102 protein-coding genes, 1 tRNA gene and 1 pseudogene (2 of these 104 cut by a window edge) are annotated in these 114,997 nt (G+C 61.6%); 63 read left to right on the top strand and 41 right to left on the bottom strand.

What is annotated here, in order from left to right; genetic code table 11:
• Together ACFOGH_RS13400 and ACFOGH_RS13395 are read right to left on the bottom strand one after the other, a co-directional pair.
• Positions 1–955 carry the 5' portion of an ABC transporter substrate-binding protein gene (locus ACFOGH_RS13400; RefSeq protein ID WP_380074009.1) on the bottom strand. The gene continues 644 nt to the left of window position 1, outside the view, so the window shows 955 of its 1,599 coding nt (coding positions 1–955); its start codon is at positions 953–955; the stop codon falls past the left edge of the window.
• Positions 956–1,046: 91 nt separating this feature from the next.
• Positions 1,047–2,234: a M24 family metallopeptidase gene (locus ACFOGH_RS13395; protein ID WP_380073571.1), complete on the bottom strand. Its 1,188-nt coding sequence runs from the start codon at positions 2,232–2,234 to the stop codon at positions 1,047–1,049.
• Positions 2,235–2,434: 200 nt separating this feature from the next.
• Between ACFOGH_RS13395 and ACFOGH_RS13390 the strand changes: the two genes are divergently transcribed.
• The 5 genes from ACFOGH_RS13390 to ACFOGH_RS13370 all read left to right on the top strand — a co-directional run bounded on the left by ACFOGH_RS13390 (position 2,435) and on the right by ACFOGH_RS13370 (position 10,749).
• Entirely contained in the window at positions 2,435–3,124 is a 690-nt protein-coding gene (locus ACFOGH_RS13390) for a GntR family transcriptional regulator (RefSeq protein ID WP_380073570.1), read from the top strand.
• A 386-nt stretch (positions 3,125–3,510) separates the two neighbouring features.
• Entirely contained in the window at positions 3,511–4,038 is a 528-nt protein-coding gene (locus ACFOGH_RS13385) for a hypothetical protein (protein WP_380073569.1), read from the top strand.
• A complete protein-coding gene (locus ACFOGH_RS13380; protein WP_380073568.1) occupies positions 3,938–5,482 on the top strand; it encodes a Y-family DNA polymerase in 1,545 nt (514 codons plus the stop codon). The genes ACFOGH_RS13385 and ACFOGH_RS13380 overlap by 101 nt, the downstream gene beginning before the upstream one ends.
• Complete coding sequence (locus ACFOGH_RS13375; protein ID WP_380073567.1) at positions 5,482–8,766, top strand: error-prone DNA polymerase; 3,285 nt, start codon at positions 5,482–5,484, stop codon at positions 8,764–8,766. The genes ACFOGH_RS13380 and ACFOGH_RS13375 overlap by 1 nt, the downstream gene beginning before the upstream one ends.
• Before the next feature lie 330 nt (positions 8,767–9,096).
• Positions 9,097–10,749 (top strand): flavin monoamine oxidase family protein, encoded by a 1,653-nt coding sequence (locus tag ACFOGH_RS13370; RefSeq protein WP_380073566.1) that lies wholly within the window; start codon positions 9,097–9,099, stop codon positions 10,747–10,749.
• A gap of 490 nt (positions 10,750–11,239) precedes the next feature.
• Here the strand turns inward: ACFOGH_RS13370 and ACFOGH_RS13365 are convergent.
• A tRNA-Ser gene (locus tag ACFOGH_RS13365) sits at positions 11,240–11,329 on the bottom strand.
• Positions 11,330–11,547: 218 nt separating this feature from the next.
• On the opposite strand from ACFOGH_RS13365, the gene ACFOGH_RS13360 reads away from it, so the two are divergent.
• The 5 genes from ACFOGH_RS13360 to ACFOGH_RS13340 are packed head-to-tail and all read left to right on the top strand — an operon-like array spanning position 11,548 to position 16,332.
• Positions 11,548–12,918, top strand: a complete 1,371-nt coding sequence (locus ACFOGH_RS13360) for a phospholipase D-like domain-containing protein (RefSeq protein WP_380073565.1) — start codon at positions 11,548–11,550, stop codon at positions 12,916–12,918.
• Entirely contained in the window at positions 12,915–13,619 is a 705-nt protein-coding gene (locus ACFOGH_RS13355) for an endonuclease/exonuclease/phosphatase family protein (protein ID WP_380073564.1), read from the top strand. The genes ACFOGH_RS13360 and ACFOGH_RS13355 overlap by 4 nt, the downstream gene beginning before the upstream one ends.
• A gap of 2 nt (positions 13,620–13,621) precedes the next feature.
• A complete protein-coding gene (locus ACFOGH_RS13350) occupies positions 13,622–14,752 on the top strand; it encodes a DUF3734 domain-containing protein (protein WP_380073563.1) in 1,131 nt (376 codons plus the stop codon).
• Positions 14,753–14,766: 14 nt separating this feature from the next.
• Entirely contained in the window at positions 14,767–15,513 is a 747-nt protein-coding gene (locus ACFOGH_RS13345; protein ID WP_380073562.1) for an acetoacetate decarboxylase, read from the top strand.
• Positions 15,514–15,549: 36 nt separating this feature from the next.
• A complete protein-coding gene (locus tag ACFOGH_RS13340) occupies positions 15,550–16,332 on the top strand; it encodes a 3-hydroxybutyrate dehydrogenase (protein WP_380073561.1) in 783 nt (260 codons plus the stop codon).
• A 23-nt stretch (positions 16,333–16,355) separates the two neighbouring features.
• On the opposite strand, the gene ACFOGH_RS13335 is transcribed toward ACFOGH_RS13340, so the two are convergent.
• From ACFOGH_RS13335 to ACFOGH_RS13300, 8 genes are read right to left on the bottom strand one after another with little or no spacing between them, the layout of a single operon-like run.
• Positions 16,356–16,967 (bottom strand): DedA family protein, encoded by a 612-nt coding sequence (locus ACFOGH_RS13335; RefSeq protein WP_380073560.1) that lies wholly within the window; start codon positions 16,965–16,967, stop codon positions 16,356–16,358.
• A gap of 33 nt (positions 16,968–17,000) precedes the next feature.
• Positions 17,001–18,167 carry a glycosyltransferase family protein gene (locus ACFOGH_RS13330; protein ID WP_380073559.1) on the bottom strand — a complete coding sequence of 389 codons (1,167 nt, stop codon included), beginning with the start codon at positions 18,165–18,167 and terminating at the stop codon, positions 17,001–17,003.
• Positions 18,164–19,411, bottom strand: coding sequence for a glycosyltransferase family 4 protein (locus ACFOGH_RS13325; RefSeq protein ID WP_380073558.1), 1,248 nt, complete (start codon positions 19,409–19,411; stop codon positions 18,164–18,166). The genes ACFOGH_RS13330 and ACFOGH_RS13325 overlap by 4 nt, the downstream gene beginning before the upstream one ends.
• A complete protein-coding gene (locus ACFOGH_RS13320; RefSeq protein WP_380073557.1) occupies positions 19,408–20,619 on the bottom strand; it encodes a glycosyltransferase family protein in 1,212 nt (403 codons plus the stop codon). The genes ACFOGH_RS13325 and ACFOGH_RS13320 overlap by 4 nt, the downstream gene beginning before the upstream one ends.
• 41 nt (positions 20,620–20,660) lie before the next feature.
• Complete coding sequence (locus ACFOGH_RS13315) at positions 20,661–21,854, bottom strand: ABC transporter permease (protein ID WP_380073556.1); 1,194 nt, start codon at positions 21,852–21,854, stop codon at positions 20,661–20,663.
• Positions 21,851–22,849, bottom strand: coding sequence for an ABC transporter permease (locus tag ACFOGH_RS13310; protein WP_380073555.1), 999 nt, complete (start codon positions 22,847–22,849; stop codon positions 21,851–21,853). Before ACFOGH_RS13310 ends, ACFOGH_RS13315 begins: the two co-directional genes overlap by 4 nt.
• A gap of 3 nt (positions 22,850–22,852) precedes the next feature.
• The gene (locus ACFOGH_RS13305; RefSeq protein WP_380073554.1) at positions 22,853–24,742 is read right to left on the bottom strand and encodes an ABC transporter substrate-binding protein; all 1,890 of its coding nucleotides are present in this window, start codon (positions 24,740–24,742) and stop codon (positions 22,853–22,855) included.
• Positions 24,739–26,661: a dipeptide ABC transporter ATP-binding protein gene (locus ACFOGH_RS13300; protein WP_380073553.1), complete on the bottom strand. Its 1,923-nt coding sequence runs from the start codon at positions 26,659–26,661 to the stop codon at positions 24,739–24,741. The genes ACFOGH_RS13305 and ACFOGH_RS13300 overlap by 4 nt, the downstream gene beginning before the upstream one ends.
• Before the next feature lie 269 nt (positions 26,662–26,930).
• On the opposite strand from ACFOGH_RS13300, the gene ACFOGH_RS13295 reads away from it, so the two are divergent.
• The 6 genes from ACFOGH_RS13295 to ACFOGH_RS13270 all read left to right on the top strand — a co-directional run bounded on the left by ACFOGH_RS13295 (position 26,931) and on the right by ACFOGH_RS13270 (position 35,862).
• On the top strand, positions 26,931–28,103 hold the full coding sequence (locus ACFOGH_RS13295) for a DUF3095 family protein (RefSeq protein WP_380073552.1): 1,173 nt from the start codon (positions 26,931–26,933) through the stop codon (positions 28,101–28,103).
• A gap of 167 nt (positions 28,104–28,270) precedes the next feature.
• A complete protein-coding gene (locus tag ACFOGH_RS13290) occupies positions 28,271–30,991 on the top strand; it encodes an ABC transporter transmembrane domain-containing protein (protein WP_380073551.1) in 2,721 nt (906 codons plus the stop codon).
• 83 nt (positions 30,992–31,074) lie between these two features.
• Positions 31,075–31,521 (top strand): cyclic nucleotide-binding domain-containing protein, encoded by a 447-nt coding sequence (locus tag ACFOGH_RS13285; RefSeq protein WP_380073550.1) that lies wholly within the window; start codon positions 31,075–31,077, stop codon positions 31,519–31,521.
• 268 nt (positions 31,522–31,789) lie between these two features.
• The gene (locus tag ACFOGH_RS13280) at positions 31,790–32,593 is read left to right on the top strand and encodes an MBL fold metallo-hydrolase (RefSeq protein ID WP_380073549.1); all 804 of its coding nucleotides are present in this window, start codon (positions 31,790–31,792) and stop codon (positions 32,591–32,593) included.
• A 141-nt stretch (positions 32,594–32,734) separates the two neighbouring features.
• On the top strand, positions 32,735–34,099 hold the full coding sequence (locus tag ACFOGH_RS13275; RefSeq protein WP_380073548.1) for an adenylate/guanylate cyclase domain-containing protein: 1,365 nt from the start codon (positions 32,735–32,737) through the stop codon (positions 34,097–34,099).
• Between the two features lie 62 nt (positions 34,100–34,161).
• A complete protein-coding gene (locus ACFOGH_RS13270; protein WP_380073547.1) occupies positions 34,162–35,862 on the top strand; it encodes an adenylate/guanylate cyclase domain-containing protein in 1,701 nt (566 codons plus the stop codon).
• Here the strand turns inward: ACFOGH_RS13270 and ACFOGH_RS13265 are convergent.
• A complete protein-coding gene (locus tag ACFOGH_RS13265; protein WP_380073546.1) occupies positions 35,801–37,474 on the bottom strand; it encodes a metallophosphoesterase family protein in 1,674 nt (557 codons plus the stop codon). The two genes, ACFOGH_RS13270 and ACFOGH_RS13265, sit on opposite strands and share 62 nt — an antisense overlap.
• Before the next feature lie 3 nt (positions 37,475–37,477).
• Positions 37,478–38,806 (bottom strand): nucleotide sugar dehydrogenase, encoded by a 1,329-nt coding sequence (locus ACFOGH_RS13260; RefSeq protein WP_380073545.1) that lies wholly within the window; start codon positions 38,804–38,806, stop codon positions 37,478–37,480.
• A 161-nt stretch (positions 38,807–38,967) separates the two neighbouring features.
• On the opposite strand from ACFOGH_RS13260, the gene ACFOGH_RS13255 reads away from it, so the two are divergent.
• Both ACFOGH_RS13255 and ACFOGH_RS13250 read left to right on the top strand, forming a co-directional pair.
• Positions 38,968–40,080, top strand: coding sequence for a glycosyltransferase family 4 protein (locus ACFOGH_RS13255; RefSeq protein WP_380073544.1), 1,113 nt, complete (start codon positions 38,968–38,970; stop codon positions 40,078–40,080).
• Positions 40,080–40,805 carry a polysaccharide deacetylase family protein gene (locus tag ACFOGH_RS13250; protein ID WP_380073543.1) on the top strand — a complete coding sequence of 242 codons (726 nt, stop codon included), beginning with the start codon at positions 40,080–40,082 and terminating at the stop codon, positions 40,803–40,805. The genes ACFOGH_RS13255 and ACFOGH_RS13250 overlap by 1 nt, the downstream gene beginning before the upstream one ends.
• Here the strand turns inward: ACFOGH_RS13250 and ACFOGH_RS13245 are convergent.
• The 7 genes from ACFOGH_RS13245 to ACFOGH_RS13215 form a co-directional block, all read right to left on the bottom strand.
• Positions 40,797–41,750 carry a glycosyltransferase family 32 protein gene (locus ACFOGH_RS13245; protein ID WP_380073542.1) on the bottom strand — a complete coding sequence of 318 codons (954 nt, stop codon included), beginning with the start codon at positions 41,748–41,750 and terminating at the stop codon, positions 40,797–40,799. The two genes, ACFOGH_RS13250 and ACFOGH_RS13245, sit on opposite strands and share 9 nt — an antisense overlap.
• A 122-nt stretch (positions 41,751–41,872) precedes the next feature.
• Positions 41,873–42,115: a MoaD/ThiS family protein gene (locus ACFOGH_RS13240; protein ID WP_380073541.1), complete on the bottom strand. Its 243-nt coding sequence runs from the start codon at positions 42,113–42,115 to the stop codon at positions 41,873–41,875.
• Complete coding sequence (locus tag ACFOGH_RS13235) at positions 42,108–44,360, bottom strand: xanthine dehydrogenase family protein molybdopterin-binding subunit (RefSeq protein ID WP_380073540.1); 2,253 nt, start codon at positions 44,358–44,360, stop codon at positions 42,108–42,110. The genes ACFOGH_RS13240 and ACFOGH_RS13235 overlap by 8 nt, the downstream gene beginning before the upstream one ends.
• Positions 44,360–44,839 carry a (2Fe-2S)-binding protein gene (locus tag ACFOGH_RS13230; protein ID WP_380073539.1) on the bottom strand — a complete coding sequence of 160 codons (480 nt, stop codon included), beginning with the start codon at positions 44,837–44,839 and terminating at the stop codon, positions 44,360–44,362. Before ACFOGH_RS13230 ends, ACFOGH_RS13235 begins: the two co-directional genes overlap by 1 nt.
• A complete protein-coding gene (locus tag ACFOGH_RS13225; RefSeq protein ID WP_380073538.1) occupies positions 44,836–45,702 on the bottom strand; it encodes an FAD binding domain-containing protein in 867 nt (288 codons plus the stop codon). The genes ACFOGH_RS13230 and ACFOGH_RS13225 overlap by 4 nt, the downstream gene beginning before the upstream one ends.
• A 99-nt stretch (positions 45,703–45,801) precedes the next feature.
• On the bottom strand, positions 45,802–46,635 hold the full coding sequence (locus tag ACFOGH_RS13220; protein WP_380073537.1) for a LytR/AlgR family response regulator transcription factor: 834 nt from the start codon (positions 46,633–46,635) through the stop codon (positions 45,802–45,804).
• On the bottom strand, positions 46,632–47,750 hold the full coding sequence (locus ACFOGH_RS13215) for a sensor histidine kinase (protein ID WP_380073536.1): 1,119 nt from the start codon (positions 47,748–47,750) through the stop codon (positions 46,632–46,634). The genes ACFOGH_RS13220 and ACFOGH_RS13215 overlap by 4 nt, the downstream gene beginning before the upstream one ends.
• Before the next feature lie 152 nt (positions 47,751–47,902).
• On the opposite strand from ACFOGH_RS13215, the gene ACFOGH_RS13210 reads away from it, so the two are divergent.
• Positions 47,903–49,921 carry a calcium-binding protein gene (locus ACFOGH_RS13210; RefSeq protein WP_380073535.1) on the top strand — a complete coding sequence of 673 codons (2,019 nt, stop codon included), beginning with the start codon at positions 47,903–47,905 and terminating at the stop codon, positions 49,919–49,921.
• Positions 49,922–49,975: 54 nt separating this feature from the next.
• On the opposite strand, the gene nadC is transcribed toward ACFOGH_RS13210, so the two are convergent.
• From nadC to nadA, 3 genes are read right to left on the bottom strand one after another with little or no spacing between them, the layout of a single operon-like run.
• Positions 49,976–50,827, bottom strand: coding sequence for a carboxylating nicotinate-nucleotide diphosphorylase (nadC, locus tag ACFOGH_RS13205; RefSeq protein ID WP_380073534.1), 852 nt, complete (start codon positions 50,825–50,827; stop codon positions 49,976–49,978).
• A complete protein-coding gene (locus ACFOGH_RS13200; protein WP_380074008.1) occupies positions 50,824–52,398 on the bottom strand; it encodes an L-aspartate oxidase in 1,575 nt (524 codons plus the stop codon). Before ACFOGH_RS13200 ends, nadC begins: the two co-directional genes overlap by 4 nt.
• 9 nt (positions 52,399–52,407) lie before the next feature.
• Positions 52,408–53,454, bottom strand: coding sequence for a quinolinate synthase NadA (gene nadA, locus ACFOGH_RS13195; RefSeq protein ID WP_380073533.1), 1,047 nt, complete (start codon positions 53,452–53,454; stop codon positions 52,408–52,410).
• A 345-nt stretch (positions 53,455–53,799) separates the two neighbouring features.
• Here nadA and ACFOGH_RS13190 point away from each other — a divergent pair, with 345 nt between their 5' ends.
• The 3 genes from ACFOGH_RS13190 (at position 53,800) to ACFOGH_RS13180 (ending at position 58,052) form a co-directional block, all read left to right on the top strand.
• Positions 53,800–54,531 carry a DeoR/GlpR family DNA-binding transcription regulator gene (locus ACFOGH_RS13190; RefSeq protein ID WP_380073532.1) on the top strand — a complete coding sequence of 244 codons (732 nt, stop codon included), beginning with the start codon at positions 53,800–53,802 and terminating at the stop codon, positions 54,529–54,531.
• Between the two features lie 137 nt (positions 54,532–54,668).
• Positions 54,669–55,670, top strand: a complete 1,002-nt coding sequence (gene deoC / locus ACFOGH_RS13185; RefSeq protein WP_380074007.1) for a deoxyribose-phosphate aldolase — start codon at positions 54,669–54,671, stop codon at positions 55,668–55,670.
• A 3-nt stretch (positions 55,671–55,673) separates the two neighbouring features.
• Positions 55,674–58,052: an aldehyde dehydrogenase family protein gene (locus ACFOGH_RS13180; protein ID WP_380073531.1), complete on the top strand. Its 2,379-nt coding sequence runs from the start codon at positions 55,674–55,676 to the stop codon at positions 58,050–58,052.
• 288 nt (positions 58,053–58,340) lie between these two features.
• On the opposite strand, the gene ACFOGH_RS13175 is transcribed toward ACFOGH_RS13180, so the two are convergent.
• The 3 genes from ACFOGH_RS13175 to ACFOGH_RS13165 all read right to left on the bottom strand — a co-directional run bounded on the left by ACFOGH_RS13175 (position 58,341) and on the right by ACFOGH_RS13165 (position 60,898).
• Positions 58,341–59,303, bottom strand: a complete 963-nt coding sequence (locus tag ACFOGH_RS13175) for a dihydrodipicolinate synthase family protein (protein ID WP_380073530.1) — start codon at positions 59,301–59,303, stop codon at positions 58,341–58,343.
• A gap of 121 nt (positions 59,304–59,424) precedes the next feature.
• A complete protein-coding gene (locus ACFOGH_RS13170) occupies positions 59,425–60,156 on the bottom strand; it encodes a GntR family transcriptional regulator (RefSeq protein ID WP_380073529.1) in 732 nt (243 codons plus the stop codon).
• Between the two features lie 58 nt (positions 60,157–60,214).
• A complete protein-coding gene (locus ACFOGH_RS13165; protein ID WP_380073528.1) occupies positions 60,215–60,898 on the bottom strand; it encodes a GNAT family N-acetyltransferase in 684 nt (227 codons plus the stop codon).
• A 183-nt stretch (positions 60,899–61,081) separates the two neighbouring features.
• Here ACFOGH_RS13165 and ACFOGH_RS13160 point away from each other — a divergent pair, with 183 nt between their 5' ends.
• From ACFOGH_RS13160 to ACFOGH_RS13075, 18 genes are all read left to right on the top strand, one after another.
• A complete protein-coding gene (locus tag ACFOGH_RS13160) occupies positions 61,082–61,735 on the top strand; it encodes a DUF1007 family protein (protein ID WP_380073527.1) in 654 nt (217 codons plus the stop codon).
• A complete protein-coding gene (locus ACFOGH_RS13155; protein ID WP_380073526.1) occupies positions 61,720–62,646 on the top strand; it encodes a nickel/cobalt transporter in 927 nt (308 codons plus the stop codon). The genes ACFOGH_RS13160 and ACFOGH_RS13155 overlap by 16 nt, the downstream gene beginning before the upstream one ends.
• 343 nt (positions 62,647–62,989) lie before the next feature.
• A complete protein-coding gene (locus ACFOGH_RS13150) occupies positions 62,990–64,606 on the top strand; it encodes a glucan biosynthesis protein (protein ID WP_380073525.1) in 1,617 nt (538 codons plus the stop codon).
• Positions 64,603–64,782, top strand: a complete 180-nt coding sequence (locus ACFOGH_RS13145; RefSeq protein ID WP_380073524.1) for a hypothetical protein — start codon at positions 64,603–64,605, stop codon at positions 64,780–64,782. The genes ACFOGH_RS13150 and ACFOGH_RS13145 overlap by 4 nt, the downstream gene beginning before the upstream one ends.
• 3 nt (positions 64,783–64,785) lie before the next feature.
• Positions 64,786–66,570 (top strand): glucans biosynthesis glucosyltransferase MdoH, encoded by a 1,785-nt coding sequence (mdoH, locus tag ACFOGH_RS13140; RefSeq protein ID WP_380073523.1) that lies wholly within the window; start codon positions 64,786–64,788, stop codon positions 66,568–66,570.
• Entirely contained in the window at positions 66,563–67,705 is a 1,143-nt protein-coding gene (locus ACFOGH_RS13135; RefSeq protein WP_380073522.1) for an OpgC family protein, read from the top strand. Before mdoH ends, ACFOGH_RS13135 begins: the two co-directional genes overlap by 8 nt.
• Positions 67,706–67,939: 234 nt before the next feature.
• Positions 67,940–68,878, top strand: a complete 939-nt coding sequence (locus ACFOGH_RS13130) for a GAF domain-containing protein (RefSeq protein ID WP_380073521.1) — start codon at positions 67,940–67,942, stop codon at positions 68,876–68,878.
• A gap of 136 nt (positions 68,879–69,014) precedes the next feature.
• Positions 69,015–70,532, top strand: coding sequence for an aldehyde dehydrogenase (adh, locus tag ACFOGH_RS13125; protein ID WP_380073520.1), 1,518 nt, complete (start codon positions 69,015–69,017; stop codon positions 70,530–70,532).
• Positions 70,533–70,583: 51 nt separating this feature from the next.
• Positions 70,584–70,925 (top strand): DUF779 domain-containing protein, encoded by a 342-nt coding sequence (locus tag ACFOGH_RS13120; protein ID WP_380073519.1) that lies wholly within the window; start codon positions 70,584–70,586, stop codon positions 70,923–70,925.
• A gap of 101 nt (positions 70,926–71,026) precedes the next feature.
• A complete protein-coding gene (locus ACFOGH_RS13115) occupies positions 71,027–72,685 on the top strand; it encodes a thiamine pyrophosphate-binding protein (protein WP_380073518.1) in 1,659 nt (552 codons plus the stop codon).
• Positions 72,682–74,766 carry a hydantoinase/oxoprolinase family protein gene (locus ACFOGH_RS13110; RefSeq protein ID WP_380073517.1) on the top strand — a complete coding sequence of 695 codons (2,085 nt, stop codon included), beginning with the start codon at positions 72,682–72,684 and terminating at the stop codon, positions 74,764–74,766. The genes ACFOGH_RS13115 and ACFOGH_RS13110 overlap by 4 nt, the downstream gene beginning before the upstream one ends.
• Positions 74,763–76,385, top strand: a complete 1,623-nt coding sequence (locus ACFOGH_RS13105) for a hydantoinase B/oxoprolinase family protein (protein ID WP_380073516.1) — start codon at positions 74,763–74,765, stop codon at positions 76,383–76,385. The genes ACFOGH_RS13110 and ACFOGH_RS13105 overlap by 4 nt, the downstream gene beginning before the upstream one ends.
• The gene (locus tag ACFOGH_RS13100) at positions 76,382–77,590 is read left to right on the top strand and encodes a pyridoxal phosphate-dependent aminotransferase (protein ID WP_380073515.1); all 1,209 of its coding nucleotides are present in this window, start codon (positions 76,382–76,384) and stop codon (positions 77,588–77,590) included. The genes ACFOGH_RS13105 and ACFOGH_RS13100 overlap by 4 nt, the downstream gene beginning before the upstream one ends.
• Complete coding sequence (locus ACFOGH_RS13095; RefSeq protein WP_380073514.1) at positions 77,587–78,405, top strand: NAD-dependent epimerase/dehydratase family protein; 819 nt, start codon at positions 77,587–77,589, stop codon at positions 78,403–78,405. Before ACFOGH_RS13100 ends, ACFOGH_RS13095 begins: the two co-directional genes overlap by 4 nt.
• Positions 78,402–79,607, top strand: coding sequence for an NAD(P)/FAD-dependent oxidoreductase (locus ACFOGH_RS13090; protein ID WP_380073513.1), 1,206 nt, complete (start codon positions 78,402–78,404; stop codon positions 79,605–79,607). Before ACFOGH_RS13095 ends, ACFOGH_RS13090 begins: the two co-directional genes overlap by 4 nt.
• A gap of 3 nt (positions 79,608–79,610) precedes the next feature.
• On the top strand, positions 79,611–80,522 hold the full coding sequence (locus ACFOGH_RS13085; RefSeq protein ID WP_380073512.1) for a LysR substrate-binding domain-containing protein: 912 nt from the start codon (positions 79,611–79,613) through the stop codon (positions 80,520–80,522).
• A 9-nt stretch (positions 80,523–80,531) separates the two neighbouring features.
• Entirely contained in the window at positions 80,532–81,248 is a 717-nt protein-coding gene (locus tag ACFOGH_RS13080; protein ID WP_380073511.1) for an SDR family oxidoreductase, read from the top strand.
• A 1-nt stretch (position 81,249) separates the two neighbouring features.
• Positions 81,250–81,999 carry an SDR family NAD(P)-dependent oxidoreductase gene (locus ACFOGH_RS13075; protein ID WP_380073510.1) on the top strand — a complete coding sequence of 250 codons (750 nt, stop codon included), beginning with the start codon at positions 81,250–81,252 and terminating at the stop codon, positions 81,997–81,999.
• Positions 82,000–82,236: 237 nt separating this feature from the next.
• Here ACFOGH_RS13075 and ACFOGH_RS13070 read toward each other — a convergent pair whose 3' ends face one another.
• From ACFOGH_RS13070 to ACFOGH_RS13040, 7 genes and pseudogenes are all read right to left on the bottom strand, one after another.
• The gene (locus ACFOGH_RS13070; RefSeq protein WP_380073509.1) at positions 82,237–82,995 is read right to left on the bottom strand and encodes a pyrroline-5-carboxylate reductase; all 759 of its coding nucleotides are present in this window, start codon (positions 82,993–82,995) and stop codon (positions 82,237–82,239) included.
• Positions 82,996–83,004: 9 nt separating this feature from the next.
• Positions 83,005–83,757 carry an SDR family NAD(P)-dependent oxidoreductase gene (locus tag ACFOGH_RS13065; RefSeq protein WP_380073508.1) on the bottom strand — a complete coding sequence of 251 codons (753 nt, stop codon included), beginning with the start codon at positions 83,755–83,757 and terminating at the stop codon, positions 83,005–83,007.
• Positions 83,758–83,765: 8 nt separating this feature from the next.
• Positions 83,766–84,530, bottom strand: coding sequence for an SDR family NAD(P)-dependent oxidoreductase (locus ACFOGH_RS13060; protein WP_380073507.1), 765 nt, complete (start codon positions 84,528–84,530; stop codon positions 83,766–83,768).
• Positions 84,527–85,555, bottom strand: a complete 1,029-nt coding sequence (locus ACFOGH_RS13055) for a proline racemase family protein (RefSeq protein WP_380073506.1) — start codon at positions 85,553–85,555, stop codon at positions 84,527–84,529. Before ACFOGH_RS13055 ends, ACFOGH_RS13060 begins: the two co-directional genes overlap by 4 nt.
• A gap of 12 nt (positions 85,556–85,567) precedes the next feature.
• A complete protein-coding gene (locus ACFOGH_RS13050) occupies positions 85,568–86,800 on the bottom strand; it encodes an NAD(P)/FAD-dependent oxidoreductase (RefSeq protein WP_380073505.1) in 1,233 nt (410 codons plus the stop codon).
• Between the two features lie 3 nt (positions 86,801–86,803).
• Positions 86,804–87,688: a dihydrodipicolinate synthase family protein gene (locus tag ACFOGH_RS13045; protein WP_380073504.1), complete on the bottom strand. Its 885-nt coding sequence runs from the start codon at positions 87,686–87,688 to the stop codon at positions 86,804–86,806.
• Between the two features lie 80 nt (positions 87,689–87,768).
• Positions 87,769–87,831, bottom strand: a pseudogene (locus ACFOGH_RS13040) (SWIM zinc finger family protein); the annotation flags it as partial.
• Positions 87,832–87,842: 11 nt separating this feature from the next.
• On the opposite strand from ACFOGH_RS13040, the gene ACFOGH_RS13035 reads away from it, so the two are divergent.
• On the top strand, positions 87,843–88,556 hold the full coding sequence (locus ACFOGH_RS13035; protein ID WP_380073503.1) for a GntR family transcriptional regulator: 714 nt from the start codon (positions 87,843–87,845) through the stop codon (positions 88,554–88,556).
• Between the two features lie 162 nt (positions 88,557–88,718).
• Here ACFOGH_RS13035 and ACFOGH_RS13030 read toward each other — a convergent pair whose 3' ends face one another.
• The 3 genes from ACFOGH_RS13030 to ACFOGH_RS13020 all read right to left on the bottom strand — a co-directional run bounded on the left by ACFOGH_RS13030 (position 88,719) and on the right by ACFOGH_RS13020 (position 91,599).
• Positions 88,719–89,207, bottom strand: coding sequence for a hypothetical protein (locus ACFOGH_RS13030; RefSeq protein WP_380073502.1), 489 nt, complete (start codon positions 89,205–89,207; stop codon positions 88,719–88,721).
• Positions 89,208–89,537: 330 nt separating this feature from the next.
• On the bottom strand, positions 89,538–90,233 hold the full coding sequence (locus tag ACFOGH_RS13025) for a UTRA domain-containing protein (protein ID WP_380073501.1): 696 nt from the start codon (positions 90,231–90,233) through the stop codon (positions 89,538–89,540).
• A gap of 7 nt (positions 90,234–90,240) precedes the next feature.
• Entirely contained in the window at positions 90,241–91,599 is a 1,359-nt protein-coding gene (locus ACFOGH_RS13020; protein WP_380073499.1) for a formimidoylglutamate deiminase, read from the bottom strand.
• Between the two features lie 126 nt (positions 91,600–91,725).
• On the opposite strand from ACFOGH_RS13020, the gene hutI reads away from it, so the two are divergent.
• From hutI to ACFOGH_RS13000, 4 genes are all read left to right on the top strand, one after another.
• A complete protein-coding gene (gene hutI, locus ACFOGH_RS13015) occupies positions 91,726–92,892 on the top strand; it encodes an imidazolonepropionase (protein ID WP_380074006.1) in 1,167 nt (388 codons plus the stop codon).
• Positions 92,889–94,421: a histidine ammonia-lyase gene (hutH, locus tag ACFOGH_RS13010; RefSeq protein WP_380073498.1), complete on the top strand. Its 1,533-nt coding sequence runs from the start codon at positions 92,889–92,891 to the stop codon at positions 94,419–94,421. The genes hutI and hutH overlap by 4 nt, the downstream gene beginning before the upstream one ends.
• A 13-nt stretch (positions 94,422–94,434) precedes the next feature.
• Complete coding sequence (hutU, locus tag ACFOGH_RS13005) at positions 94,435–96,132, top strand: urocanate hydratase (protein ID WP_380073497.1); 1,698 nt, start codon at positions 94,435–94,437, stop codon at positions 96,130–96,132.
• A gap of 226 nt (positions 96,133–96,358) precedes the next feature.
• Positions 96,359–96,646, top strand: coding sequence for a hypothetical protein (locus ACFOGH_RS13000; protein WP_380073496.1), 288 nt, complete (start codon positions 96,359–96,361; stop codon positions 96,644–96,646).
• A gap of 57 nt (positions 96,647–96,703) precedes the next feature.
• Here the strand turns inward: ACFOGH_RS13000 and ACFOGH_RS12995 are convergent, their stop codons facing one another.
• Positions 96,704–97,144, bottom strand: a complete 441-nt coding sequence (locus ACFOGH_RS12995; RefSeq protein WP_380073495.1) for a MarR family winged helix-turn-helix transcriptional regulator — start codon at positions 97,142–97,144, stop codon at positions 96,704–96,706.
• Between the two features lie 167 nt (positions 97,145–97,311).
• Between ACFOGH_RS12995 and ACFOGH_RS12990 the strand changes: the two genes are divergently transcribed.
• The 3 genes from ACFOGH_RS12990 to ACFOGH_RS12980 all read left to right on the top strand — a co-directional run bounded on the left by ACFOGH_RS12990 (position 97,312) and on the right by ACFOGH_RS12980 (position 99,341).
• On the top strand, positions 97,312–97,740 hold the full coding sequence (locus ACFOGH_RS12990; protein ID WP_380073494.1) for an organic hydroperoxide resistance protein: 429 nt from the start codon (positions 97,312–97,314) through the stop codon (positions 97,738–97,740).
• A gap of 336 nt (positions 97,741–98,076) precedes the next feature.
• Entirely contained in the window at positions 98,077–98,841 is a 765-nt protein-coding gene (locus ACFOGH_RS12985; RefSeq protein ID WP_380073493.1) for an SDR family NAD(P)-dependent oxidoreductase, read from the top strand.
• Between the two features lie 59 nt (positions 98,842–98,900).
• On the top strand, positions 98,901–99,341 hold the full coding sequence (locus ACFOGH_RS12980) for a DUF1294 domain-containing protein (RefSeq protein WP_380073492.1): 441 nt from the start codon (positions 98,901–98,903) through the stop codon (positions 99,339–99,341).
• Positions 99,342–99,429: 88 nt separating this feature from the next.
• On the opposite strand, the gene ACFOGH_RS12975 is transcribed toward ACFOGH_RS12980, so the two are convergent.
• Complete coding sequence (locus ACFOGH_RS12975) at positions 99,430–100,134, bottom strand: peptidoglycan-binding protein (RefSeq protein ID WP_380073491.1); 705 nt, start codon at positions 100,132–100,134, stop codon at positions 99,430–99,432.
• A 406-nt stretch (positions 100,135–100,540) separates the two neighbouring features.
• Between ACFOGH_RS12975 and ACFOGH_RS12970 the strand changes: the two genes are divergently transcribed.
• Positions 100,541–100,732: a hypothetical protein gene (locus ACFOGH_RS12970; protein WP_380073490.1), complete on the top strand. Its 192-nt coding sequence runs from the start codon at positions 100,541–100,543 to the stop codon at positions 100,730–100,732.
• 178 nt (positions 100,733–100,910) lie between these two features.
• Positions 100,911–101,351 carry a glyoxalase superfamily protein gene (locus ACFOGH_RS12965; protein WP_380073489.1) on the top strand — a complete coding sequence of 147 codons (441 nt, stop codon included), beginning with the start codon at positions 100,911–100,913 and terminating at the stop codon, positions 101,349–101,351.
• Positions 101,352–101,355: 4 nt separating this feature from the next.
• Here the strand turns inward: ACFOGH_RS12965 and ACFOGH_RS12960 are convergent, their stop codons facing one another.
• On the bottom strand, positions 101,356–101,910 hold the full coding sequence (locus tag ACFOGH_RS12960) for a manganese efflux pump MntP (RefSeq protein WP_380073488.1): 555 nt from the start codon (positions 101,908–101,910) through the stop codon (positions 101,356–101,358).
• Between the two features lie 545 nt (positions 101,911–102,455).
• On the opposite strand from ACFOGH_RS12960, the gene ACFOGH_RS12955 reads away from it, so the two are divergent.
• Complete coding sequence (locus ACFOGH_RS12955) at positions 102,456–102,704, top strand: hypothetical protein (RefSeq protein ID WP_380073487.1); 249 nt, start codon at positions 102,456–102,458, stop codon at positions 102,702–102,704.
• A 143-nt stretch (positions 102,705–102,847) separates the two neighbouring features.
• Here the strand turns inward: ACFOGH_RS12955 and ACFOGH_RS12950 are convergent, their stop codons facing one another.
• Positions 102,848–103,714: a branched-chain amino acid aminotransferase gene (locus ACFOGH_RS12950; RefSeq protein WP_380073486.1), complete on the bottom strand. Its 867-nt coding sequence runs from the start codon at positions 103,712–103,714 to the stop codon at positions 102,848–102,850.
• 138 nt (positions 103,715–103,852) lie between these two features.
• Between ACFOGH_RS12950 and ACFOGH_RS12945 the strand changes: the two genes are divergently transcribed.
• The 10 genes from ACFOGH_RS12945 to ACFOGH_RS12900 all read left to right on the top strand — a co-directional run bounded on the left by ACFOGH_RS12945 (position 103,853) and on the right by ACFOGH_RS12900 (position 111,439).
• Positions 103,853–104,353: a MarR family winged helix-turn-helix transcriptional regulator gene (locus ACFOGH_RS12945; protein WP_380073485.1), complete on the top strand. Its 501-nt coding sequence runs from the start codon at positions 103,853–103,855 to the stop codon at positions 104,351–104,353.
• On the top strand, positions 104,350–105,051 hold the full coding sequence (locus tag ACFOGH_RS12940) for a response regulator (RefSeq protein ID WP_380073484.1): 702 nt from the start codon (positions 104,350–104,352) through the stop codon (positions 105,049–105,051). The genes ACFOGH_RS12945 and ACFOGH_RS12940 overlap by 4 nt, the downstream gene beginning before the upstream one ends.
• A 123-nt stretch (positions 105,052–105,174) precedes the next feature.
• Positions 105,175–105,630, top strand: a complete 456-nt coding sequence (locus ACFOGH_RS12935; protein WP_380073483.1) for a hypothetical protein — start codon at positions 105,175–105,177, stop codon at positions 105,628–105,630.
• Positions 105,631–105,720: 90 nt separating this feature from the next.
• Positions 105,721–106,131: a PaaI family thioesterase gene (locus ACFOGH_RS12930; protein WP_380073482.1), complete on the top strand. Its 411-nt coding sequence runs from the start codon at positions 105,721–105,723 to the stop codon at positions 106,129–106,131.
• 321 nt (positions 106,132–106,452) lie between these two features.
• Positions 106,453–106,749: a PRC-barrel domain-containing protein gene (locus ACFOGH_RS12925; RefSeq protein WP_380073481.1), complete on the top strand. Its 297-nt coding sequence runs from the start codon at positions 106,453–106,455 to the stop codon at positions 106,747–106,749.
• A gap of 171 nt (positions 106,750–106,920) precedes the next feature.
• Entirely contained in the window at positions 106,921–107,847 is a 927-nt protein-coding gene (locus ACFOGH_RS12920; RefSeq protein WP_380073480.1) for a histone deacetylase family protein, read from the top strand.
• Positions 107,844–108,083 (top strand): exodeoxyribonuclease VII small subunit, encoded by a 240-nt coding sequence (locus tag ACFOGH_RS12915; RefSeq protein WP_380073479.1) that lies wholly within the window; start codon positions 107,844–107,846, stop codon positions 108,081–108,083. Before ACFOGH_RS12920 ends, ACFOGH_RS12915 begins: the two co-directional genes overlap by 4 nt.
• A complete protein-coding gene (locus ACFOGH_RS12910; protein WP_380073478.1) occupies positions 108,080–108,949 on the top strand; it encodes a polyprenyl synthetase family protein in 870 nt (289 codons plus the stop codon). Before ACFOGH_RS12915 ends, ACFOGH_RS12910 begins: the two co-directional genes overlap by 4 nt.
• Positions 108,950–108,953: 4 nt before the next feature.
• A complete protein-coding gene (gene dxs, locus ACFOGH_RS12905; RefSeq protein WP_380073477.1) occupies positions 108,954–110,867 on the top strand; it encodes a 1-deoxy-D-xylulose-5-phosphate synthase in 1,914 nt (637 codons plus the stop codon).
• Positions 110,868–111,148: 281 nt separating this feature from the next.
• Positions 111,149–111,439: an HdeA/HdeB family chaperone gene (locus ACFOGH_RS12900; RefSeq protein WP_380073476.1), complete on the top strand. Its 291-nt coding sequence runs from the start codon at positions 111,149–111,151 to the stop codon at positions 111,437–111,439.
• Positions 111,440–111,526: 87 nt separating this feature from the next.
• On the opposite strand, the gene katG is transcribed toward ACFOGH_RS12900, so the two are convergent.
• Positions 111,527–113,755, bottom strand: coding sequence for a catalase/peroxidase HPI (katG, locus tag ACFOGH_RS12895; RefSeq protein ID WP_380073475.1), 2,229 nt, complete (start codon positions 113,753–113,755; stop codon positions 111,527–111,529).
• A gap of 126 nt (positions 113,756–113,881) precedes the next feature.
• On the opposite strand from katG, the gene ACFOGH_RS12890 reads away from it, so the two are divergent.
• Both ACFOGH_RS12890 and ACFOGH_RS12885 read left to right on the top strand, forming a co-directional pair.
• A complete protein-coding gene (locus ACFOGH_RS12890) occupies positions 113,882–114,796 on the top strand; it encodes a hydrogen peroxide-inducible genes activator (protein ID WP_380073474.1) in 915 nt (304 codons plus the stop codon).
• Between the two features lie 133 nt (positions 114,797–114,929).
• Positions 114,930–114,997 carry the beginning of a transglutaminase family protein gene (locus ACFOGH_RS12885; protein WP_380073473.1) on the top strand. It continues 3,247 nt past the right edge of the window, so the window shows 68 of its 3,315 coding nt (coding positions 1–68); the start codon lies at positions 114,930–114,932; its stop codon lies off the right edge, out of view.

Genomic DNA, 114,997 nt, shown 5'->3' with positions numbered 1-114,997 from the left:
CGATGATGGCTTGCTTGTTCATAGCCATGTTCAACGCTTTGCGCACTTTCGGGTTGTCGAACGGCGCTTGGGTGGTGTTGTAAGCGAGGTAGCCGACGTTCAGGCCCGCTTGCTCGTCCATCTTCAGGTTCGGATCTTCCTTGATGGCGGCCAGATCAGCCGGAGCCGGGTAGGGCATCAGTTGGCATTCGCCAGCTTTCAGCTTTTGCAGACGCACGGCTGCATCCGGGGTGATCGCGAACACCAGATCGTCGATCTTCGGCGCCGGGCCCCAGTAATCCGGGTTCTTGGCGTAACGGATCACGGCGTCTTTCTGGTAGGCCACGAATTTGAACGGGCCGGTGCCGATCGGGGCGTTGTTCAGATCTTCCTTGGTGCCAGCTTTGTCGAGCACATCCGCATATTCTGCCGAGACGATCGAGGCGAAGGGCATCGCGATGTTGGCCAGGAACGGCGCTTCGGGACGGGTCAGCACGAATTTGACGGTGTAGTCGTCAACCTTGACGATTTCCTTGATCAAGGACGGCATTTCCATGGAGTTGTAATACTCATAGGTGATGCCCGCGATGTATTGGTTCCACGGGTGATCAGCCGAGGCTTGACGCTGGTAGCTGAAGATCACGTCATCGGCGTTGAAATCGCGCGTGGGCGTGAATTTTTCGTTGGAATGCCACTTCACGCCCTGACGCAGCTTGAAGGTGTATTCCAGACCATCGGGCGACACTTCCCACGATTCCGCCAAGGCAGGCTCGACCTCGGTGGTGCCTTTCTTGAACTCGACCAGACGGTTGTAGATCGGGTGAGCCGAGGCATCGAAGGTGCCGCCAGCGGTGTAGGGTGCCGGATCAAACCCCTCGGGCGAGGCTTCCGAGCAATAGACGAAGGTTTTGGCAAGGGCAGGCATGGCGGTGGTCATCGCCAATGCGGAGGCCGCAATCAGGATGCGGGATAGCATTTTCATGTCTTGGTCCTTTCACTCTCTGTTAAGCACTTGTCCGACCTGTTCAGGTGGGCCGGTTTTCGTCGCAGGCGCTGATGTTGCGCCCTTAGGTCGTGGGGGTTCCGAACGGATCATCAAGCCGCTCGGCTGGGGGCACAAACCAGCGTGGGCCGGATTGTGTCATATAAACAATATCTTCCAGCCGCACACCGCATTCGCCGTAAACACACAGCATGGGTTCGATGGAAAAGCACATACCAGCCGCCAGGACTGTGTCATTGCCGCCCACGATGTAGGGGGCCTCGTGAATGTCGAGACCAAGGCCATGTCCAGTGCGGTGTGGCAGGCCGGGAACCTGATAGCCGGGACCGAAACCTGCATCCATCAGCACGCGGCGCGCAGCATCATCGACGGCGCCACAGGTGGTGCCGATCTGTGCCGCAGCAAAGGCGGCTGTTTGCGCCTGACGCTCCAACTCCCACAACTGGCGTTGCCGTGGGGTTGCGGTGCCGAACACATAGGTGCGGGTGATGTCAGAAGCATAGCCGTGCAGGGTGCCGCCCATATCAAACAACACCATATCGCCCTGTTGCAGAATTTGCGGCTCGGGCTCGCCATGCGGATAGGCCGTGGCCTCGCCGAACTGCGCGGCGGCAAACAGCGGTTTCAGGCCGAGGGCGGTATGGGCGGCCAGAATGAAGTCGGTGACTTCAGTGGTGGAAATACCGGCGCGCAAACCGGCATGAACGGCCTTTTGCACGGCGAAGCTGGCATCCATTGCGGTTTGCATCAGGGCGATTTCGGCGGCGGATTTACACTGGCGTTGTGCCTCGATCATGGCTTGTGCCGAGACTACCGGGCCATCAACCTGCGCCATCAAGGCTGCGGCAAACACAAATGGCGTGGCCGGATCAAGCGCCAAGCCAGCGCCCGGTGCGGCCATCGCCCGCAGTTCTGCGGCAATCAGGGCATAGGGGTTTTCGTGCTCTTCCCATGCTGCAACCGCACCATCCAACCGCAACATACTGCGCAGTTTGGGCACCTCAAACTGCGGTGAGACATAAATCAGTCCGCCCGCAGATGGCACCAGCGCACCATGTATCCGCTCTGACAGGCCAATGCGCAAACCGGTGTAATAGGTCAGCGATGACGAGGCATCCAGCCAGACCGCCTTGACCCCATTGCGCTGCATCCGCGCCTGAAGCCCCGCCACACGCACCTGCAACTCTGCCGCTGCTATCGGTGCGGCTTGAACGGGGCGGAAGTTGGCGAGGGCTGTCGCAAAATCGGTCATGCACGGTCCATTGTCTGTTTGCGACGCAGTTGGGGGCAAGCAATGCCAGACCAGCGCAAAGCGCGGTCACAGGCGGCGTGCCAAGCTCCCCATCGACACGCTTTTGCACCTAACCCAGATTGGATCCGATATACAATATGAAAGTTCTTCCCGATTTGATGGCGAGTGGATAGACCAATCAGCAAATGCGGGGGGGCACAATGGCGCTGAAGGGTGTGGACGTATCCAAGATGGTGTCGGCGGGTGGACTGGTCTTTGAGGCGTTGCGCCGCGCGATCATCGAGGGTGAGTTGAAAGACGGCGATCCGCTGCGTCAGGATGAAATCGCAAAGCTGTTTCACACCAGCCGAATCCCCGTGCGCGAAGCGATCACCATGCTGGAACAACAGGGTTTGGTGAAGAACCATCGCTTCAAGGGCGCGGTCGTGGTGGGATTGTCGATTGCCGAGGCCTGCGAGATTTTCGATTTCCGCTGCGTGGTTGATGCACATGTGATCCGGGCGGCGGTGCCGCATATGACCCCCGCTTTGATCGCCGAGGCCCGCGCGATTTGCGACAGCTTTGCCAGCTCTACCGATCCGATGCGGTGGGGCGATTTGAACCGGGCTTTTCATATCACGCTGTATCAGGCCAGCAATTTGCCGTTCCATCTGGCCACTCTTTCCAATGCGATGGACCGTCTGGACCGCTACTTGCGCGCGCAGTTGTTGTTGACGGATGGTCACGCCCGGTCAAACGCCGAGCATCTGGGTATTCTGGAGGCTTGCGCCCGTGGCGACGCCGACGCCGCAGCCGATCTGACCGTCGCGCATATCCGCAGCGCACAGCATGCCTTGCAGCAGCATTTGGCGAAGATTCAGGCGAAGTTCGGTATCGTCGAAACCGCCTAGCCACCGCAGTTTCGTGGCCGCTGTCGGGCAAGCGGGCGGGCGCTGTGGTATTCGCCAGACTGGTCCGGTATGTGATATTCATAGTGCATTGAAATAAATAAGTTTTGTCGTTCGTTACGGAACAGGCGCTTCTGCAATTTTCCGTCGCTTATGCTGGCTGGCTTGTCTGGCTTATGGAAAAATATTATGAGAACAAAGTAAGAACAAATGGGGTGATTCCACGTGTTACATTCTGGAGGGCTGCTCTGAACATGACGCGCGCTCTGCCATCAGCGTCGGGCACACGGCGGTCAGGGGTGACTCTGGCCGAGGTTTTTCCTGCGATCGGGGCAGATGCGGCAGCTGCTGGGTTTGTTATCTCTCAGCTTGGTCGTTGTGATGGAGCGGTGCTTTGGATTCAGGATCGTCTTGCACAGCGTGAAACCGGGCGGCCCTATCTGCCCAGGCTGACAGGCTTGGGGCCGCTGATCCTGATGCAGCTTTCGCGGCCAGCAGATGTGATGATTGCGGCCGAGGAGGGGTTGCGGTGCCGAGAGCTGGCGGCGGTGATTGTCGAAGTGCGGGGTGATCCTGCAGTGCTGAACTTTACTGCGATGAAGCGGTTGGCGCTGCGTGCCGAGGCAACTGCTGTTCCGTGCTGGCTGATCCGACAAGCAGCCGCTGCAAACCTGAGTGCGGCGCGGGATCGCTGGCGGGTTGCCACGCTGCCCTCTGCCACAAATCCAGATGATCCACGCGCATCCGGCGCGCCACGGTGGCAGGTCGAATTGTTCCGATCACGCGATAAAAGGTCAGGCACATGGGTCATGCATCATGATGGCAGCACGGCGGATCGTTTCTATCTGGCTGCCGAACTTCGCGATGGAACGGTGGCAGAAGGCACAGCTTCGCTTGGGCAACGCTCTGCCGGATGATCTGGAGCAAGTCCTGGCTGTCGAGGGAAAGCATGGACCAGTGGTTTATGCGCTGAACCGCGCAGCACGTCTGTCAGGGGTCACAATCGGCGCGCGCATGGCAGACATGCGGGCGCTTTGCCCCAATCTGCATGTGGATTTCGCTGATACAGAAGGGGACAAAGCGGCGCTTGATCGGCTTGCGTTATGGGCACGGCGCTGGTGCCCTTGGACGATTGCGGATGACTGGGCCGCGGGGGCAAGCAGCCACGGCTTGATCCTGGATACGACTGGCTCTGATCATATCTGGGGTGGTGAGGCTGCGATGCTTGCAGAGATGGAGGCCAATCTGTCGGGCGTGGGGCTTTCATCCTGCTTGGCACTTGCGCCGACATGGGGGGCTGCATGGGCGCATGCGCGGTTTGGATCGGCCCGTACAATCAATGCCGATCCTGCTGCGCTGCCGGTGGCGGCGCTGCGGCTGGATGGCGAAACGGTGCTTTTGCTCAACAGACTTGGCTTGCGCACCATCGGTCAGCTGAGCAGCTTGCCGCGCCTGTCTTTGGCCCGTCGATTTTCGCGTGCCGCCTTGGTGCAGAATCCGTTGATCCGACTGGATCAGTTGACTGGGCATCTGCCCGAGCCGGTTTCGCCACCCGAAGACCCAGTGCATTTTCGGGCTGATGTCCGGCTGGCTGAGCCAATTCTTGATCCGACCCATCACCTGCCTGCGCTGTGCACGGCGCTTTGCGACCAGTTCATCAAGATGCATAAGGCTGCGCGGCGGTTGTTGCTGACCGTTTATCGCACCGATGGCACAATCAGCACTCTTGACGTCGCTTGTGCGTCGCCCAGTCGCGAGCCTGCCCATCTGATCTTTCTGTTCCGTGATCGGTTGGAGAAAATAGATCCCGGCTATGGATTTGACCTGATCTCGTTGGAAGCGACAGTCACAGAAACGCTGGACCCCAGGCAGGTCAATCTGGAAGGCAGCACCGATGCTGGCTTGGAATTGGCGCAACTGATTGACAGGTTGACCGCGCGTTTTGGCGCCAAGGCGCTGATGGAACTGCAACCAGTTGCCAGCCACATCCCCGAGCGCGCTGAAATTCGTGCTGCTCCGCTGAACCCGCAGCCAGAACGCACTGCACCCAGCACATATATCCGGGCCGATCGCCCGCAACGTCTGTTGCAGCACCCCGAAGAGATCAGCGTGCTTTATGCCATGCCAGAGGGTCCGCCTGCACAGTTTCAATGGAGACGCCGCAGCTATCGCGTGGCGCGCTATCAGGGGCCGGAGCGCATCGCGCCCGAATGGTGGCAAGACCGTCCGGGCACGCGTCTGCGGGATTATTTCAAAGTCGAGGATGATGCAGGCCATCGGCTTTGGATCTACCGTGAGGGGCTTCATGGTGACGGTCGTGGCGGTATCCCCCGCTGGTTCATGCATGGAATGTTCTTCTGATGCCTGACAACGACAACCGCCCCATTCGCAAAACACTGACAGGGGATTTTTCGCCCAATCCGCCTGCCGTTTATGTGGAACTGGGCATCACCACCCCATTCTCTTTTCTGCAGGGCGCGTCAGACGCCAGCGAATTGGCGGCCGCGGCGCACGCGCTTGGGTATGATGCAATTGGTGTGGCCGATTTGAACACGATGGCAGGCGTGGTGCGTGTTCACGCTCAGGCGGTGAAGGCCAGCTTGCGTCCGGTGATTGGCTGCCGATTGCGTTTGATCAGCGGAGAGGAGTTTCTGGCCTATCCCAGTGACCGCGCTGCTTATGGTCGGCTCTGCCGTCTTTTGACCAAGGGTAAACGGCAAGATGCTGAGGGGCGCTGGCAGGCGAAAGCTGCCTGTGACATTTCCCTTGATGATCTTGCCGCCCATGCGGAGGGTGTTCAGCTTATCGTTTTGCCAGATGCGGCGCTGCCCCGCCGCCTGCCCACATTGGTGCGGCGTTTGCCAAGCCTGCGGCACATCGCCGTCAGTTATCTTTATCGGGGCGACGACCGGGCCAGAATCAACAGCCTTGACCGGTTGGCAAAAACCCATGGGCTTGCGATCCTTGCCACCAATGATGTGCAATACCACGCGCCTGACCGCCGCCCCTTGCGCGATGTGATGACCTGCATTCGTGCAAAAACCACCATTCATCAGGCAGGCTTCCTGCTGGATGCCAATGCGGAACGCCATCTCAAATCGCCTACAGAAATGGCACGTCTGTTTGCTGACTGGCCCCATGCCATTCATGCCACACGCCATGTTGCCGATGCCTGCAACTTTGATCTGCGGCAGTTAAAGTACAATTACCCAAAAGAAGGCCTGCCCGCTGGTGCCACACCGCAAAGCCATCTGGAAACCCTTACATGGCAAGGGGCTGCCCACCGTTACCCCAGTGGAATACCGGATAAGGTTCATGCCATATTGTTGAAAGAGCTGGATATTATCAAAATCAAAGATATCCCGCAGTATTTTCTGACAGTGCATGAAATTGTGCTTTGGGCACGCGAGCAGGGTATTCTGTGCCAAGGCCGGGGATCTGCCGCCAATTCAGCGGTCTGCTATGTTCTGGGCATCACCTCGGTTGATCCGGCCGAGCAGGAATTGCTGTTTGAGCGCTTCATCAGCGTTGATCGCGACGAGCCGCCGGATATCGACGTGGATTTCGAACACGAGCGGCGCGAAGAGGTGATCCAGCACATCTATGAAAAATACGGCCGTCAACACGCCGGGCTTTGCGCCACCGTCATCCATTATCGCCCACGCTCTGCCATCCGCGACGTTGGCAAGGCAATGGGCCTGTCCGAAGACGTCACGGCGGCGCTGGCGAAAACGGTATGGGGCAGTTGGGGCACCAGCATGGGTGAGGCAAACTCGACCGAGGCCGGGGTGGATGTGAGTGATCCTCTGATGTCACGCACGCTGCGTCTTGCCGAGCAAATGATCGGCATGCCCCGCCATCTTTCCCAGCATGTTGGCGGATTTATCCTGACCGAGGATTTGTTGCTTGAAACCGTGCCCATTGGCAATGCGGCTATGCCCGAACGCAGTTTTATCGAATGGGACAAGGACGATATCGACGTGCTTGGCATCCTGAAGATTGATGTGCTGGCGCTGGGGATGCTGACTTGCATCCGCAAGTGCTTTGAGTTGCTGAAAGCGCATTACGGCGTCGAAAAGACCTTGGCCACGATCGAGCAAGACGACCAAGACACCTACGACATGCTGTGCCGTGGCGACAGTATCGGGGTGTTTCAAGTGGAAAGCCGGGCGCAGATGAACATGCTGCCACGGTTAAGACCGCAAGAGTTTTATGATCTGGTGATCGAGGTCGCCATCGTGCGTCCTGGCCCCATTCAGGGCGATATGGTGCATCCCTATCTGCGCCGCCGCAGTGGTGCCGAGGCTGTGGTCTATCCAACTCCCGGCCCCGGACACCCGCAGGACGAACTTGAGAAAATTCTGAAGCGAACCCTTGGCGTGCCGATCTTTCAAGAACAGGCCATGAAAATCGCCATGGATGCGGCAAAGTTTTCGTCGGAAGAAGCCAATCAACTTCGCCGTGCCATGGCAACGTTCAGATCGCGCGGCACCATTGAGCAATTGGAAAGCCTGATGGTCAGCAGAATGGTGGGTCGTGGTTACGATCCAGATTTCGCGCAACGTTGTTTTAATCAGATCAAGGGCTTTGGCGACTATGGTTTTCCCGAAAGCCACGCCGTCAGCTTTGCGCTGTTGGTCTATGTGTCATCCTGGCTGAAATGCCATTATCCGGCGGCCTTTGCCTGTGCGTTGCTGAATTCACAGCCTATGGGATTCTATGCCCCTGCCCAAATCGTGCGCGATGCCCGCGAACACGGGGTGGAGTTGCGCAACGCCGATGTGAATTTCAGCGAATGGGACAACACGCTGGAACCTGCGGGTAACAACTTTGCGCTGCGTCTGGGGCTGTGCCAGATCGAGGGCATAACGCGCAACGGGGCGGAATTGTTGTTGCAAGAGCGCACTGCGCCGTTTGAAAGTCTGGCAGATCTTGCAGCACGGGCCGGGCTGAACGGCCGCACGATCCGCAGTTTGGCGGCTGCAGATGCTTTCCGATCCATGGGGCTCGACCGTCGCGCTGCATTGTGGGATGCAAAGGCGCTGCACGACGCGCCCGATCTGCCCTTGTTTCAAGCTGGGCCAGATGAGGGCGCAGAGCCTTTGATCAGCCTTCCGCAAATGCCATTGTGCGAGCAGGTGGTGGCCGATTATCAAACGCTGCGGTTGTCCCTGAAGGCGCATCCCATGGCTTTTCTGCGCAGTAGTATGACGCAGCAAGGTTTTGTCTGTGCAGAAGACCTGCAACGCCTCTCAAACGGGAGCCGCGTGAAGTTGGCAGGGCTGGTGTTGGTGCGCCAAAGGCCGGGCAGTGCCAAAGGTGTTTGTTTTATCACGTTGGAAGATGAAACCGGCGTCGCCAATCTGGTTGTCTGGCCCAAAGTGATGGCGGCCTTTCGCAAGGTCATCATGACAGCCAGACTGATGCAACTGACTGGCCGTCTGCAACGCGATTCCGTCTCTGGTGTCACCCATATCGTCGTCGAGAGTTTGCAAGATCGCAGTGACGTTTTGCTGCGACTATCTGACAGAAACCTTGTGCCACAGCTTTCGCGCGCCGACGAAGTGAAAAACCCAATCCCTGCCCCGACCCACCGCCATCCGCGCAATGCGCGTATCATACCCGGCTCGAGAGATTTTCACTGACAGAGCGCATATATCGCCACGTCAAGGCGATGAAGATTTCGCGATCAAAAATGCAAATTCGGCATAATGCAAAGTTGATGGATTGTTGGATTGGTCTGCAGATCAAAGGTGCACGAAGATTCAGGGATAGGAACTCCTTGGAATGCCAGGATAGTGTTGGCCGTCATTGCAGTGCCTGCAACTTCATACAAATCGTCTGGAAAACGATCTGAAACGGTCTGTTTGTCGGCTGTGACTGCCAGATTGCAAGCTTCACTTTCGCCAACGCTGCAAGCAATAATCTGCCTGAGATCAGCATCATTTTGCGTCCGTTAGAAAGACCATCTGAACATGAACGCCCCCAAGCCGGTTACCGCCTTTGGCCCTGATTTTCCATTCGCTTATGACGATTGGTTGACCCATCCGGCCGGACTTGGCCAGATACCGGCTGCGCGTCACGGCGAGTCAGTCGCGATCATCGGCGCTGGCGCATCGGGCATTATCGCTGCGCATGAACTGATGAAGATGGGCTTGCGACCGATCATCTACGAATCCGGCAAATTCGGCGGTCGCCTGCGGTCAGAGATTTTTGAAGGCACCGAAGATGTGATTGCAGAGTTAGGTGGGATGCGCTTTCCCGTCTCGTCGCGGGCGTTTTATCACTATGTCGATCTGGTTGGGCTGGAAAGCCGCCCTTTTCCCAATCCACTGACGCCAACAGCAGGCTCGACGGTCATTGATCTAGAGGGCACCACGCATTTCGCGCGCGAACTGGAGGACCTGCCAACGATCTACAAAGAGGTTGCGGTGGCCTATCGTGCCTCTCTGGAGGAACATAGTGATTTCAGCGCCTTGACCCAAGCCGTTCGTGATCGGGACCCGGCCCGGCTGAAGGCGTTGTGGGACCCGCTTGTCGCGAAATGGGATGAGCGGACTTTCTATGATTTCATCGTCTCCTCCAGCGCCTTTCAGGCTCTCAGCTTCCGCCACCGCGAGGTGTTTGGGCAGGTGGGATTTGGCACTGGCGGCTGGGACAGCGATTTCCCCAATTCGATGCTGGAAATACTGCGCGTTAATTTGCTGGAGTTAGATGATCACCAGCGTTTTATCGTCGGCGGCGCAGAGAACGTTTTGCAGCGCCTCTGGCGTCAGCCGGCGGCCTGCGCGCATTGGCCCGAGGGCACGACGCTAGCCGGTCTGAACGGTGGGGCAACAATGGGGCGCGCAGTGCGCATCGCGCGCAATGACAACGGCAGTCTGGCTGTCACCGATAGTTGGGGCGTGACGCGAGACTATGCGGCGGTGCTTGCCACTTGCCAAAGCCATTTGCTGACGACTTCGGTTGCGGTCGACGAATCCCTGTTCGCGCAAAAGCTATGGATGGCGCTGGACCGTACCCGCTATATGCAGGCGGCAAAGACCTTCGTCATGGTTGACCGGCCATTCTGGAACGATCCGGGCCCTGACGGGCGACCGCTGCTGTCTATGACGTTAACCGACAGGATGACGCGCGGCACCTATTTCTTTGACAACGGGCCAGACAAACCTGCCGTCATCTGTTTGTCCTATAGCTGGATGACCGACGCGCTGAAGGTCTTGCCCTATGGCCCTGAAAAACGGGTGGAGCTGGCACTCGCGGCGTTGGAGCGGGTTTATCCCGGTGTCGATATCCGCAGTCATATCCGTGGCAATCCGATTTGCGTCAGTTGGGAGGCAGATGAGAATTTCCTTGGTGGTTTCAAAGGCGCGTTGCCCGGCCACTATAGATACAATCATCGCATGTACGGCCACTTCTTCCAGCGCGACATGCCGCACGAACAGCGTGGCATATTTTTGGCCGGCGATGGCATTAGCTGGACCCCTGCTTGGGTCGAGGGGGCGGTTCAGACTGCACTCAATGCGGTGTGGGGGGTGATGACCCATTTGGGAGGCTCAAGTCCCGCAGAGAACCCTGGGCCAGGCGATCTTTGGACCAAACTCAGCCCACTGTCTTTGCCAGATTGATTGATAGACAGGAGATGCCGCAGTTCGCTACCGGTCCGTTGCTCACGTAATGTGCAACAAAAGAGCTGAGCCATGGGCACAGTTGGGACGGATGAATTTCGCAGATTTGCGAAGCAGATTATCCTGACCAGCGGGTCTCTCGGTATAAGCCTGCAGATGACTTGGGGGTCGGCTTGTTTACGCTTAACGAGTAGTGAACTTGCAACGCGGCCGGCCTGCCAGTGTGCGAGATCGAAGCGGACATTGCGGCGATCCTGCGCGATCGACTCATGAAACCGGCGATTGTGCCCGGAGTTGTCGAAGACGTCGCCGCCTCTGGCATTGCTGCGCTGCAGTTCCGATTGCAGATCACCACAACAGACTGTGGTGCTGATAAACTGCCTAATGGTGGCTGCGCCTTCGCAGTCTCATGGCGGTCGGCACATGGATAAGGCGCGGAATTTACGAACGAATACGATCAAAAAATGTATTAAAATAATGGCTTATGTAGTGGCGGAAGCGGTGGGATTCGAACCCACGGTACGGTTCCCCGCACGCTAGTTTTCAAGACTAGAGCCTTAAACCACTCGGCCACACTTCCGTCTTAGGGGTGCTCGCGATTTTCTCCACCGCTTTGGCATCCCCTTCACGCGGCTGATAGCATTGTCTGGCAGGAATTCAAGCAGCAAGACGTTGCGCGGCGCTCGTTCACGGGATTCCCACGTTTTCGTGCCTGTTGGAAACATGGCCTTGCGATCGCGTTGAAGAGGTTCATGTTGGGGCAACACGCTGTGGTACGGTTTAGATGGTGGCTGTTTTGTGTGGAAGAACGGGGGCATCGCGGTGATCTGGCTGGCTTCGCATCTTGTTGTTGTCTGCGGTGTTGTGTTGGTCGCTCTGGCCATGCTGTTCGTGCTGCAACAGCGGCGCTCGCCGCAATCGGCGGCGGCTTGGTTGCTGTTCATGCTGTTGCTGCCCTACGTGGCAATCCCTCTGTTTTTGGCTTTGGGCTTTCGCAAACAGGGCCCGCGTTTTCCGCCTATCCGGTTCAGCCCGATCATCAATCCTGCACCTTCGCCGCATCCGATGTCGGAATTCCTGCATGCTTTTGGTCTTCCCGGGGCGTCACAGGGCAATCAACTGACCTTGCATCCCACGCCGGCAGACGCACGCGCCGCGCTGTTTCGCACCATTGCGCGGGCGAAGGACCGACTGGATATCACGTTCTATCTGCTGGCTGACGATGCCTCTGGCCGGGCCTTTGTCGATGCGCTTATCAAAAAGGCCCAAGCTGGTGTTGCGGTGCGGCTGATCCTTGATCGGTTGGGGGCTTTGCACCGGCCAAAGGCGGCCTTGGCGCGGCTGACGGCGTCAGGGGGCGAGGTGCGGTATTTCTCGCCGTTTCTGCACCGTGTCAGCAACGGCCATCTCAATCTGCGCAACCATCGCAAGATGGTGATCGCTGATCTGACCGAGGTTTGGGCGGGTGGGCGCAACATCGGGGACGAGTATCTGGCGGAAGGTCAGTCTTGGATTGACCTGAGCTTTGATCTGCGAGGTCCGGCCGTGCAAACCTACATCGACGTGTTTTCGGCTGATTGGCAGGTTGTGGGGCCAGCGCATGGTGCATTGGTGGCGCAAGTCACCCCATCGGGCACTGTCAGCGCGCAGTTGGTGCCGTCTGGGCCGGATACCTGCGATGATCCGCTGCATGATGCGCTGGTCTGTGCCATCCACCGGGCCGAGCGCGCGATCTGGCTGACCACCCCGTATTTTCTGCCCACCGAGGCCTTGCTGCAGGCCTTGGCGACGGCAGCACGCCGTGGGGTCGACGTGCGGATCATGTTGCCGCAAAAGTCAAACCAATGGGTCGCTGACCTTGCGCGCGGGGCCTATCTGCGCGAACTGCACGCAGCGGGATGTGTCATCCTGCGGCTGCGTCAGGGGATGTTGCACGCCAAGGCCGGGATCATCGACGATTTCGCCTGGGTCGGTTCTGCAAATTTCGATGTGCGGTCGATGCTGCTGAACTTTGAATCGGCCTTGATGCTCTATGATGCTGAATCCGTTACACGATTGCGCGATTTGTTTCGCACGTTGGAGCCGTCCTGCGCGCTGGGGATTATCACACCGAGCCTGACCCGTCGCTGTGCCGAGGGCTTTTTCCGGCTAGGAGCGCCGATCTTATGAGTGAGATTCATTTGCGCATTGCGACCTACAATATCCGTAAGGCGCTAGGCAATGATCGCCGTCGTGACCCTGCGCGCACACTGCGGGTGATTGAGGCATTGGATGCAGATATTGTGCTGTTGCAAGAGGCCGATATGCGGCTGGGGTTGCGGCCACCGGCGTTACCGCCTTCGTTGTTTGACAGTAGTCCGCTGCAATACATTCCTTTCGCGCATGGGCGAGACAGCCTTGGCTGGCATGGCAACGCTATTCTGATCCGCGACGGTATCGAGGTCTTGGCAGTTCGTCACACCGATCTGCCTGGGCTGGAACCGCGCGGCGCGGTGTTGGCAGATTTGCGGTTTGATGGGCAGTTGCTTCGGGTCATAGGCACGCATCTTGGCCTGATGCGCGCATCGCGTCGCAGGCAGCTAGCGGCACTGCGCGCTTTTGCGGATCAAGCACAGGCCAAGGCTTGCGTGGTCGCGGGGGATTTCAATGAATGGTCGGGCCTGTCGCATCTGGCGGGGCTAGGGACAGAGTATCGCGTTCTGCCCAGCCCACCCACCTTTCACGCCCGCAAACCCGTGGCCGCACTAGACCGCATCGCGGTGAGTGATGCTTTCACCCTGCGCGACATTCAGGCCGTCATGACGCCCGAGGCCAGACGCGCCTCGGACCACTTGCCGCTTGTCGCCGATCTGACCTTGAAAGGAGCCTGAACATGGCCCGCACACATACAAAACCTGACCGGGGTGCCAACGAAGATGTGGCACTTGTGCTGCAAGGCGGTGGTGCTTTGGGCGCTTATCAGGCCGGGGCATATGAAGGTCTGATCAAGCAAGCCCGACATGTTTCATGGGTGGCGGGTATTTCGATTGGCGCGATCAATGCGGCAATCATCGCAGGCAATGCGCCGCATCAACGCCTTGAAAGGCTGCGCACATTCTGGGAGCAAGTTAGTTCGAAATCTCTGCCTGCCACCATTTTTGACGGGATCTGGGCGCGGACCTTCCTGAACCAGTTCAGTGCTTCGACGACCACGCTGGTCGGCGTGCCGGGGTTTTTCGATCTGCGCATCCCACCTGCGGCGCTGATGCCCCCCGGCACTGTCGGCGCAAGCAGCTACTACGACACCGCCCCGCTGCGCACGACTTTGGAGCGCTTGGTCGATTTTGATTTGCTGAACAGTGGTGACATCCGCCTCAGCCTTGGCGCGGTCAATGTCGAAACCGGAAATCTGACGTGGTTCGATACCGCCAACCAGCGCATTGGCCCGGAACATATCATGGCTTCGGGTGCTTTGCCGCCGGGTTTCCCGGCCGTCGAGATCGAGGGCGCTTATTACTGGGATGGTGGCCTCGTTTCGAACACGCCGCTGCAATACATCATGGATGAACAGAAATCGCAGTCCGATCTCTGTGTCTTTCAGGTGGATCTGTTCAATGCGCGAGGTGTTTTGCCGGCATCGGTCTGGCAAAGCGAGGCGCGCGAAAAGGAGATCCGGTGTTCCAGCCGCACGCGGTTTAACACGGATATGATGCGCCGCCTGCATGACACGAGCGCCGCCGCCCGTCGTCTGTATGACAAACTGCCAGCCGCGATGAAATCCGACCCGGATGCTCTGGCGCTTCTGAAGGGCGCGGCGGATCCGCATATCACCATCGCCCATCTGATCTATCGCCCGACGAAATACGAGGGCGGCTCAATGGATTATGAATTTTCGCGCAGCTCGATGCTGGATCATTGGCACGCCGGAAAAGCTGATGCCGAACATACTGTCAATCACCCCGATTGGAAAAACCGCCAGCGTTCAACCGAATGCGTGCAGGTGTTTGATTTGTCCAATCACTAACAAGGACCAAGCCCATGAAGATCGCCGATGTCACCCGCAATGCTTTCGCCATGCCGTTGACCAGCCCGGCCTATCCCAAAGGCCCCTACCGCTTTGTCAACCGCGAGTTCTTCATCATCACCTACCGCACCGATATTGAAGCCCTGCGCGCGGTGGTGCCAGAACCGCTGCAAGTTACCGATCCGATTGTGAAATATGAATTCATCCGAATGCCCGACAGCACCGGATTTGGTGATTATACCGAAACCGGGCAGGTCATTCCGGTCGAGTTTCAGGGTCGAAAAGGCAGCTACTGCCATGCGATGTTTCTGAACGACGAAAGCCCGATTGCCGGCGGGCGTGAGATTTGGGGCTTTCCGAAGAAATTCGCCGAACCCCGTCTGCGGGTGGAAAAGGATACGCTGGTCGGAACGCTCGATGTCGGCTCGGTGCAAGTGGCTTCGGCGACCATGGGCTACAAACATCGCGCCATCGACCCCGCAAAGGTTCTGGAATCGCTCAAGGCCCCGACCTACCTGCTGAAGATCATTCCGCATGTCGATTGCAGCCCGCGTATCTGCGAGTTGGTGGAATACAATCTGGAAGACATCACCGTCAAAGGTGCCTGGGAAGGTCCGGCTGGTCTTGAGCTGCACGATCATGCGCTTGCCCCGCTGATCCAACTGCCGGTGCGCGAGGTGATCTCGGCCACCCATATCCTTACCGACCTTACCCTTGGTCTGGGCCGCGTGGTGCATGATTACCTCGCTCCCGCCAAATAACTGCATAACCATAGGAGACCTAACATGTCCTTCCCCATGACCCTTAAGGGAAAAGTCTGCATCATCACCGGCTCGGCCAGCGGTATCGGCAAAGCCATCGCCGAGCGCTATATCGCCGATGGTGCAAAAGTGGTGATCGCCGATCTGCGGCTGGATGCCGCCCAAGCCACCGCAGCGGAATTGACCGCCAAAGGCCCCGGCGAGGCCATCGGCGTCGAGATGAACGTCACCGATGAAGCCGCCGTCAATGCCGGTGTGCAGGCGGTGATCGACCATTGGGGCCAGATCGACGTGCTGGTGTCGAATGCGGGCATTCAGATCGTGCACAAACTGGAAGAATTCCCCTATGACGATTGGAAAAAGCTGCTGTCGATCCATCTTGACGGTGCCTTCCTGACCTCGAAGGCCTGCCTGCCGCATATGTATAAGGCTGGCTCAGGCTCGATCATCTTCATGGGCTCGGTCCATTCGAAAGAGGCCTCACCGTTGAAATCTGCCTATGTCACCGCCAAACACGGGTTGTTGGGGCTGAACAAGGTGATCGCGAAAGAGGGGGCCGAGCATGGCGTGCGCTCGAACGTGATCTGCCCCGGCTTTGTGAAAACGCCGCTGGTCGAAAAGCAGATCCCCGAACAGGCCAAGACGCTGGGCATCTCTGAAGAGGATGTCGTCAACAAAATCATGCTGGGCGGCACTGTGGATAAAGAATTCACCACCGTCGAAGATGTCGCCGAAGTCGCGCATATGTTTGCAGCATTCCCGACCAATGCGCTGACAGGTCAGTCTTTGGTCGTCAGCCATGGTTGGTTCATGGAGTGATACGTCGTGCCGGACCTGGGCCGTTATGGTTTGGGTCCGGCATGCTTCCTCCAATATCCGACAAGCAGACCGATCAGTGCTAGCGCCATCAACGCAGAGGCCAGCAGCCCGATGTGCCGTCCGATGAAAGGCAGCACATCGGCTGAATGGCCAAATTGATAGGCGAGTGTCGTCCAGAACCCCACCCACAGCGCTGCGCCAACCATGTTTGACAGCGCAAACGCGGCCCAATGCATGCCCGCCGTGCCCGCCACCAAGCCATTCATCTGCCGCAGCAGCACAACAAACCGCGCAGCGATGACCATCAGCGGCCCGAACCGAGCGAAGATCGCTTCGACACGCGCATAGCGGCTTTCCGTCACGCCAAAACGCGCGCCATATTGTGTGACCACCGTCCGCCCGTATTTCCGCCCGATGACATAAGCGATGTTGTCGCCCAGCACCGCGCCGCACCATGCCGAGATGGCCACCACCCAGATGCTGATCTTGCCCGATCCCGCCAGCGTCGCCGACAGGATCAGGGCGCTTTCGCCCGGAAATGGCAGCCCCAATGTCTCAAGCGTCAGCGAGACAAAAAGCACGATGCCACCATAGTGATGGATCAGCGCGGATATGTGTATATCAATCCAGTTCATTGCCACACAGGTTCAGGTTCCGCCGATACATCATTAAACTTTGGGATTGGCATGACGGTTCTGCACAAGGTTCCACAAAATTTCGGCACTCTGTGCTGCACCATCTGTGCTGATCTGCAAGGCTTGCGCGGGCAGGGGGCGGTCGATCTCGCGTTGAATGGCGGCGGCCAGGGTTGTTCCATCAAGATTGCTCTCAGCGATGACACCCACACGACCGACGCTTTCAAGCCGCTCGGCCCTGTCGCTTTGTTCGGTTTCGCCGTCTGCGGCATAGGGCACTAACAGAGCATGACAGCCGGCCATCAGGATATCCGCCACCGTGTTGTAACCCGCCTGCGAGACCGAAAGCCGCGCACAGGTCATTAGCCCCGCCAGATCCGGCCGAAATCGTTCAAGCTGAACATTGGCGGGCAAGTCCCGGGCCAGATTGTCATATTCATTCTGCGGCAGGTTTGGTCCGGTTATGACGCACCACCGTGGCAATTCGGGCAGCAAGCGCGCAGCAGCGACCGCCGCCGTCACCAGTTTTTGACCCGCCGCTCCACCCCCGGCAGAGACTATCACATCGAAGTTTTCCGGCGACCGCGGCGGTGCGGGCGGGCAGACCAGACCCGAATAGGCGATGCGATCCGCAATCTGATCAGCCAGAGCAAAGCTGTCATGCAGAGCGGCAAAGCCCGGATCGCCATGCACCAACACCAGATCAAAAGCGCGGCGGATCAAGGCTACGGTTTCTTCATCACGCCCCGGCTTGCTGCGCCTTTGCAGAATGTCACGCAGGGATGTGACAACAAGCGGGCGCGGCAGCGTTGCTTCAATGGCATCCAGCAGCGGCAACAATTCGAACCGCACCTGCCTGCGACCGAACGGAAACGCCTCGATCACCACGATATCGGGCTGGATGGTATGATAGGCGGCAAGCAACTGGGTCTTGCGCGCCTCCAGATAGGCGGCGTCTGCTGGGTCGCCGGTGGCCGTGACGAGGCCCGCAAACGCCCCGTCTGACACTGCAAGCGGCGGCAGGGCGATGTGCGGAATGTCGGGTCCGGGAAAGCCCGGAACCGGCAGCCCCCCCGTGACCAGCGTGACGCGCATACCGCGCGCAATCATCGCGCGGGCCACCCGACTTGCGCGCGCCAGATGGCCAATGCCCAGCAAATGTTGGACATAGAACAACACCGAGGGGGAAGCCGTGGTCATGGATTCAGACCCTCGATAGCGAAAAGATGAACAAGTTGATCAACGCTGCGATGATAGTCGAGCGTTGACCGCACCTGCGCCGCTGCCGCCTGCCCGAATTGTTGGCGCAGATCGGGTGAGGTGATTGCCGTTTTTAAAGCGGTGGCCAAGGTGTTGGCATCATCCGGCGGCACCAGCCAACCATTTTCGTCATTGCGGAACAGTTCTGGAATCCCCGAGATATTGGTTGATACACAGGCGAGGCCCTGGCTTGCCGCCTCGACCAGTACATTCGGTAAACCATCGCGATCACCATCGGCGGTGATCCGGCACGCCAGGGCAAACAAATCCGAGCTTCTGTATGCCGCCAGAACCTCTGCCTGATCGACCGAACCTTGCCAGCGGACGCGATCCGCAATGCCAAGGCTTTGCGCCAAAGCTTGCAGGCTGTCCCGCTCGGCTCCACCCCCCAGATGCGTGAAGCGCCAATGCAGATCAGCGGGCAGCAAGGCAAGCGCCCGCAAAAGCGTGTCATAGCCCTTTTTCGGCACGGCGCGCCCGACACTGACGATCTGCACAGGATCAGCAGGATCAGAGCCATCGCGGGCGAGGCGGGGATCGGTAAACGGCGGGAAGCGATCCAGATTCAAACCGTGGTAACTTAAATGCACCCGCGACGGATCAGCGGCCAGCGATTGCAGATGCTTGTGGCCCATCTCGGTGCAGGTCACGGCCCATTTGGCGCGGTCGAGTTTGCCCGAAAGCTCCCAATCCGGCGAGGTCCAGATATCTTTGGCATGGGCGGATACTGTCCACCCCGTTCGCATGATCCGCGCGGCATAGTCCGCAACCGAGGCTGGCGTGTGGATGAAATGTGCGTGCAACCAAACGCCATCCTCAGGCCATTCTGCCACCAGAACGGCGGCTTGGCCAAAGCGGCGCAGCCGGTTTCGACTTGGGTCGCGCCTGAGGTCTGAAAACCAACCACGCAAGGTTGTTGCAAAGCCGGGCTTGCGCCACGCGGCCCAGAATCCGCGCAGTACTCGGAACGGCTCTTTATGCAGATATTCCGGCAGATACAGCAGGTCTGCCATTATTTCCTCATGCACGGCATGGCGTTTCTTGTCGGTCGGATGGCGCAGTGAGACGATCACCAGATCCAGCCCTGCCAGTTCCAGCCCACGCAGTTCCTGCGCGATGAAGGTTTCGGAAAGACGGGGGTAGCCTTTGACCACCACCACCAGCCGTTGACGCGGCGCTGTCACTTGGCGATCCGAAGCGTGCCAGAATGCTCGGCGCGCGCCTGTAAATCCTCGCCCACCAGTCGCGCGATGTTGGTCAGCCCCTCAAGCTGCAGTCCCGGCACCGCATCGGATGGGTGCGGGCGTTTCGGCAGTGCGCGCAGGGCGGTTGCCATGCGCATTGGGTCAGCGGCTTCTTCGGGCAGCAGCATCTCGATCATGCCCAGTTCAGCGGCACGGGTCGCGCGGAGCAGCTGTTCCTCGCGTGGCATGGTGCGCGGCACGATCAGCGCGGGTTTGTCAAACGACAGGATTTCGCAATAGGTGTTATACCCGCCCATCGCAACCACACCGGCAGAGCCGGCAATCAGTTCTTCCATCCTAGTGTCGAATTCGATGACTTCCACCTGCGGAATGGCCTGACCCTTGCGCAAAAACTCGGTGCGTTGATCGGCTGGCATATAAGGGCCAAGCACAACCAGCGCCTTCTGGGTCAGCGACGGGTCATGAAGATAGGCGTTCAGCACATTGTCGATCAGATCGGCGCCATCGCCGCCTCCGCCGGTGGTGACCAGAAGATAATCACTGTCACGCCGTTGATCCGACAGCTTTTCCTGCGCTGATCTGCGTTGCAGAAAACCGACGAATTCCATCCTGTCACGCACCGATTGCGGCACCTCAAGCCCGGTCAGCGGGTCGTAAAAATCGGGCGGTCCGTAAACCCAAATGTGGTCATAGGTGCGGTCGATCTTGCCCATCACATCGTTGCGCTTCCATTCCGCATCCAGAAGGCGCGGCGCGTCCATGACTTCGCGCAATCCCAGAATAAGCGTAGTGCCTTTGGATTTCAGGAAAGCCAGCGTTTCTTCAATTTCACCGCGCAGACCCATTGGCTCCTTGTCGACGATGAAGATGTCCGGCGCAAAACTTTCCGCCGTATGGCGAATGATCGAGCGGCGCATCTGAATGGTGTCGCGCACGTCGATATGTTCAGACAGCGATGAATATTCGCCATTGCGCAGCTTGATCACGCTGGGAATCTTCACGAAATCGACACGGGCACGGTAGTCGAAAGCGCCTGCGATCTGCGAGCCCGACATGATCAGCACCATCAGGCCGCTGTATTCCTGCACCAATGCATGCGCAATCGTGCGGCAGCGGCGCAGATGCCCAAGCCCGAACGTGTCGTGGCTGTACATCAGAATCCGCGCGTTTTCCAACGGGTGCTTCATCTACATTACCTCGGTTGCGGGCGGTTCATGGAAAGGGGTGGTCATTTGTAAGGGTCGGCGGCATCGCGTAGCCCGTCGCCAAGGAAATTGAAAGCAAGGATCACCAAGATAACCGGAACAACTGGCAGCATCAGCCAAGGATAAAGTGCGATGATGTTGACGCTGCGCGCTTCGGTCAAAAGGATGCCCCAGCTTGAGATTGGCGCGCGCAGCCCGATGCCCAGAAAGCTGAGCGCGGTTTCGCCCAAGATCATCCCCGGAATCGTCAGCGTGGCCGAAGCGATCAGATGCGACATGAAGCCGGGGATCATGTGGCGGCCAATGATGCGTGCGGAACCCGCGCCCATCAGGCGGGCGGCCAGCACGTAATCTTCTTCGCGCAGCGCCAGCAGCTTGGATCGCACCCCACGTGCAAGGCCTGTCCAATCCAGCAGACCAAGGATCACCGTGATGCCGATGTAAACCAGGATCGGGCTCCACGTCACCGGGATGATCGCGGCCAGCGCCATCCACAGCGGGATCGACGGGATGGATTGCAACACCTCGATCACCCGCTGGGTCAGCGCATCGAACCAACCGCCGTGATAGCCCGCAAGCCCACCGATCACGATGCCAAGGATAAAGCTCATCGTGACGCCAAATATGCCGATGGTCAGCGATATGCGTGCGCCATAGATGATGCGCGACAGCACGTCGCGGCCCAGACGATCGGTGCCGAGCAGGAAGAACTGCCCGCCCTTTGCCGGGCAGACAAGGTGCGTGTTTCCGGGGATCAGCCCCCAGAACTGATAGTCGTCGCCTGCGCAGAAGAACCGCAGGCGTTGCACATCATTCGGGTCATCGGTGTAGATGCGTTGCAACGTGTCCATATCAAGCACCTGCGTGCGGCCATAGACAAACGGCCCAACAAATTTACCGTCGTGAAACAGATGAACGGCTTGCGGCGGGGCATAGATGAAATCGGTGTTGCGGGCTTGCTGATTATAGGGGGCCAGAAACTCGCAGATCAAAATCGAGCTATACATCAGGATCAGGAAAATCCCGCAATAAAGCGCCATCTTGTGCTTGCGAAACTTCCACCACATCAGTTGCAGTTGCGAGGCTTCGGCGAACTTGCCCTTGGCCGAGGCGGCGTTTTCCGCCTCATACGGATCAAAGGGCGCGTCCGAGACATAGTGCTGCATCGGCGCACCGGGTGGTGGCAATGAATTGGTTTGGTTTGACAGATCGCTCATTTGCTGCTGCCTTTCCCCAAGCGGATGCGCGGATCAAGGAAGGTCAGGGCGATATCCGAAATCAACACACCAATCACCGTCAGAAACGCCAGAAACATCAGAAACGATCCCGCCAGATACATATCCTGGCTTTGCAACGCGCGGATCAACATCGGCCCGGTGGTTTCCAGCGACAGCACGATGGCTGTCACCTCGGCCCCAGAGATCATCGCGGGCAGGATCGAGCCGATATCTGAGATGAAGAAGTTCAGTGCCATCCGAAGCGGGTATTTCAGCAGAACTTTTGTTGGATGAAGACCCTTTGCGCGGGCAGTGGTGACATATTGCTTGTGCAACTCATCCAGCAGATTGGCGCGCAGACGACGCACCATGCTGGCGGTGCCGGCTGTGCCGATGATCACCACTGGTATCCAGATATGCGACAGGATCGACGAAAACTTGGCCATGCTCATCGGCGCGTTCAGAAACTCGCGGTCCATCAGATTACCAATCGAGACGCCGAACCAGACATTGGCGAAATACATCATCACCAAGGCGAGCATGAAATTCGGCACGGCGATTCCCAAGAGGCCGAGAAAAGTCAGCCCGTAATCGCCCCAACTGTATTGATGCGTTGCCGAATATATGCCGATGGGAAAAGCAATTACCCAAGTGAACAGAATGGTGACTGTCGACAGCAATACCGTCAGCCAAAGCCTGTCGCCCACCACCTCGCTGACCGGCAGGCGGTATTCGAACGAATAGCCGAAATCGCCATGCAGCATCCCGCCCACCCACCACAAGTAACGCACCACCTGCGGCTGATCAAAGCCGTAGCGTTCGCGCAGCATGTCGATCTCGGCAAGGTCGGCGGACTCGCCCAAGGACCGCAACTCAGACACATAGCTTTCAAAGTAGTCGCCCGGCGGCAGTTCGATGATGAAAAACACCAGAACCGAGATCAGGAACAGCGTCGGGATCATCGCAAGGCAGCGCAGCAGGATATAGCGGATCATGGCCTACTCCCTTGCATAATAGAACGTGTCGGGCATGTAAGCGCCCAGAAAACTGGTGGGCGTAAAGCCATACAGCGCATCCTCCGGCACATTGCGCATCCGCGCCGCCCGCACGATGGGCTGCGGTGCCGAATTCACGGTGCCAATGGAAAATACCTGATCCGCCCACAGCGTTAACATCTGCGCCCAGATTTCAGCCCGCTCTGCTGTGGTTGTGGTATTCCGCCATTGCTTTAGCAGCGCAATCAATTGTTTGGCGGCTGGCAGATCGGGGGCCTCGCCTGCCGTTTCTGCCGACATATACCAACTGCCCCAAACCGGCCATTGCAACTGATCGCTATGTGTAGGCGCCAGTTGATCGGGAGCCATATCTGCGGTGGGCACGCCGTTGTCGATGCCAGCCCAGACCGACATCTGCACATCACCCCCCATGGCTCGGCTGCGGAATATGTCACGCTGGCTGGCGCGGATGTAGATGGCGATGCCGACATCGCGCATGTGATCAACGATCAGTTCCAGCACATCCACTTCCAGACTGCTTTCGCCTGCAGTTTCCACCACGATCCCCGCCTGCCTGCCATCCGGCAAGATGCGAATACCGCCGCCACCGCGCTCGGTCAGGCCCAGTTCGTCCAGCAGACGGTTGGCCAGATCGGGATCATGCTGCGCCCAGGCCTGCGCATATTCCGGGCGGTAAAGCTGGCTTTCGGGCAGCACCGTATCGGCACTTTCGCGCCCCAGGCCAAAGAAATTGACCTTGTTGATCTCATGCCGATTGATCGCCACCGACAAGGCCCGCCGCATCCGCACATCCTGAAACAGCTTGCGCCAAACCGGATCTTTGCAGTTCAGATTGGGGAACAGTGACACGCTGGAGCCTTGGGTGCGCCGCCATAGCGACACCTTCAGCGGATGCTGCTTTTCGGCCTGTTTCATCAGCGTGTAATCGGGAAAGCTGATCCCCCCCGCCTGCAAATCGCTTTCCCCGGTCGCCGTCTTAGCCGGGATGATATCTGCCGAAGCCACATCCAGCACGATGCGGTCGAAATACGGCAGTTGCTGGCCAATTTGATCAACGCGGTGGAAATAGGCGTTGCGCTCGAACACGAACTGCTCGGCAGGTGGTGCGGTGCGCGGGCGCCATGCCTCTAACGTCGGCAGGCTGGGATTTTCCGGGCGGATCGAGCGGCCCATCTTGGCATGTAGCCCCTGCCAGTCATCGACGCGGTTCTGTTTGATCAACTCGGCCAGCTTTTCCGGCGTCTGATACTTGGCGTGGAACTGCTTCATGTAAAGCTGCGGCACGAACAGGATCAAAGGCAGCGGGGCCGCCAGTTTGGGCAGGAAATCTGGCATTGGGCTGGCAAAGGTATAGCGCACTGTCACAGGGTCGATCACGCTGAACTCGACAACCTTGCCATCCGCGATCAGATCAACTGGTGGGCCGCCGCGATACAGATCGGCGTTGTTCATCATATCGTCCCAGCAATAGCGGAAATCTTCCGCCGTGAACGGGGTGCCGTCTGACCAACGATGACCTTCACGCAGATGCAGCGTGTAGATGCGGTCCTCCACCGCCTCAAAGCTCTCGAGAATATCCGGCACAAGGTTCAGGTCGGCGTCATAGCCCACAAGCCGGGCATAGCTGTAGATCGGCAGCAAGCGCACATCGCGTTGCCCGCTGACCAGCATTCGCACGCTGCCGCCCAACCGCCCGGTGCTGCGCCCCATCGCAGGCAGGTCGATCACGCGCGGGTTGCGCGGCAGACGCTCGGGCAGGGGGGGCATATTGCCCATCTTCACGTCGATGGCGAAAAACGGCGATTCCGCCCAAGCGGTTGCGGGCAGGGCGACCGAGGCCAGTAAGGTCAAAGCGCTGCGACGGGTGATCATGCTTTCAACTCTCCGACATCCGCCGATTTGCGCGCCAGCACGAAATGCCCATCGCCCAGATCAAGCGGTGCCAGATCATCTGCATTGTCTGCCGATGCCCGAAACGCCTGCGCCCAGTTGGCGCTGGTCAGCGCGGTGTTGCCGTTGAAGGTGGCGAAATCCAGACGCCTGTCCAGATCAGGATAGGGCACAGCCGCCAGCAGTGCCTTGGTATAGGGATGCACCGGCGCGTTCATGATCGTCTCACGCGCGGCGATTTCCACAATCCTGCCCGCCCACATCACCGCCACCCGGTCGGCCATATAATCGACCACCGCCAGATTGTGCGAGATGAACAGATAGGTCAGACCCAGATCTTTCTGCAAATCCTTCAACAGGTTCAGAATCTGCGCCTGCACCGAAACATCCAGCGCCGACACTGGCTCGTCACACACGATGAGCCCCGGAGCCAGCGCCAGTGCCCGCGCGATTCCCACCCGCTGCCGCTGTCCGCCCGAAAAACTATGCGGATAGCGGTGGCGCGCCGATTGCCCCAATCCGATCGCGCCTAGCAAAGCCTCGACCGTCTCGCGCCGTTGCGCAGATGTGCCGCGCCGGTGAATATCCAGCGGCTCGGACAGGATATTGCCCACCGTCATGCGCGGCGATAGCGACGAGACCGGGTCTTGAAACACCATCTGAATCTGCGTCCGCAGCCGCTGCAAATCATCGCCCTTGGCGTTCAGCACATCGACGGGGCCAGAGCCATCGTCATAACTCACCGAACCCGCATCTGGCGTTACCGCCCGCATCAAGATCTTGCTGACCGTCGTTTTGCCACAGCCGCTTTCGCCAACCAGCCCCAGACATTCGCCGCGCTTGATGTCAAAACTGACCCCATCGACCGCGGGCGCAGGCTTGGCCGATTTGCGAATGTCCCAAGCCTGATCGCGGGTCTGATAGGTCTTGGACAGATTGCGCACCGACAGCAAAACCTGCGGCGCGGCGGCCTGTGCCACAGGCTTCGCCGCCCCAATCGCCGAGATCAGCTTGTCGCGGTCAATCTGAATATCGCGGAGCGGACGTAGACGCTCGCCCTGTTTCATGCCGAAATGCGGGATCGCCGCCATCAAGCCTTTCAGGTAAGGATGCTGCGGACGCCGGAAAATATCCTCCACCGGGCCGGATTCCATGATGCGGCCCTGATAGAGCACCACCACCTCGTCGGTGACATTCGCCACCACGCCAAGATCATGGGTGATCAGCAGAATCGCCATGCCCAACCGTTGCTGCAAATCCCGCAGCAGCGTCAGAATCTGCGCCTGAATGGTCACATCCAGCGCCGTTGTCGGCTCATCCGCGATCAGCAATTGCGGGCTGCAAATCAGCGCCATCGCGATCATTGCGCGCTGCCGCATCCCGCCCGAAAGTTCGAACGGATACATGTCGAACACCCGGCCGGGCTTGGTAAATCCAACCAGCGACAGCATCTCCTCGGACCGCTCGCGCTGTTCTTTTGCCGAAACCGGTTCGTGAATCCGCAACGCTTCGGAAATCTGGTTGCCAATCGTATGCAGCGCGGAAAACGAGGTCATCGGCTCCTGAAAGATCATGCCGATCTTGGCGCCACGCACGCTGCGGATCAGGCGGCCGTCGCGCGGCAAGCCCAACAGTTCGCGCTGCCCGCCGGGTGCTGCGGCATCGGCCAGCAAGACCTTGCCACTGACGCGGGCGAAACTTGGCTGAAGGCCCATGATGGTCTGGCCCAGCACCGATTTGCCCGACCCAGACTCGCCGACCAAAGCGGTGATCTTGCCGGGCAAAACCCGCAAATCCACGCCTTTCAGCGCATCAACCTGACCCGTCGCCAAGGGAAACGAGACTTTCACGTCTTCTACCCGCAACAAATCGGTGCCTATGCCAAGTTCCTGTCTTGTCATCCGTTCTGACCTATTCCGTCCTTTGGCTTGGATCATGCGGGATCCATTGCTTGGCTGGGCCATTGCAAGCGGGAGTTCTCGCGAATTGCAATCAAAATGCAACGTTTCACGTTGAAAATGGTGCCGGTGCTTCCAAAGTTCTCTTTTCGCAACGTGTTAGCGATGGGTTACACACCTTTGTTGCGCAGAATACAGAGTGTTGTGCGCGAAGTCTAAGCGGCGCAAGTTTTGCCACCTGCTTCCGTCAAAAATCATGCTAGGTTGCCTGCATGACCAACCAGAATGACAATGCTTTCCTGTCGGACCTGCCGACCTTTGCCGAGTTCGAGGATGTGGCCAATCTGGCACGCTATCGGCCGCTGCCCGAAGGTTGGGCATTGGCGGTGGCGGATGTCGTGTCTTCGACCGAAGCTATTGCGCGCGGCAAGTATAAATCCGTCAACATGGCCGGGGCCTCTGTGATCACCGCCGTATTGAACGCGCTGGAGGGCGGGGATTATCCGTTCGTGTTCGGCGGCGATGGCGCGGTGATTGCGGTGCCGCCCAATGGCATGGTTGCGGCAGGCACGGCCTTGGCAGCCGTTGCGCGCTGGATCGAGGAGGATCTGGGGCTGAACATGCGCACCGCTTTGGTGCCGCTCGATGCCGTGCGCGCGGCGGGCCATGATGTGCGCATCGCCCGCTTTCAGGCCAGCTCCGATATGACCTTCGCGATGTTCGCAGGCGGCGGCGCGGCTTGGGCCGAGGCGCAGATGAAACTGGGGCATTTCGCGGTGCCAAAGGCAGATCCCGGCAGCAGGGCCGATCTGACTGGGCTATCCTGCCGTTGGAATCCCGTCGCATCGCGCAACGGTCAGATCGTGTCGATCATTGCCGTTCCAACCCCAACAGCGCGCGCCGATGATTTTCGATCGCTTGTGGCCAGAGTTGTAGCCGTCGCCAACAAAGCCGGTGGCTTGGGTAATCCGCTTCCTCCCGAGGGCCCGGTGCCGCATCTGACCTTGGGCGGCGTGGCATCTGAGACTCATGCCCGTGCGCCGCGCGGCAAACGCGTGATGGCGCGGATCAAGGTGATTGTGGCCATCTTCATGACCGTGCTGCTTTATCGCACCAATCTGACGCTGGGCGGCTTCAACGCTCGTGATTATGTGCGCCAGATGACTCGCAACACTGATTTTCGCAAGTTTGACGATGGCTTGAAGATGACCATCGATATCAACGCCGCCGGACTTGCCGAGATTGAGGCCTTGCTTGAAGCGGCTTCCACGGCCGGAGTTTGCCAATTTGGCCTGCACAAGCAGGATCAGGCGCTTGTCACCTGCATCGTGCCATCGCTGCGCGCGCAGGATCATATGCATTTCATCGACGGAGCAGCGGGCGGCTATGCACAGGCCGCCAGCCATATGAAGGCCAAAGCCGCATTGCGAATGGCCCTCGCGTGATGATAAACGTCTTGCCACCTTTGCGGGCTTGGCGTTGAGTGTCAGCCACGTTTGTTTTCAATGATGCCCTGCTTGACCCTTGCCCATTTCTGGTTGGCACGACATGACCCTCTGCCCCTTTGATTTTTCATCAAGGCGCCGATTTATTGCTGGAGAGCCTTAAGGCCATGCTGGACCCCAACATCTCGCGCTACATCTGGACGCATACCAAGCGGCAACAGCTTTGGGTGCTGGCGGTTGTCGGGCTGTCGATGATCCCGTATTTCCTGTCGCTCAATCTGCCGAAGCAGATTGTGAACGGCCCGATCCAAGGCGATGGATTTGCCGATCCGTCTGCCACGCAAAACTTCATGCAGATTGCATTCGACTTGCCGTTTATTGGCCATGTGGCGCTGTTTAATGGCATCGAGTTGAACCGTCTTGCCACCCTGTTTGCGCTGAGCGGCGTGTTTCTGTTGCTGGTCATCGTCAACGGGCTCTTCAAATACTACATCAACACCTACAAGGGCCGCTTGGGTGAGCGGTTGTTGCGCCGCATCCGCTTCACGTTGGTCGATCACATTCTGCGGTTTCCGCCCGCCACGTTCAAACGGCTGAAGGGCGCGGAAGTCTCCAGTATGGTGAAAGACGAGGTTGAACCGCTGGGCGGCTTCACCGGCGATGCTTTTGTCGCCCCCGCGCTGCTGGGCGGGCAGGCGATCATGGCGCTTGCTTTCATCTTTGTGCAAAGCATCCCGTTGGGGCTGATCACCACGGCACTTGTCGCGGTGCAGGGCTTTATCATCCCCCGCATGCGCCGCCGCTTGCTGGTTCTGGGCCGCGAGCGGCAACTGACTGCGCGCGAATTGGCGGGGCGCGTCAGCGAGATCGTGGATGGCATCAACACGATCCACGCTTATGACACTTCAAACTTTGAGCGTGCTGATATTTCGTCGCGGCTGGGGCGCATCTACAAGATCCGCTTCGACATCTATCAGTGGAAGTTCATGGTGAAGTTCATCAACAACTTCCTCGCTTCGGTCACGCCATTTCTGTTCTACAGCGTTGGCGGCTATCTGGCGCTGCAAGGCCAGTTGGATATCGGGCAGTTGGTCGCAGTCATCGGGGCCTACAAAGATCTTCCCGGCCCGCTGAAGGAATTGATTGATTGGGATCAGAACCGTCAGGATGTGCAGATCAAATACAATCAGGTGATTGGCCAATTCGCCGTCGATGGCCTGCTCGACCCCGAAATTCAGGCCGTCTCGGCGGAACGCGCCGATGGCAAACTGACCGGCCCGCTTGCCGCGGTCAATCTGGGCGTCACCGATGATACCGGCGCTGTGGGCCTAGATCGCGTCAACTTCACGCTGCCACCGGGTGAAACGGTTGCGATCATTGGTAACGCGGGTTCTGGTGCCGAGATCGTTGCCGAGGTTTTGTCCCGCATCATCTGGCCCACGCAAGGCCAGATCAGCATTGGTGACGCCGATCTGCACAGCCTGCCCGAATCGCTCAGCGGCCGTTCGATCACCTACGCGGGCCCGGAGGCTTATTTCTTCTTCGGAACCGTGCGCGATAACCTGCTTTATGGGCTGAAACATGCGCCGATCACGGAACCCGTCTTTGATGGCGCAGCGCTGACGCAACGTCAGTGGGAAAAGCGGGAAGCGATCTGGGCGGGCAACCCGGATTTCGACATCAACTCCGATTGGATCGACTTCGCGCATCAAGGAGCCACCGATCAGGCAGCCCTGATGCCATCAGTTTATGCCGCATTGGATGCGGTTGCGTTGACCCGAGACATGTTTGATCTGGCGCTGCGGTCCAACGTCAACCTTGAGGAGCATGGCGAGTTGAAAGCCAAGACGGTCGAGATGCGGCACGTGCTGCGTGACGCCTTGACCAAGGCCGATCTGAACGGATTGATCGAACCGTTCGAGCCTGGAACCTACAACACCGAAGCCACGGTCATTGAAAATCTGCTGTTCGGCAACGCCCGCTCTCCCGAGTTGAAAGCGGGCGCGATCATCGACAATCCGTATTTCCTCAGCGTGTTGAAACAGCAGGGTCTGGCCGATGTGCTATTCACGATGGGCACCGAGGTGGCGCGCAACGCCATCGAATTGTTCAGTGATCTTCCGCCCGATCACCCGTTCTTTCAGCAATTGACCTTCATGCGGTCAGAAGACATTCCAACCTATGCGATGCTTTTGAAAAACATAGATAAAAGCAAAGCAAATGTCAGCGATACAGACCGCGCGATGATGATCCGGCTCAGCTTTGATTATATCGAACCGCGGCATCGTTTCGGTCTGCTTACCCCCGAAATGATGGCACAGATCGTCGCCTTCCGGACGACCTTCCATGAAGGGCTTCCAGCCAATCTCAAGGACGCAATCGAGCTTTATGACCCCGAGCAATACATGGTTTCGGGGACTTTGCTGGATAACATGTTGTTCGGCCGGATCAGCCAAAAGTATCGCGACGGGGTCGAGCGTATCTATGGCGTTGCTGGCGGCGTGCTGCGTGAATTGGGTATCTATGAGACGTTGCTTTCGATTGGATTGGATTTCCATATCGGCGCGGGCGGCAAGCGGCTGACCTCGGTGCAGCGGCAGAAACTGGCGCTGGCGCGCGCCTTGATCCGCCGTTCAGATTATTACTTGTTCAATCGGCCACTGTCGTCGCTGGACACCCGTACTCAGGAACAGGTACTGACAGCTTCGCTGAAATACTTGCACCGCGATGGCCGTAACCCCGCCGTTGCTTGGGTGATTTCCAATGCCAGATTCGCCAATCAATTCGATCGGGTTGCAGTTTTTGAGCGTGGTCGGCTGGTAGAAGACGGTTCACATGCAGAACTTTCACAAAAGAATGGTATCTTCAAAGAACTGATGTCGGCATAGTTGACGCAAACGTGTTGCGGCTGGCGGAATGCCAGCCCGAACGGTGGAAAGGTGACGACGTGCTACTGAATGACGAAGTCAAAATGCTGAAGCAGGTTCCGCTGTTTGCCGGGGTCTCTCCGGCCAAACTCAAACTGCTCGCCTTCACGTCAGAGCGTGTGTCTTACCGCGCTGGAGAGATTTTGTGCCGGCAGGGTGATGCAGGCGATGCGGCCTTTGTGTTGTTGTCTGGTCGGGCGGATGTGATCGTGGATGGCCCTACAGGCCAGATTAAAGTAGCCGATATCGAAGAAAATGCCATCGTGGGCGAAATTGCAATTCTGTGCGATGTGGCCCGCACCGCCACAGTCAAGGCAGCCACCACGGTAGAGGCGCTGCGAATCAGCAAAGACAATTTCTTCAAACTGATGTCGGATTTCCCTGAAATGACGATCGAAGTCGTGCGTGTGCTGGCGGATCGCCTGAGCCAGACCACGATCGAGCTTTCCGAGGCACGCAGTCGGGTAGCAGAACTTTCCAAACGCGCTTGATCCGAAAGGACCAGGCGCATGTTGCCATGCTTCCGACAAAACTGTCTGGCTATATTCTGTGCCAGCGGCACTGTTTTTGATGACAGGCGCAATCGGGCCTCGCATCTTGCTGCGATGGTTTCTATTCTCTGATGATCTGCGACTGGGGAAATCTTATATTGGCGATCTGCGGCACTGAAACAGCGTCTTGCCTGTGCAGGAAAAGCGCGGCTACACGGCTTTTGTTCGGGCCGTTGGCATGACTGTGCAGCCGAAATTTCAGTTGAAATTGTGGGGTACGCGCGGTGGTCTGTCCGTCAGCGGGCCACAGTTCCAGGAATTCGGCGGCAATACCACCTGCATGGAAATGCGCTGTGGCGATCATGTGATCATGTTCGACGCGGGCAGCGGTGCGCTGGGCGCTGGTCATGCGCTTGCTGCCGCGGGCTGCAAAGATCTGACCCTCTACTTCACCCATACCCATTATGATCACATCGGCGGCTTGCCGTTTTTCAAGCCAATGTATTGCAATCAATCATCGCTCAAGCTGTGGTCAGGCCATATGGGCACCGAGATGACGACTCGGCAGATGCTGAAAGAATTCATGCGCAAGCCGTTCTTTCCGATCGGCCCGGATTATTGCAGCGCAGGCATTGATGCCCGCGATTTCACCGTGGGCGACGTGCTGACACCCTATCCCGGTGTCACGATCCAGACCGGAATGCTCAACCATCCGGGCAATGCTGTCGGCTACCGTGTCGAATTTGCGGGCCGCTCGATTGCCATCATCACAGATACAGAACACGAAGATGGCGTGCTGGATGAAACCGTGCTGCGCCTGATCGAAAATGTAGATCTTTTCGTCTACGACGCGACGTTTCTGGATGAAGAAATGCCAAATTTCAAAGGCTTCGGCCATTCCACCTGGCAACACGGCGTGCGCCTTGCCCAAGCCGCCGGGGCCAAGCAGGTCGGCTTCATTCACCACAGTTTTAACCGCACCGATGATGAGTTGACACAGATTGAGCAGGCGGCAAAACGCATATTTCCGGGGGCGTTCTGTGGACGCGATCTGCAGGTGATCGACGTGTGATGGCGACTTGGCGTGATTTTCGCACATTGACCCTGCGCGTAGAAATGTCGCTTTTTTGTGACGTGAAAACCAGCTAGAGCAACGACTTTCCGCTACCATATTCACCTTATCCATCGGTCAAGCGGACAGAAGGAAAGCGTCTTGCCATACGTTCCCCCCTCTCTGCGAGATTTTGCGGTCTACATCTGGACGGGCGATCCGCATGGCGCAGCGATTCCGCCGCGCGTGATGGCCGAAATTGACCGGCGGGAAACTGCAGCCGAACAGACGATCAGCTGGGCGCAGCTTAGTATCGTCGGCTTCTTGACTGTGTTGTATTGGGTGGCACCGCGGGCCGAAGGCACGGCGGGTGAAAACTTTGTGCCGATCACTTTGGCGGCCTATCTGGTGTTCACCCTGTTTCGGGTTTTTCTGTCATACCGCATGGTGCTGCCCGGCTGGTATCTAATGCTGTCGATGGTGGTCGATGTGGGCCTGCTGTGCGGCATGATCTTTTCGTTTCACATCCAGTATCAGCAACCGCCAGCCTTTTATCTAAAATCGCCGACGATGATTTACCTGTTCTTTTTCATCGCCTTGCGCGCCCTACGGTTTGATCCGCGCTATGTTTTCTTTTCCGGGCTGATCGCGGCATCGGGCTGGGTGTTGATGGTGCTTTACGCGCTGACCTATGACATGAACAACATGCATGTCACGCGCAATTACGTCGAATATCTGACCTCGAACACCGTGCTGATTGGCGCTGAGATCGACAAGGTCATCACCATTTTGGGCGTTACCCTGATCTTGACCTTTGCCCTGTTTCGGGCGCGCTTGGTGCTCTTTGACGCGATCCAAAGTCATGCCGCTGCCGAAGATCTCAGCCAGTTCTTCGCCCCCGAAGTCGCCGATCTGATCACCCAATCGGCCGAAATGCCCGGAGCTGGGCAGGGCGAGGTGCGCGAGGCTGCGGTGATGTTCGTTGATGTGCGCGGCTTTACTAAAACTGCGCTGACCCTGCCGCCCGAGACGGTCATGCGCGTGTTGGCCCATTATCAGCAGATCAGCCTGACCGAGATTGAGCAGCATAACGGCCAGATCGACAAGTTCATGGGCGATGGCATATTGGCGACCTTCGGCGCGGTGCATCCGGGTGAGACTTATGCCGCAGACGCGTTGCGCGCCGCTTCGGCTGTGATCGCGGCCTTGGATGCGCAGCAGTCGGAGTTTGCCGCTTTGGGCTGGCCGGGTCGGTTTACCACAGGCGTGGCGGTGGCATCGGGTGATGTCACCGTGGGCATCGTCGGCTCGCAAGGGCGCTTCGAGTTCACCGTGATCGGCCATGCTGTCAATCTGGCGTCAAAGCTGGAAAGCGCCAACAAGGTTCAGCATACCCGCGCACTGACAGATGCCCGCACGCATGAGCGGGCAGAGGCGCAGGGCTATGTCAATCCATCCGTCCTGCACCGCGATGGTGAAAGCGTGGCCGGGCTTGCCGCGCCCGTTGATCTTGTGGTGCTGGCTTAGATGCGCCGCGCTGATACCTTTCAGACCACAGCCATCCACGCGCAAGATACTGGCGCAAAGGCATGAACCTCTTGCCGCAGGCCTCGCAAAGACTGGCGCGCATATGGTGGCGACGCACGCGGCCCAGCGTCGCGCAACTGCGCTTGTGGTCTGGGCTGGTGCTGTTCACCTTCGCCACCACGCATTTGCTGAACCATGCGCTTGGCCTGATCTCGATCGAGGCGATGCAGGCCGCGCAAGACATCCGACTATCACTCACCCGCAGTTTGATCGGCACGCTGGTGTTGTGCCTTGCGGCTTTGGTGCACTTCGGCCTTGGGATTGCCCATGTCGTTCGCCTACGCACTTGGCGCATCGGTTTGCGCTCTGTCGTGCAGGTGCTGTTCGCGGCAGTGATCCCGGTGCTGCTGATCCGGCATGTCATTGGCACCCGTGGCGTGGTCGAGATGTTCGGAGTCTCTGACGATTACAGCTATGCGCTTTGGGCGATGTGGCCCGGCGAGTCAGTGCGGCTGGCATTGCTGATCACGCTGGTCTGGTGTCATGGCTGCATTGGCCTGCATATGTGGCTGTCGCCAAAGCCGTGGTATCGCCGCAGCGCATGGGCGCTGAACGCTCTTGCCGTGCTGATCCCGGCGCTGGCCTATGCCGGATATGCCTCGGCGGCGCGGATGCTGCATCAGCGCGGCGATGTGTCCAGCCCGTTCAGCGCGGCGCAATATGCCGAGGTTCAGCACGCTTTCCTGTTGGGGTCTTACAGCTATCTGGCCATTCTGGTCGGGGCCGTTGCGGTCTGGTTGGCGCTGCAAATGGGTACCAAAATGGGCGCGCGCTTGACGGTGCGCTATGCCTATGGCCCAGCGGTTACAGCGACCCAAGGCCTTTCGGTGCTGGAAATCAGCCAGATGAACCGCATCCCGCATGCCGCGGTCTGTGGCGGTCGCGCCCGCTGTTCCACCTGCCGCGTCCGCGTGCTTGAGGGGCTGGAACATCTGCCACCGATCTCTGCCGCCGAGCAGCAAGTGCTCCGCCGTGTCGGCGCGCCCGCCAATGTCCGGCTGGCCTGCCAGTTGCGCCCCACCGCCGATCTGACGATTTCTACCCTGTTGCCCGCCAATCTGGAAACTGGCCAAACCAGCGACTTCGACAAATACCACTGGGGGGTAGAGCGGGAAGTCACCCTGCTGTTCTGTGATCTGCGCGGCTTCACCCATATGTCCGAGGGGCGGCTGTCGTTTGACGTGGTGTTCCTGCTCAATCAGTTTCTGGGCCGCATGGCCGAGGCCATCGAAGACAGTGGCGGCTTTGTCGATAAGTTCATGGGCGATGGCATCATGGCGATTTTCGGCATGGAAACCACTCCGGCAGAGGGCGCGCGGCGCGCCATCGCTGCCGCTCGTGCCATGGGTGGTGTTCTGGACAGTTTGAACCAGACGCTGCACGAGGAACTGCGGTTTCCTCTGTCGATGGGCATCGGTATTCATTCTGGCCCCGCCATTCTGGGACGCATCGGTGCCGCGCACCGCACCGAAGCCGCCGCTGGCCTGACAGCCCTGGGCGAAACCGTCAATATCGCCAGCCGTCTGGAGCAAAAGACCAAGGATCTTGCCGTGCAGGTGGCGGTATCGTCCTACGCGCTGAATCTGTCCGGGCTTGCGGCAAACGACAAAACCCTGCCGCAGACGGTCGAAATCCGAGGCCTCAGTCAGCCGTTGGATATTCTGGTGGCCGCGCGGGCAACGAACCTTCCGCAGCCGGTATGATCGCGGTGTCATCCGCATCCATCCGGCGCAGTGACACCTGCAAGACCGACAGAAACCGCCGCAAGTAGGGCTGTGGGCCTAGCGCCGGGTCGGCCGTTTCATCGCCGAAATCCGCCGCCAATACCCGGCATATCGACAACCGATCTTCATCAATCCAGCGCTTTGCCAATGGTCCCGCAACCTTGATCAGATAGGCATCCACGATCACCTCAGCCAAGGGGCAGGTGGCGATCTGCGCCAACTCCATGCCATGGCGCATGGCAAATTCGCGGGCATCGCCGCCCGCCAGCGCCACAAACCCCGCCACGTCCAAGCCCATCAATACCGCCCGCACCTCAGCGGGCCAGTCATGCAGCAAGCGCCGCTCTGCCACGTTGGCGCGCCGCTGCGCCAGCAGCAACGCCCCCAGGCCCAGCGGCTCGGCTTGCGCCTCCGTGTGATACACCGCCGCAATACCGGGGTCAGGCGGCACATCGCCAAGCGAAATCGTCTCTGCCTGCAATCGGTCTGCACTGGCGCGGATGATCTTGAACGCGGGCGGAAACGCCGCCAGCGCGGGCAGCGACAGATCGGTCAATGCGCCATCCGGGGAGCTGGTGGTCGAATTGACATGCATATGCCCGCCCAGATGCCAGCGCAGCCCCGCCGCCGTCAAAGCCCGCGCCACCTCTGGGCCGGGAGTGCGCCGCACAATCGCCGTGCCGCCGAACAAGGTCTGCTCCGATCCCGTCCCATCCTGAAACGGGTCCAGCACCGGATAATGCGAGGCCGTGATCAAGGTCTTGCCCAAAGCCTTCGCCCGCGCGGTCACATCAGCAATCCACGTCAGCAAAAACGGCTTCATCCGCAGCAGCGCATTCCACCCCGCATCCGATGGTCCGATAAACGCCTTCTTGCGCGTGGCATCGTGCCGCCCGTTGCGCGGCTCGAACACATTGGCATCGAGCATCAACAGCCACAGCCCCGCCTCCGGCTCCACCAGATAAGACGCATCCATCAGCCGTTGCGTCACCGATCCATCGGCGGAAACCGCGTCATACATCCGCGCTTCTGGGCGATCATCCGGCCCGAACGGGCTTTCCCAGTGCAAATCCTCCGTCTGCCGGAAAAACCCGAACCGCGCCATCGGCAGCAAGGCCGCAGGTTGCCCACCGCAGCGCATCGCATCCGTCACAACTGCGCCCGCCTCGGCCAGATCGGGATCGCTCGTCACCATCTGCGTCTGCCCCAAGCTCGAGACAAACCTTGTGCTGACATGCTTGCCATGCGGCCCATACAGATCATGGTTGCCGGGCAGCGCATAAAGCCGCAGCCCATGCCGCGCCTCATATTCCGTCAGCACATCGATCAGCCGCCGGATATTCTCGGCCTGCCCATCGTCCGAGTAATCGCCCGCCAGCACCACATGCCGCACGCCCGCCGCTGCAATCTTGTCCAGCGCAGCCCGCAGCGCGCCGGCGGTTTCATTGAACGCCCGCGCCGCAACCCGCGTATCCGCCCAACTGCGCAGCGCAAGCCGCGTGCCGTCCACCTCGACGCCAGCACACCCAAAATCGCCCTGCGGATCGTGGAAATGCACATCCGCCAGCACCGCAACGGCGAAGGCCGCCATGACCTACGCCTTGACCACATGGTCCGCCGCAATGCCGCGCCGCGCAAACACGTTGCGCGTGTCGACGATCAGCCGCGACCACTGCGCCAGCGCCGCATAATCCAGCCCATCATGGTCGGTCGCGATCAACACCGCATCGAACCCGCCCACCGACGCCTCATCCAACGCCACCGATTTGCGCCCCATCAAGGCCCCATAGGCCCGCGTTTTCGGAATCTCGGCCACAAATGGATCATGATAGCTGACCTGCCCACCGCGTTCTTCAATCAACTCGATCAGCTTCAGCGATGGGCTTTCGCGGATATCCGGCACGTTTTTCTTATAGGCCAGCCCGACCACCAACACTTTCGCGCGACTCAGTGCCAGCCCCAGCCGCTGATCCAGCGCCTCGGCCAGACGCTGCACCACATGGCGCGGCATCCCGGAATTGATCTCGCCCGCCAGTTCGATGAACCGCGTCGGGATCTCATACTCCCGCGCCTTCCATGTCAGATAAAACGGGTCAATCGGAATGCAATGTCCGCCCAGACCGGGGCCGGGATAGAATGGCATATAGCCAAAAGGCTTGGTCTTGGCGGCTTCGATCACCTCCCAGACATCCACCCCCATTGCCTCGTAAATCACCTTCAGCTCGTTCACCAAGGCGATATTGACTGCACGAAAAACATTTTCAGTCAGCTTTACGGCCTCGGCCGTCGCGGTCGAAGACACCGGCACCACGGTTTTCACCACCGCGCCGTAAAACGCCGCCACCAGCCGCCCCGCATCCGCGCCATCCCCCGCCACCACCTTGGGAATGGTCGAGGTGTCAAACGCCCGGTTGCCCGGATCCTCGCGCTCGGGCGAGAAGCCAAGGTAAAAATCCCGCCCCGAAACCAGCCCGCCCGCCTCCAGAATACGCTTCACCGGCCCATCCGTGGTGCCGGGATAAGTCGTCGATTCCAGCACGATCACTTGCCCCGCCCGCAGCGTCTTGGCGATGTCGTCGCAGGTGCGGGTGATGAACGAAAGGTCCGGCTCACGATGCCGCGTAAGCGGCGTTGGCACGCAGATCACGATCACATCGCACAGCGCCAGCCCCGCGAAATCCGCCGTCGCCGCAAACCGCCCCGCGGCCACCTCGGCGGCCAGCACCGCATCCGGCACCGCCTCGATATAGCTTTTGCGCGCCTCAACAGCGGTGATCTTGCCGGGGTCAGTATCAAACCCCGTCACCCGAAAACCCGCCCGCGCGGCAGTGATTGCCAGCGGCAGGCCGACATAGCCAAGACCGATCACGCCCACACGGGCGGTTCGGTTGCTGATATTGTCCAGAAGATCTGATAGGGGCATGGTCACTCCGCCATGGCTGAGGCTTCAGTGGAAATGGGCCAGTTTGCCCAGCCTGTCAAGGATTGCAGCCACTTGAGCGGGGGCCGCGACGATTCCAGTCGCCCCGCGCGGGCTTTGCGCTTACCCTGCACAAACAAACGCCCCAGCGGAAGACCAGCCCGATGCCGCCGCCCGCCCGCCCTCTGCGGATCGCCTTTTACGCGCCTTTGAAGGCCCCAACGCATCCGGTGCCCTCGGGTGATCGGCTGATGGCGCAAATGCTGATGCGCGCCCTGACATTGGCGGGGCATCATGTGGAGCTTGCCTCAGACCTGCGCGCCTATCTGGGGGACTCGCAAGATCAAGACGGCTGGGCCAAGTTGCAGGCCGATGCAGCGCAGGAAACCGCCCGGATCAGCGCGCTTTGGGCCGACAGCCCGCCCGATCTTTGGTTCTGCTACCACCCCTACTACAAATCCCCCGATCTGCTTGGCCCCGTTCTTTGCCAGCGGTTCGCACGGCCCTATGTGACGGTCGAAGCCTCACTTTCGGGCCGCCGCAACATCGGCATCTGGGCTGCGATGCAGGCGCAGGTCCAATCCGCCGTGCAGCACGCCCGCCTGAACCTCTGCCTCACCGCCCGTGATCTGGCTGGCCTGCAAGAAGCAAGCCCCGCCGCCCGCTGCACCCGCTTGGCGCCCTTTATCGCGACTGAACCCTTCAGCGCGCAGCCCAAGCCGCAACCCGGACATCTGGTAACGGTGGCGATGATGCGGGCAGGCGACAAGACCGACAGCTACCGCCGCCTTGCCGCCACGCTTGCCCTGCTGCCGCGCGATCTGCAGTGGCGTCTCAGCGTGATCGGCGACGGCCCGCAGAGCGCCGAGGTGCAGGCGCTGTTCGCCGATCTTCCGCCAGATCGCATCACCTGGATGGGCCAGCGCACACGGGCAGAAATCGCAGCAATCCTTGCGCTGACCTATGTCTATGTCTGGCCCGGCTGTGGTGAGGCTTATGGTCTGGCCTATCTCGAAGCCCAAGCCGCAGGCGTTCCCGTGGCGGCCCAGCACATCGCTGGCGTGCCCGAAGTGGTCGCCCATGGCGAAACCGGCCTGCTGACGCCCCCCGGCGACGATGCCGCCGCCGCTGCGGCCATCACAAGCCTGCTGACCGATCCCGCGCTGCAAACCCGCATGGGCCAAGCCGCCCGCCAACGCACCCAGCGCGATCACTCCTTGCAAGGTGCGGCCAATCGCCTGAACACCCTGCTACAGCAAATAGTCGAGGCCCGATGATGACCCAGTCCCTGCTGCGCGCGCTCGACCAACGCGCCGCCAACGGCAACCCCGCCCAGCTTTGGCTGCGTGATGATGATGCCATAGCCCCCACGCAAGCCCTCGACCAACTGCTGTCCCTCTCCGATGCGGCCAACGTCCCCGTCACCCTCGCCGTCATCCCGGCCCATTCCGGCCCGGAATTAGCCAGCAGGCTGACCACCGCGCCAGCCGTCTCTGTCGCCGTGCATGGCTGGTCGCACAGCAACCACGCCCCGAAGACTGAGAAAAAGCAGGAACTCGGGCTGCATCGCCCGCTGGCCGACGTGCTTGGCGAACTGGCGCGCGGGTTCAACCACCTTTCCACCCTGCATGGCGATCAGTTTACCCCCGTTCTGGTGCCGCCATGGAACCGCATCGCGCCGCAAGTCGTGGCCGGGTTGCCCGCACTTGGCTTCAAAGCGCTGTCGGTGTTCGGCGCCGAGGCCCCAGCCCCGCTGCCGCTGTTCAACACCCATGTTGATGTGATCGACTGGCGCGGCACCCGTGCGGGTCGTCCTGATGATGTGCTGATGCAGGAAATCGCCCAAGCCATGCTGCGCGGCGATGCGCCGATTGGGCTGCTGACGCACCATCTGGTCCATGATGCGCAGGTCTGGGGGTTTCTGGAGCGCCTGTTCGCCCTGACCGCCGATCATCCCGGCTGCCGTTGGGTCGGCTTGCCGCAGCTTATCGGCTCACCATGATTTCCACGCGATCAGAAGACTGTTAAATGCCTGCGTCCGCATCGCCTCGACCGCAGCCAGTGGGGCGCGATCCGGCAGCACCCCCGCCACGATGGTCTGCGGTGCCACACTGACCGCTCCGCCGCGTGCGGCCAAAGTGAACGCCAGCGGGCCAGTGGACCACCATGCGGGCGCCTCGGGCAGCAGGTTCAGCACCTGCGGCAGGCGGGTAATCAGGCGGTGCAGGCAGGGATGATCGGGGGGCGCGGCGATGAAAGAGTTGCCCAGCAGCAGCCCGCCGATCCCGGTGTTGCGCGGCACGGGTTCGGCCCATGCGGTGAGGCCGATCAGCGGCAGCAGGTCGTGAAAGCCAAGGTCTTCGCAGGCAGGATACCAGTCGCAATCAAGATAGATCCCCCCCTCTGCCGCGAGGATGGCGTAGCGCGCCACGTCCACCGCACCGGGATAATCGCCGCGGGCGAGCATCGCGGCGTAGACGGGGTTATCGGGCAGGCCCAGTGCTGCCAGATCAGCCTCTTGCCACAGCCGGTGTTGGTAGCCTTGGGTCGCCGCGTGGTGCTGCCATGCCGCGACACCGGGGGGGACGGGTTTGTTGCCGATCCAGATTTGATGGATCACGCGGGGCACGGGTTGGCGGTTGCAGGCCGTGATGGCGGTTTGTTCGGCGGCTGAGTATTCGAACAGTGGGGGCAGCAGATCGGGGGGCGGGACCAGATGAAACTGATAGCCGGCGCGGGCCACGGCGTCGCCCTGGGCCTTGGCGAGATGAAGGTAGGCGGCGTGGAGGCGGCGGGGCAGGGATAGCGCGGTTTGAGCGGGCAGGGTCAGGATTTCGGGGTCGCCCATAAGGGCATCCAGAACCGCCGCCGCCGCCGAAAAATCCCCCTCGGCCACTAAGGTTCGCGCGGCTGCGATGCCGTCGTCCATGCGTTTTTTGGGGCTCATCGGTTGGCCTTTCGCGGGGGTCAAAGCTGTGGTCCCAACTCGGGACCAAAAATTGACTATGTAAATCAGCGCCTTAAATTCTTGATTTAAGGGATTTTTAACCTTTGGCCGTTTCTTGCCACTCAACCGCCCTTGATGCGCTGGATCAGATAGACCTCGTCCGTCTCGGTAATCGGGCCGTTAAGATCGGTGACAATCTGGCCGTTCACCGACACCGAAACCCCAGCCTTGATCACCGGAGCAAGCGCGGGATGCGCCGTAACCAGCGCATCCAGAATGGCCCGCACCGTGCTGCCCGTGACCGGGATCACCACCTGATCGCCTGCCAAACGCCGCAGGCCGGACCAGAGGTTGATCTCAACCATGCGCCTTGGCCTTGATCGCCGCCAGAACCTTGGGCGGCGACATCGGCAGGCTGCGCAGGCGCGCACCCGTGGCCGCAGCAATCGCATTGGCCAGCGCAGGCAAGGGCGGCGTGATGCCGGTTTCGCCGACACCGCGCACACCGTAGGGATGGCCGGGGTTCGGCACTTCGACGATCACCGTGTCGATCATCGGCAGATCGGAAGCGACCGGGATGCGGTAATCAAGGAACACCGTGTTTTGCAGCCGACCGTCAGCGCCGTAAACATATTCCTCGTTCAGCGCCCAGCCGATGCCCTGCACAGCACCGCCGTGATACTGGCCTTCGACATAGGCGGGGTGGATGGCGCGGCCCGCATCCTGCACCACCAGATAGCGCAGAACAGTGGTGCGCCCCGTTTCTGGATCGACCTCGACATCCACTACATGCGCGCCAAAGCTGGCCCCGACACCGCCCGCTGTCACCTCGTGATGGCCCGAGATCGGCCCCCCGGTGCTGCCCATTTTCGCACCGATTTCGGCAATGCTCATCGGGGGGAATTTGCCTGCGTTTGGCCCAGCGGGCACGGCAGCACCATCAAGCCATTCGACAGCCTCGGGATCAATCCCCCATTCTGCCGCAGCACGGGCGCACATCTGGGTGATCGCCTGCTTGGCGGCCTCGACGGCTGCCAGACCGCTGGCAAAGGTGGCGCGGCTGCCATGGGTGGGTTCGTTCACGCCCAAGGCCCCGGTTTCAACGATATTGACCCGCACGGCCTCGTAAGCAATGCCCAGCGTTTCGGCTGTCATCATGCCCAGCGAGGCGCGACTGCCGCCAATATCCGGGGTGCCGACCGAAACCGTCACCGTGCCGTCTTCACCAATCGCCAAGGAAACCGAGGTTTCGCCGCCATGGTTGAACCAGAACCCTGCCGCCGAGCCACGGCCCTGATTGGGGCCAAGCGGCACTTGCAGGTTGGCATGGGCCATCGTCGCCTCAAGCGTTTCCACAAGGCCGATGCGGTTGTAGGTGGGGCCATAGCTGGCCTTCGCCCCTTCACGCGCAGCGTTTTTCAGGCGCACGGCGAGCGGATCAAGGCCAAGCTCGTGGCACATCTCATCCAGCAAGCTTTCGACCGCGAAGGCCGCCATCGGCGAGCCGGGCGCGCGGTAGGCGGCGGCTTTCGGGCGGTTGGCAAGCACTTCGTAGCCCTGATGGAACACCGCTGGAACGGTGTAGCAGGCAAGGGCGCAAGACAAAGCCTCACCCACTGGCGAAGAGCCGATGAACGCGCCGCCCTGCATCCGGAAATTCACCGAGGCGGCGGTGATGGTGCCATCGGCCTTCATGCCCATTTTGACATCCATCGAGGCCGAAGCGGTCGGCCCGGTGGCGCGCAGCACTTCGGCGCGGCTCATCACCAGTTTCACCGGACGCCCGCCTGCCTTGCGCGACAGGGCAAGCGCCAGAGGCTCCATGAAGATGGTGGTCTTCCCACCAAAGCCGCCGCCGATTTCGGTCGGCGTCACGCGCAGTTGCGAGGCATCGGTGCCCAGCACCGCCGAGCACATGCGGCGGATATACCACTGGCCTTGGGTACAAACCCACATCTCACCCTTGCCATCCGCGCCCATCTGGCCAAGGCAGGCATGCGGTTCGATATAGCCCTGATGGGTGGCCTCGGTCTTGTAGGATTGTTCGCGCACCAGATCGGCGGCGGCAAAGCCTGCCTCCATGTCGCCATGCCCGAACTCGATGTATTTCACCACATTCGGGTGCATGCCTTCGGGCACCGAATGGTCAGCGGTGCCGGCGCGGATCACTGGGGCATCGGGCTGCATCGCGGCATCGACGTCGATGACATGCGGCTGCACTTCGTATTCAACCTCGATCAGCTTGGCGGCATCCTGTGCCAGCAGTTTCGAGGTGGCGGCGACGGCGGCAACGGTGTGGCCGTCATAGAGGGCGACATCGCCCGCCATGGTGTTTTCTTGCAGGTTCCAATCCTCGCCGGTCAGCCCGGTGGGGAAATCGGCACGGGTGACAACGGCCTTGACGCCTTCCAGCGCCAGCGCCTTGGAGGCATCAATGCGGATGATGCGGGCATGGGCGTGGGGCGAGCGCACCACGGCGGCGTGCAGCATACCCGGCGCGGAAATGTCGGCGCCATAGCGGGCGCGGCCTGTCACCTTGTCCAGCCCGTCGGGGCGGTTGGGGCGGGTGCCGATCAGGCGGTAGGCGGTTTTCAGATCATCCTTCGGCATCAGTTTGCCCCCCGCAGTTCAGCGCCTGCATCCATCACAGCGCGCACGATCTTGTCATAGCCGGTGCAGCGGCAGAGGTTGCCTGCCAGCCAATAGCGCACCTCGGATTCGGTCGGGTCGGGGTTTTGTTGCAGCAGCGCGTTGGCTGCCACAAGGATTCCCGGCGTGCAGAAGCCGCATTGCAGCGCCGCATGTTCGATGAACTTGCGCTGAAGCGGGTGCAGATCGTTGCCGTTCGACAGGCCTTCGACCGTTTGGATGGATTTGCCCTGCGCTTCGGCCCCCAGCACAAGGCAGGAACACACCAGCACGCCATCGAGTTGCACCGAACAGGCCCCGCAATCGCCGGTGCCGCAACCCTCTTTGGTGCCGGTCAGATCCAACTGATCGCGCAGGCAATCCAGCAGCGTATCGCGCGGATCGGCGAGGAATTCGACCGCATCGCCGTTGACGGTGGCGGTGACGTGGATCTTGCTCATTTGGCGGCTCCTTCGGCGCGGGTGTAGGCGATGCGTGCGGCGCGTTGCACCAGAACGCCCACGATGTCTTTACGGAACGTCGCTGTGCCGCGTTTGTCGGAAATCGGTGTGCTGGCGGCGATGGCTGCGGTGGAAAGCGCGGCCATGGATGCATCATCAAGGGTCGAGCCGATGAGCGCCTGTGCAGCAGCCGGGGCCAGCATCACCTTTGGCCCGACAGCGCCCAGTGCCACGCGGGCTTCGGTGATCTTGGCACCATCGCGGCGCAGGTTTACCGCCACACCGACCACGGCGATGTCCATTTCGGTGCGGGGGATGAAGCGCAGATAGGCGTCACCGCCTTGCAGCCCGCGCGGTGGCAGGGTGATGGCAGAGATCACCTCGCCGGGTTGCAGGCTGGTGCGGCTGGGGCCTGCGGGGATATCCTCGACCGCGACTTCGCGGCTGCCATTCGGGCCAATGACCGTCACTTTGGCCCCTGCCGCCATCATCCCCGGCACGCTATCTGCCGCCGGAGAGCCGTTGCACAGGTTGCCCACCAGCGTCGCGCGGCCCTGCACTTGGGTTGAACCCACAAGCTGCATCCCCTCGACCACCCCCGGCCAATCGGCGCAGATGCCGGCGTGACGGCCAAGCTCGGCCCCGGATACCGCGATGCCGATCCGCCAGCCGCCTTCGGACGTGCGGGTGATGTCCTTGACGCCTGGGATATGTTTGAGGTCGATCAGATCCTGCGGCGTGACGATAGAGGCGCGCAACTGCACCAGCACATCGGTGCCCCCGGCCAGAAACCGCGTTGGCCCCGCCGCTGCCGCCGCAATCGCTACGGCTTGTTCAAAGCTTTGTGGCGTGTGAAATCGCATTCTGACCTCGCTCTTGCTGCTGGGTGATCGGCCAGACGACGGCAAGCGCGCCCATATCCGATACACGTCTTGCGGCCATTCTGCGGGAACTTGGCGCGGTCAGCAACTGTCTGCGGCGCGCGGCTGCAAGAAAGTGCAGACTAGGCCTGCGCCCAATCGACTGCGCAGGCTTGCGATATAGGTGGGCCCGACCGGCAGACTGATGCCATCGCCGATCTGCAACGCCAGCTTGCCATCGCCACCGCGCTGCACCTTCTGCACGGCATTCAGCCGGACCAGCGTGCTGCGATGAACCCGCACAAAGCCATGCGCGGCCAGCGCGGTTTCCAGTGCGGCCATATTGTCGGGGTAAAGGCAGGTTTTGCTGCCCATATGCAACTGCACATAGTCGCGCTCGGCTGTGGCATAAAGAATGTCGTCAATATCGACCCGCAACAACCCGCCGCGCTGCTTGACCCAGAGCGCGGGGTTTGGAGCGGTGGCATCGGCCAGGCCCGCGCGCAGGTCTGACACGGTTGTTGTCAGCGCAGCAACCTCGGCGGCCAGCTTGCGCGCCGCAATCGCCGCGACCGCGCGTTCGATGGCTTTGGCCAAGCGGAGCGGATCGACGGGTTTGGTGACATAATCCACCGCATCCACCTCGAAGGCGCGCAGCGCGTGCTGATCAAAGGCGGTGACAAAGATCGTCTGCGGCGCGGCATCGTGCAGACTTTCCAGCACGCCAAAGCCGTCGCCGCCCGGCATCTGCACATCCAGCAACAAAAGGTCAGGCTTCAGCCGCGCGGCCTCGGCGACCGCCTGCGGCACATCTGCGGCCTCGCCAACCACGGCCACTTGATCCATCCGGCGCAACATGCGGATAAGCCGCCGCCGCGCCAGTGGTTCGTCATCGACCACAAGAACCGTCGTTACCGCATCGTCGGCCAAAGTCACGCGGGCCCCCAGATCATTGGCCCCCAGATCATTGGCATGGTCATTTCCACCCGGAAACGGTCTGGCTTCGGTTGCGTCGCCGTAAAACTGCTCTGCCCCGGCCAGCGCGCTTGCAAGCGATGGGCGACATTCTCCAGCCCGATACCCAAGCCACGCGCCTGCGCAGCCCCATTTTGTGGCACCGAATTTTCCACCCATAGCCGCAGCGTGCCTTTGGGATCTTGCCGCACGCCAATCACCAGTTCGGCAGGCCCCTGCATCTGTGAGACGCCATATTTCACCGCATTCTCGACCAAGGGCTGCAAGATCAGCGGCGGCACCAGAAAATCATCCAGCCCCGGTTCAATCTCGGTGCGCAGGATCATCCGATCTGAAAACCGCACTTTTTCGATGCCCAGATAATTGAACTGCATGGTCAATTCATCGGCCAGCCTGATCTCATCCTCGGGGTTCAGTGTCACGGTATGGCGTAAAAAGTTGGCCAGACCCAACAACATCTCATGCGCTTGGGCCGAGGCGTTTTCCTCGACCAGCCCAGCCACCGAATTGAGGGTGTTGAACAGAAAGTGCGGATTGACCTGATATTGCAGCGCGCGCATCTGGGCTGTCAAAGCCTCTTGCCGAATGGCAGCGACGCGCTGTTCTACCTCACGGACGTGGTCACTGTATTGCAGCGCCAGATAGAGGCACGACCAGCCGAACAACTCGGACGTGGTAAACATCACCACCTGCGCAAAGATGGTCGGATCGAATGGCACCGGAACAGGATAGACACAATAGGCGTGAAACCCCCAATCCACGAGGCCCGAGATCGGCGACAGCCCCAGCGACAAACCACAGCCGACCAGCGCCTTGTAGCCCAGCGCCATATGCCGCATCCGCCACAACACCACGGTGATCACGATGGCCAGAACCGCATCGCCGACCATGCCGATCAGCTTGCCGGGTGCAGTGGCGATCGGATCATAGCCGGCCAATCCCCAGACCACGCTGGCGACGATGAAATAGGTTGCAGCATAGCCCAGCCCCAGCTTGACCACGTTGCGGCCAAAGGCGCGCGACCCGGTCAGCGCTGAAACAGCCGTTGGTTTAAGGGGCATGGCAGCGTCGAACATGCCTCCATCATCATGGCCTGCGCCTGCTCTGTCCAGCGCGCTTCGTCGGGGAAATCCGGGTGTTCGTCGAGAAGCCCTTCGCGTGAACCCGACTGACTTTTAACCATGCGCCAAGCTTGCGACAGCCCTGTGATGACAAAGAGGATTTTGCCATGTTCACCCCCACGATTACCGCCGGTTTCAAAACCATGGACATTCTGCCCGGCAACAGCAGCGAATGGATGGGCGCGTCGATCACGCTGCAAAACGGCAATCTGTTGCTGGTGTCGGAATCCTGGGGCGGCAGTGGCGAGGTGTTCATCCGCCAGTTTACCGCCGACGGCCGCAGTCTGACCTCGGCAGCGCAGGTCAACACCACCACCTTCGGCGCGCAGAAGGAAGTCGAAGTCACTCAGCTTGCCAATGGCAATTTTGTGGTGGGTTGGACAGACAGCAGCGCCACCGCTCCGGATTTCAGCGGCACCACGGTGCGGTTTCAGATGTTCGATGCGGCGGGCAATAAGGTGGGTGGCGAAATCGCAGCGCCCAGCGTGCCGAATGGCGATCAGTCGCTGTCGACGATTGTGGAACTGGAAGATGGTCGCTTTGCCGTGGTCTGGGCGAACAGCGCCGACAACACCGTGCGGCTGCGCGCCTATAATTCCAATGGCACCACAAGCGGCAGTGAGCAGATCTTGAGCAACGCCATCGACCAGCGCACCACGGGCGCAATCACTGCATTCGGCGCGCATGGTTTCGCGCAGGTGCTGGTGGCAGGCTCTGCGCCGAATACCGTCATCAGCGTGCAGCGCTATTCCGATGTCGGCAACCCGATGGGCGGGCCGATCACTGTGACAACCGGCAGCGGTTTTCGCAACGTCAGGATCGAAGAACTCGACGATGGCCGGCTTGCAGTGACATGGACGGATACCAGCAAGACGCCGCCCTATAACCACGGCTCGATCGTGCGGGGGCAGGTGCTGAATGCGGATGGCTCGACTTCTGGTGGGGTGTTCACGGTGTCGGATGACATTTTTTCTGAACACCGCAGTTCGACGATCACCGCGCTGAGTGACGGGCGCTTTGTGGTGACGTGGAACACGGGGCCCGAAAGCGAGGTCTATCAACACCGCGATGTCATGCGCATCTACAACGCCAACGGCACCCCGGCGAGTGAGATCATCACGGTTTACGACCAGCAGGAAAGCTATAATGGCATCCGATTGTTGTCGGGCTCGATCAACTCGGTCAGCGAATTGCCGGATGGCAGGCTGGTTTATAGCTACCGGGCGCTGACCCCCAGCGGGTCAGATTTCATCACCGCCACCCGCATCGTCGATCCGCGCTCGGCGTTGGATGTGACCCTGGGCGGAGGGCATGACAATTTCACCGGCACACGCTTTGCAGATGTAATCAACGGTGGTGATGGCAACGACAGTCTTTATGGTGGAAACGGCAATGATCGGCTGGATGGTGGATCAGGCAATGATAGCCTTGTCGGTGGCGCGGGCAATGACAGCCTGACAGGTGGGCTGGGCGATGACCGGCTGCAAAACGACGCGGGCAATGACACGCTGGACGGCGGCGGCGGCAATGACACCGCCGTATTTGTCGGCAGTGCAGCGGCCACCGTCAGCCTTGCGCTGGGCACGGCACAGGTGACCGGCTATGGCACCGACACGTTGCGCTACATCGAGAACTTGCTGACCGGCAGCGGTAATGATGATCTCACCGGCAACAGCAATGCCAACAGACTGCAAAGTGGCGCAGGCGACGATACTTTGCGCGGTGGCGCCGGCAATGATCTGCTTTATGGCAGCGCCGGGGCAGATCGTTTGATTGGCGGCTCGGGTCGCGATTTGCAGTATGGTGGCGCGAACGATGGCGCGACGGATACCTTTGTCTTTACCGCCATCACCGACAGCGCCATTGGCGCAGCGCGCGATGTGATCTTCGAATTCGTGTCAGGCACCGATGATATTGATCTTTCAGGCATAGATGCCAATGCGGCCGTTGCGGGCAATCAGGTTTTTGCCTGGGGCGGCACCACGGCGGCGGCCAATGCGGTGTGGTACAGCGTCAGTGGAGCGAATGTCTTGCTGCGTGGCGACGTGAACGGCGATGGCGTGCAGGATTTTGAAATCCAGTTGTCCGGCGTAACCAGTTTGACCGCTTCTGACGTGCTGCTGTGACAAAAGCCTGCCCGTCGCCTTGGCGGCGGGCAGGCAGCGCCTTGGGTGCTGTGGTTAAAAATCCAAACCCAGATCCAGCGTGCGCGCGGAATGGGTCAGCGCACCGACCGAGATGTAATCGACCCCGGTCGCAGCGACTTCGGCGATCCGCGGCAGCGCCATATTGCCCGAGGCTTCTGTCACCAAACGCCCCGCCACCATCTCAACCGCCTGCCGCAGGGTCGGCGTGTCCATGTTATCTAGCAACACCACATCTGCGCCGCCGACTGCCAGAACCTCGGCCAGTTGCGCCAAGGTATCGACCTCAATCTCGACGTTCATCATATGCGATACGCGCGCCCGTGCCGCCGTCAGAACCGCCGCAATGCCTCCTGCTGCCGCGATGTGATTGTCCTTGATCAGGATCGCATCCGACAGGCCATAGCGGTGGTTGAAACCGCCGCCATGCGCTACCGCCGCCTTTTCCACCATCCGCAGCCCCGGCGTGGTCTTGCGGGTGCAGGTGATGCGCGCAGCCGTGCCTGCCGCTTGTGTCACAAAGGCCGCGCTCAGCGTGGCGATGCCGGAAAGCCGCCCGGCGAAGTTCAGCGCAATCCGCTCGGCCGACAGGATCGAAGCCGCAGCGCCCTCGATCTCCATCAGCAGATCGCCGGGCGCGCAGGCGCTGCCATCGGGGCGATGCTGCGTCACCACCAGCGCCGGGTCCACCAGCCGGAAGGCAATCGCGGCCAGTTGCATCCCCGACAACACCCCGGCCTCGCGCGCGTTCAGCTTTGCACGATAGCGCGTGCTGGCCGGGATCACCGAGCGGGTGGTGACATCGCCATTCGGGCCAAGGTCTTCGATCAGCGCGGCGCGGACCAAGGGTTCCAGAAGCAGATCAGGCAGGGGCGAAAATCCGGTCATTCAGTGGTCTCCGTTACGGTTTGCCGCAGCGCCAAAGCCTCGGCCAAGGTCAGGCGGCTGGCACGTGCCAACGCCGGATTAGCCTGCGGAAAATCACGGCGGCAATGCGCGCCACGCGATTCTTCGCGCAGCAACGCGGCGGCGGCGATCAGGGTGGCGGTGGCCGTCATGTTCAGCACATTTGTATCGCCCGAGGCCTGCGCCTCTAGCATCGCAATCTGGCGCAAGGCAAAGCGCAGCCCGTTGGCATCGCGCACCACGCCGACGTGATCGGTCATCACTTGCCGCAGCTTTGCGATCAGATTTGCGATGTCGGATGCTGCGTTCGCCTGCGCTGTTGCCGCCGTTGGAAGAACCACGGGCGAAGCCTGCTTTTCGCCCAAACCCTGCGCAATATCCAGCGCCGCGCGGCGCCCGTATACCAGCGCCTCCAGCAATCCGTTCGAGGCCAGACGGTTCGCACCATGCAGGCCCGTGGCACTCGCCTCGCCACAGGCCCAAAGCCCGTCCAAACTGCTGCGGCCCGTGCTAGACACCGCAATGCCGCCCATATGGTAATGCGCCGCCGCCGCAACCGGGATCGGCTGCGCAACCGGATCAATGCCGCCGCGTAGGCAGGCCGCAGCTACCGCAGGAAACCGTTCCACAATTTCGGAGCCAATCGCGGCGCGGGTGTCTAACATCGGGCGACGTCGGCCTTCGGTTTCGGCAAAGATCGCACGGGCCACGATATCACGCGGTGCAAGTTCGGCATCGGGATGCACCGCTTGCATAAACCGCACGCCATCGTGGTTGATCAGCACCGCCCCTTCACCGCGCAAAGCCTCGGTGGCCAGCGGAGCCGGGTCTTCGCCCATGTCAATCGCGGTGGGATGAAATTGCACGAACTCGGCATCGGCGATCACCGCGCCGGCCCGTGCTGCCATGCCGATCACCTGACCCCGGATGCGTGGCGGATTGGTGGTCAACGCATAAAGCCCGCCCGAGCCGCCCCCCGCCAGCAGCACCGCCGCGCCGCGCAGCAACACCGGATCGCCTGCGCCATCGGCAGGGGCCACGGCGACACCCGTCACCCGGCCGTCCTGCACCTGCAACCCCACCGCCATCGTGGCTTCCAACACCTGCACCGAGGGCGTCCGCGCCGCTTCGGCAATCAGTGCCGCCATGATCTCACGCCCCGCCTGATCGCCCCGCACCCGCACCACGCGGGCCAAGCCATGCGCAGCCTCACGCGATAGCACATAACCACCCTGCGCATCGCGATCAAACGGCGTGCCCAGCGCGGTCAGTTCCAGAATATGCGCCCGCGCTTCGGCGGTGACACTGGCGGCCACCTCGGCATCCACCGTGCCTGCGCCCGCGCGCACCGTATCGGCGGCATGGGCCGCAGGGCTATCCGCCGCCGCCATCGCCGCCGCAATGCCGCCCTGCGCCCATGCCGAGCTTGCGCCTTGCCCCAAAACCTCGGGCGAGATCATCACCACCGGATGCGGTGCCAGATGCAGCGCAGCATACAGCGCGCCCAGACCTGCGCCGACGATGATCACCCGCCCGGTTTCGACAACAGGCATCTGCATGGATCAGGCCGCAGCCCGGCTGATGTCAATCATCCGCTGCACCGCCACCCGCGCCCGGTCGGAGATATCAGGGTCCACCAGCACCTCACCGCGCATCGTGTGCAGCGCATACAGGATCTTCTCCAGCGTGATCATCTTCATATAGGGGCACATGTTGCAGGGCTTGGCGAATTCCACCTCGGGCAACTCATCCGCGATATTGGCGGCCATCGAACATTCCGTCACCAGCATGGCCTTCGCGGGCTTGTGCTGATGCACCCAATCAATGATGCCCTTGGTCGATCCGGTGAAATCCGCCTCGGCCACCACTTCTGGCGTGCATTCCGGGTGGGCGATGATCTTCACCTCGGGGTCATGTTCGCGGTAAGCGCGCAGATCGGCGGCGGTGTAAAGCTCGTGCACGATGCAGGAACCTTCCCACCACACCACCCGCTTGTGCGTCAGCGCGGCCACGTTGCGCGCCAGATACTGATCCGGCGTCATGATCACCGTATCACCCGGCATCGCATTGACCACCTGCAAGGCATTGGCCGAGGTGCAGCAAACATCCGATGCAGCCTTCACCTCGGCGGTGGTGTTGACGTAGGAGACAACCGGAGCACCCGGATATTTGGCGCGCATTTCGGCAATGCCCGTGGCGGTGATCGATTCCGCCAGCGAACAGCCCGCCGCCATGTCCGGCATCAGCACGATCTTGCCGGGGTTCATGATCTTCGAGGTTTCCGCCATGAAATGCACGCCGCATTGCACGATCACATCGGCCTCGATCTCACTCGCCTTGATCGCCAGTTGCAGGCTGTCGCCGACAAAATCCGCCACGCCATGATAAATCTCGGGAGTCATGTAGTTATGGCCCAGGATCACGGCATTGCGCTGGGCTTTCAGGCGGTTGATCGCGATCACATAGGGCGCGAACACCGCCCAATCGGCCAAGGGCACCACCCGCTCCATCCGCGCATAGATGTCGCGCGTAGCTTCGGCTGCGGCCATCGAGGGGGTAAGGTCGTAATGCGCCGCAAGCTCTGCGCGCTGGTCAAGGCTATGGGGCATGGTCGCGTTCCGATACCTGGCTGCAAGCGCGGCGCATCTTGCCCCGCCTTTTGCGCTATAATCGGTTTTCTGGGGGGTGCAAGCCCTTCATAAGGCGGTATTTTTTACCCTTTGGTGAAATGTTGCGCGTCTTTTGGGTCATGGCCGCCGGTTGGCGAATGGCAATCCCGCCACTTTCACAAATACACTCATGGGTTGTTTTTTCTGCGCCTGCTGCGGTTAAGCCCGCAGGCGCTGCAGGATGGCGCGCTGTGCTGTGATGCCTGTGGGGATCATGACAAAAGTTGTCTTCCCCTCACTTTTGATATAAACCTAACAAATGCCAATCCATCAAGGACCGCAGGAATGACCGCAAAAGATCGTCGCATTATGGCGCTGTCGCTGGCCTTGGCCGAGCGTAAAGTGATCCACCTGAAAGAAGCGGCGGCTTTGATGCAGGTGTCCGAGATGACGGTGCGGCGCGATGTGGCGGCCAATCCTGATCTGTTTGGCACGCTGGGGGCGCATATCATTCCCGCGGGGCGACCTGATCTTGAGGCCCCCTATGCCATCGACCGCGCTGCTGAAAGCCATTCGGCAGCCAAAAAGCAAGCCTCGATCAACGCGCTGCGTTACCTGCAACCGGATGAAACGGTGTTTATAGATTGCGGCAGCACATTGACGCATCTGGTCGATCTGATCCCCGCCGATACCCGGCTTACCGTGGTGTGCTATGCGTTCAATACCGCTGACCGTTTGATTTCAAAGCAGAATGTCACGCTTATTCTGCTGGGTGGCGTTTATCATCCAGCCTCGGCGTCGTTCGCGGGGGCCTCGGGTGCCGATACATTGAACGCGCTTGGCATCAACGCGGCCTTCCTGTCAGCCTCGGGCGTGGATCAGCAGCGTGGCGTGTCGTGCGAGCAGTTTCACGAGGTGCCGATCAAGCGCAAGGCGATGGAAAAGGCGCAGCGCCGCTATCTGGTTTGCGACAGCAGCAAGATCGGCCGCGTGCGGCCCGCGCATTTTGCCGATATCGGGGATTTTGATGCGGTGATTACCGAAACCGGCGAGATGCCGTTGGTAGGTAAAGCCTGAGCTTTGGCTGCGTCTGCAATCGAGTGTTGAAAAAATAACAAAAATCATGATAAGAAAATAACGAAAGCGCAGCCCCTGCGAATCGGGTGCCGCGGTTTGCCTTGAATATTTTCCACAGTGGAGGCCATGCAGTGACGATGATGCAGCCAGAGACACAGGTCAGGAATGCCTTGGTGCAGCAGCCGATTGCCCACGGGCGCAACGCCGGGATGCCGCTGGATCTGGAATGGCTGGCGCAAACCCGCGTCAATCAATCCGCTACTGATCGCCGTGTGGCCAGCCTGCCCGGTCGGCGCAGCGTGAAGAAGGATGCGCAGGCGGCTTGGCTTTTGAAGGCGCTGACCTGCATTGATCTGACCACGCTCAGCGGTGATGACACCTCAGGCCGTGTCCGCCGCCTGTGTGCCAAGGCCGCGCAACCGCTTTCCCCGGCATTGCAAGACGCGCTCGGCATGGGCGACCGTCGACTGACCACCGGCGCCGTCTGCGTCTATCACCGCTTTGTCGCCACGGCGGTGGAGGCATTGGCGGGCACGGGCATCCCAGTCGCAGCCGTCTCTACCGGTTTCCCTGCTGGTCTTGCGCCGCATGACGTAAAGCTGCGCGAGATTGCCGCCTCGGTCGCCGATGGCGCTGCGGAAATCGACATTGTGATCACCCGCGAACATGTGCTGACTGGCAACTGGCAAGCGCTCTATGACGAGATGCGCGATTTCCGTGCCGCTTGTGGCGATGCGCATGTCAAAGCCATTCTGGCGACAGGAGAGTTGAAAACCCTGCGCAATGTCGCGCAAGCCAGCCTTGTCTGCATGATGGCGGGCGCGGATTTCATCAAAACCTCAACCGGGAAGGAGGCGGTCAACGCCACCCCCGCCGTGACGCTGACGATGATCCGCACCATCCGCGATTACCACGACCGCACCGGGTATCGCGTGGGCTACAAACCGGCGGGTGGCATTGCCACCACCAAAGATGTGCTGATGCAGCAGTTTCTGATGAAGGAAGAACTGGGGCGGCCATGGCTGGAACCCGATCTGTTCCGCATTGGGGCCTCCAGCCTGCTGGCCGATATCGAACGCCAACTCGAAACCCATGTCACCGGCGGCTATTCCGCGTTCAACCGCCACCCGATTGGATAAGTGATGAGCATTGCAGAGCATTTCGACGATATGTCCTACGGCCTTTCCCCCGAATCCGATGCCGAGGCCCGCGCTTGGCTGGCCCGCCACAATCACAGCTTTGGCCATTACATCGCGGGCGGCTTCACCACGCCCGACGCCAGCTTTCAAACTTTTGAACCCGCGACGGGCAAGCCCTTGGCGCAACTGGCGCGCGGCAGTGCCGCCGATGTCGATGCCGCCGTCGCCGCCGCGCGCAAGGCGCAAACCGCTTGGGCCAAGCTGCCCGGCCCGGCCCGTGCGCGGCACCTTTATGCGCTGGCCCGGATGATCCAACGCCATGCCCGGCTGATCGCGGTGGTCGAGGCCATCGACAACGGCAAGCCGATCCGCGAGACGCGTGACATCGACGTGCCCCTCGCCGCGCGCCATTTCACCCACCATGCCGGTTGGGCGCAACTGCAAGCCACCGCCTTCCCCGATCATGTTCCCGTGGGCGTGATCGGTCAGATCATCCCGTGGAACTTCCCGTTCCTGATGCTAGCATGGAAACTCGCCCCCGCTTTGGCTTTGGGCAATACCGTGGTGCTGAAACCCGCCGAGTATACCTCGCTGACCGCTCTGCTGTTTGCCGAACTGGCCGCCGCTGCGGGCCTGCCTGCGGGCGTCGTGAACATCGTCACCGGCGAAGGCGACACAGGGGCGTTGCTGGTCGATCATCCCGATATCGACAAGATAGCATTCACCGGGTCCACCGAAGTGGGCCGCCTGATTCGCCAGCGCACCGCGGGCACGGGCAAATCGCTGACGCTGGAGCTTGGCGGAAAATCGCCGTTCATCGTGTTCGACGATGCCGATGTGGATGGCGCGGTCGAAGGCGTGGTGGATGCGATCTGGTTCAACCAAGGTCAGGTCTGCTGCGCCGGATCGCGACTGCTTTTGCAAGAGGGCATTGCGGGGGATTTCATCCGCCGCCTGAAACGCCGGATGGAAACCCTGCGTGTCGGCTCGCCTTTGGACAAAAGCATCGACATGGGTGCCATCGTCGCCCCGGTGCAGGCCGAGCGTATCCGCGCTTTGGTGGCGCAAGGCGTGGCCGAGGGGGCGAGCCTGTATCAAGCCGCCATCGACCTGCCTGCGAATGGCTGCTTCTATCCGCCAACCCTGCTGACCGACGTGCAGCCCGCAAATGTGGTGGCGCAAGAGGAAATCTTCGGCCCCGTCGCCGTCACGATGACCTTCCGCACCCCGGACGAGGCGGTGCAGCTTGCCAACCACTCACGTTACGGCCTATCGGCAAGCATCTGGAGTGAATCCATCAGCCTCGCCCTGCAAGTCGCGGCCAAGGTCGAGGCCGGGGTGGTCTGGGTCAACGCCACCAACCTGTTCGACGCGGCGGTGGGCTTTGGTGGCCGCAAGGAATCCGGCTTTGGCCGCGAAGGTGGTCGCGAAGGCGCTTATGAATACCTCAAGCCCAAGGCGATGGCTGGCCGCAAACCGCGCCCTGTGCAGCCGCAGATCGCTGCGCGCACGGCTTCGGCAAGCGATTTCGCCGTCCCCGCCATCGACCGCACCGCCAAGCTGTTCATCGGCGGCAAGCAAGCCCGCCCGGATGGCAACTATTCCCGTCCGGTGCTGACCCCGAAAGGTGCGGTGATTGCCGAGGTGGGTGAGGGCAACCGCAAAGACATCCGCAACGCAGTCGCCGCTGCGCGCAAAGCCGATGCTTGGGCCAACACCACCGCCCATAACCGCGCGCAGGTGCTGTATTACATCGCGGAAAACCTCTCTGCCCGCGCCACCGAATTTGCCGCCCGCATCAGTGCCATGACCGGGCGGACCACCGCCAAAGCCGATGCCGAGGTCGAGGCATCCATCGACCGGCTGTTCAGCTATGCCGCCTGGGCCGACAAATACGAAGGCACCGTCCACAATCCGCCCTTGCGCGGTGTGGCCTTGGCGATGAATGAACCCGTCGGCGTGGTGGGGGTGATCTGCCCGCCCGAAGCGCCGCTGCTAGGTCTGATCAGCCTGACCGCACCCCTGATCGCGATGGGCAACCGCGTGGTGGCGGTGCCCTCTGCGCCGCATCCGCTGTCGGCCACCGATTTCTATTCTGTACTGGAAACCTCTGACCTGCCCGATGGTGTGCTGAACATCGTCACCGGCGAGCCGCAGCCCTTGGCCGAGGCGCTTGCCACCCATGCCGATGTTGATGCGATCTGGGCTTTCGGCACCGAGGCGCTTTCGGAAGCCGTCGAGCGGCTGTCGGCCAGCAACCTGAAACGCACCTTTGTCGATCATGGGCGGCTGACCGATTGGCACTACCCGAGCGCCGAAGGGGCCGATTGGCTGCGCCACGCGACTGAGGTCAAGAACATCTGGATTCCCTACGGCGTGTAGGGCGGACAAACATTTACTTTGGACAATGTGGCGAAGGCCATCGCCTTCGCCATGCGGTGCAAGCGCCGATGGAACCGCCGGGCCTCAAAGGCCCGGCCAGCGCCCGACCCGCCCATGGCGGGCGCTTCTCGCCCGCCGGGTCGGGCGCTGTCCTCAGCGGGTTTCTTGCTGAACTGATGACAGAGTGAATCCGCACACGCGGGCGGGGAAACGCAATGCGTTTCCTGCTTCCGCCCGGGCCTGACCCCACTTAAGCGCGCGAATCTCGATCACTCCTACTTCCCCCACTCAGGCCAGATAGCGCGCCACCGCGCCGCCCTGCTGGCTCCAATCCGCATACCAGGTGGTGAACAACTTGAACTGCGCCGCCGCATAGCCGCGCTGGCTGGGGCTGAGCGCATCGGTTTCATTGAAATGTAGCGCGTATTCGGCCTCGCCCTGCAATTCCAGCAAGTATTTGAAATAGAGCACCAGATCCGGGCCTTCATCGAAAGACGACAGCACCGCAAAGGCCGCCTCCAGCTCCAGCGCCTTGGCCCGCGCTTCCACATCGCCACCCGCCGCCGCGCGGGCAAGGTTGCACAGCGTCAGCACCGGGCGCGGCAACACGCAGCCGATGCCGGTGATCGCCCCCGAGGCCCCGCAGTTGACGAACCCGTTCACCACACCGGTATCCACGCCCACCATCAGCGTCACACCATCCCCGGCCGAGGTGATGAACTCGCCCGCATAGCGCATCTCGGCAGGGCCGCCGAACTCCTTGAAGCCCACCAGATTGGGATGTTCAGCCCGCAGTGCTGTGAACAGATCGGCGCGGGTGACAAAGCCGTAATAGGGGCTGTTGTAGATCACCGCTGGCAGATCAGGCGCGGCTGACAAGATCGCCTTGAAATGCGCCTTTTGCGCCGCAGCCGAAGGCCCGCGCGACAACACGCGCGGAATAACCATCAAGCCATGCGCCCCAACCTCTGCCGCGTGCCGTGCCAACGCCACAGCCGCAGCCGTGTTGATCGCCCCGGTGCCAACCACAACCTTGATGCCAGCCTGCACGAGCCGCGCCACGCCCTCCATCCGCTGATCATCGGTCAGCAGCGGCCAATCGCCCATTGATCCGCAATAGACCACCGCCGACATGCCAGCGCCGACCAGTTCGCGCGCTTTGCGCACCAGCGCATCGAAGTCCGGGCGACGATCGGGGGTGCAGGGTGTCATCAACGCGGGGATCACACCTGAAAAGATGTTGGACGGCATCTGCTGTTCCTTTTGAAAACGCCTTCGGACTGCGCGATGCCATGCCAGACCGGCCAGCGGAATCGCCTCTGCCATTGAATATACTTATTGTATTTTATTTGTCTACAAAAATGCGGCGCAGCTACAGCGCGATATCCTGCCGCTGATCCCGCGTCATCAACTGCCGGATTTGCCCGACGATCTGATCGGCATGAGCCTTGGCCAGCACATCCGCCCGCGCCACATCCCGCGCCGCAATGGCATCAATCATCGCTTCATGCTCGGCAATCACCGAGGCCGGGGGGCGGTCGTCGAAGGATTGGTAATACAGCCGCAAAATCCGCCGCCCCTCGTCCAGCAGCCGCAAAAACAGCGACAGGTAATAGGGATTGCGCCCCGCCTCGGCGATGGCGGCGTGAAAATCGCGGTTGGTGCGGATCATCGCCAAAGCGTCATGTGCCGCAAACGCCACCACGTAATCGGCCTGATGCGCCCGGATCACCTCGAGATCGCCCGCGCGCCAGTTCTGTGCCGCCAGCCGGGTTGTCACCCGATACATCAGCGTGATCGCATCGAAAAACGTGTGCAGGTTCACGAAATCAATCTGCGCCACCATGCTGGAGCGATTGGGCAGCGTGTCGATCAGCCCTTCTATCGCCAGACGCGCCAAAGCCTCGCGGATCGGCGTGCGTGAGATCGCAAAGCGCTCGGCCAGTTGCACCTCGTCAATCGGGCTGCCGGGAGGCAGAACCAGATCCAGAATGTCGTCGCGCAAAAGGTCATAGACCATCTTGACGCCAGAGCCGCGCTTGCGTTCCGGCAACTGGGCAGGTTCTGGAGGGGCAGGCTCTGGCGGGGCAGGGGTGTTGTCCATGGGGGTTCCTTCTCTGGCCCCCACAGTTACGGCCAAGCCCAGCGCCGATCAACCGCCCTCAGGCCGCGAAATCGGCGCGGAACTCCTCCAGTCGCCGCTTCTGCATGCCCGCCGCGTCGAAATTCTGGGGCGCAAGCCAGGCCTCATAGGCCGGTTTCAGCTTGGCCCAATCCTTGTCGATCATCGCAAACCATGCGGTGTCGCGGTTCAGCCCTTTCACGATCAGATGCTGGCGGAACAGCCCCTCATACTGAAAGCCAAACCGCAGGGCCGCGGCTTTCGACGGCGCGTTGTCGTTGTTGCACTTCCACTCGAACCGCCGATAGCCCAGCGTGTCGAAGATGTATTGCGCGAAAAGAAACAGCGCCTCGGTCGCCGCTGCCTTGCGCGCGATCAGCGGGCCCCAATAGATATTGCCGATCTCGACCACGCCATTGGCCGCATCAATCCGCATCAGGGTCTGCCGCCCCGCCACCTTACCGCTGGCATTGTCGATGATGGCGAAAAAGATCGGATCGGGGCTGGCAGAGACCTTGTCGACCCAAGCCGCGAAATCCGCGCGGTCTTGTGGCGGGGTTTCCGGCAGCCAGGTAAAGCGGGCATCGGCATCTGCCACAGTCGCCGCGTCAAAAAGCTGACCTGCGTGCCGCGCCTCCAGCTTTTCCAGCCGCACATAACGTCCCTCCAGCGGCACCGCTTCCGGGCGGGGGCGGGGGGTCCAATGCTGCATGTTTTCGGCCATCGCGATATTCCTTCACCTGCTGTTGCGTAAAGGCTAAAGCCTGATCCGTGTTCTGCACAGCGCCAGTGCTGCGCGTGGGATAGGGCCAGCGACCGCAACCCGGCAAACTTCAGCCACCGCCACGCGCCCCCATTGCCTTCGCCACCGCGCAGTCTGGGGTCCGCCCATCACGACGGAGCCGCGATGAAACCGCTTGCCTTCAGGCTTGCCACACTAATGGGACTGCTGGGCGGTGCGCAAACCGCCCTAGCGCATCCGCATGTGTTCATCGACACCGGGCTTGAGGTGATCTTTGACGATCAGCACCGCGCCACCGGCGTGCGCATCAGTTGGAGCCACGATGACCTGACCTCGTTGCAGATCATCACCGATAAGGGGCTTGATCCTGATTTCGACGGTAATCTGACGCCTGCGGAAACCGCGCAACTGAACGGTTTCGACATGCATTGGGAGGCAGGTTATCCCGGCGATACCTATGCCTCGATGGCAGGTCAGTCGCTGCCGCTGTCTGGCCCTGCGGATTGGACCGTTGCCTATAAAGATGCGAAAATCCTGTCCACCCATCTGCGCACATTCGCCCAGCCGATTGCACTTACCGCGCCCCTGCTGATCCAGGTCTACGATCCGACGCTTTATGTCGGCTACTATCTGAAACTCGGCACAACCGTCACCAATGCGCCTGAATGCAGCGCCCGCGTCATCCTGCCCGATCTGGATGCCGCCCGCGCCAAGCTGGATGCGGCGATTGCTGCCCTGCCACAAGATGCCGAAGCCGCCTATCCCGCCTTGGGCGCGGATTTTGCCGAAGCGATGGAGGTGACATGTCCCACACCTTGAAACGCAGCCTGCTCAGCCTTGGTGCAGTGCTGGCGCTGATCCTGCTGGCGCTGTGGCTGTCGGGCGGTCTGCTGGCGCTGGAGCGTTGGGTGATCGAGGCGCAGCGCACGGTGCAGAACCAGCTTGCCGCCGGGGTACGCGCGATCAAACAGGGCGAACCCGGTGCGCTAATGGCGCTGCTGGCGGTGTGCTTTGGCTATGGCGTGCTGCATGCCGCCGGGCCGGGGCACGGCAAGGTGCTGATCGGCGGCTATGGCATGGGGCGGCGCGTGGCGTTCTGGTCGCTGGCGGGCGTGTCGCTGGCGGCCAGTCTGGCGCAAAGTCTGGTGGCGGTGGCGCTGGTCTATACTGGCGTCGCCCTGCTGGGTTGGACCCGTGACGCCGCCCAGAATGTTGCGCAAGATGTGATGGCGCCGATTGGCACGCTGGCCATCGCGGCGGTGGGGCTGTGGCTGGCGCTGCGCGGTCTGCGCAAACTGTGGCGCAGCGCAACGCCGCCTGCTTTGCGCGACCACGACCATCACGACCACCACCACCACCATGACGACACCTGCGGCTGCGGCCATAGCCACGGCCCCTCGCTGGCCGAGGTGCAGGCCGCAACCCGCTGGCAAGACCGCGTTGCGCTGGTGGTCGGCGTGGCGTTGCGGCCCTGTTCGGGGGCTTTGTTCCTGCTGATCCTGACATGGCAGTTGGGCATCGCGCTGGCTGGTATCGCCGGGGCTTTCGCGATGGGGCTTGGCACTGCTGTCGTGACCGTAGCCGTCGCGGGCATGGCCGTCTGGGCGCGCGAGGGGGCCTTGGCCAATCTGCCGTTGCAACGCGCCGCCCAGATCCTACCGTGGGTCGAAGTGCTAGCAGGCTGCCTGATAACCGTGATCGCGCTGACCATGCTGGGCCAAACGCTGTAACCTCAGCCGCTGTGACCCGGCAGAGGGGAATCGATTCCCCTCCACATCCCCCTCGAAAGCCGTTACCAAGCGGATTGTTGTGCAGTTGCAGCACGATTTCCCACCCAAAATGGCGGCTTTCTGCGCATCTCACTGGGGTGTGATGGCCGCCGACACATCAGGAATTGACCTTTTGGTCATCCTCGCCCATCTGACGCCGCAAAGGTTCAGGGTGCGCGCTGGGCATCTGTTGCGGTAGTGGCATGGCAGGAATGCTTCTGTTGCATAGCATGACATCTAGCGCGAGTTCCGATAACCTGCGAATTACGTTAAGTTTTCCCCGAATCGGGGAGCAGGAGTGAATATGCCGGGTCAGCCGGGTTTGTCCGTGAATGTCCATCGTCGCTCTGTCCTGGCCATGCTGGGGACGGCAGCCTTGCTGCAATGCAGCACCAGCCTGTCGAATGCCGCTTGGGCCGACACCGCAGCGCCCGCGCCGACCGCACCGGTTGCACCCGCGGCCGAGCCGTTCAGCTTTGACATTCTGACTGCCGCAATGCAGCAACGTGCGACCACGCCGCACCAAGCCCCTGTCAAGGTTGAAGGATTCTTCACCTCGTTCAACTATGACGACTATCAGGCGATCCAGTTCAACCCCGATCGCGCCCGGTGGGCAGGCCCCGAGGCTGGCTTTAACGTGCAGGCCTTCCATCTTGGCTGGCTGTTTGCCGAGCCTGTGCAGATGTATGAAGCCAAAGACGGCATGGCCGTTCCGATGGGCTTTTCGACCGATGATTTCCGCTATTACGACCGCGTCGTCGCCCGCGTGCCCAAGCACGAGCCGTTGCCGGGAGTCGCAGGTTTCCGCCTGAACGCGCCGCTCAACCGCGCCGATCTGTTTGATGAGGTCGTGGCTTTCCTCGGTGCAAGCTATTTCCGCGCTTTGGGCCGTGACAATGCCTATGGTCTGTCGGCGCGTGGTCTGGCGATCAACACCGGCTTGGGCAAACCCGAAGAATTCCCGCGCTTTTCGAAATTCTGGCTGGAAACTCCGGCACCCTTCGCGCGTGAAGTGGCGGTATATGCCGCGCTGGAAAGCGAAAGCTGCACCGGGGCCTACCGCTTTATCGTGCGTCCGGGGGCCGAGACTGAAATCGACGTGACCGCACGGTTGTTCTTCCGCAACACCGTCGATCAGATCGGCATCGCGCCGCTGACCTCGATGTTCCTGTTCTCGGAAAAGAACCGCGCGGCGTTTGATGATTACCGCCCGAACGTGCATGACAGCGACGGTCTGGCGATCTATCGCGCCGATGGCGATCACATCTGGCGGCCGTTGAACAACCCGCCGCGTCTGGCGGAATCGTATTTCTCGGAAAACAGCCCGCGTGCATTCGGTCTGATGCAGCGCGACCGCAACTTTGAAAGCTATCAGGACGCGGGCGCACATTATGAACGCCGCCCGTCGCTGCTGGTGGAGCCGTTGGGCGATTGGGGCAAGGGCGCGGTGCGTCTGGTCGAAATCCCCAGCGCGCTTGAGGTCAACGACAACATCGTCACCTTCTGGGTGCCCGAGGCCAAGCCCGTCCCCGGCACGATGATGGAATTCAGCTACCGTCTGCGCTGGGGCGCTTTGGCGGCGGATGTCAACGCTGACATCGCCTTTGTCAAAGAAACCCGCGCGGGAATAGGCGGCGTGTCTGGCGTGGAAAACGCCGATGGCACCCGCAAATTCGTGGTGGATTTCGAAGGCGGCCTGCTGGCCTCGCTGCCGCCCGAAGCCGATGTGAAGGCGATGGTGATAATTTCTGGCGGAGAAATTGTGCATCAAGCCTTGTCAGAGATCCCTGGCACCGATTTTTGGCGTCTGGTGCTGGATGTGTCCACGCCCGCAGGGTCAACTGTGGAACTGGGTGCGCATATTACGGGTTACGGGCGTAAGCTGTCCGAGACCTGGCTCTATCAATGGGTGAGTGCATGAGCATGAACATTCAAACCGCTGCAAAAGTTGCCGCTGCTGCGGATCGCTTTGCGCCGCCGCGCGCGGCCCTTGCCATGCCGAAACAAGTGCTGACCGCCCCGCGCGTGGGCCTGTTGCGCAGCTTGCGCAACGCACTTTGGGCCGTCGTAGCGCCGGGCCTGCGCCGCCTCGGCTAAGCCATGGCCACATCCTCCACCCGTGACAACACCATCAGCGCCCGCGCCTTGGCCATTGCGTCCAGCGTGCTGGCGGCCGCTGCGGCGGGGATGGTGTTTCAGATCTATGGGGCCGCTGATGGCGTGGGCTTTCTGGATGTGCTGCGCAGCACGCTGATCTTCTTTTCAACCTGGTGGCTGGCTTGGGGCGCGGCAACGGCGCTTCTGGGCCTGACCGCCCGCCAACGCCCGCAGGTTGCGTGCAACGCAGGTGCCATCACCGGGCGCACAGTGGTGATCGTGCCGGTCTACAACGAAGACCCGCGCGTCACCTTCGCGCGCATCGCCGCGATGGATGCGTCGATCATCGCCACCCGCGCGGGCGCGCAGGTCGATTTCGCCGTGCTGTCCGATACGCGGGACGAGAAAATCGCCCTGCAAGAACAACACTGGTTCGCCCGCCTGCTGGCGCGCCAAAACGGCGAAGGCCGGATGTTCTACCGCCGTCGCGAGAAGAACACCGGGCGCAAGGCCGGCAATATCGAGGAATTCATCACCACCTCGGGCGGCGCTTGGGATTACGCGGTGATCCTCGACGCCGACAGTTTGATGGAAGGCGAAACCATCATCGAGATGATCCGCCGGATCGAGGCCGCACCGAAACTCGCGCTGCTGCAAACCCTGCCGCGCGTCGTGGGCGCGACCACCCGCTTTGGCCGTGCGATGCAATTCGCCGCCGGTTTCCACTCCCCCATATTCGCGCGGGGCCTTGCCGCCACCCAAGGCCGCACCGGCCCGTTCTGGGGCCACAACGCCATCGTCCGCATCCGCGCCTGGGCCGAAAGCTGCGGCTTGCCCGAACTGCCCGGCCGCGCGCCGTTTGGTGGCCATATCATGAGCCATGATTACGTCGAAGCAGCACTTCTGGCCCGTGCGGGCTGGCTGGTGCGGCTGGATGACGATCTGGAAGGCTCGTATGAAGAAGGCCCCGAGAATATCATCGACCACGCCAAGCGTGACCGCCGTTGGTGCCAAGGCAACCTGCAACACTCCAAACTCGTCGCCGCCCCCGGCCTGAAACTGTGGAGCCGGTTTGTCTTTCTGCAAGGCATCTTCGCCTATATCGCCCCGCTGATCTGGCTGGCATTCATCGCAGCCTCGATTGCCGCCGTCTATTGGGTCGAAATCCCCGATTACTTCCCCGAAGCCAACTGGCCATTTCCCACCTTCCCGAATGACCAGACCCCCAAAGCCATCGGCCTAGCCGTCGGCGTGTTCGGCCTGCTGGTGATGCCGAAACTGCTGGTGGCGCTGGATGCGATCTTCACCGGGCGGTCACGTGGTTTTGGCGGTATCGGCGGCTCTTTGCGCGCGGTTTTCACCGAACTGGCGCTTTCGTCGCTGATTGCGCCGATTCTGATGGCTTTCCAAAGCCGTTCGGTTTTACAGGTTCTTCTGGGAAGAGACGGTGGCTGGCCACCGAATAACCGGGGGGACGGTGGATTGGACATTTCCGAGGCTTGGGCCGCCGGGCGCTGGATCACATGGCTGGGCCTGCTCTGCATCATCGCCACCCATGTTCTGGCGCCTGTTCTGACGCTGTGGCTGCTGCCCGTGGCCCTGCCGATGGTCGCGGCACCATTGCTGATCTGGTGGACCTCGCGCAGCGTCAGCCAAAGCAGCTTTCCGGTGCCGGAAGATACCACAATCCCGCCGATCCTCTCCCGCCATAACGCCGTGCTGGCGGCTTGGGCCACCCCGGCCACTGCCGCCGCCGCGCCGCTGATGGCGGAGGCGAAACTTGGCTGACGCTCCGCGCGTCCGGGATTACCGGATAGATCTGCTGCGCGGCGTCGCGTTGGTGATGATCTACATCAACCACATTCCCGGCACGATTTACGAGCATTTCACCTCGCGCAACTTCGGCTTTTCCGATGGGGCCGAGGGCTTTGTGCTGATGTCCGGCATGGCGACGGGCTTGGCCTATGGCGCGGTGTTCCTGCGCGGTGCCACCTGGCGCGAGGCGTTGCGGCCATGGAAGCGCGCCTTTACGCTGTGGTGGGTGCATGTGCTGGTGGTGGCCTGCATCGTGGCCCTGTTCGCGTTGACCCAGCACGATCCTGCGGTGGCCAGCATGGCGATCAAGCGCAACATCGCCCCGGCACTCGAGAATATGGACGGCTTTGCGCTGCCCTTGTCCACGCTGGGCCATCAGTTCGCCTATGCCGATATCCTGCCGCTTTATGTGGTGTTGATGCTGGTGGCCCCGGCGCTGCTGGCATTGGCGGTGCGCTGGCCGCGCGGCTTGATGGTGGGATCACTGGCAGTCTGGTTTGCGGCGGGATTTGCGCGCTTTACCATGCCGACATGGCCGCTGGACAATGGCTGGTTTTTCAACCCGTTCTCGTGGCAGGTGCTGTTCGTCGCGGGCATGCTGACGGGCATCGGCATCCGGCAGAACCGCCGCTGGCTGCCGATCCGCAAGGGCGCGCTTGTGCTGGCTTGGGGCTTTCTGATCCTTGCCGCCCTATGGGTGCAGATCGGCTGGGTGGCGAACTGGGGCGGGCATACGCTTTGGCTCTTGCACGAATACGCCTACTTCCCGGCGGTGTTCACATCCTTTGAGAAAAGCTATGTCTTTCTGCCCCGGCTTTTGCACATTCTTGCGCTGGCCTATGCGCTCAGTGCCCTGCCGGTGCTGAAAACCATCGCCAACAGCCCGAAAGTGTCGGGGCTGATCCTGCTTGGCCAACACTCGCTGCCGGTGTTCGCCACCAGCACGGTGCTGGCCTATATCGCGCAAGTCACCAAGGCGATGAACCCGCCCTCGTTCCTGCTGGATACCGCGCTCATCGGCGGCGGGCTGGTGATCCTTTATGGCGTGGCACGGCTGCGCGACGGCCAGAAGCGGCAGCAGCAGACCCGGATTGCCGATACGCTGTGACGGATGCGGGTGCGCTTGGGGCCGATTTCGGAAGCCTCCGGCGGGGATATTTAAGCAGAGAGGATGAACCGAAGCCGGGCAGTCATAGTGACGGCATCCTTTCATAGGCTTATAAGCCATTGGTTTTGTTTGCGCCCTAACTGGCTCGCGCGTGGACACGCCCATGCGGCAGCGTCGCCCTTGAAATAATTCCGCCACGCGACATACTCTTGCCAACCCTGCCGGAGTTTTCCGATGATCACGCGCGGCACCGAAAATCACCTGACCACGATCGAAACCGCCCTCGCGCGGGGTGAGGCCGCACGTTCCCCCGTGGTGGCCTCGTGGAGCCGCTCTGCCCGCCTGCATGGCCTTGATCCGACCAAACCCGGTCAACAAGATCGCATGACAGCGCAAGAACTCAGCCTCGCCCGTGAACGCACCGCCCCCCTGATCCGCGCCGCCGCGCCCAATCTTGACCGGCTGTTTCAAGCCGTGGGCGCTGTGGGCTGCTGTGTCCTCCTCGCCGACCTAGATGGCGTCCCCTTGGAACGCCGGGGTGCTGCCGTCGATGATGCGGTGTTTTCCGATTGGGGTCTCTGGCCCGGCACCCGTTGGTCGGAAGCCCAGCAGGGCACCAACGGCATCGGCACCTGTCTGGTCGAAGAACGCGTGGTCACGATCCACCGCGACCAGCATTTCTTTGCCCGCAACACCATCCTGTCGTGCATGAGCGCGCCGATCTACGGCCCGCAGGGCAAGCTGGCCGGGGTGCTGGATGTGTCCTCGGCCCGTAACGATCTGACCGAAGGCTTCATGACCCTGATCAGCCAATCCGTGACCGAGACCGCGCAGAAGATCGAGGCGCAGGCTTTCCGTGATGCCTTCCCAACCGCCCGCATGGTGCTGGTGCCGGGCGAGCGCGGGCTTCTGGCGGTGGACAGCGACGATCTGGTGATTGGCGCCACCCGCGCCGCACGGCATCAGTTGGGCCTTTCCGGCGATCTTGCCCGCCAACCCCGCCCCGCCGCCGATGTGCTGGGCCATTTTGAACCCGAAACGCTGGAGGATGGCGAGCGTGCCGTGCTGATTCGCGCCCTTGCCCGCGCAGGCGGCAACGTCTCGGCCGCGGCGCGCGACCTTGGCATCAGCCGCGCCACCTTCCACCGCAAGCTTGGCCCGCGCTTTAGCTGAAATCCCCGCGATCTGTCGCAAAGCTGCGACACCTTGCGCCCTCCACCCTCTGCCCCCCGGCTGACAAAGCCCCCCTCTAAGGCGCAGCCTGTCCTCAGTGCCGCGAGGAGGCGGCCCATGTCTGGGAGGACTAATCATGAATATGGTGGAACATTTCCGCACGTCAAAATCACCCTACAAAGCCAGCTATGGCAACTTCATCGGCGGCAAATGGGTGCCGGCAAAGTCGGGCAAGACCTTTGACAACACCTCGCCGATCACTGGCGAAGTGATCTGCAAAATAGCGCGCTCTGAGGCTGCCGATATCGAGGCCGCACTGGATGCAGCCCACGCTGCCAAGACCGCATGGGGCAATTCATCGGTGGCAACGCGTGCGGTGATCCTGAACAAGATCGCCGACATCATGGAAGAAAACCTTGCCACCTTGGCCCTTGCCGAAACCTGGGACAACGGCAAGCCGATCCGCGAGACGACCTACGCCGACCTGCCCTTGGCCATCGACCACTTCCGCTATTTCGCAGGGGCCATCCGTGCGCAGGAAGGCAGCCTTTCGGAGATCGACCACGACACCGTCGCCTATCACTTCCACGAGCCTTTGGGCGTGGTCGGCCAGATCATCCCGTGGAACTTCCCGCTGCTGATGGCGGTCTGGAAACTTGCCCCCGCCTTGGCCGCTGGCAACTGTGTGGTGCTGAAACCCGCCGAGCAAACCCCGGCCTCGATCCTTGTGCTGGCCGAAATGATCGCCGATCTTTTGCCGCCGGGTGTGCTGAACATCGTCAACGGCTTTGGTCTGGAAGCTGGCAAGCCGCTGGCCTCCTCCAACCGCATCGCCAAGATCGCCTTCACTGGGGAAACCACCACTGGCCGTCTGATCATGCAATACGCCAGCCAGAACCTGATCCCGGTGACGCTGGAACTGGGCGGCAAATCCCCCAACATCTTCTTCAAGGATGTCTGCGCCGAGGATGACGATTACTTCGACAAGGCCATCGAAGGCTTCGTGATGTTCGCGCTGAACCAAGGCGAGGTTTGCACCTGCCCGTCGCGCGCTTTGATCCACGAGTCGATCTACGATCAATTCATGGAAAAAGCCTTGAAGCGCGTCGCCGCGATCACCGCAGGCGATCCGTTGGACCCCACCACGATGATCGGCGCGCAGGCCTCGTCCGAGCAGTTGGAAAAGATCCTGTCTTACATGGACATCGGCCGCCAAGAAGGCGCGCAGGTGCTGGCAGGCGGTGGTCGTCGTGAGATGCAGGGCGGCCTGTCGGGCGGCTTCTACATGCAGCCGACCGTGTTCAAGGGCAACAACAAGATGCGGGTGTTCCAGGAAGAAATCTTTGGCCCGGTGGTTTCTGTCACCACCTTCAAGGATGATGACGAAGCGCTCAGCATCGCCAATGACACGCTCTACGGTCTGGGCGCTGGCGTGTGGAGCCGTTCGGCCAACACCTGCTATCGCTTTGGCCGCGCGGTCGAGGCAGGCCGGGTCTGGACCAACTGCTACCACGCCTACCCGGCCCATGCAGCGTTTGGCGGCTATAAACAGTCGGGCATCGGGCGCGAAAACCACAAGATGATGCTGGATCACTACCAGCAGACGAAAAATATGTTGGTCAGCTACTCTCCCAAGAAGCTAGGCTTCTTCTGATCAACCGGGCGCGGGGTTTTCCCCGCGCCCACATCCTTGTGGGAGGCTGCCATGACCGAGGTTCTCGATAAAGTCACCGCCACGCCTGCGGCCCTGCAATTGCTGGCCGAGATTGTCGCCGACCATGGCCCGGTGATGTTTCATCAATCGGGCGGCTGCTGTGATGGCTCCTCGCCGATGTGCTACCCGCAGGGCGATTTCCTGCTGGGCGACCGCGATGTGAAACTGGGCGAGATTGGCGGCATGCCGTTCTACATCTCGGGCAGTCAGTATGAGGTCTGGAAGCACACCGATCTGATCATTGATGTCGTCAAAGGCCGCGGCGGCATGTTCAGTTTGGACAATGGGCGCGAGCAGCGCTTTCTGACCCGCTCGGAAATCTGCGCGATCTAAGCGGGCAATCGACAAGTAAAACTTGCCTATCCCACACACTTCTTGATTTCCCTTTACCCCGCACCAGCGCAGGATGCCCCCAAGCGATCAAAGGGCGGGCGATGCAAAACGGCGGGCAATTACTGGTTTCCTCTCTGCAGGCTTTGGGTGCATCCAAGGCCTTCGGCGTCCCCGGCGAAAGCTATCTTGCGGTGCTGGACGCGCTGCACGACACCCAAGGCCAGCTTGATTTCATCCTCTGCCGCAACGAAGGTGGCGCGGCGTTCATGGCCTCGGCCTACGGCAAGCTGACCGGAACCCCCGGCATCTGCATGGTCACACGCGGGCCGGGGGCGACCAATGCCTCGATCGGCGTGCATACCGCGATGCAGGATTCCTCGCCGATGATCCTGTTTGTCGGTCAGGTCGGCACCGACATGAAGGGGCGCGAGGCGTTTCAGGAACTCGACTACCGCGCGGTGTTCGGCACGATGGCGAAATGGGCGGTCGAGATTGACCGGGTCGAACGTATCCCCGAAATCCTCGCCCGCGCTTGGGTGACAGCCACCACAGGCCGCCCCGGCCCGGTGGTGATAGCGCTGCCCGAGGATATGCTAACCAGCCTGACCGACACCCCCGCCTTGACCGCGCCCGCGCGCATTGCTGAACCTGCCGCGACGCCCGAAACCATCGCTGACGCGCTGGGCCTGTTGCGCAAGGCGCAGCGCCCGCTGATCCTGCTGGGCGGCACGAATTGGACCGATGCGGGCCGCAGCGCGTTGCAGCAATTCGCCGAGACCTCGGACATTCCTGTTCTGGCCGCCTTCCGCTTCCAAGACCAATTCGACAACTTCTCACCTGTGTTCACCGGCGAAGCAGGCGTAGGCATGTTGCCGCACGCCAAGGCGCTGATCCGCGATGCCGATGTGATCCTTGCCATAAACGTCCGGTTTGGCGAGATGACGACAGACGGCTACACCCTGCTTTCTGTCCCAAATGCTGCGCAGCATTTGATCCATGTGCATGGCTCGGATCGCGAGATTGGAAAGATTTATCAACCCGTTCTAGGCATCCACGCTGGCCCCAACGCCTTCGCCCGCGCCCTGACCCCCGTGCAAGGCGCATGGGGAGATTGGCGCAGCAACGCCCGCGCCGCATACGAGGCCAGCTTCAACGCGCCCGCCCAACCTTCCCCAGTTGACATGGTCGCCGTCACCGCCCACCTGCGCGACATTCTGCCCGAAGATGTGGTGCTGACCAACGGTGCGGGAAACTTTACCGTCTGGCCGAATAAGTTTTTCAAATTCGGCAAAAATGCCCGCCTGCTCGCGCCGCAATCGGGTGCCATGGGCTACGGCGTGCCCGCTGCCATCGCCGCCAAAGTCGCCTATCCGGCCCGCCGCGTGGTGTGTTTTGCGGGCGATGGCGATTTTCAGATGAACTGCCAAGAACTCGCCACCGCCGCGCAAGCGGGCGCGCAGCCGATCATTCTGATCGTCAATAACGGCATCTATGGGACCATCCGCGCGCATCAGGAACGCCACTATCCGGCGCGGGTTTCCGGCACCACAATGGTTAACCCCGATTTCGCAGCCCTTGCCCGCGCTTACGGCTTCCACGGCGAACGGGTGGAGCGCACCGAAGATTTCGCGGCGGCATTTCAGCGCGCCTTGGCCTCGGAAACCGGCGCTGTGCTGGACCTCAACGTCTCGCCCGAGGCGATCACCCCACGCCAAACCCTCAGCCAGATGCGCGCGGCGGCTCAGGCGGCCAAGCCATGACCGCACCTATCCGTTTGGGGGCCGACATTGGTGGCACTTTCACCGATATCGCGCTGGAATGCCGGGGCCGGATCTATTCGACCAAGGTGCTGACCAACTACACAGCCCCCGAACAGGCGATCCTGGACGGCATCGACGTGGTGCTGGCCGAAGCCCAGATCACCCTTGCCGATCTGGATATCGTCATCCACGGCACCACTTTGGCCACCAATGCGCTGATCGAACGCCGGGGCGCAAAGACCGCGTTCGTGACCACCGAAGGTTTCCGCGATACCATTGAAATGCGGACAGAAAACCGCTTTGCGCAGTATGATCTGAACATGGTTTTGCCCAAACCGCTGATCCCGCGAGAACATCGGTTTGCCATCAAAGGCCGCATCGGCGCGCATGGGCAGAAACTGGCAGCACTGGACGAAACCGCCCTTGAAACCCTCGCCGATCACATCACAGCCGAGGGTTTTGTCGCCATCGCGATTGGCTTCATCCATTCCTACATGAACCCCGCGCATGAACGCCGCGCGCGGGAAATCTTGACCCGCTGCGGTCTGCCGATCAGCATTTCCGCCGAAGTCTCGCCACAGATGCGCGAGTTTGAGCGCTTTAACACCGTCTGCGCCAATGCCTATGTGCGCCCGCAGATGGCCGATTATCTGACCCGATTGCAGGCGCGTCTGAAAGATTTGGGCGCGCGCTGCCCCGTGTTCATGATCCACTCCGGCGGCGGTTTGATCTCGGTGGAAACTGCGGCGGAATTTCCGGTGCGGCTGGTCGAAAGCGGCCCCGCCGGTGGGGCGATTTTTGCCGCCGATGTGGCGCAGAAATTCGGTCTGCCAAAGGTGGTCAGCTATGACATGGGCGGCACCACCGCCAAGATTTGCCTGATCGAAGACTACGCCCCCAAGACCGCCCGCACCTTTGAAGTCGCCCGCACCTATCGTTTCGCCAAAGGCTCGGGGATGCCGATTTCCATTCCGGTGATCGAGATGATCGAGATTGGCGCAGGCGGCGGCTCGCTCGCGTGGGTTGATGCGATGGGCCGGATTCAGACCGGCCCGGAATCGGCAGGCTCCGAACCCGGCCCCGCCTGCTATCAGCGCGGCGGTGTGCGCCCTGCCATCACCGACGCCGATCTGGTGCTGGGCAAGCTCGATGCCGACAACTTTGCAGGCGGCGCGATCCGGCTTTCCACCGATGCTGCAAGCGCAGCAATCGCGCGCGATGTGGGGAGCAAACTCCACCTGAACGCCACCTCCGCCGCCTTTGGTATCTGCGAGGTGGTCGATGAAAACATGGCCAATGCCGCGCGTGTACATGCGGTGGAAAACGGCAAGGACATTTCCGACAATGTGATGATCGCCTTTGGCGGCGCAGCCCCACTGCATGCGGCGCGGCTGTGCGAAAAGCTTGGGATTGATCAATGCCTTATCCCTGTTGGGGCAGGGGTCGGCTCGGCCATCGGCTTTCTGAAAGCGCCGTTTGGCTATGAGGCTTTGGCCTCGAACATCCTGCCGCTGTCGGGCTTTGATGCGGCCAAGGTCAACACCCTGATCGCGGGACTGAAGGCCACGGCGACGGGCTTTGTGCGCGCAGGCACCGCCGCCCCGATCCAATACGAAATCACCGCTTTCATGCGCTATGTCGGCCAGGGGTGGGAGATTCCGGTGGCCCTGCCGGACCGTGATTTCACCGCAGCGGATGCCGAAATGCTGCGCAGCAATTTCTGCGAAAACTACGCCCGTTTCTTTGGCCGCGCCATCGAAGGGCTGGAGGGGTTGCAGATTGAAATCGTCACATGGTCGCTGAAGGCGCAAGACCAGCGCGCCAAGCCCGACCAGATCGCACTCACCTCGGGCGGGGCAAGGGCAGCGCACAAGCTTTCACGTGCTGTCTTTGATCCGTCTCGGGGTGAGTTCATGCAGACCGCCATCATTGACCGCAGCCACCTCACCCCCGGCGCGCGCATCATCGGCCCGGCGGTAATTGTCGAGCGTGAAACCTCAACCGTTGTCACCGCCCCGTTTGATGTGGTGATGCAAAGCGACGGCAGCCTGCTGTTGATCCGCAAAGGGGCCACGATATGAGTGACCAGACCCGCGACATTCGCATGCAGGTGATGTGGAACCGGCTGATTTCGGTGGTGGAAGAACAGGCGCTGACCCTGCTGCGCACGGCGTTTTCCACCAGCGTCCGCGAGGCTGGCGATCTGTCGGCGGGCGTGTTCGACCCGCAGGGCCGGATGCTGGCCCAAGCCGTCACCGGCACCCCCGGCCATGTCAACACCATGGCCGAGGCGGTCTTGCATTTCATCGCCGAGATTGGCCGCGACAACATGTTCGCGGGCGATACTTACGTGACGAATGACCCGTGGAAAGGCACCGGCCATCTGCACGACATCACCATGGTTTCACCGTCCTTTCTGGGCGACGATCTGGTGGGTTTCTTCGCCTGCACCGCGCATGTGGTCGATGTGGGCGGCAGGGGTTTCGGCGCCGATGCCAAATCGGTTTACGAAGAAGGCATCCAGATCCCGATCATGAAATTCGCCGAGCGCGGCACGGTCAATGCCGATCTGGTGCGGATGATCCGCGCCAATGTGCGCGAACCCAATCAGGTGGTGGGCGATTTCTATTCGCTGGCGGCTTGCAATGACGTGGGCCACCGCCGCCTGATCGCGATGATGCAAGAGATCGGGCTGACCTCGCTGGATGCCTTGGGCGAGTTCATCTTTACCCGCACCCATGCCGCCACATTGCAGCGCATCCGCGCGTTGCCACAGGGCACTTGGGCGAACACGCTTGCCACCGATGGCTATGACGCGCCCGTCACTCTGGCGGCACAGGTGCAGATCAGCGGTGATCAGGTGAATGTCGATTTCGCAGGCTCTGATCCCGCCAGCCGGTATGGCATCAACGTGCCGATCATCTACACCAAGGCCTATGCCTGCTACGCGCTGAAATGCGTGATCGCCCCCGATATTCCGAACAACTGGGCCTCGCTGGCCTTGTTCACCATCTCCTCGCCCGAGAACATCCTGAACGCCCCGCGCCCCGCACCCGTGGCTGTGCGGCATGTGATCGGCCATATGGTGCCCGATCTGGTCTTGGGCGCTTTGGCCAAGGCGCTGCCGGGGCAGGTGCTGGCGGAAGGGGCGGCGGCGCTGTGGAATATCCACATGTCGGTGCGCCCGGTTGCGGGCCAGACGGGCAGGCGGGCCGAGATCCTGATGTTCAACTCGGGCGGCATGGGCGCACGGCCCGGTCTGGATGGCTTGTCGGCCACTGCTTTCCCTTCCGGCGTGATGACGATGCCGATTGAGGCCACCGAACATACCGGGCCGATCGTGGTTTGGCGCAAGGAACTTCGCCCCGACTCTGGCGGTGACGGCCAGTATCGCGGTGGTCTGGGGCAGGTGATCGAGATTGAACCGGCACCGGGGCATGAGTTTGACTTTTCGGCGATGTTTGATCGGGTGAACCATCCGGCAGCGGGCCGCGATGGCGGCGGCGCCGGGGCGGCGGGTGTGGTGGCGCTGGACGATGGCACGCTGCTGAAGCCAAAGGGCTGGCAGCATGTGCCCGCAGGGCGCAGGTTGATCCTTCATCTTCCCGGCGGCGGCGGCTACGGTGCGCCGAGTGCGCGGGATGCAGAGGCGCGGGCAGAGGATGCCCGCCAAGGCTATGTGACAGGGAAACAGCCATGAATTACGTTGCAGATCGCTTGAGCGCGGTAAAACCCTCGGCCTCTATGGCGGTGTCGATGGCCGCGAAAGCCCTGCGCGCGCAGGGTGTCGATGTGATTGATCTGGGGCTGGGAGAGCCGGATTTCCCCACCCCCGCCCATGTTACCGGGGCCGCGTTCAAGGCCGCCGCCGCAGGGGAAACGCTCTATACCGCTTCCGCAGGCACCCCCGCCCTGCGCGCCGCGATTGCCGATAAATTCAAGCGTGAGAATGGCTTAACCTATAGCGCTGATGAAATCACCGTCGCCAATGGCGCGAAACAGATCATCTTCAACGCCCTGCTGGCCACGCTGAACCCCGGCGATGAAGCGATTTTGCCCACGCCTTATTTTGTTTCTTACCCCGAGATGGTCAAACTGCTGGGCGGCATCCCCGTTACCCCCGCTTGCCCCGCCGAGACCGGCTTTCGCCTGACGCCTGCGGTGCTGCAGGCGGCGATCACCCCGCGCACCAAATGGCTGTTTCTGAACATGCCGGGCAATCCATCGGGCGCGGTCTATTCCACCGCCGAATTGCAGGTGCTTGGCGCGGTGTTGGCGCAGCATCCACAAGTGCTGATCCTGTCGGATGAAATCTACGAGCATATCCTGTTCGATGGCCGCAATTTTGTCAGCTTTGGCGCAGCCTGCCCGGAACTCCGCGACCGCAGCCTGATCGTCAACGGTGTGGCAAAAGCCTATGCGATGACCGGCTGGCGCGTCGGCTATGCGGCGGGGCCAGCGGCTTTGCTGAAGGCGATGAACACGGTGCAAAGCCAATCCGTCACCTCGGTGGCAGCCCCCATGCAGGCCGCAGCGCTGGCTGCCCTCACCGGCCCGCAAGACTGCATCGCCACATTCCGCACCGCGTTCGAGCGTCGCCGCGATCTGGTGGTGGCCGCAGTGGTTACGATCCCCGGCCTGACCCTCGCCCCACCCGAAGGCGCGTTCTACGCCTATATCGGTTGCGCCGCCCTGATCGGCAAACGCACGCCCAAAGGTGAAACCCTCACCGACGACACCGCCGTCACCCAATACCTGCTGACCGAAGGCCGCGTCGCCGCTGTTCCCGGCACCGCCTATGGCCTGTCGCCGTTCTTCCGCATCTCGACCGCCACGTCAGACGCGGTATTGGCCGAGGCGATGGCCCGCATCAAAGCCGCCGTCACCGCTTTGGAGGCCGCATGACCCCGCGTTTTGATACCATCCTGATCACCGGGGCCGCTGGCCGCTTGGGCACCGAACTCCGCCGCGGCCTCGCCCCCTTGGCACGTCGCCTGCGCCTTTCCGACATCACCGAAATCCAAGATCTGCAACCCAACGAAGACGCCGTGATCTGCGACCTCGCCGACGAATCCGCGATCCTGGCTCTGACCCAAGGCGTTGATGCGATTGTGCATTTCGGCGGCATCCCGCTAGAGCGCGGCTGGGATGCCATCCTGAACGCCAATATCCGTGGCAGCTATCACATCTATGAAGGCGCGCGCAAAGCAGGTGTCAAGCGCATCATTTACGCCTCCTCCGTCCACGCCATCGGCTATCACGATCTGGAAAGCCAGATCGACGCCAACGCCCCACACCGCCCCGACGGCCTCTATGGCCTGTCGAAATGCTTCGTCGAAGATCTGGGCCGCCTCTACTGGGACAAGTTCGGCATCGAGACCGCCGCCTTGCGCATCTTCTCGTCCTTCCCCGAACCCGCAGACCGTCGGATGCTGTGGTCTTACCTGTCGTTTGATGATTGCGTCCGCCTTGTCACCGCAGCCCTGACCGCGCCGCGCGTGGGCTTTACCGTCAGCTTTGGTCTGTCGGACAACACCGTCAAGACCGTCGATAACCGCCTTGCGGCCCACCTTGGCTATCAGGCAAAAGACAGCGCAGAGCCCTTCCGCGCCGGGGTCGAGGCGCGCACCGATGCGCCTGACCCAAAGGCGCCCGCAGTGCGGCATCTGGGCGGCTGGTTTGTAGATTTGGGTCATCCCGACGATAAGGACAAGACATGAAAACGCAGTATGACGTGGTGATCGTGGGCGGGGCGGTGATCGGCTCGGCTGTGGCATATTTCCTGATGGCGAACCCCGATTTTGGCGGCTCGGTTCTGGTGGTGGAGCGTGACCCCACCTATGCCAAAGCCTCGACCTCGCTGTCGGCAGCCTCGATCCGCACGCAGTTTTCCAACCCGATCAACGTCAAGATTAGTCAGTTCGGCTATCAGTTCATCAAGGACTTCCCCGAGACCATGCAGGTCGGCGATGACAAGCCCGATCTGAACTTCCACTCTGGCGGTTATCTCTACCTGGCGGGCACGCCGGAACAGGAACAGGTGCTGCGCGAAAGCCACGAGGTCCAGCGCGCCTGTGGGGCCGATACCGTGCTGTGGGATCAAGACCAGCTTGCCCGCGCCTTCCCGCATCTGAATGTCGAGGATATTCGGCTGGCATCCTACGGCCAATCCGGCGAGGGTTGGTTCAACAACACCGGCATCATGGCAGGCTTCCGCAACAAGGCCCGCGCCTTGGGGGCCGATGTGGTGACGGATGAAGTGGTCGCCATCGCCCGCAATGGCGATACCGTCACCTCTGTCACGCTGAAATCCGGTGCCACCATCCAAGCCGGAACCGTGGTGAACGCCTCCGGCCCCCGCGCCGCCCTCACCGCCCGCATGGCGGGCCTCGACATCCCCGTCGAGCCCCGCAAACGCACCCTGTTCGTGTTCGATTGCGCCAAATCTCCCGAAGGAACCGCCACCGTCAACCAAGGCCGCCTGCCGCTGATGATCGACCCCACCGGCGTGTTCTGCCGCCCCGAGGGCCGGTTCTTCCTGTCCGGTGCCGTCCCGGTCGAAGATCCGGCGGTGGATTGGGACGACTTTGAGCCGCGCTATGAGGAATTCGAAGACATCATCTGGCCCGCCCTTGCCACCCGCGCGCAGGGGTTTGAGGCGATCAAGGTCGTCAACCAATGGGCCGGGCATTACGATTTCAACACGCTGGACCATAACCTTGTGGTGGGCCGCCACCCGCAGGTGCGCAATTTCGTCTTTGCCAACGGCTTCTCCGGCCACGGCCTGCAACAAGGCCCCGCTGCGGGCCGCGCTGTGTCAGAACTGATCATCTACGGCGGCTATCGCACGCTGGACATGTCTGAAGTTGGCTATGAACGCATTGTCGAGAACCGCCCCTTCCTCGAAAAAGCAGTCATTTAACCAATGGACCGCCCGCCGCGCCTTCCGCCATTGAACGCGCTGCGGGTGTTTCAGACCGTGATGCGGCACCGCAGTTTTCGCGGAGCGGCGGATGAACTCAGCGTCACGCCGCAAGCGGTCAGCCAGCAGATCAAACTGCTGGAGGACACCTTGGGTCTGGCGCTGTTTGCCCGCAAAGGCCGCGCGATTGACCCCAACGAGCAGGCCATTCTGCTGGCGCATTACATTCAGGCGGGTTTCGACGAATTCGCCGAAGGCATCCGCCGCGTCAGCAAACTCGGCCAGCGCAACCGCATCAACGTCAACGCCAGCCCCTATTTCGCCACGCGCTTTCTGCTAGATCGGCTGTCGCAGTTTCGCGCGCTGATGCCGGGTGCCGATCTGCGGCTGACCACCATGGTAGACCTGCCCGATTTCGTCGCCGATGATGTCGATGTCGCGATCCAATGGGGATTTGGCGGCTGGAGCCATCACGACCAGACCCTGCTTTTGCGCGATATCAAGGTGATCTGCTGCACCCCCGCCCTTGCCGCGCATCTGCACGCACCGGATGATCTGCGCAACCAGCCGCTGCTGCATTCCGTGCTGGCCGATCTCTGGGCGCCGGTGCTGGCGCATCTGGGCGTATCCGCCCTGCCGCCCGATGGCGGTCTGCGGTTTCAGGATGCCGCCACCATGCGCCGCGCCACGCTGGCGGGCCTGGGCGTTGGCCTGTTGTCCAGCATTGATGCCGAGGAAGACCTCGCCTCGGGCAAATTGGTCGCCCCGTTCGGCGTTGAGGTGATGGCGCAGATGCCGCAGGCGCAGATACCGGGGTTCTATCTGGTGCTGCCAAAGGCGCATCGGCGGGTGAAAACCATCGCGGCGTTCTGCGATTGGGTGGCACGCGAAAACTGGGCTTCGCCCGTGGTGTAAGGAGTCAATATGGCACAGGCATTGGTTACAGGGGCGACCAGCGGCATTGGCCGCGCAATCGCGCTGGCGCTGCATGGTGCGGGGCATCAGGTGGTGGCCTTGGGCCGCAATCCGCAAGCGTTGGCCGATCTGTCTGCGCTTGGCCTGCACACCCGCCAGATGGATCTGACCGACGCCGCCAGCTTCGCCACACTGTCCGACCTTGCCCCCGATTTTCTGGTGAACAACGCAGGCATGATGCCGCCCTTGGGCAATTTCTGCGACGCCGACCCCGGCGATATTGACCACGCCATCAACACCAACCTCCGCGCTGTGCTGGCGCTGACCCGCGCCATCGCCCCCGGAATGCGCGCCCGCGGCCATGGTCATATCTTCTTCACCGGCTCGACCGCAGGCCATGCGCCCTTCGCCAATCTCGCCGTCTATTGCGCCACCAAGGCTGCCATTGGTGGCTTTGCCCAAGCCCTGCGGCTGGACATGGCCCCCCACAACGTCCGCGTGACCGAGATCGTCGCGGGCCGGGTGGAAACCGGGCTCTACAACACCCTGCTGCCGCCCGAGGCCCGCGCCGCAATGTATGCGGGCAATGGCGCGGTGCAGCCCGCCGATGTGGCCGCGATGCTGCTGGCCGTGCTGGCCTTGCCGCAATCGGTCGACGTGGCGCGGTTTGACATTCTTCCGACACATCAGGCGGTTGCCACAGGCACCCCGAAGAAAGAGGCGTAATATGAAAGGCTTATCCGTTGTCATCATCGGCGGTGGCGCAGGCTTGGGCGCGCTGCTTGCCGAAATGGCCGTGGCCGAAGGCGCCAGCGCGCTGGGCATCATCGACCTGAACGCCACCGCCGCCGAAGCCGCCCTTTCCCCCGCCCGTGCTGCGGGCATCCCACATGCCTTTGCCGCCTGCGACATCCGCACTGCCGAGGCCTCTCACGCCGCCTTCGCCAGCGTTGCGCACGCTTTGGGGCGCGTTGATACCCTGATCAACTCTGCCGCGATCTATCCACGCAAGCCGATCCTTGAGATTTCCGATGCCGATTGGGATGCCTCGAACGCGATCAATGTCAAAGGCACTTATCACATGATGGTCGCCGCGATCCGCCAGATGCGCGGGCAAGACCCGATCGGCCGCATCCGGGGCCGCATCGTCAACATCACCTCGGTCGATGCGTTCAAGGCGCATCCGCAGAACGCGCATTATGCCGCGACCAAGGCGGCGGTAGTGTCCTTGACCAAAAGCATGGCCCACGAAGTCGCCCCCGATGGCATCCTTGTGAACTCCGTCGCACCTGCGGGCATGGCCACCGAAAAGGCGCGCGAATCCGGGTTTCTGGCCGAACTCGCCAAAGCCAGCCCCTTGGGCCGAGGCGGTGAGCCGCGCGAGATGGCGGAATGGGTGCTGATGGCGGGAGGCCCCAAGAACACCTATATGACGGGCGAGAATATCATCGTTTCGGGCGGTTATATTTACGCCTAAGACCCCGATATGTGACAGGTGCCATTGCACCTGTCACCGCACGACAGGCCAGCCAAACCCCCGGAGGCCCAAAGCCTCCGGGCAGCGCCTGCCCTGCCCCTGGCAGGCGCTTCTCGCCCGCCAGGTCAGGCGCTGCCCTCTGCCAGTGATGCTGTAGGCGGTTTACCGAAACCTTTCACATGACCGGGGCCGATCCTCCACTGGAGGATCAGCTATTCCCGGCCAAATGCAGCGCAGCTATCCCTGCACCCGCCGAAAAGCCGCCGTCAGCGCGGCCTGCATCGCATCCCCTCCGCCGCCCAACACAAACCGATGAAAAACCATTTCATTCAGCCCGCCCTTGGTCGAATGATCCTCGCGCAGTTGCGCAAAACCATGCGGTTTCTCGCGCGCCACATCGCCAAGGCTGCCGAACAACCCACGCAGATACGCCCCTGCATCCGCTGCCGGATGGCCCTGCGCCACCATCCAATCCTGCGCTGCCTCCAGCAGCCCAAAATAGCTCGCCATCAACGCGCTCGCAGCCCCATAGCCATCAAACGCCAGCACGGTTTCCACCGGCAACGCCGTCCCCAAAGCCGCGAAAATCTGCATCGCAGCTGGCTGCGGCGGAAACACCGGCGTCACCCCCTGATGCCGCTCGACAAACGGCAGCGGAATGGCACGGGCGATGTCCCGCGCCCCGGTCCATTCGGCAATCCGCGCGATATGTAGCCCGGCAATCAGGCTCAGGATCGGCATATCCGCCCGGAACGACAGCGGCGCGATCACCGCCTCGGCCACCTGCGGGCGCACTGACAGGATCACCAGATCGCAGCCGTCAATCACCGCCTGATTGTCGCGCGCCACCGTCACCCCGGGCAAAAGCGCCAGTTCTGCCGCCACCAAAGCCCCGCGCGGCGAGACCACAATCGGCCAATCCGCAAGGCCCGAGGCCTTCAACCCCCGCACCATATGCGCGGTGATCGTGCCCGTGCCAATAAACCCCAGCCGCATCCTGCCCCCTCAATACACCGCCTGCGCCCCGGTGATTTCCACCAATGACCCGCACATGAACGCCGCCTCATCCGAGGCCAGAAACGCCACCAGCGCCGCCACTTCCGCAGGCTGACCAATCCGCCCAAATGGCACCATTTTGTCCAGATCGGCAATGGTGCGGCCCGAGCGTTTCACCCCAGCCTCCAGCATCGGCGTGTGAATCTCGCCGGGACAAACCGCGTTCACCCGGATCTTTTGCGGCGCATAATCGCGGGCAAGGTTCTGCGTGAAACTCGCCACCGCCGCCTTGGTCACGTTATAGGCGATGTGGTTCGGCGCGGGATGCAGGCCCCATTGTGACGCGGTGTTCACAATCGCCCCGCCACCCGCCGCAATCATATGCGGCAAGGCGGCTTGGCACAGATGGAACATCGCGTCGATGTTGATGGCAAAGGATAAATCCCAATCCTCTGGCGTCAGCGCCAGCAGTGGCCCACGCCGATTGATGCCCGCATTGTTGCACAGCACATCCAGCCGCCCCTCATGCGCCATCACATCCGCCACCACCGCGCGACAGCCCGCCGCCCCGCCAATATCCGCCGCAAACGCCCGTGCCACACCACCACTGGCACGAATACCCGCCGCCGTGGCCTCGGCCCCTGCGGCGTTCACATCCGTCACCACCACCTGCGCGCCTTCCGACGCAAACCGCTGACAAATCGCAGACCCAATCCCGCCAGCCGCGCCCGTCACCACCACAACCTTATCCCGAAACCGCATCCCGCCCCCTAACGCAGATAACTGCCGCCGTTCACATCCAGCACCGCCCCATTCAACGACGCCTGCGAGGGCCGCAGCGCAAAGGCCACCAACTCGCCAATCTCTGCCGCCTCGGCCATCGCGCCAATCGGGATGCCTGCCAGCGCCGCCGCCGCGCCATGCTGGGCGATAAACGCCTCGGCCATGTCGGTGCGCACCCAACCCGGCGCAATCGCCACCGCCGTGATGCCCTCGGCCCCATGGCTTTGCGCCACCGATTTCGTCAGGTTGATCAGCGCCGCCTTGCTGGCCCCATAAGCCATCGCGTTCGAGGCATAACCGCGCTGCCCCGCACGGCTGGCCATATTGATGATACGCCCGCCAACCCCGCGAAAATGCAGGATCGCCGCGCGCGTCAGATCAACCGCCGACAGGAAATTCACCTGCAACTCGCGCGCCCAGACCGCCTGCCATTGCTCCAACGGCGCATCGACGGCAACTTCCGACCTGATCCCTGCATTGTTCACCAGCCCATGCAGCCGCCCCGCCAAAGCCTCGGCCTCGGCCCAAAGCTGCGTCGCCGCCGCAGGGTCCGCCAGATCTCCCGCCACGATCCAGCCCGCACCGCCAATGCGGTCCAGCAAAGCCTCTGCCGCCGCGCGATTGCGCCCGTAGTGGATCACCACCCGCGCCCCCTCTGCCGCCAAGGCCACACAGATCGCCTGCCCAATCGCGCCGGTCGCCCCCGTCACCAGCACATTCCGGCCCGCCAGATGCCCGGCGGTCCTGCTCATAACTCACCCACTTGCGAGCCCCAGGTATCCGACAGCGCAAACCCGCGCGCGAACGGATCATCGGGATGCACCCGCAACTGCTCACGCCCATAAATCCAGCCCTTGCCGGTGATGCGCGGCAACACGGCACGATGATTGCCCACCACCGTCTCGCCCAAAGCCTCAGCCGTAAACGCCCCGCCGATGATGGATCGTGACACCCGCGCATCGCCGACTGCCACCTCACCCCGCGCGAACATCGCCGCCAGATTGGCCGACGACCCGGTGCCACAGGGTGAGCGATCCACCCGCCCCGGCTTTAACGTCGTGCAGGTGCGGATACTGCCATCGGCCTCGCGGCTGCGGAACATCACATAGGCCACATCATCCAGACCGGGCAGGTCAGGGTGGCTGATCTCGATCTGGCCCTTCAGATCGGCCTTGATCGCGATGCCAGCCTCGGCCAGCGCGCGGGCATTGTCGGGCACAATCTCCATCCCCACCTGATCGGCATCGACCAAGGCATAGAACACGCCGCCAAAGGCAATATCGGCCCGGATCACGCCAAAATCCTTGGTTTTCACCGGCGCATCCAGCGCCAGCACAAACGCGGGCACGTTATCCAGACTGACCGAGACACAACGGCCATTCTCACACCGCGCCCGCACCGTGATCAGCCCCGCCGCCGTATCCAGCCGCACCAGCGTCTCGGGTTCCACCATCTTCACCCGCCCGGTTTCCAGCAAGGCCGTCACCACGCAGATGCAGTTGCTGCCCGACATCGGATGCGCCCGATCCGGCTGCAACACGATGAAGGCCGCATCGGCATCGGGGCGGGTGGGAGGCAGCAACAGATTGCTGCTCATCGCGACCCCGGCGCGCGGCTCGAACGTCACAAAACGGCGCAGGCTGTCGTCCACCGTGTTGATATGGTTCATCTTCTCCAGAATGGTCGCGCCGGGAATCTCGGGCGCGCCGCCGATGATCACCTTGCCAATCTCACCCTCGGCATGAACCAGCAGCAAATCGAGCGCGGTGTCGAACATGGCAAAACCCTTCTAGAAACGGTTGACGCGATAGGGGTGCAAATCCAGCTCCGGCTTGGCCCCGGTGATCAGATCGCCCATCAGTCTGGCGGTGGTCGCAGCATAGGTCAGACCCAGATGGCCGTGGCCCACGGCATAGAACACGCCCGCCGTCTTGGCCGAGGCTGACAGGATCGGCACGGTATCGGGCAGGGCAGGGCGGTGGCCCATCCATTCGGTGAAATCTTCGCAAGCCAGCCCCGGCAGCGCCGTCTGCGCGCGCCGCACCGTCACCTTGGCGCGGCGGTAATCCGGTGCCGCCTCCAGCCCCGCCATCTCGACAGTGCCGCCCACCCGGATGCCCCCCGCCGTCGGCGTCACCATGAACGCCCGCGCGGGCCAGATGATCGAATGGCGCATACTTATGCCGGGGGACATGATCTGCGTGTGATAGCCCCGCTCGGTCTCCAGCGGGATGTTCTCGCCCAACAGCTTCGACAGCCGAGCCGAGAATGCCCCCGCGCAGATCACCACCTCATCCGCCGCAATCACCCTGCCATCCGCCAACTGCACGCCAGTGATGCGGTCGCTACGGGTGAACCCCACCACCGCGCCCGTCTCAACCCGCCCGCCCAAGGCCTGAAACCGCTCCGCCAAGGCCAGCACCAGCTTGTAGGGGTCTTTCATCGAACGGTTGTCGGGAAACCGCACCGCCATGCCGATCTTGTCCGACAGTGCAGGCTCCAACGCCCGCGCCGCAGCACCCTCCAGCACCTCATGCGCAAAACCAAAGCGTTCAAGGATTTCAATGTGTTCACGGTCGGCCTTGAACTCTGCCGCATCGGTATACAGCGACAGACACCCCACCTCTGAAATCTGATCCTGCAACCCGGTCTCGGCCAACAAGGCCTGCGTATCGGCCAGCGCGCGCCCACACAAAGCCGCCCCCTGCGCCTCCAACTCGCGCAGCTTTCCGGGCCGCGAGGCCGCAATGAACCGCAAAAACCACGGCACCAAACGCGGCATATACCCCGGTCGCACCCGCACCGGCCCTTCCGGGTCCAGCATCCACCCCGGTATCTGCCGCCAGATCGACGGGCGCGAGGCCGGCATGAACTCTGTCACCGCAATCGAGGCCATATTGCCATAAGACGCGCCCTTGCCCGGTGCGCCCCGGTCGACCAACACCACCTGCCGCCCGCGCTTTTGCAGATCATGCGCAATCGCCGTGCCAACAATCCCCGCGCCGACAACAACCGTGACCATCGCCTATTTCCAGTCGAGGATCGGCTGCATCGCCGCAGCAAAATCCGCCTTCTCCTCAGCCGTCAACGGCCCCAAAGGCATCCGACACTCACCCACAGGCGTGCCCTGCAATTCACAGCCATACTTCAGCTTTTGCACAAACTTGCCGGATTCCAGAATGTTCATCGCGGTGTAAAGCGTCGCCATCTGCGCCTTGGCTTTCACCAGATCGCCACTCCGATACGTCCGGTCCAGATCGCAAACCGCCAGCGCCATGCAATTCGCAGGCCCGCAAATCCAGCTATCCGCGCCCCAGAACATGAAATCCAGCGCAATATCGTCCGACCCCGACACCAGCTGAATCCGCCCCGCATAGCGCGTCGCAATGCCAATCGCGCGCTGCAACGACCCCGAGCTTTCCTTGATCCCGATCACCCGCGGATGATCCGCCAGCGCATCCAGAACCTCCCACCCCAGTTCAACCCCATCCTTGTCGGGGTAGGAATACAGCACGATATTCACATCGACCGCATCCAACACCGCGTTGAAATGCTTGATCAATTCGGCCTGCGTCGGCTTGGTGTAGAACGGCGTCGCCAGCAGCACCGTGTCATAGCCAATCGCCTTGGCCCGCTTGGTGTTGGCGATCACCCCAGCCGTATGCGGCGCATTGGTGCCTGCGATCAACACCTCACCCGGCTTGGCGAAATCCTTGACGAACTGCAACACAGACTCGCGTTCCGCATCGCTCATCAGGTTGTATTCGCCCGAAGACCCACACGGCACCCAGCCCGAAACCCCCGCCGCGCGCAGGCCCTCCAGATGCGTCTTGAACGCCGCAAAGTCGATCTGACCGCTGGCATCAAACGGGGTCACAAGGGCAGGCATCACGCCAGACAGTTTCAACATCGCTCATCCTTTTGCAGCCGAATCGCGCCCAAACGGGCCAAGAAGCATTGCCAAAATCATGGCGACAGCGTGCCGACACGTCAAATCAAAAATAATCTGTGTCGACACAATCCCCCAGACCCGCTATCGCTCGGGCAAAAGCAAGGGCTCTGCGATGGATGAAATCGAGATCAAGCGCGCCAAAGGCACCGGGGCAAAGTTCGCCTACGAGACGATCCGCGACGAAATCCTGTCGCTGACCCTCGCCCCCAACGCGCTGTTGGACGAAACCTCGTTGGCCGACCGCTTTGCCATGTCACGCTCTCCGGTCCGTGAGGCGCTGATCCGGCTGGCGGGCGAGGGGCTGGTGATCATGCTCGCCAACCGCTCGACCATCGTGGCGCCGATCGACGTCACCAGCTTTCCGAAATACATCGAAGCGCTCGACATCGCCCAGCGCATGAACACCCGCCTTGCCGCCGAACTGCGCAGCGAGGCTGATCTGGATGCCATCGCCGCCCGGCAGGCCGATTTCGTCGCCGCCGTGCAGACCGGCAATCATCTGGCGATGTCCGAGGCCAACAAGCAATTCCACATGGCCATCGCCGAGGCGGGCAAGAACCCCTACCTCACCAGCTTTTACGAACGCCTGCTCGATCAGGGCCGCCGCATGTTGCACCTGCATTTCCAATACATCGAGCGCACCCACGACGGCTATCTGCTGACCGACGAGCATGTCGAAATGCTCGAAGCCATCCGCGCCCGCGACATCCCCCGCGCCGATACGCTCGCCGCCGCCCACACAAGGCAATACCGCGACAATTTCCTGAACTTCATGCGCGAGAATTACTCGGCCCCCATGCCGCTGGGTGCGTCCAAGCCTGCCTGAGGGCAACGCCTGCTGCGGGATCGACATGAAAGGCTGAGAGCACTGTTGGCGCAAAACCTGGAGGCGGCGATTAAACTGCCCCGCTGCCGCGTGGTAAGTTGCCGTTCGCTACTGCAGCGGGAAAATATACTGCATGGCGGTCTGATGGCCCCGAAGTGCCAGTCAGTTGAGGCGGCTGTTTGGCATAGGAATTTGCGAGCCCAGCCTTGTGATGTCTTGCGAAGTCCGAAGTGCCACCACGAAGTAAGTCTTAAGCTCATCGAAGTTTGAGTTTTCCGGTGCCGGAGCTGAAGCTAGGAGGCGATCTAGAAGCACTCTTCCATTCTGCTCCAATCGCTGAATTTCATTCTGCTCTTTAGATACAAACGACGGCGGGCCCAGCCTGGGCCCGGATCGGCGGCTATGTTCATCCCATGCGGCGCGTGATTCTTGGCACCGCATTTGAAACTCCAGCAGACTTTGCTCAACCTTAGCTTCAGCGTTCAGCCTTTCTAACCGCAAGGCAATTGACTGAGCATCTTTCGCAGAAACAAGTGCGGCCTTCATAGCCTTACGATCAAGGAACCAGAATACAACGCCGGCAGTTGCAATAATCGCAGTGTAAAATTCCAATGGGTTATTCAGAACTAAGTTCTGTATATATTCAAGCAAGCTAGCCATCCTTTATGTTGCCGCAGCACCATGTTGCATCACGAAATGTGGTGCTACATCTCTCTTGTTTCAATCGTCAAAGGCAGCAAAAAGTGTCGGCTACTTCGGCTGGGCTAGAACGCCCGCTTGGGCGTGCCGCAACCCAGTTTCCATGCGCCCAGCCATATGTCTGACGTGGGCCAGATCGCTGACCCAGCCGAGTCAATTCCGATGCCAATCTCAACAACCTACCATATATGGTAGAAACCCCACGAAAATCAGGCCAAAAGCACAAGTCATTCCCAGATGGGAAGCAATTTTGCCCCGCAACCTCACCCAAACCCACCGCGCTCAATACCGCGTCGTCATCCGGTAGCCCCGCCTGTGCGCCAGCGTCACCAGCGTCACGGCGGCGTTTTGCCACCACGTCGCGCGCTCGACGCAAAATACCGGATCGCCCAAGGCATGATCCAGATGTTGCACCATCAGCGCATCCGCCGCCTGTGCCAGAAAGCTGATCTCCACCTCCGAAAACGGCACCGTGGCGACCAGCCATTCGTTCGGCCCCACAACCGAGAAATCCTGCTCCACCGCCTGCGGCAAAGCGCTGGCGTTGATCCAGCGATCCTCTAGCTGAAACGCCACCCCATCGGCAAAGTGCAGGCACACCAGATGCACGACCTTTGCCCGCGCCTTCAGCCCCATCCGTGCGCGCAGCCAATCCGGGGCCACCACAACTGCGCGGCTGACCAAGGCATAGCGGTAATCCGCCCCGGTTTTCTCAATCTCGGCGCGCACCACCGGCATTTCAAACCGCGCCTGCCGGATAGGCGCCATCCGCACCCGCGTCCCCGCCTTGCGCCGCCGATCCAGAAAGCCCTGCTCGGACACTTCGCGCAACGCCCGGTTCATCGTGGTGCGTGAGACGCCGAATTCTTCCGCCAGTTCCACCTCTCCGGGCAGCAGCGTGCCCGGCCCCCAAGGGCCTTCGGTGATGCGCGCCACGATCTCGGCCATCACCTCGCGAAAGGTTGTCGTCTCTGCCATGCTGCTCCTATAGCGCGTCCAGCAGACCCTGCACAGCCACGCGCCAACCTGCGATGATCTGGTCGCGCTGGATATGCCGCCCGCCGCGCACCTGATGCCGCCCCGCTGACCACAAATCGGTCACGACCGCGTCGCTGGCCGCAAAGGCCAGCCCATCCAGAATCTGATCATTGCGCAAAGCGCACAGCGCCGGATGGCTCAGGTCAATCGCCGTCAAATCCGCCAGCATCCCCACCGCAATCGCACCCGACTTGCGCCCCAAAGCCTGCGCCCCACCTTTGGCAGCACCCAGATAGATCGCAGCGCCGACCGAGCCTTCGCCCACCACCATCACATTGCGGGCAATATCGCGCAGGCGCTGGCTGTATTCCAAGGTCCGCAATTCCTCGGTCAACGAAATCCGCACATTGCTGTCCGACCCGATGCCAAAGGCCCCATTTGCCGCCAACCAACCCGGCCCATTGAAAGGCCCGTCGCCCAGATTGGCCTCAGTAATCGGGCAAAGCCCCGCCACAGCACCAGATTTCGCCAGCCGTTCGGTTTCATCCGCCGTCATATGCGTCGCATGAATGGCACACCAATCCGCCCCAATCGGCGTATTCGCGAGCAACCACTCCACCGGGCGCGCGCCGAGCCAAGCAGAGATATCCGCCACTTCCTTGGGCTGTTCCGCCACATGGATATGCACCGGATTCCCCTGCGCAATCGGCAAAGCCCGCGCCAGATCGGCCGGATTGGTCGCCCGCAACGAATGCGGTGCGATCCCGACTTTTGTGTCACTTGGCAAGGCCTTAGCCCCAGCCCGCGCCGCCTCCACCAGCCGCGCAAAGCGGTCGACATCATTGCCAAACCGCAACTGCCCCGCCGCCAAAGCCTGCTCCCCCGCGCCGCCGTAAGTGTAAAGCACCGGCAGATGCGTCAGCCCAATCCCCGTCAGATCAGCCGCCGCAAAGATCCGCCCCGACAGTTCGGCAATATCCGCATAAACCGCCCCACCGGGTTGATGATGCACATAATGGAACTCCCCGACCGAGGCATAACCGGCCTCCTGCATCTCCATGAACACCAGCGCCGCGATGGCCTGCATTTGCTCGGGCGTCAAACGATCCAGAAACCGATACATCAGATCGCGCCAAGTCCAGAAACTGTCCCGCCCCGCAATCCGATGCTCGGTCATCCCCGCCATCGCGCGCTGAAACGCATGGCTGTGCAGGTTGGCCAGCGCAGGCAGCAAAGCCGACACCTGCACGTCCCCCGCCTGCGCCGCAGCCCCCACCGCGACTCCGGTAATCTGGCCATCCGCCACGGTGATCCTGACATTCTCGGCCCAGCCCTCGGGCAGCAACGCGCGGCTTGCAAAAATCACGGCGACGACTCCTTATGTGTAGACATAATAAACATACTCGCATAAACATCCTTCACGCAATAGCTTTCAACGAGGCATCCCGTGCATCCCACCGCGATCACCCTGACCAACCTGCAAGCCGCGACAATGGTGGGGAAATCTGATCCTTATGGCCTGATCGCCGATGCTGCCGTGGTGCTGGATCAGGGCCGAATCGTATGGGTCGGCCCGCGCGCCGACCTTCCCAGCCATCATGCCGCCCATCCGCAGCACGACATGGGCGGTCGCCTGATCACGCCTGGGCTGATTGACTGTCACACCCATGTTGTCCACGGCGGCAACCGCGCCACCGAGTTTGAAATGCGCCTGCAAGGTGCCAGCTATGAGGAAGTCGCGCGGGCAGGGGGCGGCATTATTTCCACCGTCAAAGCCACCCGCACCGCCTCGCAGGCCGATCTGGTGGCGGCAGCCCTGCCGTTCGTCGATGCCATGATCGCCGAGGGTGTGGCGGTGATCGAGATCAAATCCGGCTACGGCCTTGATGCCGAAACCGAGTTGCGGATGCTGCGCGCCGCCCGTGACATCGCCACGCTGCGCCGGATCACGGTGAAGACCAGCTATCTCGCCGCCCACGCCATTCCGCCCGAATACAAAGACCGCGCCGACGCCTATATCGACGAAGTGGCCATCCCCACCCTGCACAAAGCCCATGCCGAAGGCTTGGTCGATGCCGTGGACGGCTTCTGCGAAGGCATCGCGTTCTCGCCGGCGCAAATCGAACGCCTGTTCATAGTCGCCCAAGGCCTTGGCCTGCCAGTCAAACTCCACGCCGAGCAACTGTCCAACCTCGGTGGCGCGGCCCTCGCCGCCCGCTTCAACGCACTTTCCGCCGACCATCTGGAATATCTGGACGAGGCGGGCGTGATCGCCATGGCGAAGGCTGGCACCGTTGCCGTGATCCTGCCCGGCGCCTTCTACACGCTGCGCGAAACCCAGGCCCCGCCCATTGCGCTGCTGCGGCAGCATAACGTGCCGATGGCCGTCGCCACCGATATGAACCCCGGCTCCTCCCCCATGTCCTCGATCCTCTTGGCGATGAACATGGCCTGCACCCTGTTCCGCATGACCCCGGCAGAAGCTTTGGCTGGTGCCACCATCCACGCCGCCCGCGCGCTCGGCCTGACCAGCCACGGCACCATTGCCACAGGCCAAACCGCCGATCTGGCGATCTGGAACGCCCAACACCCCGCCGAACTCGCCTATCGCATCGGCTTCAACCCCCTTCACACCCGCATCATCGGAGGCGCGCTTTGACCGCTTTGACCCTGACACCCGGCCAAGTCACCCTTGCCGACCTCGCCCGCATCTACCGCGAGGAACTGCCCGTCACCCTGAACCGCGCCGCTAAACCCGGCATCGAGCGTGCCGCCGCCGCCATCGCCGCCGCCGCCGCTGGTGATGTTCCGGTCTACGGCGTCAACACCGGCTTTGGCAAACTCGCCAGCCTGCGCATCGCCCCCGCCGACACCGCCACCCTGCAACGCAACCTGATCCTGTCGCATTGCTGCGGCGTTGGCCCCGCCATCTCGCGCCGCCACGCCCGCCTGCTGATGGTCCTGAAACTCTTGTCCTTCGGCCGTGGCGCATCCGGCGTGCGTTGGGAATTTGTTGAACTGATCGAGGCGATGCTGGCAAAGGGCGTCACGCCGCAAATCCCGGTGCAAGGTTCGGTCGGCGCATCGGGCGATCTCGCGCCCCTGTCGCACATGACCGCCGTGATCATCGGCGAGGGGGAAGCCGAATACCAAGGCCAGATCATGCCGGGCGCAAAGGCCCTCACCGCCGCTGGCCTGTCGCCGATCCAACTCGGCCCGAAAGAGGGCCTCGCCTTCATCAACGGCACGCAATTCTCCACCGCCTTCGCGCTGGCAGGCCTGTTCGACGGCTGGAACGCCGCGCAATCGGCGCTGGTGACGTCGGCGCTCTCGACCGACGCCATCATGGGCTCCACCGCCCCGCTGCAACCCGAAATCCACAGCTTGCGCGGTCATGCAGGCCAGATCGAAGCCGCCGCCTTTATGCGCAACCTGCTTGCGGGGTCGGAGATCCGCGAAAGCCACATCGAGGGCGACGCCCGCGTGCAAGACCCCTACTGCATCCGCTGCCAACCGCAAGTGACGGGCGCCGCAATGGATGTGCTGCGCCAAGCCGCCGCCACGCTGGAGATCGAGGCCAACGCCGCCACCGACAACCCGCTGGTGCTGACCGAAGCGGGCCTGATCGTCTCGGGCGGCAATTTCCACGCCGAACCCGTGGGCTTCGCCGCCGACATGATCGCCCTCGCACTGGCCGAAATCGGCGCCATCGCGCAACGGCGCGTCGCCCTGATGGTCGATCCGGTGCTGTCCTTCAACCTGCCCCCCTTCCTGACCCCGCGCCCCGGCCTGAACTCGGGCCTGATGATCGCCGAAGTCACCACCGCCGCCTTGATGAGTGAAAACAAACACATCGCCATGCCCTGCGTGACGGATTCAACCCCCACTTCCGCCAATCAGGAAGACCACGTCAGCATGGCTGCCCACGGTGCGGTGCGCTTGGGCAAGATGGTGCAAAACCTCAACGTCATCCTCGGCGTGGAAGCCATCTGCGCCGCCCAAGGCGTTGATTTCCGCGCCCCCCTGCAAACCTCTACCCCCTTGCAAGCCGTCGTTGCCTGCCTGCGCACCCGCGTCGCCACCATGGGCGATGATCGCTACATGGCCCCCGACCTTGCCGCCGCCGCCGATCTGATCGCCACCGGAGCGCTTGCCACCGCTTCCGCCCTCACCCTTCCCACCTTGTAACGCGAGGCCCGAAATGAACAAACCGCTCGACAACTCCCGCCACAACCTGCGCGACATCTACCCCGCCACCGGCACCGAGATCACCGCGAAATCGTGGCAGACCGAAGCCGCGATGCGGATGTTGATGAACAACCTGCATCCCGACGTGGCCGAGAACCCGCATGAACTGGTGGTCTACGGCGGCATCGGCCGCGCCGCCCGCACCTGGGGGGATTTTGACCGCATCGTCGCCACCCTGAAAACGCTGGAAGATGATGAGACGCTGGTGGTGCAATCAGGTCGCCCCGTCGCTGTGGTCCGCACCCACAAAGACGCCCCGCGCGTGCTGATCGCCAACTCCAACCTCGTGCCGCACTGGGCCACATGGGACCATTTCAACGCGCTCGATAAAAAGGGCCTGATGATGTACGGCCAGATGACCGCTGGCTCGTGGATCTACATCGGCACCCAAGGCATCGTGCAAGGCACCTATGAAACCTTCGCCGAAGCCGGTCGCCAGCACTACGGCGGCAGCCTGAAAGGCAAATGGATTCTCACCGGCGGTCTGGGCGGTATGGGCGGCGCACAACCCCTCGCCGCCGTGATGGCCGGGGCCTGCTGCCTTGCCGTCGAGTGTGACGAAACCCGCATCGACTTCCGCATCCGCACCCGCTACGTCGATGCCAAGGCGCATACGCTCGATGAAGCACTTGCGATGATCGCCGAATGGACCGCCAAGGGCGAAGCCAAATCCGTGGGCCTTCTGGGCAACGCTGCCGATGTCTTCCCCGAACTCGTCCGCCGCATGAAGGCAGGCACCGCCCGCCCCGACATCGTCACCGACCAAACCTCGGCGCACGATCCGCTGCACGGCTACCTGCCGCAGGGCTGGAACGTCGCCGAATGGCGCGCGAAACAGGAATCCGACCCCGCCGCCGTGCAAAAAGCCGCCCGCGCCTCGATGCGCACCCATGTCGCCGCGATGGTCGATTTCTGGAACGCAGGCGTGCCGACCTTGGATTACGGCAACAACATCCGCCAAGTGGCGCTGGAAGAAGGCTTTGAGAATGCCTTCGCCTTCCCCGGTTTCGTCCCCGCCTACATCCGCCCGCTGTTCTGCAAAGGCATCGGCCCGTTCCGCTGGGTGGCCCTGTCGGGCGACCCGGAAGATATCCGCAAAACCGACGCCGCGATGAAAAAACTGTTCCCCGACAACGCCCACCTGCACCGCTGGCTGGATATGGCGGGTGAGCGCATCGCCTTCCAAGGCCTGCCCGCCCGCATCTGCTGGATCGGTCTGGGTGATCGTCACCGCGCCGGGCTGATGTTCAACGAAATGGTGAAGAACGGCGAGTTGAAAGCCCCGATCGTGATCGGCCGCGATCACCTCGACTCCGGCTCCGTCGCCTCGCCGAACCGTGAGACGGAAAGCATGATGGACGGCTCTGATGCCGTCTCCGACTGGCCGCTCTTGAACGCCCTCGTCAACACCGCCAGTGGCGCGACATGGGTCTCGCTGCACCACGGCGGCGGGGTGGGGATGGGCTTCTCGCAACATTCCGGCGTGGTGATCGTCGCCGATGGCACCGATGACGCCGCCAAACGGCTGGAGCGCGTGCTGTGGAACGACCCGGCCTCCGGCGTCTGGCGTCACGCCGATGCGGGCTACGAGACCGCCGTTGATCACGCCCGCGCTCAAGGCCTGCGCCTGCCCACCATCCTGGGCAACTAATCAGCACTCTTGCAGGGTCTGCCCTTGGCTTGACCCTGCAAGAACCCCACAAATTTGATTAAAATTTGCTTTCATCTGTTCATAAATATCCCACGGGGGAAGCGGGTTTGGCACAAACCCGCTTGGGGGTGTGAAACCCCCATACCCCGCCCGACACCCGCGCGCGGGAACAAGAACGGCGCTGCCGCGTTACCCCTTTGAACTTGCTCATCAGAAGGGAAACCCGATGTCCGCTCCGAACACGAATATCGACAAACAAGCGCGCCGCCACCGTGGCCCGCTGATCGGCATGGCACTGGTTGTGGTGTTTGGCGTCGCACTGATCCTGTATTGGCTGATGGAAGAATCCGCCCAATCCGATCCGCCCGCGCCGCAAGATCAGACCGAACAGCAAAGCGGCGCAGCCCCCACGACGGCAACCCCGGTTACACCCGCGCCGGGTGAGGGTGCGGTGATTGCACCGCAAACCGGCACGGAAACCGCACCCGCAACCCCCGCGCCCACCACGCCGTAATCCTGCAACACTGGGCCGTCGCACCGCAGCGGCGGCCCAATTCCTGAAACAAGTCGCTCACCCGGCCCGCAACTGGTCTCGCAACCCATTCACCTGATCGCGCAGCGCCATCAGCGCCGCCAGAGTCATCCCCGACCGCTCCAGAATACAGCCCGGTATCGCCGCCGCGCGGCTCTGCATCTCGCGCCCCGCCTCGGTCAAACGCACCCGCACCTGACGCTCATCCTTGGTATCGCGCGCGCGCAACACCAGCCCCTGCGCCTGCATCCGCTTCAGCAGCGGCGTCAGCGTGTTGCTCTCCAACTGCAACGCCTGTCCGAGTTGCCCCACCGTTTGACCATTCTCGGCCCACAGCGCCACCAGCACCAGATACTGCGGATAGGTCAGCCCCAAAGCCTCGAGCAGCGGTTTATAGGCGTGCTGCATCGCATGGGTGGCCGAATACAGCGAAAAACAGATCATCTCGGCAATCGGCAGGGCAGGGGTTTTGGTGTCCATGGTGAAACTCCTTTTCGCCAAGATAGATCGCGCGCGATTAACTCACAAGATCGTCGGGAACCGCAACGCCACAAAAGCATTAACCCCCGCGTCTATCCAACAGGCTTGACGCGCCCAGCGACTCGCGCTAAATACATCGCACACGATATAATCGCAAAGGATACATCATGCCCACGAAAGTCGTCTACTCCACCGAAGCCACCGCAACCGGCGGCGGCCGCGATGGCAAATCCGCCACCAAAGACGGCGCATTGGCCGTCACTCTTGCCGTGCCGAAGGAAATGGGCGGCAATGGCGCAGGCAACAACCCCGAACAACTGTTCGCCGTCGGCTACGCCGCCTGCTACCTTGGCGCGATGCGCTTTGCCGCCAGCAGCGAGAAACTTGGCACCGTCCCTGATAACGCCACCGTCACCTCAACCGTCGGCATCGGTCCGCGCGCCGAGGGCGGCTTTGGCATTCAGGTGGCACTGGCTGTCTCGCTGCCCGGCCTTGACCGCGATGTCGCGCAGAAGATCGTTGATCGTGGCCATTTCATCTGCCCCTATTCCAACGCCATCAAAGGCAATGTCGAAGTAACCACCACGCTGGTCTAAGCGCTGATCGCACCCATCCTCAACAACTTGGCGAAGGCCACCGCCTTCGCCATGCGGTGCAGGTGCCGCTGAAACCGCCGGGCCTCAAAGGCCCGGCCAGCGCCCGACCCGCCCATGGCGGGCGCTTCTCGCCCGCCGGGTCGGGCACTGGCCTGATGGGGTTTCTCGTTGCACCGACTACAGAGTGAACCGGCCCACGCGGGCGGGGAGACGCAATGCGTTTCCTGCTTCCGCCCGATGTTGACGGCACTTATCGGCGTGACCCTCGGTCGGCCCTAAGCCCTTGCCTGCGCCCCTTGCCCTGCTAGGCTGCGCCCAACAGGGCAGGGGGCACTCATGGATCGGCTAAAAGGCAAAGTGGCAATCATCTCGGGTGGGGCCACCGGCATTGGCGCTGCGGCCGCGCGTCTGTTTGCCGCCGAGGGCGCTGCCGTCGGCATCATCGACCGCAATGTCGAGGCGGGCCAAGCCCTTGTCTTTGATCTGGTGCTGCAAGGCCACCGCGCCTGCTTCGCCACCGCCGACGTGTCGCAAAAGACCGAGGTCGAGGCCGCCGTCGCCACCGTCAGGTCACAACTCGGCCCGGTCAACGTGCTGTTCAACCATGCCGGCACCATCGTGATCAAACCCTTCCTGGAAACCGAGGAAGCCGATTGGGACATGCTGTTCGATGTCAACGTCAAGTCGATGTATCTGATGACCCGCGCCGTTCTGCCGATGATGCTGGAACAGGGCAAAGGCTCCATCGTCTGCACTTCCAGCATCTCGGCCGTCTACGCCACGCCGATGGAAGTGCTGTATGACGCCACCAAAGGCGCCTGCCACATGTTCGCCCGCGCCATCGCGGTGGAATTCCGCGACCGGGGAATCCGCTGCAACGCCGTCTGCCCCGGCTTTATCGAAACCCCGCACGGGCAGCGCGAAGTGGCCGAACTCACCGCGCTCGGCGTCGATGCGTCCGAGGCCGCGATCAAAGCCGCACAAGGCCGCTTTGGCCAGCCCGAAGATATCGCCCGCGCCGCCCTCTACCTCGCCTCGGATGACGCCGAATTTGTCACCGGCACGCAACTGTTCGTCGATGGTGGCTTCTCGGCGGTCTGATCCGCCCTTCCGCCGCGATGCGGTCGAATTCCTGCCACGTTCGGCGGCCATAAAGCGGCATGATCAGCGCAATCCTCACCCCCGGCCCCACCGCTTTCGCAGCCCTTTGCCTTGCAGGCTATATCCTGCTGGCCAATGGCCTTGCCTATACCGCCTTCGCCGTGGACAAATCCCGCGCAATCAATGCCCAAGGCCGCATCCCCGAGCGTAGCTTGCTGATCCTCGCCACCTTGGGCGGTTGGTTGGGGGCCAAAATCGCGCAGCACCGCCTGCGCCACAAAACCCGCAAACAGCCGTTCGGCATCCTGCTGAACCTGTCGGTGCTGATCCTGCCCGGCCTGTTCGCCACCGCGATGATCCTGCAATCGGATCTGACATGGGACAAAATCTCCACCCACGTCACCACCCAAGCGCAGGGCCTGTTCAGCGGCAGCGCCGCGTCTGATGCCCCAGCCTTGCCCCGCCGTTTCGGCCCCGGCAGCGATGCCGAGACCCCCTGACCACAACATATGGTGGAATTCCCGCCAAAACTGACGCAAAACCACAAGTCATTCCCAGATGGGAAGACCGCTCTCGCAGCCAATCGCCCTAGCGCACGATCAGCGCAAAGGCGTTGATGAAGTTGCCGCTCAACTGCATCCCCGGATAATCCGTCACCTCCAACGCGCCGCGCCCCACTGGCAACGAGTTATTCACCCGGATCATCCGCGTAAACGCCACCGGGCCCGAGTAATAGCCGCTGATCACCACCGCATGTGCGCCGCCGTTCACCCAGTTGCCGCACATGATCAGCGGCCCGCGCCGCAGATACGGCTCCAGCCCCTCGATGGTGTCAGGCGGCTGCCGCACCAGCCGCATCCCCAGCGAATCCGCATAAAGCTGCAAATTCGCCATATCAGGCCGCAACCCGCCGCCATTGCCATCCGGCGTGATCGGATCAAACTGCGCCGTCCCCGGAATGGCACTGGTCATCCGCCCCGAGGCGAGGCCGCCCGACACCACCCAACAGGTCATGCCGGTGTTCTGCCCGATCACCGGCAGCGGATGCACAATCTCGGTGACAAGCCCCAGCGCCCGCCAAGTCATCGGCCCTGCGACCCCATCCGCCACCAGCCGCCCGGCAGGCCCGGTATAGGTGCTTTGAAACCGCCGCACCGCGCCATCGGTCAACCGGCCAAACGCGCCATCCTCGTCCAGAACCGCAATCGTGCGGTCATGTACCAGGGCATTGTTCAACATCCGTTGCAGGAAAATAACATGCGGGTCATGGCTGCCCATGCGCAAAGTAATCATCGTGATGCTCCAAAATAAAACGTCAAAGAGGGGTCGTGAAAATCTGCACGAAACTTAACACAGCTTTGCCAGCGGCCAAATGATTTCTCTTGTGCCATCTGGCGAAGGCCATCGCCTTCGCCATGCGGAGCAGGTGCCGCTGAAACCGCCGGGCCCCAAAGGCCCGGCCAGCGCCCGACCCGCCAATGGCGGGCGCTTCTCGCCCGCCGGGTCGGGCACCGGCCTCGGTGGGTTTATCGCTGACGTGACTACAGGATTAAACCGCGCACGCGGGCGGGGAAACGCAATGCGTTTCCTGTCTCCGCCCGGATCTGGGCCAATCCCAGCGCATGCAGCCCGATCCACCCTAGGGCCGCGCCGCCATCCGTGCTACGCTGGCCAAACCACCAAGCAACAGGAGGTTTCGATGACCAAACACATCGCCGATCACCGCACCGCATCCGATGGCGGCCGCTTGCAAAACTTTCTGCGGCTCGAGCGGACCCAATCCGCAGCCCCACGCAGCCTGCATCAACGCCCGCAAAGCGCCGCCGACTCCCAGCGCCTGCAACAGTTCCTGCGCATCGAACGCGGCGAACAGGTTTATGACCAGGCATAGTTGACAGCCTGGCCCGCACGGCCTATCGCAGCGGCAGGGGTCCGGCCCCCGCCGCCTGCACGCCTTCGGGCCGTGGTGAAGCCCGGTTCTGACCCAAGCTGATCCTTTCCAGCCGAGGCGCATTGGCAATGCAGGCCCCAAAGCTAACCCCTCGGCGTCCCGGAACAGGAACGCTTACATGACCATACATCCCCTGCCGACACTCGAAGCTGCCAAGGCCCAAGCCCGCGCCCTCCGCGCCACGCTTGCCCTTGAAGGCCGCGAGATCACCCATTCCGCAGCCCTGGAACTCATCGCCAAAAGCCACGGCTTGCACGATTGGAACACCCTATACGCCCGCATTGGCAATCGCCCGCCACCGCCACCGATGGCACTGGGCCAGATCGTCGAAGGCCGCTACCTCGGCCAACCCTTCACCGCCGAAATCATCGGCATCACCCAGCTTTCAGAGGGCCGGTTCGAGGTGACACTCGATCTGGCAGAGCCGGTCGATGTCGTCACCTTCGACAGCTTTTCCAACTTCCGCAGCCGGGTGCGCAAGGTCGTGGATGCCGAGGGCCGCGCCTTCGACAAAACCGCCGATGGAGTGCCCCATCTGGTGCTGAACCTGCGCCGCTGACGCCTCAGGCGGTCAGATGCTCGAACAAGATCAGCGCGCCCAACCCGAACAGCGCCACCCCGCCCAAAGCCTCGGCCACGCGACCAAAGCGCTGGCCGAGGTAGCGCCCGGCCAGAATCCCCGTTGAACTCATCACCATGGTCGCAGCACCAATCGCAACCGCGATCACCATGATATTCACATCCAGAAACGCCAGCGACACCCCCACCGCCATCGCATCCAGCGAGGTGCCAACAGCCGTGACAACCGTTGTCCACAGAGACGAAGCGCGCAGTTCCTCGGGCTTGCGGGTCAGCGCCTGCAAGAGCATATGCGCCCCCACCGCGGCCAGCAGCGCAAAGGCGATCCAGTGATCCACCGCCTGCACATACTGGCTGGCCGCCACACCAGCCGCCCAACCGATCAGCGGGGTGATCATCTCGACCACGCCAAAAATAGCGCCGGTTTTCAACGCCGTGCGGAAACTGGGCCGCGTCGTCGCAGCCCCCTTGCCCAGCGACGCGATGAACGCATCAACAGACATCGAGACGGCAAGAACGCCGATGGAAATCGGAGACATGGCAATTCCTCTGGGCTGAACCGGGCGAAGGTCGGACTCCGCCCGCAGAGCCCCATCGCCACGGTCTCGCAAAGTCTGTTTCAGACCAGACATGCCACGCAGAGGCTTCCGCGATTATGTTGACATGCCTTCACCATCGCTGGCGATCGCTACTCCCCGATGCGGGCCGGATAGGGGTGATGGGAAGGAAAGTCAAACAAAAACATTGTGTTGCGAGTGGTTCTCATTGTCATCTTTTGGATGCGGCGGGGCATTTACAGCGACCACACAGGGCAGCGCCGGACCGCCGGGTGGGCGAGCCACAGAGTTTCTAGGCACTTTATGCCTCTGCAAATCCGCCTGAAATTCTAAGCGAGACCCTGCAATAGCGCCCGCCCGAGGGGGCGGTCGGGCGCTGCCCGGCGGCGCTAAAGCGCCTTGATTCCGGGCAAGGGTGGCTTGCTTAGTCACCGCGCATAAAGATGATGTATAAGCTGGCGACAGATTTGACGAAGTTGCATCTCCACCACATCCCCGTGTTTCGATCCGATATTGAGAGGTGTGTGATGATGGAGGAATCCGAGCTTGAACGTGAATTGCTCGAAGCAGGCGTATCACGCGGCGACTTTTGCTTTGGAGAAATTCGAGACGGAGCGCTTTCAATCATACGAGCGAACGGCAAATGGTTGGCAATCACCGAAGAGCGTGGCCACCGCGTCTTTGAAGAAAGCTTTGATGACCTTGCGGCGTTGCGGGCATTTGCTCTAAACATAACGTCAAAGAAATACTACGGTGGCAAGAAGATCATCTACTGACCAGCCAGTCTGATACGGACCTGGACCCTCAATCCTTAACAAAGCCCTAAATCCACCATCCTAACCCACTGACTCTAAACACATAAAAAAGGTCCCGAGTTGGGACCTTCCTCATTTTCTCCAAAACCCAAAGCCCAAACCTCTCAGGCCCGCACCAGCTTCTCATAGCTGCTGGCCACATCCAGCGTCAGCGCACCGACCTCAAAGTTATAATCCCCGATCTGCCCGACCGGAGTCACCTCAGCCGCCGTGCCGGTCAGCCAGCATTGCTGGAAGCCCTCCAACTCGGCGGGCAGGATATGGCGTTCGTGCACGGTGATGCCCTTGTCCCGCAGCATCCCGATCACCGTCTGCCGGGTGATGCCATTCAGGAAAGCATCCGGCAGCGGCGTGTGAACCTCGCCGTCCTTGACAAAGAAGATATTCGCCCCCGTCGCCTCGGCCACATAGCCGCGATAGTCGAACATCATCGCATCCGAACAGCCCTTCGCCTCGGCGGCATGTTTCGACATGGTGCAGATCATATACAACCCCGCCGCCTTGGCCGCATGGGGGATGGTCTCGGGCGAGGGCCGCTTCCATTTCGCAATGTCCAGCTTTGCGCCCTTAGTTTTGGCGTCGCCATAGTAATTGCCCCAAGACCACACCGCCACCGCCATCCGAATCGGGTTTTTCTTCGACGCCACGCCCATATCCTCACCCGCGCCGCGCCAAGCCAACGCCCGCACATAGCCGTCGGTCAGGCCGTTGGCCTTCAACGTCGCCTCTTTGGCCGCCTCAATCTCGGCCACCGAATAGGGCAAGGGCATGTCCAGCAACTCGCCCGATTTCCGCAGCCGTTCGGAATGTTCCACCGATTTGAAAATCTTGCCGTTATAGCACCGCTCACCCTCAAACACCGAGGACGCATAGTGCAGCGCATGGGTCAGGATATGCACATTGGCCGAGCGCCATTCGACCAGCTTGCCGTCCATCCAGATGAATCCGTCCCGATCGTCATATCCTGCCATCGCTGCCTCCATTATCGCGAAAGTTGCGCGCAATAGGCCCGTTGTGGACATAATATTGCGCGAAATCGTTGAATCGCTAAACCTTATGTCTTGGAATGTCAACAAGGCTGACGTATCTTGCGCGCCGAGGAGACTTCCATGGCCGAACCAAGCACCCACGGCGAAAGCCTGCTGTTCCTGACGGACGAGAACCTGCGCAAGGGCATCGAGGCGATGTTCTTTGCCTATCGCGGCTTTACTGCCGATCCAGACCGTATTCTTGCCGATATGGATTATGGGCGCGCGCATCACCGCGCCGTGCATTTCATTAACCGTTCTCCGGGCACCACGGTGGGCAATCTGCTGACCATTCTGGGTGTCACCAAGCAATCGCTGAACCGGGTGTTGCGGACATTGTTTGACGATGGCCTTGTCGAGGCGCGTGTCGGCAAGCAGGACAAACGCGAGCGTCATTTGTATCTGACAGAAAAGGGGCATGCGCTGGAACGCGCCTTGTCGGATGCCCAGCGCGCCCGGATGCGGGCGGCCTATCGCGCCGCTGGCCCAAGTGCCGTGCAGGGCTTTCGCACCGTGCTTGAAGCAATGATGGACGCCGAGCAACGCCGTCAGTATCAAGGGCTGAAAGAGGGCAGCACATGACTGAATTACCTGCGCACCTGCTGGTCGTTGACGATGATGAACGCATCCGCGGCCTGTTGCAGAAATTCCTGATCCGCAACGGTTTTCTGGTATCTGTGGCGCGTGATGCGGCTCAGGCGCGGCGTCTGCTGGCTGGGCTGGAGTTTGACATGCTGGTGCTGGACGTGATGATGCCCGGCGAGGATGGCATCAGCCTGACCCGGGCGTTGCGCGCCAGCCTGAGCGTGCCGATCCTGCTGCTGACAGCCAAGGGCGAAACCGCCAACCGGATTGAGGGCTTCGAGGCCGGAGCGGATGACTATCTGATCAAGCCGTTCGAGCCGAAGGAACTGCTGTTGCGCATCAACGCAATTTTGCGCCGTGTCCCCAGTGTCAAGCCCGACAGCCCCGCGCCGAAAGTGCTGCACATGGGGCCGGTGCGCTATGACATGGATCGGGGTGAGTTGTGGCGCGGGCAGGACCTGATTCGGCTGACCTCAACCGAGGCAGCGCTGATGCGGATCTTCTCGGCGCAACCGGGCACCGCGCTTTCGCGTGAAAAGCTGGTGGGCGATATGCCGCGCGAAGACAGCGCGGGGCAGGAACGCGCGGTGGATGTGCAGATCACCCGCCTGCGGCGCAAGATTGAGGATGATCCGAAAGTGCCGCGTTATCTGCAAACGGTGCGCGGCGAGGGGTATATGTTGCAAACCGACTGATCCCTGAACGATGGATCGCAGCGACATAATATTAACGATTGCCCGCCAGTTTGGCCAAACAACAACCCTATGGGAGAGACCATGACTTTGCTGAAATGCGCCGCTGCTTGCGGCCTTGCCCTGATGTCCACCGCAGCTGTGGCTCAAGACCTTGTGCCCTATTCCGAAGCCGGTGGCTGGGATGTTCAGGTTGACCCGACGATGGGCAACGGCTGCTTGCTGTCTTCTGATTTCGAAGACGGCAGCCATGTCCGCATCGGCTTTGATCGCACCGCAGGCAACGGCTATGTGATCGCCGCCAACACCGCTTGGGGCGACATTACCGACGGCACCGACTATCCGATCAGCTTCATGCTGGATGATCAGAAATATGACGGCAACGCCAAGGGCCTGCATCTGGATGATCTGCCGGGCGTGTTGGTGACGTTCGACAGCGTCGACTTCCTGACCGATCTGGCGGCGAAGAACACCATGACGTTGCAAAACGAGGGAGCGGATGTGATGTCGATTGACCTGTCGGGCAGCGATGAAGCCATCAATGAGACGATCGCCTGCCAAGAAGAGCAGGAAAAGGGCTGACCCTTTGCCAAGCCGGGGGGCTTCCACCCCCCGGACCCCCTTATCCACGCCCAACCGCGCGATGCTGCCCCTGCCAAAGCCGAGTGTTTGATGCCCACCGACCCCGCCTTGCTGGACGACCAGCCCCCCTTTTGTCATCACCTTGGCTTGCGCATCCTGTCGGCGCAGGCAGACCGGGTGGAGGGCGAAATGATTGCCTCGGCGCAGTTGATCAACCGCAACGGCACCCTGCACGGCGGGGCCATCATGGCCATGGCCGATCATCTGGGCGGCATGGGTGCGCAGATGAATATAGGGCCCACCGAAAGCACTACGACGGTTGAAAGTAAAACCAACTTCTTCCGCGCCATCCCTGCGGGCGATCTGGTGCATGGTCTCAGCGTGCGCTTGCATGGCGGGCGGCAGACGATGGTTTGGCAAACCACGCTGACCCGCAGCGATGGCAAGATGGCGGCAATGGTGACACAGACCCAGATCGTGCTGCGCGATCCGCGGTTCTAAGCGTTCGCCGCGGCGTTCGGCCCAGGCGAATTGCGCAAAAACTTTGTTTCCCAATGGCGTCGGTCAGAAACCGCCCGCACTGCGACGTGTTTCGGCGTCTGCCCGCCTAAGGCCAATCTCTCAGGCAACAGCCGGAACCAGCGCCAGTGCGGCGGGTTTTCGCAGTGAAAGCGCTGTCTGCATGTCAATCAGGCACAACGGTAAGAAGAACACGGCGGTTTTCCTGATTTCCCGCCTTGGCCAACGCAACGGCAGTCGAGCTTCTGTCCCGTTTGCAGATGGCGCTTTCATCCAAACGACCCACAGCCCCCGGAGGATGAAATGGACCACAGCAAACATACCCCGCTGACACACGCAGAACTGACCGGCGCCAATCTGCAGGATGCCCCGATCTACGGCGTGGATGACAGCAAGATCGGCACAATCTCGCATGTGCATGGTAGCGGTGCCGTCACAGATGTTGTGATCGATGTCGGTGGCTTTCTGGGGCTTGGCGAAAAGCCGGTGCTGGTCAGCGTTGATCAGCTGAACCTGATGCGCGACGAAAATGGCGAGGTGCATGGCGTGACGTCGTGGACCAAGGATCAGCTGAAGGCGCTGCCAGAGCATCATCACTGATCACATGCGTGACTTGCGCGCGCCCGCTGACGCAAAACCCATGGCCCGGAGTTACCGCAGGTAAGTCCGGGCTTTTTGCCGCGGGGCTTGAAGAAGGCTCGGTGCAATCAACAGTTTTGATTTCCGCCCCGCTGCACTACCATTTCGGCCAGAACTCAAAAGGCCGATCCCGTGACCACCCTTGTTATCAGCGCTCCACAATCTGAACATCACCTGACGCCGCCCGGCCACCCCGAGCAGGTGGCGCGCTATGCTGCTGTGCAGGCAGGGCTAAAGGGGCTGGATGTAACGCATCGTGCCGCGCCTTTGGCAGGGGATGACGACATTTTACGCGCCCATCCGGCGCGCTATCTGGCAAAGCTGCGCGCCACCTCGACCGCAAGCGGTTGGGTGCAGTTGGACCCCGACACATGGCTTTCGCCGGGATCGGTTACGGCGGCGCTACATGCGGTGGGTGGGGCGTGCGCGGCGGTGGATGCTGTAGTTGCGGGCGAGGCGCGCAATGCCTTTCTTGCCGCGCGCCCGCCCGGCCATCACGCCGAAACCGAAACGGCGATGGGGTTTTGCCTGCTGGGCACCGTGGCGATCGCGGCACTGCGGGCTTTGCACCATCACAACCTGCCGCGGGTGGCCGTGGTCGATTTCGATGTGCATCATGGCAACGGCACACAGGATCTATTGTGGAATGAGCCACGTGCTTTGTTCTGCTCCAGCCATCAGATGCCGCTATATCCCGGCACCGGCAGCCCTGCAGAGAAAGGTGCGCATGGCCAGGTCCTGAACGTACCTCTGGCCGAAGGCTCGGGCGGTGGCGTGATGCGAGAGGCTTATGAAAGCCTGATCTTTCCACGCATTGCCGATTGGAAACCTGATCTGATCCTGATCTCGGCAGGTTTTGACGCGCATCAGGCCGATCCGCTGGCGGGGCTGGAATGGCAGGCCGAGGATTTCGCCTGGATAACGCAGCGGATTTGCGATCTGGCCGATGCGCATTGCGCGGGCCGGGTGGTATCCTGTCTTGAGGGCGGTTATGATCTGCCCGCGCTGACCGCTTCGGTTCGCGCGCATGTCGCCGTTTTGCAGGAGCGTGGCCGATGACCGATAAAGCCGTGACAGAGATGTCGTTCGAAGAAGCCATGGCTGCGCTTGAATCCGTGGTCACGCAACTGGAGCGTGGCGAGGTCGCGCTGGAACAAAGCATCGCGCTTTACGAACGCGGGGCGGCGCTGAAAGCCCATTGTGCGGCCAAGCTGAAATCGGCCGAAGAAAAGGTCGAACTGATCCGCGCCGCCGAAGGCCGCGCCACGGGCACCACCCCGGTGGAGGGGATGTGAGCTTTCCCGCCCTTCTCGCCGCAGATGCCAGCCTGATCCAGACCCGTCTGGACGCCGCCTTTGCCAGCCTGCCCGACCAACCCGTGACACGCGCCATGGCCTATGCCACCACCGGCGGCAAGCGCTTGCGCGGTTTTCTGGTGCTGGAATCCGCCCGCATGTTGGGCGTGGCACCCGCTGTTTCGGTTTCTGCTGCCGCCGCGGTAGAGGCTTTGCACGCCTATAGCCTTGTGCATGATGATCTGCCCGCGATGGATGATGATTCCTTGCGTCGGGGTCAGCCGACCTTGCATATCCGCTGGGATGAGGCGACCGCCATTCTGGCGGGCGATGCACTTCAAACGCTTGCCTTTGAACTTTTGACCGATCCTGCGCTGGGCAGTGCCGAGATCAGGTTGAAACTGGTGGCGGGGCTTGCCAAAGCTTCTGGCGCCGCTGGCATGGTGCTGGGGCAGGCGCTGGATATTGCGGCTGAGTCCGCAGGCACGCCGTTGACGCTGGAAGAAATCACCGCGCTGCAAGCCGGAAAGACCGGGGCGCTGATCGGCTTTGCCGCCGAATCCGGGGCCATTCTGGCAGAGCAAAACCCGCGCCCGTTGCGCGCCTATGCGGCTGCCCTTGGGCTTGCTTTCCAGATTGCTGATGACATTCTCGATGTCACCGGCGATGCCGCCAAAGCCGGAAAGCGCCTGCAGAAAGACGCCGACGCCGGGAAAGCCACCTTTGTGTCGCTGCTGGGTCTGGATGCCGCCCGCGCACGGGCCAAATGGCTGATTGATGAAGCCTGCGACCATCTGTTGCCCTACGGCGCATCGGCGCAAAACCTGATCGACTGCGCGCGTTTCACCATCGCGCGGGAAAGCTGAAGCCATGTCCGAACGCCCCAAGACCCCGCTGCTGGATCGCGTGCATCTGCCCGCCGATATGAAGGCTTTGTCGGACCGCGAGTTGAAGCAACTCGCCGATGAATTGCGCGCTGAAACCATCTCGGCGGTGTCGGTGACGGGCGGCCATCTGGGCGCGGGTCTGGGCGTGGTAGAACTGACCGTCGCGTTGCACGCCACCTTCCATGCGCCGCGCGACAAGATCATCTGGGACGTTGGCCACCAATGCTATCCGCATAAGATCCTGACCGGGCGGCGTGACCGCATCCGCACCTTGCGCACCGAAAACGGCCTGTCGGGTTTCACCAAGCGCAGCGAGTCGCCCTATGATCCGTTTGGCGCGGCACATTCCTCTACCTCGATCTCGGCGGCTTTGGGCTTTGCGATGGCGGCGGAATTGGGCGGCGATCCCGGCGATGCGGTCGCGGTGATCGGCGATGGCTCCATGTCGGCAGGCATGGCGTTTGAGGCGATGAACAACGCAGGCCATCTGAAAAAGCGCCTGTTCGTTATTCTGAACGACAATGAAATGTCGATCGCCCCGCCCGTGGGCGCGCTGTCTGCCTACCTGTCCCGCATGTATGCTGGCGAGCCGTTTCAGGATCTGAAATCCGCCGCCAAAGGCATGGTTTCCCTGCTGCCGGAACCCTTTCAGGAAGGTGCCCGTCGTGCCAAGGAAATGCTCAAAGGCATGGCGGTGGGCGGCACCCTGTTCGAAGAACTCGGCTTTTCCTACGTCGGCCCCATCGACGGCCACGACCTTGACCAGTTGCTGCCCGTCCTGCGCACCGCCCAAGCCCGCGCCACCGGGCCGATGCTGATCCATGTGCTGACGAAAAAGGGCAAAGGCTACGCCCCCGCCGAGGCTGCCCGCGACAAAGGCCATGCCACCGGAAAATTCGATGTGCTGACCGGCGTGCAGCAGAAAGCCGCCTCGAACGCGCCGAGCTACACCAAGGTTTTCGCGCAAAGCCTGATCCGGGAAGCCGAAACCGACGACAAAATCGTCGCCATCACCGCCGCGATGCCCGATGGCACCGGGCTGGATCTGTTCGCTGCACGCTTCCCGAAACGCACGTTTGACGTGGGCATTGCCGAGCAACACGCCGTCACCTTCTCGGCGGGCCTTGCTGCGGGTGGGATGAAGCCGTTCTGCACGATCTACTCCACCTTCCTGCAACGTGGCTATGATCAGGTGGTGCATGACGTGGCGATCCAGCGCCTGCCCGTCCGCTTTGCCATCGACCGCGCAGGGCTGGTGGGGGCGGATGGAGCCACCCATGCCGGCTCTTTCGACGTGGCCTTCCTCTCAAACCTGCCCGGTTTCGTTGTGATGGCCGCCGCGGATGAGGCCGAACTCGTCCACATGGTTGCCACCGCGGCCGCCCATAATTCCGGCCCCATCGCCTTCCGCTATCCGCGCGGCGAAGGCACCGGGGTGGAGATGCCCGCCCGTGGCGTCCCGCTGGAAATCGGCAAAGGCCGGATGATCCAGCAAGGCAAGCGCGTGGCCCTCTTGTCCTTCGGCACCCGCCTGTCCGAGGTGCAGAAAGCCGCCGAAAGCCTTACCGCAAAGGGCCTGACCCCCACCATCGCCGATGCGCGCTTTGCCAAACCCTTGGACCGCGACCTGATCCTTGATCTGGCCAGAAATCACGAGGCCCTGATCACCATCGAAGAAGGCGCCATCGGCGGCTTTGGCTCTCACGTCGCGCAACTGCTGGCCGATGAAGCGGTGTTCGACCACGGCCTGAAATTCCGCTCGATGGTGCTGCCCGACACCTTCATCGACCACGCCAGCCCCGAGGCGATGTATCGCAGCGCAGGCATGGATGCGGCCCATATCGAGGCGAAAGTGCTGGAGGTTCTGGGCGTGGCGGTGGTGGGCAAACGGGCGTGACAGGCAGCGCAACACACCCTTTTAGCAATTTTTTCCAAGACTGATCGTGCTAACGCGGCCCGATCACTTCCGTTGCACGCGATCAGAGAACAAAATGCCCGCAACCAGGCCAGCGGTGTGATTTGGGCGCTATCCTGCGCAGCGGCACTGGCATTTTGGCGCGGTTTTGCTGGTGCCTTGGGCGCACAGGCATAATCGGGCTTTCATCTCTAGCAGTCTCGTCACGTGGCCTTACCTCCATTGAACCCCGCGACAATGCGGGCCTAGAGGAGGATAGACCGATGAAAATCACCTACGCATTCGCAGCCGTTGCCCTGCTGGCCGTTCCGGCTTTCGCCCAAACCGAAGGCGACATCAAAGTTGACCCTTCGACCGTCACCTGCAACGACTTCTCGTTGATGGACATGCAGAACATGACTGCCGTGGGAATCGCGATGAAGGAATCGCTGAAGGATGACGCCGCGATGAACACCAAATACAGCGCGCTCAGCGATGCCGATATGGCGACCGCAGCGGCTGATGCCTGCAAGGCGCATCCCGACGGCAAAGTCATCGACGCCTTGAAGATGTAAGGCTGCAACCGCCTGTCCTTGCGAGGACAAGCAAATAAAAACGCGCGCGGGACAAACCCACGCGCGTTTTCGTTTGTTCAGATGCGCTTACGCCAGATCAAACCGATCCGCGTTCATCACCTTGACCCAAGCCTTCGCAAAGTCGCGCACGAACGCTGCCTGACCGTCGCTTTGGCCATAAACCTCGGCCAAGGCGCGCAGTTGCGAGTTTGATCCGAACACCAGATCATTGCGCGTCGCGGTCCATTTCAACGCCCCCGTCGCGCGATCCCGGCCTTCAAACTCGGTCTCGGCTGCCGAAGTGGCCGACCAGACCGTGCCCATATCCAAGAGGTTGACGAAGAAATCGTTGCTCAGCACGCCGGGGCGCTTGGTGAACACGCCGTGCTGCGAACGGCCGGTATTGGCATCCAGCACCCGCAAGCCGCCGACCAGCGCGGTCATTTCCGGCCCGGTCAGGGTCAGCAATTGCGCGCGGTCCAACAGCAGTTCTTCTGCCGAAACCGAATACTGCGTCTTTGCGAAATTGCGGAACCCATCCACAACCGGCTCCAGCACGGCAAAGCTTTCCACATCGGTCTGCTCTTGGCTGGCATCGGTGCGACCCGGCGCGAAGGGCACCGACACCGGGGTGCCCGCCGCGGCAGCGGCATTCTCCACCGCAGCTGAGCCGCCCAGCACGATCAGATCGGCCAGCGACACGGATTTGCCCGAGGCCGCGTTGAACGAGGTCTGAATCCCTTCCAGCACCGCCAGCACCTTGGCCAGTTGCGCAGGCTCGTTCACCGCCCAGTCTTTCTGCGGTGCGAGACGGATACGCGCCCCATTCGCGCCGCCGCGCTTGTCCGAACCCCGGAAGGTCGAGGCCGAAGCCCAAGCCACTGCCACCAGTTCCGAAACATTCAGGCCCGAACCGAGGATCTGCGCCTTCAGTGCTGCCACATCCGCCGCATCAATCGGCGTGCCAGTGGCCTCCGGCACCGGATCTTGCCAGATCAGATCTTCGGCAGGCACTTCCGGCCCCAGATACAGCACTTTCGGCCCCATATCGCGGTGGGTCAGTTTGAACCAAGCCCGCGCAAAGGCGTCGGCAAACGCCGCCTGATCGTCGTGGAAACGGCGCGAGATCGGGCCGTAGATCGGGTCAAACCGCATCGCAAGGTCCGCCGTGGTCATCATTGGGCGGTGCTTGATCGACGGATCATGCGCATCGGGGATCATATCCTCGGGGGCAACATCTTTGGCGAGGAAGATTTGCGCGCCAGCGGGGCTTTTGGTCAGCTCCCACTCATATTTGAACAGCACTTTGAAATAGCCGTTGTCCCAAGTGGTCGGATTCGGTTTCCACGCGCCCTCGATGCCGCTGCTGGTGGTGTGAATGCCGATCCCGGATTCGAACCCATTGCTCCAGCCCAACCCCTGCTGCGCCATCGGTGCGCCTTCCGGGTCTGCGCCGACCAAAGCCGGATCGCCCGCGCCATGGGCCTTACCAAAGGTATGCCCGCCTGCCACCAGTGCGACGGTTTCTTCGTCATCCATCGCCATGCGGCCAAAGGTTTCGCGAATGTCGCGGCCAGAGGCCACCGGATCGGCCACGCCATCCGGGCCTTCCGGGTTCACGTAAATCAGGCCCATCTGCACCGCGGCCAACGGGTTTTCCAGATCACGCTCGCCCGAGTAGCGGCTGTTCTTGTTGGCTGGATCGTTCGAGGCTGCCAGCCAGGTGTCCTCAGACCCCCAATAGATATCTTCCGGCGGCTCCCACACGTCCACCCGTCCGCCGCCGAAACCAAAGGTCTTGAAGCCCATCGATTCCAGCGCGACGTTGCCGGTCAGCACGATCAGGTCGGCCCACGAAATCGCATTGCCGTATTTCTGCTTGATCGGCCACAGCAGGCGGCGGGCCTTATCAAGGCTGACGTTATCCGGCCAGGAATTCAGCGGCGCAAAGCGCTGCGTGCCGGAACCCGCGCCGCCACGGCCATCGCCAGTGCGGTAGGTCCCAGCCGAGTGCCAGGCCATACGGATGAAGAACGGGCCGTAATGGCCCCAATCGGCCGGCCACCACGGCTGGCTGTCGGTCATCAGCGCGTGCAGGTCTTGCTTCACCGCTGCCAGATCCAGCGCCTTGAACGCTTCGGCATAGTCGAAACCGTTCGGCATCGGGTTGGCGCTGGGTGCGTTCTGATGCAAAATCCGCAGGTTAAGCTGGTTCGGCCACCAATCGCGGTTCGAGCGGGCCTTGTGGGTGGTGTGCTTGCCACCGCCATGCATCACCGGGCATTTGCCACCGCTGGCGTTATCGTTTCCGTCCATCGCTGTCTCCTACTCTGCTGAAGCCCGCCCTTGCGCGCGGCCTTTTGCTATCTGCCGACCAGACTATAACAACAGCGTGGCATTAGTTTAAGTTGAATATACTGATTGTTGCGATAACTTGTGCTGATGATAAACTTCACCCTGAAACAGTTCCGCTACTTTGAGGCGCTGGCCCGCCACGGCCACTTTGGCCGCGCGGCAGAGGTCTGTGCGATCTCGCAACCGGCTTTGTCGATGCAGATCAAGGAACTGGAGGCAGCCCTTGGCACCGACCTGTTTGAACGCGGCGCGCGGCAGGTGCGGCTGACCGGGTTTGGCGAGGCTTTTGCCGTCCGGGTCCGCGATATCCTGCGCTCGGTCGATGAGTTGGCCGACATCGCGCGCGCCGCGCAAAGCCGACTCGCGGGGCGGCTGCGCATCGGGGTGATTCCCACCATCGCGCCCTACCTGCTGCCCACGATCATCGGCAATCTGATGCGGCAGAACGCCGATCTGGATTTGCAGTTGCGCGAAACCGTCACCCCCAAACTGCTGACCGAACTGGCCGAGGGCCGCTTGGATACCGCCATCGTGGCGCTGCCGATCTCGGAACCCTCACTGACAGAAATGCCATTGTTTTCCGAAGATTTCGTGCTGATCCGCCCCGCCGAGGATGAAGGCAAACCCGTGCCCAGCCGCGAACGCCTGCGCGAAATGCGGCTGTTGTTGCTGGAAGAAGGCCACTGCTTCCGCGACCAAGCCCTGTCGTTCTGCAACATGTCCGCCGCCCCGCCGCGCGAGTTGCTGGACGGAAGCTCGCTGTCAACGCTGGTGCAGATGGTCAGCGCAGGGATTGGCGTCACGCTGATCCCGGAAATGGCGATGGCGGTCGAAACCCGCTCGGCTGCCGTGTCTGTCGCGCGCTTTGGCGATCCGAAGCCGCAGCGGATGGTCGGGATGGTTTGGCGCAAAACCTCGCCGCTTGCCAAGCAACTGGCGCAAGTGGCCGAACTTGTGCGGGTCTCGGCGCAATCGTTGCGCAGCCAGCAGGGTGCAACCTAACGATATGCTTATTTTTTAGGCGGTATCTGCGGAAATCTTCATCACTTGCGCCTAATCCGCGTGGTGATGCACAAAGTGTTAGAGGATCACCGCTGGCTGTGAAAAAACCTCTGTATCTGTGAAAGAAAATATCATGTCGATCCTCGCCAGCATCTACCACCTGACCCATTACAAATATGATCGCCCGGTCACGCTTGGCCC

It is taken from the genome of Cypionkella sinensis, from assembly GCF_042646385.1.
GTDB lineage: Bacteria > Pseudomonadota > Alphaproteobacteria > Rhodobacterales > Rhodobacteraceae > Cypionkella > Cypionkella sinensis.
This window is presented reverse-complemented; position numbering and strand designations above follow the sequence as displayed.

What these genes read in the sequence shown, in the direction of transcription:
- ACFOGH_RS13395 (WP_380073571.1), bottom strand. Translation starts at nt 2,234, where the DNA reads ATGACCGATTTTGCGACAGCCCTCGCCAACTTCCGCCCCGTTCAAGCC.
- ACFOGH_RS13390 (WP_380073570.1), top strand. Translation starts at nt 2,435, where the DNA reads ATGGCGCTGAAGGGTGTGGACGTATCCAAGATGGTGTCGGCGGGTGGA.
- ACFOGH_RS13380 (WP_380073568.1), top strand. Translation starts at nt 3,938, where the DNA reads ATGATGGCAGCACGGCGGATCGTTTCTATCTGGCTGCCGAACTTCGCG.
- ACFOGH_RS13375 (WP_380073567.1), top strand. Translation starts at nt 5,482, where the DNA reads ATGCCTGACAACGACAACCGCCCCATTCGCAAAACACTGACAGGGGAT.
- ACFOGH_RS13370 (WP_380073566.1), top strand. Translation starts at nt 9,097, where the DNA reads ATGAACGCCCCCAAGCCGGTTACCGCCTTTGGCCCTGATTTTCCATTC.
- ACFOGH_RS13355 (WP_380073564.1), top strand. Translation starts at nt 12,915, where the DNA reads ATGAGTGAGATTCATTTGCGCATTGCGACCTACAATATCCGTAAGGCG.
- ACFOGH_RS13350 (WP_380073563.1), top strand. Translation starts at nt 13,622, where the DNA reads ATGGCCCGCACACATACAAAACCTGACCGGGGTGCCAACGAAGATGTG.
- ACFOGH_RS13345 (WP_380073562.1), top strand. Translation starts at nt 14,767, where the DNA reads ATGAAGATCGCCGATGTCACCCGCAATGCTTTCGCCATGCCGTTGACC.
- ACFOGH_RS13340 (WP_380073561.1), top strand. Translation starts at nt 15,550, where the DNA reads ATGACCCTTAAGGGAAAAGTCTGCATCATCACCGGCTCGGCCAGCGGT.
- ACFOGH_RS13335 (WP_380073560.1), bottom strand. Translation starts at nt 16,967, where the DNA reads ATGAACTGGATTGATATACACATATCCGCGCTGATCCATCACTATGGT.
- ACFOGH_RS13330 (WP_380073559.1), bottom strand. Translation starts at nt 18,167, where the DNA reads ATGACCACGGCTTCCCCCTCGGTGTTGTTCTATGTCCAACATTTGCTG.
- ACFOGH_RS13320 (WP_380073557.1), bottom strand. Translation starts at nt 20,619, where the DNA reads ATGAAGCACCCGTTGGAAAACGCGCGGATTCTGATGTACAGCCACGAC.
- ACFOGH_RS13315 (WP_380073556.1), bottom strand. Translation starts at nt 21,854, where the DNA reads ATGAGCGATCTGTCAAACCAAACCAATTCATTGCCACCACCCGGTGCG.
- ACFOGH_RS13310 (WP_380073555.1), bottom strand. Translation starts at nt 22,849, where the DNA reads ATGATCCGCTATATCCTGCTGCGCTGCCTTGCGATGATCCCGACGCTG.
- ACFOGH_RS13305 (WP_380073554.1), bottom strand. Translation starts at nt 24,742, where the DNA reads ATGATCACCCGTCGCAGCGCTTTGACCTTACTGGCCTCGGTCGCCCTG.
- ACFOGH_RS13300 (WP_380073553.1), bottom strand. Translation starts at nt 26,661, where the DNA reads ATGACAAGACAGGAACTTGGCATAGGCACCGATTTGTTGCGGGTAGAA.
- ACFOGH_RS13295 (WP_380073552.1), top strand. Translation starts at nt 26,931, where the DNA reads ATGACCAACCAGAATGACAATGCTTTCCTGTCGGACCTGCCGACCTTT.
- ACFOGH_RS13290 (WP_380073551.1), top strand. Translation starts at nt 28,271, where the DNA reads ATGCTGGACCCCAACATCTCGCGCTACATCTGGACGCATACCAAGCGG.
- ACFOGH_RS13285 (WP_380073550.1), top strand. Translation starts at nt 31,075, where the DNA reads ATGCTGAAGCAGGTTCCGCTGTTTGCCGGGGTCTCTCCGGCCAAACTC.
- ACFOGH_RS13270 (WP_380073547.1), top strand. Translation starts at nt 34,162, where the DNA reads ATGAACCTCTTGCCGCAGGCCTCGCAAAGACTGGCGCGCATATGGTGG.
- ACFOGH_RS13265 (WP_380073546.1), bottom strand. Translation starts at nt 37,474, where the DNA reads ATGGCGGCCTTCGCCGTTGCGGTGCTGGCGGATGTGCATTTCCACGAT.
- ACFOGH_RS13260 (WP_380073545.1), bottom strand. Translation starts at nt 38,806, where the DNA reads ATGCCCCTATCAGATCTTCTGGACAATATCAGCAACCGAACCGCCCGT.
- ACFOGH_RS13255 (WP_380073544.1), top strand. Translation starts at nt 38,968, where the DNA reads ATGCCGCCGCCCGCCCGCCCTCTGCGGATCGCCTTTTACGCGCCTTTG.
- ACFOGH_RS13250 (WP_380073543.1), top strand. Translation starts at nt 40,080, where the DNA reads ATGACCCAGTCCCTGCTGCGCGCGCTCGACCAACGCGCCGCCAACGGC.
- ACFOGH_RS13245 (WP_380073542.1), bottom strand. Translation starts at nt 41,750, where the DNA reads ATGAGCCCCAAAAAACGCATGGACGACGGCATCGCAGCCGCGCGAACC.
- ACFOGH_RS13240 (WP_380073541.1), bottom strand. Translation starts at nt 42,115, where the DNA reads ATGGTTGAGATCAACCTCTGGTCCGGCCTGCGGCGTTTGGCAGGCGAT.
- ACFOGH_RS13235 (WP_380073540.1), bottom strand. Translation starts at nt 44,360, where the DNA reads ATGCCGAAGGATGATCTGAAAACCGCCTACCGCCTGATCGGCACCCGC.
- ACFOGH_RS13230 (WP_380073539.1), bottom strand. Translation starts at nt 44,839, where the DNA reads ATGAGCAAGATCCACGTCACCGCCACCGTCAACGGCGATGCGGTCGAA.
- ACFOGH_RS13225 (WP_380073538.1), bottom strand. Translation starts at nt 45,702, where the DNA reads ATGCGATTTCACACGCCACAAAGCTTTGAACAAGCCGTAGCGATTGCG.
- ACFOGH_RS13215 (WP_380073536.1), bottom strand. Translation starts at nt 47,750, where the DNA reads ATGTTCGACGCTGCCATGCCCCTTAAACCAACGGCTGTTTCAGCGCTG.
- ACFOGH_RS13210 (WP_380073535.1), top strand. Translation starts at nt 47,903, where the DNA reads ATGTTCACCCCCACGATTACCGCCGGTTTCAAAACCATGGACATTCTG.
- nadC (WP_380073534.1), bottom strand. Translation starts at nt 50,827, where the DNA reads ATGACCGGATTTTCGCCCCTGCCTGATCTGCTTCTGGAACCCTTGGTC.
- ACFOGH_RS13200 (WP_380074008.1), bottom strand. Translation starts at nt 52,398, where the DNA reads ATGCCTGTTGTCGAAACCGGGCGGGTGATCATCGTCGGCGCAGGTCTG.
- nadA (WP_380073533.1), bottom strand. Translation starts at nt 53,454, where the DNA reads ATGCCCCATAGCCTTGACCAGCGCGCAGAGCTTGCGGCGCATTACGAC.
- ACFOGH_RS13190 (WP_380073532.1), top strand. Translation starts at nt 53,800, where the DNA reads ATGACCGCAAAAGATCGTCGCATTATGGCGCTGTCGCTGGCCTTGGCC.
- deoC (WP_380074007.1), top strand. Translation starts at nt 54,669, where the DNA reads ATGATGCAGCCAGAGACACAGGTCAGGAATGCCTTGGTGCAGCAGCCG.
- ACFOGH_RS13180 (WP_380073531.1), top strand. Translation starts at nt 55,674, where the DNA reads ATGAGCATTGCAGAGCATTTCGACGATATGTCCTACGGCCTTTCCCCC.
- ACFOGH_RS13175 (WP_380073530.1), bottom strand. Translation starts at nt 59,303, where the DNA reads ATGCCGTCCAACATCTTTTCAGGTGTGATCCCCGCGTTGATGACACCC.
- ACFOGH_RS13170 (WP_380073529.1), bottom strand. Translation starts at nt 60,156, where the DNA reads ATGGACAACACCCCTGCCCCGCCAGAGCCTGCCCCTCCAGAACCTGCC.
- ACFOGH_RS13165 (WP_380073528.1), bottom strand. Translation starts at nt 60,898, where the DNA reads ATGGCCGAAAACATGCAGCATTGGACCCCCCGCCCCCGCCCGGAAGCG.
- ACFOGH_RS13160 (WP_380073527.1), top strand. Translation starts at nt 61,082, where the DNA reads ATGAAACCGCTTGCCTTCAGGCTTGCCACACTAATGGGACTGCTGGGC.
- ACFOGH_RS13155 (WP_380073526.1), top strand. Translation starts at nt 61,720, where the DNA reads ATGTCCCACACCTTGAAACGCAGCCTGCTCAGCCTTGGTGCAGTGCTG.
- ACFOGH_RS13150 (WP_380073525.1), top strand. Translation starts at nt 62,990, where the DNA reads ATGCCGGGTCAGCCGGGTTTGTCCGTGAATGTCCATCGTCGCTCTGTC.
- ACFOGH_RS13145 (WP_380073524.1), top strand. Translation starts at nt 64,603, where the DNA reads ATGAGCATGAACATTCAAACCGCTGCAAAAGTTGCCGCTGCTGCGGAT.
- mdoH (WP_380073523.1), top strand. Translation starts at nt 64,786, where the DNA reads ATGGCCACATCCTCCACCCGTGACAACACCATCAGCGCCCGCGCCTTG.
- ACFOGH_RS13130 (WP_380073521.1), top strand. Translation starts at nt 67,940, where the DNA reads ATGATCACGCGCGGCACCGAAAATCACCTGACCACGATCGAAACCGCC.
- adh (WP_380073520.1), top strand. Translation starts at nt 69,015, where the DNA reads ATGAATATGGTGGAACATTTCCGCACGTCAAAATCACCCTACAAAGCC.
- ACFOGH_RS13120 (WP_380073519.1), top strand. Translation starts at nt 70,584, where the DNA reads ATGACCGAGGTTCTCGATAAAGTCACCGCCACGCCTGCGGCCCTGCAA.
- ACFOGH_RS13115 (WP_380073518.1), top strand. Translation starts at nt 71,027, where the DNA reads ATGCAAAACGGCGGGCAATTACTGGTTTCCTCTCTGCAGGCTTTGGGT.
- ACFOGH_RS13110 (WP_380073517.1), top strand. Translation starts at nt 72,682, where the DNA reads ATGACCGCACCTATCCGTTTGGGGGCCGACATTGGTGGCACTTTCACC.
- ACFOGH_RS13105 (WP_380073516.1), top strand. Translation starts at nt 74,763, where the DNA reads ATGAGTGACCAGACCCGCGACATTCGCATGCAGGTGATGTGGAACCGG.
- ACFOGH_RS13100 (WP_380073515.1), top strand. Translation starts at nt 76,382, where the DNA reads ATGAATTACGTTGCAGATCGCTTGAGCGCGGTAAAACCCTCGGCCTCT.
- ACFOGH_RS13095 (WP_380073514.1), top strand. Translation starts at nt 77,587, where the DNA reads ATGACCCCGCGTTTTGATACCATCCTGATCACCGGGGCCGCTGGCCGC.
- ACFOGH_RS13090 (WP_380073513.1), top strand. Translation starts at nt 78,402, where the DNA reads ATGAAAACGCAGTATGACGTGGTGATCGTGGGCGGGGCGGTGATCGGC.
- ACFOGH_RS13085 (WP_380073512.1), top strand. Translation starts at nt 79,611, where the DNA reads ATGGACCGCCCGCCGCGCCTTCCGCCATTGAACGCGCTGCGGGTGTTT.
- ACFOGH_RS13080 (WP_380073511.1), top strand. Translation starts at nt 80,532, where the DNA reads ATGGCACAGGCATTGGTTACAGGGGCGACCAGCGGCATTGGCCGCGCA.
- ACFOGH_RS13075 (WP_380073510.1), top strand. Translation starts at nt 81,250, where the DNA reads ATGAAAGGCTTATCCGTTGTCATCATCGGCGGTGGCGCAGGCTTGGGC.
- ACFOGH_RS13070 (WP_380073509.1), bottom strand. Translation starts at nt 82,995, where the DNA reads ATGCGGCTGGGGTTTATTGGCACGGGCACGATCACCGCGCATATGGTG.
- ACFOGH_RS13065 (WP_380073508.1), bottom strand. Translation starts at nt 83,757, where the DNA reads ATGCGGTTTCGGGATAAGGTTGTGGTGGTGACGGGCGCGGCTGGCGGG.
- ACFOGH_RS13060 (WP_380073507.1), bottom strand. Translation starts at nt 84,530, where the DNA reads ATGAGCAGGACCGCCGGGCATCTGGCGGGCCGGAATGTGCTGGTGACG.
- ACFOGH_RS13055 (WP_380073506.1), bottom strand. Translation starts at nt 85,555, where the DNA reads ATGTTCGACACCGCGCTCGATTTGCTGCTGGTTCATGCCGAGGGTGAG.
- ACFOGH_RS13050 (WP_380073505.1), bottom strand. Translation starts at nt 86,800, where the DNA reads ATGGTCACGGTTGTTGTCGGCGCGGGGATTGTTGGCACGGCGATTGCG.
- ACFOGH_RS13045 (WP_380073504.1), bottom strand. Translation starts at nt 87,688, where the DNA reads ATGTTGAAACTGTCTGGCGTGATGCCTGCCCTTGTGACCCCGTTTGAT.
- ACFOGH_RS13035 (WP_380073503.1), top strand. Translation starts at nt 87,843, where the DNA reads ATGGATGAAATCGAGATCAAGCGCGCCAAAGGCACCGGGGCAAAGTTC.
- ACFOGH_RS13025 (WP_380073501.1), bottom strand. Translation starts at nt 90,233, where the DNA reads ATGGCAGAGACGACAACCTTTCGCGAGGTGATGGCCGAGATCGTGGCG.
- hutI (WP_380074006.1), top strand. Translation starts at nt 91,726, where the DNA reads ATGGTGGGGAAATCTGATCCTTATGGCCTGATCGCCGATGCTGCCGTG.
- hutU (WP_380073497.1), top strand. Translation starts at nt 94,435, where the DNA reads ATGAACAAACCGCTCGACAACTCCCGCCACAACCTGCGCGACATCTAC.
- ACFOGH_RS13000 (WP_380073496.1), top strand. Translation starts at nt 96,359, where the DNA reads ATGTCCGCTCCGAACACGAATATCGACAAACAAGCGCGCCGCCACCGT.
- ACFOGH_RS12995 (WP_380073495.1), bottom strand. Translation starts at nt 97,144, where the DNA reads ATGGACACCAAAACCCCTGCCCTGCCGATTGCCGAGATGATCTGTTTT.
- ACFOGH_RS12990 (WP_380073494.1), top strand. Translation starts at nt 97,312, where the DNA reads ATGCCCACGAAAGTCGTCTACTCCACCGAAGCCACCGCAACCGGCGGC.
- ACFOGH_RS12985 (WP_380073493.1), top strand. Translation starts at nt 98,077, where the DNA reads ATGGATCGGCTAAAAGGCAAAGTGGCAATCATCTCGGGTGGGGCCACC.
- ACFOGH_RS12980 (WP_380073492.1), top strand. Translation starts at nt 98,901, where the DNA reads ATGATCAGCGCAATCCTCACCCCCGGCCCCACCGCTTTCGCAGCCCTT.
- ACFOGH_RS12975 (WP_380073491.1), bottom strand. Translation starts at nt 100,134, where the DNA reads ATGATTACTTTGCGCATGGGCAGCCATGACCCGCATGTTATTTTCCTG.
- ACFOGH_RS12970 (WP_380073490.1), top strand. Translation starts at nt 100,541, where the DNA reads ATGACCAAACACATCGCCGATCACCGCACCGCATCCGATGGCGGCCGC.
- ACFOGH_RS12965 (WP_380073489.1), top strand. Translation starts at nt 100,911, where the DNA reads ATGACCATACATCCCCTGCCGACACTCGAAGCTGCCAAGGCCCAAGCC.
- ACFOGH_RS12960 (WP_380073488.1), bottom strand. Translation starts at nt 101,910, where the DNA reads ATGTCTCCGATTTCCATCGGCGTTCTTGCCGTCTCGATGTCTGTTGAT.
- ACFOGH_RS12955 (WP_380073487.1), top strand. Translation starts at nt 102,456, where the DNA reads ATGATGGAGGAATCCGAGCTTGAACGTGAATTGCTCGAAGCAGGCGTA.
- ACFOGH_RS12950 (WP_380073486.1), bottom strand. Translation starts at nt 103,714, where the DNA reads ATGGCAGGATATGACGATCGGGACGGATTCATCTGGATGGACGGCAAG.
- ACFOGH_RS12945 (WP_380073485.1), top strand. Translation starts at nt 103,853, where the DNA reads ATGGCCGAACCAAGCACCCACGGCGAAAGCCTGCTGTTCCTGACGGAC.
- ACFOGH_RS12940 (WP_380073484.1), top strand. Translation starts at nt 104,350, where the DNA reads ATGACTGAATTACCTGCGCACCTGCTGGTCGTTGACGATGATGAACGC.
- ACFOGH_RS12935 (WP_380073483.1), top strand. Translation starts at nt 105,175, where the DNA reads ATGTCCACCGCAGCTGTGGCTCAAGACCTTGTGCCCTATTCCGAAGCC.
- ACFOGH_RS12930 (WP_380073482.1), top strand. Translation starts at nt 105,721, where the DNA reads ATGCCCACCGACCCCGCCTTGCTGGACGACCAGCCCCCCTTTTGTCAT.
- ACFOGH_RS12925 (WP_380073481.1), top strand. Translation starts at nt 106,453, where the DNA reads ATGGACCACAGCAAACATACCCCGCTGACACACGCAGAACTGACCGGC.
- ACFOGH_RS12915 (WP_380073479.1), top strand. Translation starts at nt 107,844, where the DNA reads ATGACCGATAAAGCCGTGACAGAGATGTCGTTCGAAGAAGCCATGGCT.
- dxs (WP_380073477.1), top strand. Translation starts at nt 108,954, where the DNA reads ATGTCCGAACGCCCCAAGACCCCGCTGCTGGATCGCGTGCATCTGCCC.
- ACFOGH_RS12900 (WP_380073476.1), top strand. Translation starts at nt 111,149, where the DNA reads ATGAAAATCACCTACGCATTCGCAGCCGTTGCCCTGCTGGCCGTTCCG.
- katG (WP_380073475.1), bottom strand. Translation starts at nt 113,755, where the DNA reads ATGGACGGAAACGATAACGCCAGCGGTGGCAAATGCCCGGTGATGCAT.
- ACFOGH_RS12890 (WP_380073474.1), top strand. Translation starts at nt 113,882, where the DNA reads ATGATAAACTTCACCCTGAAACAGTTCCGCTACTTTGAGGCGCTGGCC.